This is a genomic window from Streptomyces parvulus (genome assembly GCF_014648855.1).
GTDB lineage: Bacteria > Actinomycetota > Actinomycetes > Streptomycetales > Streptomycetaceae > Streptomyces > Streptomyces parvulus.
Genome location: NZ_BMRX01000014.1, coordinates 115,344 through 230,686, shown reverse-complemented (window position 1 = coordinate 230,686; position 115,343 = coordinate 115,344). Strand labels below are relative to the sequence as shown.

The following is a 115,343-nucleotide window of genomic DNA, read 5'->3' as shown; positions in this document are numbered from 1 at the left end:
GCTGCCGCGAGGACGACCAGGTCGTGTTCACCCGGTCCACCACCGACTCCCTCAACCTGCTCGCCGGCGCGCTGCCCGCCGGCTGCCGGGTCTTCGTCTTCGAGACCGAGCACCACGCCTCGCTGCTGCCCTGGCGCGACGCCGACGTGACCTACCTGGACGCGCCCCGCACCCACGCCGAGGCCGTCGAGACCTTGGAGCGCGCCCTCGCCGCCCGCGAGCCGTACGGGCCCGCCCTGGTCTGCGTCACCGGCGCCTCCAACGTCACCGGCGAGCTGTGGCCGGTGCGCGAACTGGCCGCCGCCGCCCACGCGCACGGCGCCCGGATCGTGCTGGACGCCGCCCAGCTCGCCCCGCACCACCCGGTGAGCGTCCGCGACCTCGACGTCGACTGGGTCGCCTTCTCCGGGCACAAGCTGTACGCCCCGTTCGGCTCCGGCGTGCTGGCCGGCCGCGCCGACTGGCTGCGCGAGGCCGAGCCGTACCTGGCCGGCGGCGGCGCCAGCCGCAGCGTCACCCGGCGCGCCGACGGCGGAGTGGACGTGCGCTGGCACGAGAGCGCCGCCCGCCACGAGGCCGGGTCGCCCAACGTCATCGGCGCCTACTCGATCGCCTCCGCCTGCAAGGCCCTCACCGAGGCGGGCTTCGACGAGCTGGTCGCCCGCGAGGAGCACCTGATCCGCACGGTGCGCGAAGGGCTCGCCGCGGTCCCCGAGGTGCGGATCCTCTCCCTCTTCGGCGACGACGCGCCCCGCGTGGGCGTGCTCTCCTTCGTCGTCGACGGCTGGAACAGCTCCCACTTCGCCGCCGCGCTCTCCGCCGAGTACGGCATCGGGGTGCGCGACGGCCTGTTCTGCGCCCACCCGCTGGTGCGCACCCTGCTCGGCGGCGAGCCCGGGACGCAGGGCGAGTGCGGCGCCCCGGAGGCGGCGCCGGGGGAGAAGTCCCTCAACGCCATCCGCGTGAGCTTCGGCGCCGGCACCCCGGACGAGCACGTCGAGCGGTTCGTGCACGCTGTCAAGGAGCTGGTCGGCAACGGCGCCCGCTGGAGCTACCGCACCGAGGACGGCCGCTGCGTGCCCGACACCTCCGGCGCCACCGCCGCCTGAACCGGCCGGCCCGGCAGCCGCGACCCCAGCAGGACCATCCGCAGCGCCCGCTCCGTGGCGTCCGTCAGCAGCTCCGCGGCCCGCAGCAGCGCGTCCGCGAGTGCCATCGGCGCCGGCATGATGCCGTGGCAGGCGTCCACCCCCGGCACCTCGTGCGCGCCCTCGCCGAGCGTGCCGGCCAGGGCGAGCACCGGACGGCCGTGGAGCTTGGCGCGCCGGGCCACTTCCGCCGGGACCTTGCCGCGCGGCGTCTGGTGGTCGAGGGCGCCCTCGGCGGTCAGCACCAGGTCGGCGCGGGCGAGCCGGGCGTCCAGGTCCAGGTGGTCCAGCAGCACGTCGAAGCGGGGCAGCAGGCGGGCGCCGACCGAGGCCAGCCCGGCGCCCAGCCCGCCCGAGGCACCGGTGCCCGGGCCGCCCCGCAGGTCGGCGCCGACGACACCGAGGTCGCGGGTGAGGACGCGCGCCCAGTTCTCCAGACCGGCCGACAACTGCTCCACCTGCGCGGGCGTCGCCCCCTTCTGCGGGCCGAACACCCGGGCCACGCCCCGGTCGCCGCACAGCACGTTGTAGGGGTTGCAGGCGACGAGCAGTTCGGTGTCGCTCAGCCGCGGGTCCAGGCCGGACGGGTCGACGCGGGCCAGCCGAACCAGCTCGCGCCCGCCGGGCGGCAGTTCGAACCCGTCCGCGTCCAGCAGCCGCGCCCCGAGCGCCTGGAGCGCCCCCGCGCCCCCGTCCGACGTACCCGAGTCGCCGCAGCCGACCAGGATCCGCCGCACCCCGGTGTCGAGCGCGGCGCCGATCAGCTCGCCGACGCCGTACGTGGTCGTCGTCCCGGGGTCGCGCAGGGCGCGGGGGACGAGGGACAGACCCGCGACGGCCGCCATCTCCACCACCGCCGTGTCCCGGCCGCCGAGCAGCGCGAAGTGGGTGCCCACCGGCTCGCCGACCGGTCCGGTGGCGGCCAGCGCGACCAGCCGCCCGCCGGTCGCGGCGGCCAGCGCCACGGCCGTGCCCTCACCGCCGTCGACCAGCGGGATCCGGTCGATCTCGGCGGCCGGCAGCACCCGGCGGACACCGGCCGCGATGGCGTCGGCGGCGGCCTGCGCGGACAGGGACTCCTTGAAGCCGCTGGGGGCGACGGCGACACGGCCCAGCAGGGAGGGGGGTGAGGGCGCTGAGGACAGGGCGAACGTGGCGGACATGGCGGACTCCTTCATCGGGTGACGGGCACGCCGAGCAGCGGCCAGACGGCGGCGGCGAAGAACAGCACGAGCAGGGCGGTCAGCGGGGCCAGGACGGCGGACAGCCGCAGCAGGTCGCGCGGGGTGTAGGTGGGGGTGCCGGGGATGTCGGAGAAGAGCGTGACCGGCTTGGCGGAGGCCGGCAGCGTGTGGCAGAAGCCGGCCGCGGCGGTGGACGCGAGCGCCGCGGCGACCGGGTTGACCCCCGCTCCCACGGCCGCCGCGATCACCAGCGGGACGAGCACGGACGAGCGGGCCGAGCGGGACTGGAGGACCAGGTGGGCCGCCGTGCTCACCGCGACCACGACGCCGAGGAAGACGGCCGGCGCCACGTGCGCGGGCAGCCCCGACACCAGCCACTTCGCCGCCCCGGAGTCCGCGAGCGCCACGCCCATCGCCATGGTGGCCGCCATGAACAGCAGCAGCGACCAGGGCACCGTCCGCAGCGCGTCCTTGAGCCGGACGGTGCCCAGCGCGGGCGAGGAGGCGACGACCGCCCCGATCAGCGCCACCACCGCGGGCGGCACGTGGTGCAGGGGCTCGCTGCACCACAGCGCCACCACCGTGGCCAGCAGCAGGACGCAGCGCTTCTCCGCCTGCGTCCAGGGGCCGGTGACCGGGCTGTCGCTGTGCCGCTGCAACTCCTCGGCGGTGATGTGCACCGGGCCCGCGCGGTCGGCGCGGCGCGTGGTGGTCAGCAGCACGGTCTCGGCGGCCAGATGGGAGGAGGCCACGGCCAGGGGCAGGCCCAGCAGCAGCCACTGGGTGAAGCCGATCCGCTCCCCGGTCGCCTCCCACAGCACCGACACGGTGATCAGGTGCGCGCCCGCGCCGATCAGCGTGGCCACCGCCGAGAGCAGGATCACCGTCGGGAACAGCAGCGCCAGCATCACCACCAGCCGCTTCCGGTCCGCGAGGGCCTTGGCGAGCGCCAGGAACACCGGCAGCGCGAGCGCCGCCCGGCCCGACGTGGCCGGCACCGCGAACGCGGTCACGACCAGCGCGGCCGTCGTCAGGTGCGTCAACTGCCGTACGGTGCGCGCCCCGCCGACCAGGAACGCCGCCGCCCGCCCGGCGAGCCCGGTCCGCGCCACCGCGGCCGCCAGCACGAAGGCGCAGATCAGCAGCCACACCGTGGCGTCCCCGAGGGTGCCGAAGAGGGTGTCGCTGCTGATCACTCCGGTCGCGGTCAGTGCGAGGCCCGCGCCCAGCGCGATGTACGTGTCGTCGATCGGCGTGCCGATCCAGGCACACGTCGCCAGCGCGAACACGGCCAGGGTCAGCCGCGCGTCGCCGCCCAGGGCGGGGAAGTTGGCGGGGACCGCCAGCAGCGCGCACAGGGACAGCGCCACGCACAGGGCCGCCGCGAGGCGGAGGTTCAACGTCACGTCATCGAGACTCCACCGGGGCGGTGAGCCGTCGATGAGCCGCACATGAAGGAGACTTCACCAGGCCGGCAGCCGGTACCCCATCCCGCGCACCGTCTCCACCTGCTGCGCCCCGAGCTTCTTGCGCAGCGCCCGCACGTAGACGTCCACGATGTTGGAGCCCGGGTCGAAGTCGTAGCCCCACACGTGCGACAGGATCTGCTCGCGGGAGAGCACCTGCCCCGGATGGCGCAGGAACAGCTCCAGGAGCACGAACTCACGGGCCGTCAGGTCGACCGTGCGCCCCTGGGAGCGGGCCCGGCGGGTGCGCAGATCGAGGCTGAGCGCCCCCGACTTCAGCACCGTCACCTCCGGCGCGCGGGCCGCCGTGCGCAGCCGCAGCCGCACCCGGGCGAGCAGTTCCTCGAAGCGGAAGGGTTTGGTCATCCAGTCGTCGGCGCCGCCCTCCAGACCGGCCACCGTGTCCCGCACGGAGTCGCGGGCGGTGAGCACGATCACCGGGGTCGTCACCCGGGCCTCGCGCAGCTCGCGCAGGACGGTGAAGCCGTCCCGGCCGGGCAGGCCGATGTCCAGCACGACCAGGTCGAAGCCGCCGGTGAGGGCGTACTCGTAGGCGGCGTCGCCGTCGCCCACGGCGGTGGTGGTGAAGCCGTTGGCGCGCAGGCCCTTCTCGACGAAGGAGGCGATGCGCTCCTCGTCCTCGACGATGAGGATGCGGTTCATGGGCGTGCCTCTTCCGGAGTCATTCCAGCGTCAGTACGAAGGTGGCGCCGCCGCCCTCGGTGGCGCGCAGGTCGGCCCGGCCGCCGTGGCCCTCGGCGATCGCCCGGACGATGGACAGGCCGAGCCCGGCGCCGCTGCCGCGCACCCCGCGCCGGGCCGTGCCGCGCCGGAACCGCTCGAAGATCACCTCGGCGTCCTGCGCCTGCACCCCGGGGCCGGAGTCGGCGACGTACAGCTCGACGCGGGCGCCGTCGGCGCGGGAACCGATGCGGATGGTCTGGCCGGCGGTGGTGTGCTGCACCGCGTTCTGCGCGAGCTGCACCATGGCCTGCGTGATCCGCTGGGGGTCCAGCCGGGCCTCGCGGTCGGCGACCTCGGCCAGCACCCAGTCGCGGTCGCCGAGGGTGCGGGCCTTGACGTAGACGTCGGCGGTGAGTTCGGCCAGCTGCACCGGCTCCGGGGTGACGAAGTCGGGGCGTTCGGCCTTGGCGAGCAGCAGCAGGTCCTCGACGATGCGGCTCATCCGGTCCAGTTCGTCGGTGACGAGGCGGACGGTCTCCTCGCGCTCGGCGGGCTCGTCGCCCATCAGCTCCAGGTGGCCGCGCACGATGGTGATCGGGGTGCGCAGTTCGTGCCCGGCGTCGTCGACGAACCGGCGCTGCGTGGCGAAGGCGCGCTCCAGCCGGTCCAGCATGGCGTTGAAGGTCTCGGCCAGGGCCGCCACGTCGTCGTGGCCGTGCACCGGGATGCGCCGGGTCAGGTCCTGCTCGGTGAGCTGCGCGGCCGTGGTGCGCACCAGGCGCACCGGTTTGAGGATGCGGCCGGCGACCACCCAGGCGATGCCGGTCGTCATCAGCAGGGCGACGCCGGAGATGGCGAGCAGCACCCGGAACACCGCGTCCGCGCGGGCCTGTTCGCGCCCCGGGTGGAAGGCGACCACGAAGGCCGCCGCCGGTTCGCCGCCGTAGCGGGCCACGGTGACCTTGGCCCAGCGGATCTCGCCCTCGGGCCGCTCCAGGGTGCCGGTGGAGTCGGGCGAGGCGTGGATGCGGCGCCGGGCGTCGGCGTCCTCGTGCAGGGGGCGGGCGACGGGGATCTCGCGCTGCTGGATGATCTGGGTGGGCCTGCCGCCCACCTCGCCCACCAGACCGACGAGTTCCTCGTCCAGGTCGGCGTACTGCCGCTCCAGGAAGACCCGCAGCAGCCGGCCGGGATCGGTGAAGGGGCGGCCGGTCTCCGGGTCGAACCCCTGCTCCTCGAAGTTGGCGAACTCCCCGGCCTCCTGCGCGAGCAGCCCGTTGATGCGCTGGTCGGTGTCGCGCAGCAGGATGGAACGCGTGGTCGCCGCCACCGAGGCGAGCGCGACCGCCATCACGAGCAGCAGCCACAGCAGGATGCGGACGCGGGCCGAGATCCGTCGGCGCTCACGGTCAGCCGTCGGCTCCGTCGTCCCCGGCCCCGTCGTCGCCGCCGTCCCTGCCCCGGTCGTCGTCATCGTCGTCATCCGAAGGGCCGTCGGTCACCGGCGGCCGGGTCACCACCTGGTCGCTGGGCGTGGGCTGGGGCGAGGAGGAGGCCGGGGTGGGACCGGGGGAGCCGCTCTCCAGCTCCACCTTCGCCGGGACCCTGGGCTCCTTGGGGCTGTCGGTGAGGGCGAAACTGGTGGCGGCGATGCCGAGGGGGATCAGGACGACGGCTGCCAGGGCCGCGATCCGGCGGGAGAAGACCATGCGTCCCAGGCTGTGCGCGGTACCCGGTGGTCCGGATGAGTCCCGCATGAAGAACTCCTCATCCGGGGCGCCTCAGCTGTCGAGGCCGATGGCGAACGCCGCCTCCAGGTCGTGCTGCGAGTACGTCCGGAACGCGACGTGGGTGTCGGTGCCCTCCACGCCCGGGATCTTGCTGATCCGGCCCGGGATGACCTCGGCCAGGTCCTCGTGCCGGCTCACCCGGACCATGGCGATCAGGTCGTAGGTGCCGGTGACCGAGAAGACCTCGCTGACGCTCTCCAGCGCGGCGATCCGCTCCGCGATCTCGGGAATCCGGTCCACGCTGGTCTTGATGAGGACGATCGCGCTGATCACGGCTGGTTCTCTCCCTCGGGGGCCGCCACTGGAACGCTCTTCACTCTAGTCGTACGCCCGAACCGCACCCACGCGAAGGCGAAGCCGAGGCCGAAGCCCACCAGGTGGGCGAGGTACGCCACCCCGGGGCCGTCGCCCGCCCGCCCGGCCGCCATCCACTGCAGGCCCGCCCAGAACGGCAGCACCAGCCAGGCCGGGAACCGCAGCGGCAGGAAGAGGAGGAAGGGCAGCAGGCTCGTCACCCGGGCGCGCGGGAAGAGGAAGAGGAAGGCGCCGAGGATCGCGGAGATCGCCCCGGAGGCGCCGACCAGGGACTGCTGGGAGTGGGCGTTCGCACCCGCGTAGCCGAGCAGTGCCAGGTAGCCGCAGCCGAGGTAGAACAGGGCGAACTGGAGACGGCCCATGCGCTCCTCGGTCATCGCGCCGAAGACGTACAGGAAGAGCATGTTGCCCAGCAGGTGCACCCAGCTGCCGTGGACGAACAGCGCCGTGGCGGGGGTGAGCGCGGAGCCGGGGGAGCCCTCGAACAGTTCTGCGGGGATCACGCCCCAGCGCCGGAAGTACGCGCGCTGCGCGGCCAGCAGCTCCTCCCCGGTGCCGTACGCCGGATTCAGGCCCGCGGCCGGGCTGAGCAGGAACAGTACGCAGCACAGGGTGATCAGCGTGTACGTCACCGGCGCCGAACGGCCCCGCGGGGAGCGGGCCGCGCCGAGCGCCCTGACCTTGCCGAGGGCCGACCTGCTCCAGTCACCGATCATGGATACAGAGCATGACGCAACCGGCCGCAACCGCCCATACCGCCTCGCCGCCGTGGACACGCGGGCGTCGGGTACCCGCCAGGCCGTAGGGTTACGAGCCACACGCACCGGGGGCCGCCCGGCGCGTCACCCACACTGGAAGAGAGCGAACAGCCACGATGACGGTTCCCCTGCCGACCGACACGACACGGTGGCGCTGCACCCTCTGCGGCAACCTGACCCGCTTCGACGTGACCCGCGCCTCCAAGGTCGTCGAGTACGTCCACCTGGACCTGGCCGGGGAGCCCAAGGTCGAGGAGCGCGAGGTGCTCAGCGAGACCGTCGAGTCGGTGCGGTGCCGCTGGTGCAACGCCGTCGACCAGGTGGAACTCGTGGACAGGCCGGGCGCCGCCTCCTGAACGGAGCGGCTCCCGCACGAGGCGGTCCCCGGCCGGGGCCGCCCTGAGACATGGGGATGACGGATGGTGGAGACACACGACGGGGAGCCGGGCGACGGCGCCGCCGAGGTGCTCGACCGCCCGCTGCCCGACGGCGTGCGCCGCAGGGTCGTGCAGATCGTGTCCGACGGCTTCGGCGGGCTCACCCTCGGCGAGCTGCCCGCGCAGCTGCGCCAGTACGCCAGGTTCGCCCCCAACCGCAGGGCCAAGTTCGCCGGCAACGCCATGGCCGCCGCCGTGGAGAGCGACCCCCTGTTCCGCCAGCGCATCGGCGAGAAGTTCCGCGACGCCCAGCCCGAGCTGGCCGACGCCCTGGACACCGGCTCCCCGCCCCCCGCCGCCGACCCGCTCGACGTGGCCGCCGCGGCCTACGTGCTGCGCCCGCACGGCTGGGTGAAGCTGGTCGCCGCCGCCGGTGAGGAGGCGCAGCGCGCGGACGCCGAGCGCGCCGACGAGGAGAGCCGCGCCGAGCTGGAACGGCTCCAGGAGGAACTGGTCCGGGCCCGGGAACACACCCGGACGGAGACCGAGCGGCTGCGCGCCGAGCTGGAGTCGGCGAAGCGGGAGACCGAGTCCCTGCACCGCAAGCTGCGCTCGGCCCTCAGCGACGTCAAGCGGGGCGAGGCGGCGCTGCGCAAGGTCCAGGCCGAGATGGACGCCGTCCGCACCGAGGGCCAGACCCAGGTGTCCGCCGCCGAGAGCGAGACCCGGCGGCTCAAGGCCCGGCTCGGCGAGGCGGAGGCCGCGCTGGAGGCCACCCGCAAGGCCGCCCGCGAGGGCCGCAGCGTCGAGGACATGCGCGTACGCCTGCTCCTCGACACGCTCCTCGACTCCGCCCAGGGCCTGCGCCGGGAGCTGGCGCTGCCTCCGGTGTCGGTGCGGCCCGCCGAGACCGTGGACGCCGTCGAGCCGGGCCGGATGACGCCCAAGGACATCGCCGCGCGCGCCCTCTCCGACAACGACCCCGCCATCCTCGACCAGTTGCTCGCCCTGCCCCAGGCGCACCTGGTCGTCGACGGCTACAACGTCACCAAGACCGGCTATCCGCAGATGCCGCTGGAGAAGCAGCGGCTCAGACTGCTCGGCCAGCTCTCCCAGCTCGCCGCCCAGACCGGCGCCGAGATGACCTGCGTCTTCGACGGGGCCGAACTGGCCGCGCCGGTGCTGCTCGCACCGCCGCGCGGGGTGCGGGTGCTGTTCTCCAAGCCCGGCGTGACCGCCGACGAGCTGATCCGCCAACTGGTGCGCGCCGAGCCGCCGGGACGGCCGGTCATCGTCGTCTCCACCGACCGCGAGGTGGCCGACGGGGTGGCGCGCGCCGGCGCACGCCCGGTGGCATCCGCAGTGTTGCTCAAGCGGCTCTCCTAGTCCCTCCTGGGCCGGCCCGGCCGCTCTCGTTCACATCCGCACCAACCGCAACGTAGGCGACCTATGCCTGAATTGACGGAACTGTCACGCAACGTAGTGTCAGACCGACGTCACAGCAGGTGAGTTGTGACGAAGAACGCGGTGCGTAACCAGGATTTTTCGGCGGAGGATTTGAACTGATCACGATGGGGTCACTAGGGTCAGCCCTCGAACCCTCGAACGGGTGATCCCTCTCAAGAAGGAGCTCGTCTCCGTGGCGTCCCACCGTCGTCCCAAGCAGCCGAGCCGCACGCGCGTGACCGTGCTCACCACCGCTGCCGCCGCCGCCGTCGCTCTCAGCTCCCAGGCCGCCAACGCCGCCCCGAGCGAGAAGCCGAGCAAGGACGAGGTCAAGGCCAAGGTCGACAAGCTCTACGAGGAGGCCGAGCAGGCCACCGAGAAGTACAACGGCGCCAAGGAGAAGCAGGAGAAGCTCCAGAAGGAGATCTCCACCATCCAGGACAACGTCGCCCGCGGCCAGGAGGAGCTCAACGAGCTGCGCGACGGCCTCGGTTCGATGGCCAGCGCCCAGTACCGCTCCGGCGGCATCGACCCCTCCCTCCAGCTCTTCCTCTCCGCCGACCCGGACAACTACCTGGACAAGGCCTCCACCCTCGACCAGCTCAGCGGTCAGCAGGTCGAGGCGCTGAAGAAGATCCAGGGCAAGCAGCGCGACCTCGCCCAGCAGCGCTCCGAGGCGTCCGAGAAGCTCAAGGACCTCTCGGCCACCCGCACCGAACTGGGCAAGAAGAAGAAGGAAGTCCAGGGCAAGCTCTCCTCCGCGCAGAAGCTGCTCAACACGCTCACCGCGAAGGAGAAGGCCGCGCTCGCCGCCGAGGAGACGCGCGCCAACCGCACCAGCGAGCGCCAGGTGCTCTCCGGCACCGGCACCCCCGCCTCCGGCCGGGCCGCGGCCGCCTTCGCCGCCGCCCAGAGCAAGATAGGCACGCCCTACGTCTACGGCGCCACCGGCCCGTCCTCCTTCGACTGCTCGGGCCTGACCTCCTGGGCCTACGCCCAGGCCGGCGTCGGCATCCCGCGCACCTCCGAGGCGCAGACCGGCGCGGGCACCCGGATCTCCTCGATGAGCCAGCTCCAGGTCGGCGACCTGGTGTTCTTCTTCAACGACCTGCACCACGTCGGCCTCTACGCCGGCAACGGCCAGGTCCTGCACGCGCCGCGCACCGGCACGGTCGTGCGCTACGAGTCGATGAGCACCATCGGCGGCCCGTTCATGTTCGGCGTCCGGGTCTGACCCGGAGCGCGGGCCGCCCCTGAACCACCCCTCCCGTACCGCCCGTTCGGGCGAATCACGGTTCGGCCCCTGGACCCGCGCCCCGCCGGTGACCTGCGTCAGCGGCGGGGCGCCGCCGTGCGCGGCCCCCCGAGGTCGTTGGCCGGTGCCCCGTCACGGGGTTACTGTCTGCCGCGTTTCCCCGTCCGCCAGCGGAAGGAGTGCGGCTTCCCGTGGGGTCCCATCGCCGCCTTGCACCGTCCGGGTTCGACCGCGGCTCCGCCGCCGCCGTCGGCCTGCTCTCCGTCGCCGCCGCAGTCCTGGGCGCCGTACCGGCCACCGCCGCGCCGGCCGCCCCGCGGGACGACCGGCGGGCCGACGTGGACCGCCTCCACACCGAGGCGGAGCAGGCGACCGAGGCCTACAACAAGGCCGACGCGCGCACCGACGCCCTGCGGAAGGAGATCGGCACCGCGCAGGACTCGATCGCCCGGCAGCAGGAGCGGATCAACTCCATGCGCGACGCGCTCGGTTCGCTGGCCGGCGCCCAGTACCGCTCCGGCGGCATCGATCCGTCGCTCGCGCTGCTGCTCTCGGCCGACCCGGACGAGTACCTGGACCGGGCGTCCGTCCTCGACCGGATCTCCACCCGCCAGGCGGGCGAGCTGCGGGAACTGCGGCAGGCCATGCGCGACCTCGCCCAGGACCGCGCCGAGGCCGCCGGCAAGCTCGCCGAGCTGGAGAAGAGCCGCAAGGCCGTCGCCGCCCACAAGAAGACCGTGGAACGCAAGCTGGCCAAGGCCCGCGCACTGCTCAACTCCCTGCCCGACGACGAGCGCGCCGGCTACGAGCGCGGCTCCCGCTCCGGCCGCGAGGACCTGACCGCCCTCACCGGCGCCGGCGGGCCCGCCTCCGGCCGCGCGGGCGCCGCGTTCGCCGCCGCCCGCTCCGCCCTCGGCAAGCCGTACGTGTGGGGCGCCAACGGCCCCACCGGCTTCGACTGCTCGGGCCTGACCCAGTGGGCGTACGCGCAGGCCGGGGTCGGTCTGCCGCGCACCTCGCAGGCGCAGTCCGGCACCGGACGCCGGGTCTCCCTGTCCGAGGCGCGGCCGGGGGACCTCGTGGCCTACCGCGACGACGCCAGCCACATCGGCATGTACGCCGGCAACGGCCAGGTGATCCACGCGCCCTACCCCGGCGCGCCGGTGCGCTACGACCCGGTCGGCATGATGCCGGTCTCCTCGATCACCCGGGTCTGACCCGCCCCGGCGCCGGGGCCCGGACCGCCGGCCTGTGACCCCCGGGCCCCCGCGCCCGTACGATCGGGAACGTGGCTGGTCGACGGCGGGTGCCTGGTACGTGGGTGGTGGCGCTGTGCCTGCTGCTGGTCGCGCCGGTGGCCTGCGGCGGCACGGCCACCGCCGATCCGGTGCGCGCCCAGGTGCAGCAGCTCCTCGACCGGCGCGCGGCGGCCGTCCTCGGTCACGACCGCGCCGCGTACGCCCGCACGGGTGCCGGGACCGGCTTCGGCAACCTGAGCGCGATCCCGCTGGCCGACTGGTCCTACCGGGTGACCGACGTGGACCGCAGCGGCGACACGGCCACCGCCGACGTCGAGCTGCGCTACCGCCTCGACGGCTACGACCGCGGGGCCGTCACCGCGGGCCGCACCCTCGCGCTGAGCCGGGACGGCTCGGACGGCCCGTGGTCCGTCGACTCGGACCGGCCCGCGAAGGAGTCCGGCCAGCAGCCCTGGGACCAGGGCGCGGTCCGGGTGGTGCGCGGCACGCACAGCCTGGTGCTCGGCGTCGGCCAGTCCACCGGCGCCCTGCGCGGCTTCGCCGCCCTCGCCGACCGGGCGGTGCCCGCCGTCTCCGAGGCCTGGGACGGCGACTGGGCCCGCCGGGTCGTGGTGCTCGTGCCCCGGTCGGTGGAGGGCATGGCGGGGCTGCTGGGCTCGCCGGCCTCCTCGTACCGGGGCATCGCCGCGGTCACCACGGGGGAGACGGGCGGCCGGGAGCACGCCCCGGCGGACCGGATCATCGTGAACCCCGACGCGTACGGGCTCCTCGGCGACCTCGGCAAGCAGGTCGTGCTCACCCACGAGACCACCCACGTCGCCACCCGCGCCGACACCACCGCCGCCACCCCGCTGTGGCTCTCCGAGGGCTACGCCGACTGGGTGGGCTACCGCGGCAGCGACCGCGACCCCGACGAGGCCGCCCCCGAGCTGGGCGGCGAGGTCTCCGACGGCCGGCTGCCGAAAGCGCTGCCGACGGACGAGGACTTCGGCTTCACCGCGCGAGCGGACGAGCTGGCGCGGGCCTACGAGGGCGGCTGGCTGGCCTGCCGCATGATCGCCGAGCAGTGGGGCGAGGACCGCCTGGACGACTTCTACCGCGCGGTCGGCACCCACGACGAGCGCGCGGGCGCGGTGGAGGCGGCGATGGACGAGATCCTCGGGACGACCCCGGACGACTTCACGGCCCGGTGGCGGCAGTACCTGCGGCAGGAACTGGGCTGAGCCCCGGCGCCCGTCGCGGGCGTGACGTGCGAGGGGGCGGGCCGGAGGGCGGGGATCACGGGGCCGCGGCGGGAGCGTCCGCCGGGCGGGCCGGGGCCGGGCGCGCGGTCCGGGGCGCGGGGACGCGGCGCCGGGTGGCGCGCCACAGGGCGCGGGCCGCGATCAGCGCGGCGGCGACCAGCAGGCCGTTGCGGACGGCCAGGAGCGCGATGCCGAGGGGCGTGCTCGCCACCACCTCGTCGAAGAGCACCGGGAACTCCAGCACCGTCACCGCGGTCGCCGCCAGCACCAGCGCGACCGGCACCCGCATCCGGGTCGCCCGGAAGCACCGGCAGACCGCCGCGAGGCCCACCAGCCACACCATGTACTGCGGGCTGATCACCCGGCTGGTGACCGTGAAGACCAGCACCGCCGTGAAGGCCGCGTCCGCCGCGGTGTGCGCCGCGAAGCGGGCCGCCGTCAGCCGCCACAGCAGCAGCCAGCCGAAGCCGAGCGCGCTCAGTGCCAGCGCGGCCGTGCTGACCGCGCCCACGTACGGGCCCAGGAACTCCACCGAGCCGTAGTTCAGGAGCACCTCGCCCTCCCAGCCGAAGTGCCGCGCGACGTGGAACACCAGCGCCCCCAGCGACTCCACCTCGGTGCCCCGCTCGCTCTGGAACGTCAGGAACGCGAACGCCCCCGGCATCGTCACCGCGAACAGCACGGCCAGCCCGGCGCCGGCCACCGCCGCGGCGGTCCAGGGCGCCCGCCCCCGCATCCCCAGCAGCACCAGCGCCGGCCACACCTTCAGCAGCGCCCCGAGCGCCGCCAGGGCCCCCGCCACCCGCGGATGCCGGCCCGCGGCGAGCAGCGCGGCCACCGCGACGGCGGTGACCATCACGTCGTAGCGCGCGTACACCGTCGGGCCCAGCAGCGGCACCCCCGCCACCCAGACCCAGGCCCCGCGCGGCGAGCGCCCGGCACCCCGGCCCGCGTGCCGCAGCAGGACCAGGACGGCCAGGTCCACGGCACAGGCCAGGACGAAGAAGGCCGTCGCGTAGGTCAGGAAGGGCAGCAGCCCGGGGGAGAGGATCGCGAACGCGGCCGCCGGCGGGTACTGCCAGGTCACATCCTCCAGCGGAAACGTTCCGGTGCGCAGGATCCCGCACCACTCCCGGTAGATCACCGACACGTCGCTGGTGACGTCGGGACCGGGGAAGACCAGCACCTTCAGCACGAACAGCAGCAGCACCAGCCGCGTGGCGCCCCAGGCCGTCAGCAGCCACCTCGGTGACCGCGCCGCGTCCCTCGTCTCCACGTGCTCCCTGCCCGTCCGCTCCTGCCCCGCCGGTGCGGCCATGATGACCCGGACACCTGTGCGTCTGCCACAGGAGGCGACCGGACCCCGGCTCGCACGGAGCGTTCGGTAGGGTCGGCGCGTGCGCAAGACCTTGATCGTGACGAACGACTTCCCGCCCCGCCCGGGCGGCATCCAGGCCTTCCTGCACAACATGGCGCTGCGCCTGGATCCCGAGCGGCTGGTCGTCTACGCCTCCACCTGGAAGCGGAGCCGGGAGGGCGTCGAGGCCACCCGCGCCTTCGACGCCGAGCAGCCCTTCACCGTGGTGCGGGACCGTACGACGATGCTGCTGCCGACGCCGGGCGCGACGCGCCGGGCCACCGGACTGCTGCGCGAGCACGGCTGCACCTCGGTGTGGTTCGGCGCGGCGGCCCCGCTCGGCCTGATGGCTCCGGCGCTGCGCAGGGCGGGCGCCGAGCGCCTCGTCGCGACCACCCACGGCCACGAGGCGGGCTGGGCCCAGCTGCCCGCCGCCCGGCAGCTGCTGCGCCGGATCGGGGAGTCCACGGACACGATCACCTACCTCGGCGAGTACACCCGCTCCCGCATCGCGGGCGCGCTCACCGCCGGTGCCGCCGCGCGCATGACGCAGCTGCCGCCCGGCGTCGACGAGAAGACCTTCCACCCGGGCAGCGGCGGCGACGAGGTCCGCGCCCGCCTCGGGCTCACCGACCGCCCCGTGGTCGTCTGCGTTTCCCGCCTGGTCCCGCGCAAGGGCCAGGACACCCTGATCCGGGCGATGCCGCGCATCCTCGCCGCCGAGCCGGACGCCGTCCTGCTGATCGTCGGCGGCGGTCCCTACGAGCAGGACCTGCGCCGCCTCGCCGCCGACACCGGCGTGGCCGCCTCCGTCCACTTCACCGGCGCCGTGCCCTGGTCCGAGCTGCCCGCCCACTACGGCGCGGGCGACGTCTTCGCCATGCCCTGCCGCACCCGCCGGGGCGGCCTCGACGTCGAGGGCCTCGGCATCGTCTACCTGGAGGCCTCCGCGACCGGCCTCCCCGTCGTCGCCGGCGACTCGGGCGGCGCGCCCGACGCGGTGCTCGACGGGGAGACGGGCTGGGTGGTGCGGGGCGAGGACCCGGCCGAGTCCGCCGACCGCATCGTCACCCTCCTCGCCGACCCGGAACTGCGCCGTGCCATGGGCGAACGGGGCCGCGCCTGGGTCGAGGAGAAATGGCGCTGGGACCTCCTGGCGGAACACCTGAAGGCGTTGCTGTAACGCAGGATCCTTGGGGGCGCTGCTGCGCCGAGGGGGCCTTGAAGGCGCCGCTTGAGCGAGGGGGCCTTGGTGGCGCCGCGGACTACATCGCCCCCAGGGGCGCGGGGAACTGCGCGCCCGGCCACGACGCACCGGCACCCGACCGACGAACCGCACCCGGCACTCCGGAGCCTTGGGACGCTGCTGCGGCTGGGGGGCCTTGAAGGCGCTCGCTTGAGCGAGGGAGCCTTAATGGCGCCGCGGACTACATCGCCCCCAGGGGCGCGGGGAACTGCGCGACCGGCCACGACGCACCGGCACCCGACCGACGAACCGCACCCGCCCCCTCCCAGGCACTACTTGGCGTAGATCGCCTCGATCTCACCCGCGTAGTCCTTGGCGACAACGTTCCGCTTCAGCTTCAGCGACGGAGTCAGATGCCCCGACTCCTCCGTGAACTGGGCGGACAGCACCCGGAACTTCCGCACCGACTCCGCCTTGGACACCGCCGAGTTCCCGTCGTCGATCGCCGACTGGATCTCCGCGAGCAGCTCCGCGTCGTCCCGCAGCGCCGCCGCCGTCGACCCCGCCGGCTTGCCGTGGTCCGCGCACCACCGGCCGAGGAACTCCTCGTCCAGGGTGACCAGCGCGCCCACGAAGGGCCGCCCGTCGCCGACCACCATGCACTCCGCGACCAGCGCGTGCGCGCGGATGCGGTCCTCGATCACGGCCGGGGCGACGTTCTTGCCGCCGGCGGTGACGATGATCTCCTTCTTGCGCCCGGTGATCCGCAGATAGCCGTCCTCGTCGAGGGTGCCGATGTCACCGGTGTGGAACCAGCCGTCGGCCAGCGCCTCGGCGGTCGCGCCCGGGTTGTTCCAGTACTCCTTGAACAGGTGCTCGCCGTGCAGCAGCACCTCCCCGTCGTCCGCGATGCGCACCACGGAGCCCGGCAGCGGCTGACCGACCGTGCCGATCTTCTGCCGGTCCCAGGGGTTGAAGGCGGTCGCGGCACAGGACTCGGTCAGCCCGTAGCCCTCCAGGACCGTGAAGCCGATGCCGCGGAAGAAGTGGCCCAGCCGCTCGCCGAGCGGGGCGCCGCCCGAGATGGCGTACTCGCCGCGCCCGCCGAGGACGGTGCGCAGCTTGCTGTAGACGAGCCGGTCGAAGACCTTGTGCTTGATCCGCAGGCCCACGGACGGCCCGGACGGCGTGTCCAGCGCCTTGCTGTACGCGATGGCGGTGTCGGCGGCCTTGTCGAAGATCTTGCCCTTGCCGTCGGCCTGCGCCTTGGCGCGCGCCGAGTTGTAGACCTTCTCGAAGACCCGGGGCACGCCGAGGATCAGCGTCGGCCGGAAGGCGGCCAGCTCGTCGGTGAGGTTCTTGATGTCCGGGACGCAGCCCAGCTTGATCGGGGCGATCATCGGCGCGACCTGGACGAGGCGGCCGAAGACGTGCGCGAGCGGGAGGAAGAGCAGGACCGAGCACTCGCCGGTGCGGAACAGCGGCCGCAGGCGCTCGACCACGTTCCCGCACTCCGCGAAGAAGCTGCGGTGGGTGAGGACGCAGCCCTTGGGGCGGCCGGTGGTGCCGGAGGTGTAGACGATGGTCGCGGGGTCGTCGGCCTTGGCGATCGACCCGCGCTCCTCGACCGCGCCGTCGGTGACGTCCTGGCCGATGCGCCCCAGCTCCTCCACGGCGCCGGCGTCGAACTGCCAGACGTTCTTGAGGGCGGGCAGCGTCTCGCGCACCGACTCGACGACCGCGGCGTGCCCGGCCGTCTCGACGACGCAGGCGGTGGCGCCCGAGTCGCTGAGGATCCACTGCACCTGCTCCGGCGAGCTGGTCTCGTACACCGGCACGGTGACCGCGCCCGCGCTCCAGATCGCGAAGTCCAGCAGCGTCCACTCGTAGCGGGTACGGGACATCAGACCGACCCGGTCGCCCGGCTGGACGCCGGACGCGATCAGGCCCTTGGCGGCGGAGCGCACCTCGGCGAGGAAGTCACGGGCGGTCACGTCCTGCCAGGACCCCTGGGCCTTGCGCGAGATGACGGCGACGTCGGGATGCTGCGCGGCGTTTCTGCGGACGATGTCGGTCAGGTTTCCGTCCGCGGGGACCTCGTACAAGGCCGGAAGGCTGAACTCGCGCAAGACTGCTGCTCCTCATAGGGCGCCGGCGCCACGACACTGTGTGATGCGACGGTGCGGTCCAAGGCTCGGGCTAGTGCTCCGGAGGTCACATGTCGAATCACACGCCGATTCACATGTTGAAATCCTGAGCACGACTGGACTGCCCGGACGTTACCCGCCGGTATGCGTTCTCCGACAGGGGGTCCCCGCGAGATGTTCGCTGCGTCACACGGCTGGGGTTTCCTGTGCGCACAGTAGTCGACGAATCAACCGACCAGCCAGTAACCGCAGGTCCGACCGCCACTGTTCACAAGAGGCGCGCGCTGCTTACCCTTGATCGCCATGGCACCCACACCGGCCCGCAACACGAGCACGCGCGTCCACGTGGTCAGCGACGTGCACGGCAACGCCCGCGACCTGGCCAGGGCCGGCGAGGGCGCCGACGCCCTGATCTGCCTCGGCGACCTCGTGCTCTTCCTCGACTACGCCGACCACTCGCGCGGCATCTTCCCCGACCTGTTCGGCGTCGCGAACGCCGACCGCATCGTCGAGCTGCGCACCGCCCGCCGTTTCGCCGAGGCCCGGGAGTTCGGCGCCCGGCTGTGGGCGGACGTCACCGGGGAACGCTCGAAGGCGCAGCTGATCGAGGGCGCCGTGCGCAAGCAGTACGCCGAACTCTTCGCGGCCTTCCCCACACCGACGTACGCCACCTACGGCAACGTCGACGTACCGCCCCTGTGGCCGGAGTACGCCCGCCCCGGCACGACCGTCCTCGACGGGGAGCGGGTGGAGATCGGCGGCCGGGTCTTCGGGTTCGTCGGCGGCGGCCTGTACAGCCCGATGCGCACGCCGTACGAGATCAGCGACGAGGAGTACGCCGCGAAGATCGAGGCCGTCGGCGAGGTCGACGTGCTGTGCACCCACATCCCGCCGCAGGTGCCGGACCTGGTCTACGACACCGTGGCGCGGCGCTTCGAGCGGGGCAGCACCGCCCTGCTGGAGGCGATCCGGCGGACCCGGCCCCGGTACGCCCTCTTCGGGCACGTGCACCAGCCGCTCGCGCGCCGGATGCGCATCGGCGCGACCGAGTGCGTGAACGTCGGCCACTTCGCGTCGACCGGCCGGCCGTGGGTGCTGGAGTGGTGACGCCCCGGCGCGGGCCGTACGGGCGGGGGGTGACGGTCGCGGAGCCGGTGCGCGATAGCCTTCACGCGGCACGCACGTGCGCGCGACGGGCGCACGAGAGACACGGACTACACCAGTACCGGCCCGCATCCGGAGGAGCCACGGCGATGGCGGAACACACCAGCTCGAGCATCACCATCGAGGCGGCACCCGCCGACGTCATGTCGGTGATCGCGGACTTCGCCCGCTACCCGGACTGGACCGGCGAGGTCAAGGAGGCCGAGGTCCTCGCCAGCGACGACCGGGGGCGCGCCGAGCAGGTCCGGCTCGTGATGGACGCCGGCGCGATCAAGGACGACCAGACGCTGGCCTACACCTGGACCGGCGAGCACGAGGTGTCCTGGACGCTGGTGAAGTCGCAGATGCTGCGCTCCCTCGACGGCTCCTACCTGCTCCGCCCGGCCGGCACGGGCACGGAGGTCACCTACCGCCTCACCGTCGACGTCAAGATCCCGATGCTCGGCATGATCAAGCGCAAGGCGGAGAAGGTCATCATCGACCGCGCCCTGGCCGGCCTGAAGAAGCGGGTGGAGACGCCGGCGGCCTAGCGCCCGCCGGTGCTCCTCGGTGCGGGCCCGACGGGGTCCGCGCGGGTACCGTTCAGCCTCATGCGCACCATCCTGATCACGGGCCCCGGCGGCAGCGGCCGTACCACCGTCGCGGCCGCCACCGCGCTCGCCGCCGCCCGGCAGGGCACCCGCACCCTGCTGCTCGGCACCGACCGCGACGACACCCTCGGCGCCGCGCTCGGGGTGCGCACCGGCCCGGCGCCCACGCCCGTCGAACCCGGCCTCACCGCCTGGCGGCCGGACGCCGCCCAGGGGTTCCGGGACGGCCTCGCCGCCCTCCAGGACCGCGCCTCCTCCGCCCTCGACCTCCTCGGCGCCGCCCGCCTCGACCCCGCGGAACTCACCCCGCTGCCCGGCGCCGACGAACTCGCCCTGCTGCGCGCCCTGCGCGACGCGGCCCTCGCCGAGGAGCACGACCTCCTCGTCGTCGACCTCCCGCCCGCCCCGCGCGCCCTCGCCCTGCTCGCCGCCCCCGAGGAACTGCGCCGCTGCCTGCGCCGGCTGCTGCCCCCCGAGCGGCAGGCGGCCCGCGCCCTGCGCCCCGTCCTCGGCCGCCTGGCCGGCGTCCCCATGCCCGCCGAGGCGCTGTACGAGGCCGCCGCCCGCTGGGACCTGGAACTCGCCGCCGCCGAGGCCGTCGTCGCCGACCGGAACACCGTCGTACGGCTGGTCGCGGAGCCCGGCCCGGCCGGCGACGACGCGGTCCGCGCCACCGTCCTCGGCCTCGCCCTGCGCGGCCTGCGCACCGACCTGCTGGTGGCCAACCGCGTCCTGCCCGAGGACGTCCCGGCGGACAGCTGGCTCACCGGCCCCCTCGCCCAGCAGCGCAAGACACTGGAGGAGTGGCGGGACACCCACGACGTCCGCGCCCTGCCCCACCTGGGCCACGACCCCCGCGGCACCGACGACCTCGCGGCGCTCGGTGCGCCCGGCGTCCACCCCGGTGCCGCCCCCGTCGAGTGGCCCGTCACCGACCGGCTGGCCGAGGACGGCGTCCTGGTCTGGCGCATCCCGCTGCCCGGCGCCGTCCGCGAGGAACTCGACCTGGTCCGCCGCGGGGACGAACTGGTCGTCGCCGCCGGGCCGTTCCGCCGGATCGTGCCGCTGCCCTCCGCGCTGCGCCGCTGCACCGTCGCCGGCGCCGCCCTGCGCGAGGGCACCCTCGCCGTCCGGTTCGCGCCGGACCCGGCGCTGTGGCCGCAGGCGCGCTGATCCCGGCCCGGTGCCCGAGTCCGTTCGGGTAACGTCGTAAGGACGAACCGTAGTCAGGAGTCCGTCATGAGCGAACAGCTCCCCCCGTCCGAGGCACCCCGCCCCGACGAGGCCGACGGGGCCGGCGCCGCCCGCCCGACCGACGCCGACGCCTGGGCGACCGCGTGCGCCGAGGACCTGGAGTCCGAGAAGGCCCGCCGCCGTGCCGAACACGGGGTGCCGCCCGGCTCGGCCGCCGAGGAGCTGCGCCGGCTCGTCGACACCGTGGCCGACCGGCTGTCCGGCCTCCAGTCCCCGCTGCTCGGCCAGGTCGCCGGACCCGCCGCCCAGCAGGTCTTCCGGCAGGTCGTCCAGCAGGCCAGGGCCGCCGTCGAACCGGTCATCGAGCGCAACCCGGCGGTGTTCGACCACCTCGCCGCCGCCGGCGGTGAACTCCTCGCCGCCTACCGCTCCGCGGTCCAGGACCAGGAACGCCGCTGGACCACCGGCGACTCCCCGGCCAAGGACCCGCGCGACCCCCGCGACCAGGCAGGACGCCGCGACGGCGACGACGACGGCGGCGACGAGGGCACCGGCCCGGGCCAGCGCATCGACCTGGACTGAGCCCCGCCTCGGGTACGGTTGCCCTTAGCGGGGCTCGACCGAACTGAGGGATTCATGGGACTCACCATCGGCGTCGACATCGGCGGCACGAAGATCGCGGCCGGCGTGGTCGACGAGGAAGGCAACATCCTCTCGACCCACAAGGTGCCGACCCCCAGCACACCCGAGGCCATCGTGGACGCCATCGCCTCCGCGGTGGAGGGTGCACGCGTGGGGCACGAGATCGTCGGAGTGGGCATCGGCGCCGCCGGATACGTCAACCGCCAGCGCTCCACGGTCTACTTCGCGCCCAACATCGACTGGCGCCAGGAACCGCTCAAGGAGAAGGTCGAGGGCCGCGTCGGCCTCCCGGTCGTCGTGGAGAACGACGCCAACGCGGCCGCCTGGGGCGAGTACAAGTTCGGCGGTGGCAAGGGCCACCGCAACGTCATCTGCATCACCCTGGGCACCGGCCTCGGCGGCGGCATCATCATCGGCAACAAGCTGCGCCGCGGACACTTCGGCGTGGCCGCCGAGTTCGGCCACATCCGCATGGTGCCCGACGGGCTGCTGTGCGGCTGCGGCTCGCAGGGCTGCTGGGAGCAGTACGCCTCCGGGCGGGCCCTGGTGCGGTACGCCAAGCAGCGCGCCAACGCCACCCCCGAGCGCGCCGAGGTCCTGCTCGCCCTCGGCGACGGCACCCCCGACGGCATCGAGGGCAAGCACATCTCCGTCGCCGCCCGCCAGGGCTGCCCGGTCGCCGTCGACTCCTACCGGGAACTGGCCCGCTGGGCCGGCGCCGGCCTCGCCGACCTCGCCTCCCTCTTCGACCCGTCCGCCTTCATCGTCGGCGGCGGCCTCTCCGACGAGGGCGACCTGGTCCTCGACCCGATCCGCAAGTCCTACAAGCGGTGGCTGGTCGGCGGCAACTGGCGGCCGGTGGCCGACGTGATCGCCGCCCAGCTCGGCAACAAGGCGGGCCTGGTGGGCGCGGCCGACCTGGCCCGGGAGCCCGACCCGATCATGTGAGGCTCCGCGCCCCACGCGTACGACCGTGCCCGCCGGGCCCCCACCGGGGACGGCGGGCTCCGTCGTATCTTGATCCGCATGGCAACGTCGTCCCTCCCTCCCCTCCCCAACTCGCGTACCGAAGCGGACGGTTCCGCGGTCGTCCGGGTCCTCAGCTACAACATCCGCTCGATGCGCGACGACACCGAAGCGCTCGCCCGCGTCATCGCCGCCTGCGCCCCCGACCTCGTCCTGCTCCAGGAGGCGCCGCGCCTCTTCCGCTGGCGCAAGAAGCTCACCCGGCTCGCCGACGCCTCCGGGCTCGTGCTCCTCTCCGGCGGCGGCACGGCGGCCGGACCGGCGCTGCTGTGCTCCCTGCGGGCCACCGTGGAGCGCACCGAGGACGTGCTGCTCCCGCTCACCCCGGGCCGGCACCGGCGCGGCCTCGCCACCGCCGTGGTCCGGTTCGGTGGCGCCCGCCTCGGCGTCCTGAGCTGCCACCTGTCCCTGGAGGCCGAGGAGCGCCACGCGCAGGCCGGCCTCCTCCTCGACCGGCTCGCCGCGCTGGACGTCCCGCACGCCGTCGCGGGCGGCGACCTGAACGAGCGCCCCGGCGGACGCACCTTCCGGCGCCTGGGCGACGGGCTGCGGGACTGCTGGACGGCCGCGCCCTGGGGCGGCGAGTACACCTTCACGCCCACCGCCCCCGACCGCCGCATCGACGCGGTCTTCGTCACCGAGGGCGTCGAGGTACTCGGCTGCGGGGTGCCGCACGGGCTCGCCGGAGTCGCCGAGGCGGACCTGAGGGCGGCCACGGACCACCTCCCGGTCCTGACCGCCCTCCGCGTACCCGCGACACCCTGATCGGGCGGCGCGGTACTAGGGCCTGTCTGACAATTCCCTCCCCCAGCCTCCGGCCGGGAGGTGCCCCCAGCCTCGCGACGCCATGCACGCACTCTCGCCGCACCGGGCGCAGAGCCAAGTACATCCAGTACGAGGCTCTACGCCCGGCACACCGAGAGCACGCACCTGACGCCGCGAGGCCGCCCTCCGGGCGACGACGGGAATTGTCAGACAGGCCCTAGACCACCGCGCCCCGGCCCGGGTCGTCGTCGTCCTCGTCGCCCGTGCGCATCCGCACGACCAGCGTGGCGAAGCCGCCGAGGAACCCGCCGATGCTCAGCGTGGTCAGCCACCAGGTCATGTCCCAGCCGAGCACGACCGCCAGCAGGAGCAGCACCGGCCCGCCGAGCACGCCCAGCCAGGCGAACTTGGCGGTGGGGTCCGCGTCGGGCAGCGGTGGCGGCTCGGGCGGCACGAAGTGGCCCTCGTCGTCCTCGTCGAGGTCGTCGTCGGACGGCTCGGCCGGCGTGTGGTCGCGGGGGCCCACGCCGGGCGCGAAGGCAACCGAGCCGCCCAGCGGCCGGGCCGAGGCCGGCTGCTCCGGCGCGGGCTTCTCGTCGTTCGTCTCGGGCTCCAGGAGCGCCAGGTCCTCGATCGACTTGAACGGCTTCGCGCCCGGCGGGTCCGGCGGCTCGTCCCCGTACCCGGCGACGATCGCCGCCCAGGCGGCGTCCTCGTCGAAGGGCACGCCGCCCTGCTCGCCGGACCCGCGGTCCGCCGCGCGCTCCCGCCCCTCGGGGTGCTCCCGCTCCCGCTCCTCGCGGTCCTCGCGGTCGGAGTCGTGCTCAGCCACCTGCGGCCGTCCCTTCCTTGCCGAGACCGGGCTCCGGCTCCACGACGGAACCGGGCGCGAGCCGGCCGATGAACGCGACGCTCTCCGCGAAGATCCGGTCCGCATCGTGGTCCAACGTCGCCACGTGGTAGCTCTGTTCCAGCAGGATCTCCGTCACGTCCGTCGACGACACCCGGCCGAGGATCCGCGCCGAGTCGGCCGGCGGCACCACGTGGTCCTGCGGGCTGCGCAGCAGCAGCAGCGGCTGCGTCACCTGCGGCAGGTCGCCGTCCGCGAGCCGGAAGAACGCCCGCAGCGAGTGCGCGGCGTGCAGCGGCACCCTGTCGTACCCCAGCTCCGAGCCGAGCGGCTTGGCGATGTCGCTGGCGATGCCCTTCGTCGCCGGCACGAGATGGCGCAGCACCGGCAGGGCGTGCTGGGCGACGCCGTGCATCCGGTTGGCCGGGTTGACGACCATGACGCCGGCGACCGCGTCACCGTGCCGGGCGGCGAGCCGCAGGGCCAGCGCGCCGCCCATGGACAGGCCGGCCACGAAGACCCGCGCGCAGCGCTCGCGCAGGGCGCGCAGCTCGCGGTCCACCTCCGCGTACCAGTCCTGCCAGCCGGTGACCTGCATGTCCTGCCAGCGGGTGCCGTGGCCGGGCAGCAGGGGCAGCGAGACGGTCAGGCCGCGGGCGGCGAGATACCGCGCCCAGGGGCGCAGCGACTGCGGGGAACCGGTGAAGCCGTGACAGAGGAGGACGCCGGTCTCCCCGCCCTCGTGGCGGAACGGCTCGGCGCCGGGCAGGACCGGCACGTCTCGGTCTCCTGTCGTCGGATACTTGCGGGTACTTCACCGTACGCGACCGCACTGACACCGACCAGGGCCGTCGGGGCCATTGACGGTGCCCCGGGATAGGGTCTGAGCCACAGACACGGGAGGCAATCGGTTGTTGTACGGCGCGATGAAGGTCACCGTCGGGGGTTCGCTGAAGCTCGCCTTCCGGCCCTGGGTGGAAGGCCTGGAGCACATCCCGGCCGACGGCCCCGCCATTCTGGCGAGCAACCACCTGTCGTTCTCCGACTCGTTCTTCCTGCCCGCCGTCCTCGACCGCAAGGTGACCTTCATCGCCAAGGCCGAGTACTTCAACACCCCCGGCGTCAAGGGACGGCTGACCGCCGCCTTCTTCAAGGGCGTGGGCCAGCTCCCGGTGGACCGCTCCGGCGTGCGCGGCGCCGGCGAGGCGGCGATCAGGAGCGGCATAGAGGTCCTGGAGCGCGGGGAGCTGTTCGGCATCTACCCCGAGGGCACGCGTTCGCCCGACGGCCGCCTCTACCGGGGCAAGCCCGGCGGCCTCGCGCGCGTGGCGCTGGCCACCGGCGCGCCCGTGATCCCCGTGGCGATGATCGACACCGAGAAGATCCAGCCGCCCGGCCAGGTGATGCCCAAGCTGATGCGGCCGGGCATCCGCATCGGCCGCCCGCTGGACTTCACCCGGTACCAGGGCATGGAGCACGACCGCTTCGTGCTCCGCGCGGTGACCGACGAGGTCATGTACGAGATCATGAAGCTCTCCGGCCAGGAGTACGTCGACGTGTACGCGACCGCGATGAAGCGGCAGCTCGCGGACGCGGCCAAGGCCGAGAAGGAGGCGGGCAAGGCGGCGAAGGCCGCACTCGCCCAGGCGGAGAAGGCAGAGAAGGCAGAGAAGGCGGAGAAGGCGGAGACGCCCGAGAGGGCGCAGCAGGGCCCGACGGGGTCGTAGCCGGGGGACCGGCGTCCGGGGGAGGGGGAGCATGGCCAGGCGTGAACGCGTCATGCGGATGTCGGTCGAGCAGCCTCTGTGGCGCGCCCTGGCCGGCTACCGCGTGCTGACCATGCTGTACGCGATCGGCTTCTTCGCCACCGCCTACTCCGGCTTCGTCCGCCCCTGGCTCGCCGTCGCCTACTACGCGGTCCTCTTCGTCTGGACCCTGGCCACCCTCCCCAAGGTCGCGGGCGCCGCCGCCTGCACCAAGCGCTTCCTCGCCGCCGACCTCGCCATCGCCGTCACCGGCATCCTGCTCACCCGCCTCGCCGACGCCCCCGAGCGGGTCATGGACGGCGGCCCCACCCTGCCGTCGATATGGACCGCCGGCTCCGTCCTGGCCTTCGCGATCAAGGGCGGCTGGCGCTGGGCGGCCGTCGCCTCCACCCTGGTCGCCGTCGCCAACCTGGTCGAACGCGGCACCCCGGCCCGCGACACCGTGCACAACGTCATCCTCGTCTGGGTCGCCTCCATCGCCATCGGCTACGTCGTCGAGGTCGCCCGCGCCTCCGAACGCACCCTCGCCCGCGCCCTGGAGATCGAGGCGGCCACCCGGGAACGGGAACGGCTGGCCCGGGACATCCACGACAGCGTCCTCCAGGTGCTGGCCATGGTGCAGCGGCGCGGCGCCGTCATCGGCGGCGAGGCGGCCGAGCTGGGCCGGCTGGCCGGTGAGCAGGAGGTGGCGCTGCGCACCCTGGTCTCCGGCGGCCTGGTGCCGGTCTCCCGCGTCTCCGAGGACACCGCCGAGGGCGCGGTCGTCCGGGCGGTGGAGGAACCGGAGGGCGCGGACCCGGACGCCCCCGTCGACCTGCGGGCCCTGCTCGCCCCCTACGCCGGCTCCCTCGTCCACCTCGCCGAGCCGGGCGCGCCGGTCCCGCTGCCCCCGGCCGCGGCACGGGAGCTGGCGGCGGCGGTGGGGGCCGCGCTGGACAACGTACGCGTGCACGTCGGCGAGCGGGCCCGCGCCTGGATCCTGGTCGAGGACGAGCCCGACGAGGTGATCGTCACCGTCCGCGACGAGGGGCCGGGCATCCCGGACGGGCGGCTCGCCGAGGCCGAGGGCGAGGGACGGCTCGGGGTCGCCCTGTCGATCCGGGGGCGGCTGCGCGACCTCGGCGGCACGGCCGAACTGATCTCGGTGCCCGGCCAGGGCACCGAGGTCGAACTGAGGGCACCGAAGGAATCCGGCGGCGCCGCCGCCCGGGGGAAGGCAGCGGACCATGGGTGAACGACGCGATCCGATCAGGGTCATGGTGGTCGACGACCACCCGATGTGGCGCGACGCGGTCGCCCGCGACCTGGCCGAGTCCGGCTTCGACGTGGTCGCCACCGCGGGCGACGGCGAGCAGGCGGTGCGCCGCGCCCGGGCCGCCGCGCCCGACGTCCTCGTCCTCGACCTCAACCTCCCGGGCAAGCCGGGCGTCCAGGTCTGCAAGGAGGTCGTCGGCGCGGACCCGAAGCTGCGCGTCCTGGTGCTCTCGGCGAGCGGGGAGCACGCCGACGTGCTGGAGGCCGTGAAGTCCGGCGCGACCGGCTACCTGCTCAAGTCGGCGTCCACCGAGGAGTTGCAGGACGCCGTGCGCCGGACGGCCGCCGGCGACCCGGTGTTCACGCCGGGACTGGCCGGCCTCGTCCTCGGCGAGTACCGCCGCCTCGCCTCCGAACCCGCGCCCGCCGCGGGGGCGGACGAACCCGGGGCGCCGCGGCTGACCGACCGGGAGACGGAGGTGCTCCGCCTGGTCGCCAAGGGCCTGAGCTACAAGCAGATCGCCGAACGCCTGGTGATCTCCCACCGCACCGTGCAGAACCACGTCCAGAACACCCTGGGCAAGCTCCAGCTGCACAACAGGGTGGAGCTGGTGCGGTACGCGATAGAACGAGGTCTGGACGACGCCTGACCCCGCGCGGGACAGTGGCCCCAACCACTCACCCTCCCAAAGGGGTTGTGCGATGAAGGTCGGAGTACTGACCGGAGGCGGCGACTGCCCCGGGCTCAACGCCGTCATCAGGGCCATCGTCCGCAAGGGAGTACAGGAGTACGGCTACGAGTTCACCGGCTTCCGGGACGGCTGGCGCGGCCCCCTGGAGGGCGACACCGTCCGCCTCGACATCCCGGCCGTCCGCGGCATCCTGCCCCGCGGCGGCACCATCCTCGGTTCCTCGCGCACCAATCCGCTCCAGCAGGAGCACGGCATCCGGCGCATCAAGGAGAACCTGGCGAAGCTCGACGTGGAGGCGCTCGTCGTGATCGGCGGCGAGGACACCCTCGGTGTCGCCACCCGGCTCGCCGACGAGTACGGCGTGCCCTGCGTCGGCGTCCCCAAGACCATCGACAACGACCTGTCCGCCACCGACTACACCTTCGGCTTCGACACCGCGGTCGGCATCGCCACGGAGGCCATCGACCGGCTGCACACCACCGCCGAGTCCCACATGCGCGTCCTCGTCGTCGAGGTCATGGGCCGGCACGCCGGCTGGATCGCCCTGCACTCGGGCCTGGCCGGCGGCGCCAACGTCATCCTCGTCCCCGAGCAGCGCTTCGACGTCGAGCAGGTGTGCGCCTGGGTGACCTCCCGGTTCCGGGCGTCCTACGCTCCGATCGTGGTCGTCGCCGAGGGCGCCATGCCGCGCGACGGCGACATGGTGCTGAAGGACGAGTCGCTCGACTCCTACGGCCACGTCCGGCTGTCCGGGGTCGGCGAGTGGCTGGCCAAGCAGATCGAGAAGCGCACCGGCAAGGAGGCCCGCACCACCGTGCTCGGCCATGTGCAGCGCGGGGGCACGCCCAGCGCGTTCGACCGCTGGCTCGCCACCCGCTTCGGCCTGCACGCCATCGACTGCGTGCGCGACGGCGACTTCGGCAAGATGGTCGCCCTGCGCGGCACGGACATCGTCCGCGTCCCCATCGCCGACGCCACGGTCCGGCTGAAGACCGTCGACCCGAGGCTGTACGAGGAGGTGGGCGTCTTCTTCGGCTGACCGCCCGGCGCCCGACCGCCCGGCGCCCGACCGCCCGGCGCCCGACCGCCCGGCGTCCGGCCGCCCGACCGGCGGCTCACGGCGCCGGGTCGTATATTCGGCCCGGAGCCCACCGGAAGGGGAGCGGTCATGGAGATCCTGGCCTTCGGCGTCCAGGCCGACGAGCAGCCCCTGATCGAGCGGGCCTTCCGCGACCTGGACGAGGTCCGCTGCCTGGACGTCTTCCTCAACGAGGACACCGCCCCCATCGCGGCCGGCCACGAGATCATCTCCACGTCCGTCAACGCCGACCTCGGCGGGGCGGTCCTGGAGATCCTCGCGGCCGGCGGCACCCGGATGGTGGCCCAGCGCTCCACCGGCTTCAACAACATCGACCTGGACGCCGCCGGGCGGCTGGGCCTGACCGTGGCGAGGGTGTCGTACTACTCGCCGTACTCGGTCGCCGAGTTCGCCTGGGCCCTGGCCATGGCCGTCAACCGCCGGATCGTCCGCGCCTCCACCCGCACCCGGGACTTCGACTTCCGCCTGCACGGGCTGATGGGGCGGGACATGCACGGCCGCACCGCCGGCGTCCTCGGCACCGGCAAGATCGGCGAGGCCTTCGCCCGGATCGCCCACGGCTTCGGGATGCGCCTGCTCGGCTGGGACGTCGCCGAGAACCCGGCCTGCGCGGAACTCGGCATGCGCTACGTCCCGAAGGACGAGCTGCTCGCCCGGTCCGACCTGATCACCCTGCACGTCCCCCTGATGGCCGCGACCCGGCACCTGATCGACGCCGCCGCCCTCAAGGCGATGCGCGACGACGCGATCCTCGTGAACTCCAGCCGCGGCGGCCTGATCGACACCGCGGCCCTCGTGGGCGAGCTGCGCGCCGGCCGCTTCGCGGGCGTCGGCCTGGACGTCTACGAGGCCGAGGCGGGCCTGTTCTTCCTCGACAAGTCGCTGGAGCCCGTCGAGGACGACACCCTGGCCCGCCTCGTCACCTTCCCGAACGTCCTGGTCACCTCGCACCAGGCGTACTACACCGAGGACGCCGTCGGCCAGATCGTCGAGGCGACGGCACGCAACGTCCTCGACTACCGGGAGGGCCGCCGCTCGGAGAACGTGCTGGTGCCGCGCAGCTGACCGGTCAGCTCCCGCACGATCGCGGCGCCGTTCAGGGTCAGCACCGACTCGGGGTGGAACTGGACCCCGGCGAAGCCCGGCCCGCGCAGCGCGTGCACCTCGCCGCCCGCCGAGCGGCTCACCTCGATGCCGTGCGCGGCCAGCTCGGCGGCGCTCCCGTCGTCGCAGCGCGCGGTGAAGCTGTTGTAGAAGCCGACCGTCTCGCGCCGCCCGAACAGGTCGATCCCCGTCTGCGCCCCCTGGTACGGCACCTCCTTGCGGACGATGTCCAGACCCAGCTCCGCCGCGATCAGCTCGTGCCCGAGGCAGACGCCGAGGACCCCATGCCGGTGCTCCCGGATCAGGTCGGCGGCCAGGGCGCGCAGGAACCGCATCTTCGGATCGGCGGGGTCCGAGGGGTCGCCGGGACCGGGCCCCAGGACCACGGGGCCCTCGTGCCCGAGCACCGTCTCGCGCAGCCCCGGCTCGTCGTAGCGCCGCACGCTCACCGAGAGCCCCGAGGACCGCAGCAGGTGCGCGAGCATCGCGGTGAAGGTGTCCTCGCCGTCGACGACCAGGGCGTGCCCGGTGAGCGCGTCGGAGGGCTCCTGCATCCGCAGCCAGAACGGGGCCAGCGAGGCGCGCCGCCCGTCCAGCGCCGCCCGCACCCGGGGGTCGCCGGCCAGCTTCGGCCGGTCCGCCTCGGCGCGAGGCCGGGACGGGCGCACGCCCAGTGCCGCCAGCACCCCGGCCGCCTTGGCGTGGGTCTCCGCGACCTCGCCCGCCGGGTCCGAGCCGCGCACCAGCGTGGCGCCGACCGGCACCCGCAGCCGCCCGCCGGCGTCGATGTCGGCGGTCCGGATCAGGATGGGGGAGTCCAGGGTCTGGGCGCCGGCGGCATCGCGGCCCAGCAGCGCCAGCGCGCCCGCGTAGTAGCCGCGCCCGCCGGCCTCGTGGCGCTCGATGACCCGGCACGCGTTCTGCACCGGAGAGCCGGTGACCGTCGCCGCGAACATCGTCTCCTTCAGCACCTCCCGCACGTCCAGCGAGGACCGGCCGCGCAGTTCGTACTCGGTGTGCGCGAGGTGTGCCATCTCCTTCAGCCGCGGTCCGACGACCACACCGCCCCGGTCGCCGACGGTGCACATCATCTTCAGCTCCTCGTCGACGACCATCGACAGCTCCTCGATCTCCTTGCCGTCGGCGAGGAAGTGGAGCAGGTGCTCGGGGGTCGGGCCCTCGGCGGGGTAGCGGTACGTCCCGCTGATCGGGTTCATGACGACCGTGCCGCCGGACATCCGCACGTGCACCTCGGGGCTGGCCCCGACCAGCGTCCGGTCCCCGGTGTGCACGACGAACGTCCAGTACGCGCCCCGCTCACCCTCCAGCAGCCGCCGGAACAACGCCAGCGCGTCGGCCCGCCCGAACCCCTCGACGCGGCCCCCGTACGTCCGCCGGATCACGAAGTTGGCGCCCTCGCCGGCCCCGATCTCCTCCTCCAGCACCCGCCCGACGATCTCCGCGTACTCCTCGTCGCCGACGTCGAAACCACCGCCCTCGACGCGGACCTCGTGTGCGGGGAGCCGGTCCAGGGCCTCGGCGAGCGGGATGTCGTACCGCTCCTCGGGGGTCAGCACGAGGAGCGGCGTGCCGTCGTCGCGGACGTCGAAGCCGCGCTCGCGGATCTGCCGGAACGGGACGAGCGCCAGTCCCTCGTCGGGCAGGTCGGCGAGTCTGCCGTGCTCGGTCACCGGGCCGCGCAGCAGTTCCACGGTGTCGTGATCGTGGCCCGGGGTGCGGCGGCGGAGCAGGGCGAACGGGCGGGAGTCGGCCAGGAGGCCGTCGAGCGGTGTCATGAGTCCGTGTCCTTCTCGGTTCGTCGGAGAGAGGAACGGACCCCGGTCGCGGAAACACCGAAGGCCGCCCCTCGGGCGGCCTTCGCGAAGTCTTACGTCACGCGCAGTCAGCGGGCCGCCGGATGAGCGGTCCACCACCAGGTCTGGCAGGTCTGGGTCGAGTGCGCGAACATGCCGCAGACCCTACTGCATCCGCGCGCGGCGCCGCGGCACGTCCCGTGATCCGGGACGCCCGCGGCGCCGGCGCCGACGTCAGACGATCATGTTGTACGTGTTCCAGCCGCCGCCGACCCTGGCGCGGGCCTTGAACGGCGCCGTCGCACTGCCGGTGCCCTGGTAGAACCAGAGCACGCCGTCCTTGTCGCGCGCGACGAGATCCGGCACCCCGTCGCGGTTCAGGTCGCTGGGGCCGTTCAGCACGTCGTAGGCGGACCAGCCGCCGCCGACCCTGCTCATGGCCTCGAAGGGCTTGGCCGGGTTGCCGGTGCCCTTGTAGAGCCAGAGGACCCCGCTCTTGTCGCGGGCGATCAGGTCGGCCCTGCCGTCCCCGGTGAGATCGCCGGTGTCGGCCAGCGCGTTGAAGGCGGACCAGCCGCCGCCGACCCTGCTCATGGCCTCGAAGGGCTTGGCCGGGTTGCCGGTGCCCTTGTAGAGCCAGAGGACCCCGCTCCTGTCGCGGGCGATCAGGTCGGCCCTGCCGTCCCCGCTGAGGTCCCGGGCGCCGGTGAGCGTGTCGTAGACCGACCAGCCGCCGCCGACCCGGACACGGGACCCGAAGGGCTTCGCCGGGTTGCCGGTGCCCTTGTAGTACCAGAGCACCCCGCCCTTGTCGCGGGCCACCATGTCGCCGGTGCCGTCCGCGCGCAGCGCCGTCAGGGTCGTCACCGCGTTGTAGTCGTTCCAGCCGCCGCCAACGCGGAAGCGGCCGAAGAACGGGGTGGAGGGCTCCCCGGTGCCCTGGTACTGCCACAGCACGCCCGAGGCGTCCCGGCCGAGGATGTTGTAGCGGTCGGTGCCCGGGTCGGGCGCGGTGGCCTTGACCAGCTGGACGTCGGCCGTGCGCACATAGCCGATGCGGTGGTTGTAGCGGATCGGGTAGTACGTCGTGTCGCCCACGACCACGACGCGCGAACCGGTGCCCGAGCCGTCGATGTTGCCGCTGTTGTAGTACGAGCCCTTCAGGGCGCCGCCGGCCAGGGCGTACTTCTGCCCGCTGAGGACGCCGTACTTGCTCAGGGACTCGTTGTTCTTGTTCTGCACCGGGACCCCGGTGCCGGTGTACGCGCCGTCCTCGGGGTAGGCGCGGCCGTACACCGGGACGGAACTCGCCCCGGCCTTGGCCGTGACCACGTCCGGCGTTCCGGCGGCGGTGGCGAACTGGCCGCCCCGGTTCTGGAACCAGGCCTTCTTGCCGCCGTACCAGATGGCCGTCCAGTCCTGCCGTGCCTCGGCGACCACGAACTCGCCGCCGGCCAGGACCTTGTTGCCCCAGTTCCAGCCCTCGCTCCAGGTCTGGCTGCCCAGGTACGGGTCGGTGAGCGTGGCCGAGGAGGTGGACGGCGAGGAGTACAGGTACGTGAAGTTCGCCGGCTGCTGCGGGACCGCGGAGCCGTTGTTGGTGATCTTCGGCTGGTTCGCCGTGGTGAACGGCGGTACGACGCGGACCACCTGACCGGCCTTGTACGGGCCGCCCGGCCCCTCGGCGCCGGTGGGGGCGCCCAGCAGGCCCATGTAGTGGTTCCAGTCCCAGAACGGGCCCGGGTCCCAGTGCTGGGTCTTCACGTTCGCGTCCAGGACGCCCGGCACCTCGTCGTGGCCGATGACGTGCTCGCGGTCCAGCGGGATGCCGTACTTGCCGGCCAGGTACTTCACCAGCGCCGCCGAGGACTCGTACTGCGGCTCGGTGTACCAGCTGCCGTCCTTGATGGCGTAGCCCTCGTGCTCGATGCCGATCGAGTGCATGTTGAGGGTCTTGTTGGCGGCGTGCCAGGCCTCGTTCTTGTTCTCGACGAGCTGGGTCACCAGACCGTCGGAGGCGCGGATCAGGTAGTGGGCGCTGGCGTACGAGAGGGAGTTCTGGAAGACGCCCAGGGCGCTGCTGTAGCTGCCCTCGGTGTCGTGGATCACGATCGAGGTGATCTCGTTGCCCGCCGTGGGGCGGTTCGCCACGTTGTAGTTGCCCCAGTCGTCGATGCCGCCGTTCTGCTTGTAGGCGGCGGGACGGAAGTCGCAGCTGAGGCCCGAGGGGCAGTCGGGGGCCGGGGCGGTGGCGGCGGCCAGGTCCAGGTCCGCGGTGCGGTCCGGCCGCACGGCCGGGTCGGCCGGCAGCGTGAGGGACTGGCCGTCGGCGGTGACGCGGCTCTCACCGGTCCTGATCGACTCGTACACGCGCTGCGCGAACTGCCGTGCGCCCTTGGCGTCCGTCGACTGGCCGGCCCGGGCGACCGCCGGATACCAGGCCCCGGGGTCCTCGGGCAGCGAACCGGTCGCGTCCCGCTGGTACTCGGCGAGCAGGGCGGCGCCCGCCCGGATGCTCTCCCCGGAGTCGCCGCGCACCTCCTCGGGCGAGGCGTCGATGAGATCTGCCGCCTCGTCCAGGGTGTGCAGCCGCGGGTCGCCGGTGTCGACGGGCTCCTGCCCGAGGCTCCGGAGCGCCTTGCCCGCGTCGAAGTTCTTCTCGACGACCGGGTCGCCGCTGCGGTTCAGGTGCTCGAGCCGGTGCTCGCGCTCCTCGGCGGAGCCGGAGTCCGGCAGGCTCTCCGGGTCGACGTCCGTGAGTCCCATCACGTTGTAGGCGCCGGTGGTGCTCGGCAGCCCGTCGTGGGCCTCCCAGCGCGTCTGCCGGTACGAGACCGCCATGAGGACGCTCTGCGGGACGTCGAACTCCTCCGCGGCCGCCCGGAACTCGTCCTGCAGCCGGGCCCCCGGCGCCGTCGCGGCCCGGGCGGTGTCCGAGCCCAGGAGCCCGGGCGAGGCCAGGGCCAGGGTGCCGGCGGTGGCGGCGACGGCCACCGCCGACGCGACGCCGTAGACGAGCAGTCTCTTCTTCGTGCGGTCCCTGCGATGTTCCGCGCTCAAATCCCCACCCCGATATACGCGCTCGATATGTACTTGAGATGTCCGTGATCAGAACCACGGAAGGCGCGTGAGGGTACCAACCCGGGCCGCCGGGCCCGCCGCCCGGGTCCCGTCTCACCTGTCGAGCCGGGCACCGACCGCGTACGCGGACCCCGTAGGGTTGAGGGGTGACCGTGAACGCTAAGACCAGCCCGAGCGCTGGCAACACCTGGCGAGACCTGCCCGCGGCGCAGCAGCCCGAGTACCCCGACACCGAGGCTCTGCGCGCAGTGATCGCGGACCTCGAGTCGTATCCACCGCTCGTCTTCGCGGGCGAGTGCGACCAGCTGCGCGCCCGGCTGGCGGCAGTCGCCAAGGGAGAGGCGTTCCTCCTCCAGGGCGGCGACTGCGCCGAAGCCTTCGACGCGGTGTCCGCGGACCACATCCGCAACAAGCTGAAGACCCTGCTCCAGATGGGCGCGGTGCTGACGTACGCCGCGTCCGTGCCCGTGGTGAAGGTCGGCCGCATCGCCGGCCAGTACTCGAAGCCGCGCTCCAAGCCGACCGAGACCCGCGACGGCGTGACCCTGCCGACCTACCGCGGCGACTCGGTCAACGGCTTCGACTTCACCGAGGCGGCCCGTATCCCGGACCCCGAGCGGCTCAAGCGCATGTACCACGCCTCGGCCTCCACGCTGAACCTGGTGCGCGCCTTCACCACCGGCGGTTACGCCGACCTGCGCCAGGTGCACGCCTGGAACCAGGACTTCGTGAAGTCCTCCCCGTCCGGGCAGCGCTACGAGCAGCTGGCCCGGGAGATCGACAACGCGCTGAACTTCATGCGGGCCTGCGGCACCGACCCGGAGGAGTTCAAGACCGTCGAGTTCTTCTCCTCGCACGAGGCGCTGCTGCTCGACTACGAGTCGGCCCTGACCCGCGTCGACTCCCGCACGGGGCAGCTGTACGACGTCTCCGGGCACATGGTGTGGATCGGTGAGCGCACCCGGCAGCTGGACCACGCGCACATCGAGTTCGCCTCGCGGATCCGCAACCCGATCGGGATCAAGCTCGGCCCCACGACGACGGCCGAGGAGGCGCTGCAGTACATCGAGCGCCTCGACCCGGAGCGCGAGCCGGGCCGCCTGACCTTCATCGTCCGCATGGGCGCCGACAAGATCCGGGACAAGCTCCCCGAGCTGGTCGAGAAGGTCACCGCCTCCGGCGCCACCGTCGCCTGGATCACCGACCCGATGCACGGCAACACCTACGAGGCGGCCTCCGGGCACAAGACCCGCCGCTTCGACGACGTGCTCGACGAGGTCAAGGGCTTCTTCGAGGTCCACAAGGCGCTCGGCACCCACCCGGGCGGCATCCACGTGGAGCTGACCGGCGACGACGTCACCGAGTGCGTGGGCGGCGGCGACGAGATCTTCGTCGACGACCTGCACCAGCGCTACGAGACCGCCTGCGACCCGCGGCTCAACCGCAGCCAGTCGCTCGACCTGGCCTTCCTGGTGGCGGAGATGTACCGGGACCAGTGAGGGCGCGCCCGGACGGGCGGTGAAATGGGGCGCGGGTCACACGGGATCCGCGCCCCCTCCACTTTTGCCGGCCTTGCGTGATGGGTAAGGTTAGGTTTGCCTCACCGATCAGTCGGGCCCCCCGGTCGTCGGTACGGCACGACTCTGTACCCCGCCCGGGAGGTGAACCGCGTGTTCGTCTGCAGCTGCTTCGGTGTCACCGAGGAACAGGTGAAGAGCCACGCGGACGCCGGTGCCTGCACGCCCCGGCAGATCGCGTCCGCCTGCAAGGCGGGCACCGACTGCGGCGGCTGCGTGCGGCGCATCCAGGCGCTTCTCGGCCGCGGCGCCTGCCCCCGCCGGACCCTGGCCGACCAGGGCGCTCCGGCCCTCGCGGAGCTGCCCGAAGCGCTGCCCGAAGCGGCCTAGGGGCCTCCCGCGGGACCTACATCGAGCCCGGTCCCGACGCGTCCGGCTGGACCTGCTCGATGACCGTCGACAGGTAGAGCGACTCGCCCAGCTTCTCGATCAGGTCGAGCTGCGTCTCCAGGTAGTCGATGTGGTGCTCCTCGTCGGCGAGGATCGCCTCGAAGATGTTGGCCGACGTGATGTCGTGCTTGGCGCGCATCACCTCGATGCCCCGGCGCAGCCGGTCGATCGCCTCCAGCTCGACCTCGCGGTCGGCCTGGAACATCTCGGTCACGCTCTGGCCGACCCGCACGTGGAAGAGGCGCTGGTAGTTCGGCAGGCCGTCCAGGAGCAGGATGCGGTCGGTGAGCACCTCCGCGTGGCGCATCTCGTCGAAGGACTCCGCCCGCGTGTACTTCGCGAGCTTGGTCCAGCCCTTGTGGTCCTGCAGCTTCGCGTGCAGGAAGTACTGGTTGATCGCCGTCAGCTCGGCGGTCAGCTGCTCATTCAGGAACTCGATGACCTCGGGGTCGCCCTGCATCGCTTGACGCTCCTTAAAACGGGAACTGGCCTGTTGCGCCGCATGATTGCACCGGTATCGAAGATCGTCCAGTAAGTGTTGACTTAGTAAGTAAGTACAGGCTTAGTCGAGATTGTTGATGTTCTTACCATTTGCCCGAATGTAAGCGGGGTGGGTCCGGGGCATCGGTCCGGGTCTGTCAGGATGGAGACATGGGTCAGCCGGTGGGAAGCGAATCGGGGGAAGACGGTTCGGAAGGAGCGTCCTCGTTCGAGCTCCCGCCGGGACAGCGCCTCCAGCGCGGCTGGCCGGTCACGCACTACGGACCGGTACCCAAGTTCCGCCCCGAGCGCTGGGAGTTCCGGGTCTTCGGGGCCACCGCCGACGGCGAGAAACGCGGCTGGACCCACGACGAGTTCACCGCCCTGCCGTACACCACGGTCGTCGCCGACCTGCACTGCGTCACGAAGTTCAGCATGCTCGGCGCCGAGTGGGGCGGGGTGCCGGCCGCCTCGATCCTGGACCTCGCGCCGCCCGCCCCGGCCGTCACCCACGTGATGGTCTGGGCCGAGTACGGGTTCAGCTCCAACCTCCGGCTGGCCGACTTCGCCGACGGACGCGCCCTCTTCGCCACCCACAAGGACGGCGAACTGCTCACCGCCGAGCACGGCTTCCCGCTGCGCCTGATCGTCCCCCACCTGTACGCCTGGAAGGGCCCCAAGTGGGTGCGCGGCGTCGAGTACATGACGGCCGACCGGCGCGGCTTCTGGGAGGAGCGCGGCTACCACAACATCGGCGACCCCTGGCGGGAGCAGCGCTACTCCTACCAGGAGGAGCCCGGGGACGGCCCCGAGCTCTGACCCCGGGGGGCGCGGATCAGCCGTCGCGCAGCTTCTTCAGCCGCTCCACGTCCGCCGCGTGCCCCTCCTTGCCGCCCGGCGTCTCGATGACCAGCGGAACGCCCTCGGTCGCGGGGTGGGTCATCAGCGCCCGGAACGGGTCCTCGCCTATGTGGCCGGCGCCGATGTTCGCGTGCCGGTCCTTGTGGGCGCCGGCCACGTCCTTGGAGTCGTTGGCGTGGATCAGCTTCAGCCGGCCCGCGCCGACCGTGTCCACCAGCAGGTCCAGCGTCCGGTGCATGCCGGACGGGCCGGTCAGGTCGTGCCCCGCCGCGAAGACGTGGCAGGTGTCCAGGCACACGCCCAGCTTCGGGTGGGCGTCCAGCGCCTCGAAGTACGGGCCGAAGTCCCAGGTCCGCGAGCACAGCGAGGAGCCCTGCCCGGCCGTCGACTCCAGCAGCAGGTACGGGTCGTCGTCGTGGGTCAGCTCGTCGAGCAGGGGCAGCAGGTACTCCCGGACCTGCGCGAGCGCCACCGACCGCTCCCGTCCGCCGGTCGCGCTGCCGGTGTGCACGACCACGCCCCGCGCCCCGATCGCCCGCCCGCGCCGCAGGGAGTGCCGCAGCGACTCCACCGAGCGCTCCACCGTCGCCTCGGTGTGCGACCCGAAGTTGATCAGGTACGGGGCGTGCACGTACACCGGCAGCGACCCGGCCGTACAGGCCTCCCGGAACGCCTCGTCCTGCCGGGGGTTGCCGGCCGGCGTCGCCCAGCCGCGCGGGTTGGCGACGAAGACCTGCACGGTCTCCGCCCGCAGCTCGCGCGCGTAGGAGAGCCCCACGGAGTGCAGCCCGCCGGCCACGGGGACGTGGCCGCCGATCGGATTGCGGGGGAGCGCGCGCGTCCCGTCCGGGTCCGCGGTCATCGGATGGTGATCGTGACGGTGGAGCCCTCGGCGGCGGTGTCCCCGCCGTCCACGGACTGCTCCTTCACGGTGTCGCCGAACAGCCCGAGCAGCCCGCGGTCCTCGTCCACACGGAACCCGGCGTCCGTCAGCTTCCGCTTGGCGTCGTCCACGCTGTCCCCGACCACGTCCGGGACCTCGATCTGCCGGGGGCCCTTGGACACCGTGAGCGTCACCGTGTCGCCCTCGGCGGCACGGCTGCCGGGGTCCGGGGTCTGCCGGGCGACCTGGCCGCTGTCGTGCTCGGAGTTCACCCGCTCCTCGGCGACCCTCACCTCCAGGCCGGCCTCCCGCAGCTCGGTCCGGGCGTCCTCCAGGGCGTCGCCGGTGACGTCGGGGACGTCCACCGGGCTGCCCTTGCTGACCACGAGGGCGACCGCCGAACCGCCGCGTACCGTGGTGCCCGACGCGGGCTTGGTGGAGATCACGAAGCCCTTCGGCACCCCGTCGCTGAACGCGCGGGTGACCATGCCGGGCTCCAGCCCCTCGTCCTTCAGCAGTGTCCGGGCCCGGTCCAGCCGGTATCCCTCCAGGTCCGGCAGCTTCACCGTGTCGGGGCCGCCGGAGACCGTGAACGACACGGAGTCGTTCTTCCGGATCCGGGAGCCCACGCCGGGGTCGGTGCTGATGATCCGGCCGCGGTCCACGGTGTCGCTGTGCGCGTGCCGCACCTTGCCGACGTCCAGCCCGGTGTCCTCCAGCCGGTCGCGGGCCTCCGCCTCGGTCTTCGACAGCAGTGGCGGCACCTTGGTGAACTGGCCGGAGTTGATGTACCAGATGCCGGTGCCCAGGCCGAGCACCAGCAGGACGGCCACGACGACCGCCAGCGGGCCGCGCCGCACCCCGGGCCCCCGGCGCCGGGGCGGGTCCGGCGGCGGTGACGCCAGCCGGCTGGTGCGCTGCACTCCGTCGCCCGCGTCGCCGAACTCGTCCCCGTCGACCGGCAGCGGACGCGGCACCGTCAGCGAACGCGGGATCACGCTGGTGCGGTCCTCCGCGTTGTCGTGATGGTCGTGGCTGCCCCGGTCGCCGTGCTCCGTACCGAGCGCCTGCGGCGGCACCGCGTCGAGCTGCTCCTCGCTGAGGGCGGCGCGCGTATCGCGGGCGCGCGCGAGCAGGGCCACGGCGTCGTACGGCCGGATCTCCGGGTTGCGCGCGGTGGCGGCGGCGACCAGCTCGTCCAGCTCGTACGCCAGGCCGGGCACCGCGGCGGACGGCGGGGGCACGTCCTCGTGGAGGTGCTTGTAGAGCACCACCGCCGCCGAGTCCCCCTCGTGCGGCTTGCCGCCGGTCAGCATCTCGTAGAGCACCACACCGCACGCGTACACGTCGACCCTGGGGTCGGGGGAGCCGTGCTCGACCTGCTCGGGCGCCAGGTAGGAGACGGTGCCGAGGACGGCCCCCGTGGTGCTGGTGACGGTGTCCACCGAGCGGACCAGGCCGAAGTCGGCGACCTTGACCCGGCCGTCGTCCCCGATCAGCACGTTCTCCGGCTTCATGTCGCGGTGCACGAACCCCGCCCGGTGCGCGGCGCCGAGCGCGGCCAGCACCGGCTCCAGGATGTCCAGCGCGGCACGCGGCCGCAGCGCCCCGCGCTCGCGCAGCACGTCACGGACGGTGCAGCCGGCCACGTACTCCATCGCCAGGTACACGTACGCCCCGTCGGCCCCCTGGTCGAAGACCTGGACGACATTGGGGTGGTCGAGGCGGGCCACCGACTTGGCCTCGCGGATGAACCGCTCGACGAATCCGGCGTCGGTCGCGAGCGCCGGGTGCATCACCTTCAGCGCGAGCACGCGGTCCAGGCGGGTGTCCACGGCCCGGTAGACCGTGGCCATCCCGCCGACCGCGATCCGCGCCTCGACGCGGTACCGGCCGTCGAGCACCTGCCCGACGAGGGGGTCCTGAAGGGTCGTGTCCACGCAGGCGAGTGTACGAGCCACGACCGACACCCCGCGTTCGCCGCCCGCCACCGGGGCGGTACTGCAGCGCACCTGTGACGCACGTGACACGCGGCCGGCTCACTGGAAGGCGGGCCGCTCCGGGTCGAGCGCGGCCAGCCCGTCCGCCGGAGACGACGCCGAGGCGAAGTGCCGCCGCGGGATGCGCCCCGCCAGCCGCGCCAGCCGCCCGGCCTCCACGCCCGCCCGCATGGCGGACGCCATCAGCACCGGCTCCTGCGCCCGCGTGACCGCCGAGGCCAGCATCACGCCCGCGCACCCCAGCTCCATCGCCAGCGTCACGTCCGACGCCGTACCGGCCCCCGCGTCCAGGATCACCGGCACGCGCGCGTGCTCCACGATCAGCTCGAAGTTGTGCGGGTTGCGGATGCCGAGACCGGACCCGATGGGCGAGCCCAGCGGCATGATCGCGGCGCACCCGACGTCCTCCAGCCTCCGCGCGAGGACGGGGTCGTCGTTGGTGTAGGGGAGCACCGTGAACCCGTCGTCGACCAGCGTCTCCGCCGCGTCCAGCAGCTCGACCGGGTCCGGCAGCAGGGACCGCTCGTCGGCGATGACCTCCAGCTTCACCAGGTCCGTGCCGAGCGCCTCGCGCGCGAGGCGGGCGGTGAGCACCGCCTCCCCGGCGGTGAAACAGCCCGCCGTGTTGGGCAGCACCCGGATGCCGAGCCGCTCCAGCACCGACAGCACGGAGCCGTGCACCGAGGCGTTCACGCGCCGCATCGCGACGGTGGTCAGCTCGGTGCCGGAGGCCACCAGGGCGCGTTCCAGCACGTCCAGGCTGGGCGCCCCGCCGGTGCCCATGATCAGACGCGACGCGTAGGACGTGCCGGCGAGGACGAAGGGGTCGTCGGCCATGGTTCAGCCTCCTTGTACGGCGGTGAGGACCTCGACGCGGTCGCCGTCGGCCAGCGCGGTGGCGGACCACCGCGCGCGCGGGACCACGGTCTCGTTCAGGGCGGCGGCCACTCCGGACGGCGCGGCGGTGAGCGTGCCCACCACGGTGTCCAGGGCCGTTCCGGGAGCCACCTCGCGCGGCTCGCCGTTGACGGAGATGTTCATGCGGACCGCTCCGAGAGTGCGGGGACGGCGTCGAAGCGCCGGGGGGTGAAGGGGCGGGCCTCGTCGGGCAGCTCCCCGGTGGTCAGGGCGTGCGCCATGGCGTCGCCGGTGACGGGGGTGAGCAGCACGCCGTTGCGGTAGTGCCCGGCGGCCAGCAGCAGCCCGTCGAGGCCGGTCGGGCCGAGCATCGGGGCGTTGTCGGGCGAGCCGGGGCGCAGACCCGCGCGGGTCTCCGTCAGGGGCAGCTCCGTGATGCCGGGGACCAGCTCGTGGGCGTCGCGCAGCAGCTCGTAGACCCCGCCCGCGGTCACCGTCGTGTCCCAGCCCAGCTCCTCGCTGGTGGCGCCGACCACCAGCTCGCCGCTCTCCCGGGGCACCAGGTAGACGGGGTTGCCGCGCACCACCGCGCGCACGGTGCGGTTCAGCAGCGGCCCGTGTGTGCGCGGCATCTTCAGCCGCAGCACCTGCCCCTTCACCGGCCGCACCGGCGGCAGTACGGCGTCCGGCACGCCCTCGAGCCGGCCGCTCAGGCTCCCCCCGGCCAGCACCACCTGCCCGGCCTCCAGCGCGGTGCCGTCGGCGGTGACGACCCCCGTGGCCCGCTCCCCGTGCCCGACGGTGAGCCGGTCGGCCCACACGCGGTGGAAGACCACGCCCGCCCGCTCACAGGCGGCGACCAGCGCGTGGGTGAGGCGCCGGGGGTCGATCTGGTGGTCGCCGTCCACCCGCAGGCCGCCGCGCACGCCCGGCGCGAGCATCGGCTCCAGGCGTCGGCACTCGCGCCCCGTGAGCCACTCGGACTCCAGGCCGGAGCGCTGCTGGAGGGCGTGCAGCTCGCGCAGGTGGGCCCGGTCGTCGGCGTCCAGCGCGACGGCGAGGGTGCCGCAGCGCCGGTAGCCGAGGTCGTGACCGGTGACGTCGGTCAGCTCGGCCGCGAACTCCGGGTACCGGCGGGCCGAGGCGAGGTTCAGCGCGAGCAGCGTCTGCTCGCCGTAGTGCAGCTCCGTGACCGCGGCCAGCATCCCGGCCGCCACCTGCGCCGCCCCGCCGCCCGGCTCGGGGTCCACCACGGCGGTGACGAGCCCGCGCTGCGCGACCCGCCAGGCGGTGACCAGGCCGATGACGCCGCCGCCCACCACGAGGACGTCGGGCCTGCGGGACACGGTGTGCGCGGACGAGCTCTCTGGCGACGAGCCGTGTGACGAGCTGTGTGTCGAGGACGGCATGGGCGTCCAGCCCCTCCCTTCGCCGGCATGACCCGGATCAGGTTCGTACGGTCGGAGGCCGCCAGCCTCCCTCTCAGCCCGGTGCGCCGGGCTCCCGCGAGTGCTTTACGTTGGCCAGCCTAGCCCGCAGCGCCTCGCACTCGTAAGGGAGCCTCCCGCCGTGCCCCGTTCACTCGACGGTCTCGTCCTCGCCCCCGTCGCCGACCAGGCCCCCGGCCAGGTGGGCGCCCGCACCCGGTTCGCGTACCACGAGCGGGACGGCGTGGTCTGGGCCGACTACGCGGGCGGCGACATCGTCCGCGGGTACCTGGTGGGCACCCGGGCGGGCGACCGGCTCGACTTCCGGTACGTGCAGCTCGGGACCGACGGCGGCACGGCGTCCGGGCACTGCGTGTCGGCCGTGGTGGAGCTGCCGGACGGGCGGGTGCGCCTGGAGGAGAGCTGGGAGTGGGAGTCGCGCCCCGGCCGCGGCACGAGCGTTGTGGAGCAGGTCACGGTGCACGGACGCTGACTGACAATTTGTCAGGTGGCTAAGGTGATCAGGTGAGCGAGCAGACGCGGGAACGGGGACCGGAACCGGCGGCGGGCGACGGGCGCCGCGTGGTCGTGGTGGGCGCCGGCATGGCGGGCGTGCAGACCGCCGTCGCCCTGCGCGAGCAGGGGTACACCGGCGCCCTGACCCTGATCGGCGCCGAACCCCACCAGCCCTACGACCGGCCCCCGCTGTCCAAGGCCGTCCTGCTCGGCACGGCCGAGGGCTCCGCCTTCGACGTCGACTTCGAGGCGCTCGGCATCACCCTGCGGCTCGGCTGCGAGGCCCTGGGCGTCCGCCCCGGCGCACACCTCCTCGACACCTCCGAGGGACCCGTGCCGTACGACGCCCTGGTCCTCGCCACCGGCGCCGAACCGGTCCGGCTCCCCGGCACCGACGGCGTGCCCGGCGTCCACCTGCTGCGCACGCTGGACGACGCCGAGCGGCTGCGCCCGGTACTCGCCCGCCGGCACGGCATCGTCGTCGTCGGCGCGGGCTGGATCGGCGCCGAGTTCGCCACCGCCGCGCGCGAGGCCGGCTGCGCGGTGACCGTGGTGGAGGCCGCCGACCGGCCCCTCGCGGACGCGCTGCCCGCCGAGGTCGCCGCGCCGATGACGTCCTGGTACGCCGACGCGGGCGCCGCACTGCGCACGCACGCGCGCGTGGAGCGGGTCGAGCCCGCCGACCGCGGCGAGCCCCTGCGGGTCGTCCTGGACGACGGCACCCGGCTGCCCGCCGACGCGGTCGTCGTCGGCATCGGCGCCCGCCCCTCCACCGCGTGGCTCGCCGGTTCCGGGATCGCCCTCGGCGCCCACGGCGAGGTCCTGGCCGACGACCGGCTGCGCACCTCGGTACCGGACGTCCACGCGGTCGGCGACTGCGCCTCCTTCCCCTCCGCCCGCTACGGCGAGCGGCTGCTGGTGCACCACTGGGACAACGCCCTCCAGGGCCCCCGCACGGTCGCCGCCGACATCGTCGGCGCCCCCGCGGGCGAGGCCCCGGCCGCCTACGACCCGGTGCCGTACTTCTGGTCCGAGCAGTTCGGCCGCTTCGTCCAGTACGCCGGCCACCACACGGACGCCGACCCCGTCCTGTGGCGCGGCGACCCCGGGGGCCCGGCGTGGACGGCCTGCTGGCTGCGCGAGGGGCGCCTGGTGGCCCTCCTGGCGGTGGGCCGCCCGCGCGACCTGGCGCAGGGCAGACGCCTGATCCAGGCGGGCACGGTGCTGGACCCGGTGCTGCTGGCCGACCCCGCCAGGCCCCTCAAGGCGGCGACCGCCTAGGACCGGGCGGGACGGGTCCGGCTTCCTCCTGTCGGTGGCAGATGGCAGGCTGGAGAGGTGACCGAGATTGACGCAAAGACCGATGCTCTCGTGCCTGCCTGGCTCACCGTTCCCGACATCGCCGAGAAGCTCGGTGTCGAGGTGACCCGCGTACGCCAGCTGATCAAGGAAGGCCAGCTCATCGCCGTCCGCCGGGGTGAGAACCGCGCGCTGCACATCCCCGCGGCCTTCATCGACGAGGACAAGGTCGTCAAGGGCCTGGTCGGGACCCTGACGCTGCTGCGGGACGACGGCTTCTCGCCCGAGGAGATGCTGGAATGGCTCTTCACCCCCGACCCGAGCCTGCCCGGCACCCCGGCCCAGGCCCTGAGTGAGAACCGCGGTACGGAGGTGAAGCGCCGCGCCCAGGCGCTCGCCGTCTGACCGACCCACCGCCCGGCGCACGGGCCGCGCGACCGGCACGGTCCGCGGCCCGTGTGCCACGCGGCCGTGCCGCCCGCACGGGCCCGCGCCACCGACCGACAAGGGGGGACACCCGCATGCCCGACACCGCTCCGACCACCGCCCGCGCCCGGCTCGCCGACGCCCGGCTCTACCTGTGCACGGACGCCCGCCGGAGCCAGGGCGACCTGCCCGAGTTCCTGGACGCCGTGCTGGCCGGCGGCGTCGACATCGTGCAGCTGCGCGACAAGGGCATGGAGGCCGCCGAGGAGCTGGAGCACCTGGCCGTCTTCGCCGACGCCTGCGCCCGGCACGGCAAGCTCCTCGCGGTCAACGACCGCGCGGACGTCGCGCACGCCGCCCGGGCCGACGTGCTGCACCTCGGCCAGGGCGACCTCCCGGTCCCGGCCGCCCGGGCGATCCTCGGCGGCGACGTCCTCGTCGGCCGCTCCACGCACGCCGCGTCCGAGGCCGCCGCGGCCGCCGTCCAGGACGGTGTGGACTACTTCTGCACCGGCCCCTGCTGGCCCACCCCCACCAAGCCCGGCCGCCACGCGCCCGGCCTCGACCTGGTGCGCCACACCGCGTCCCTGGGCACCGAGCGCCCCTGGTTCGCCATCGGCGGCATCGACCTCGGCAACCTCGACGAGGTGCTGGAGGCGGGCGCCCGGCGGGCCGTCGTCGTCCGCGCGATCACGGCGGCGGAGGATCCGGGCGCGGCCGCGGCCGAGTTCGCCAAGCGGCTCCGGCAGGCGTAGCGGGGTGTCGGCGCAGGTACGGGCGGGGAAACGGATGCCGAAGGCATGTGTCCAATGGGTGGACAACAAATCGACAATGCGGACAAATATCCCGCATCCGGTTGGGTCACCGCCGCCCCCTGGCTAACCTGCCCGTATGGCCCTCGGAACCGCAAGCACGAGGACTGACCGCGCCCGCACGGTGCGCGACATCCTCGCCACCGGCAAGACGACGTACTCGTTCGAGTTCTCGGCGCCGAAGACGCCCAAGGGCGAGAAGAACCTGTGGAACGCGCTGCGGCGGGTGGAGGCGGTGGCGCCGGACTTCGTCTCCGTGACCTACGGCGCCGGCGGTTCCACCCGCGCGGGCACGGTCCGCGAGACCGAGCAGATCGTCGCCGACACGACACTGACCCCGGTGGCCCACCTCACCGCCGTCGACCACTCCGTCGCCGAGCTGCGCAACATCATCGGCCAGTACGCCGACGCCGGGATCCGCAACATGCTCGCCGTGCGCGGCGACCCGCCCGGCGATCCGGCGGCCGACTGGATCGCCCACCCGGAGGGCCTGACCTACGCGGCCGAACTGGTCCGGCTCATCAAGGAGTCGGGCGACTTCTGCGTCGGTGTCGCGGCCTTCCCGGAGATGCACCCGCGCTCCGCGGACTGGGACGCGGACGTCCGGCACTTCGTGGACAAGTGCCGGGCCGGCGCCGACTACGCGATCACGCAGATGTTCTTCCAGGCGGACTCCTACCTCCGGCTGCGCGACCGGGTCGACACGGCGGGCTGCGAGACCCCCGTCATCCCCGAGGTCATGCCGGTGACCAGTGTGAAGATGCTGGAGAGGTTGCCGAAGCTGAGCAACGCCGCGTTCCCGCCGGAGCTGAAAGAGCGGATCCTCACAGCCAAGGACGATCCGGCGGCTGTACGCTCCATTGGCATCGAGTTCGCCACGGAGTTCTGCGCGCGACTGCTGGACGAGGGTGTTCCCGGACTGCACTTCATCACGCTGAACAACTCCACGGCGACGCTGGAGATCTACGAGAACCTGGGCCTGCACCACCCACCGCGGGCCTAGACCGGCCGCACATATTTACGACACACTGCGTAACGGCCACTGGGAGAGGGGCGTACATGGGCTGGACGGTCCTCTACATCGCGTTCGGCGTGGTCGCGCTGTGGCTGCTCGGTGAGGTGCTGCTGCAGTACAAGGCGCGGCTGCGCTGGCGGCTGCTCGCCTTCGGCGGCTTCGTCGGAGTCGTCGCCGGCGTGCTGATGTCGAACGTGCTCGTCATCGGGGCGGGCGCCGCCGCCTTCGCGGTCGGCCAGACCTACGTCACGCTGTCCTTCCGGCGCGGCTTCGAGGCCGGCTGGGCGGTCAACGCCCCCACGAGCCTCGTCGGCAGGCGCGGCCGTCCCGAGCGGGGCCGCCAGGAGCCGACCCTGGAGGTCTCCGGCCTCGAATCGGCCGACCCCGGCCAGGGCCACCACGACGGCTACGGGCCCGCCGGCCAGGCGCCGGCCGGTGACGGCCCGTCCTACGGCCACGACGACTACGACCGCGACGACGTCTTCACCCCGGCCCGGCCCGCCGGCCCCGCGGCCGCCGAGACCACGGCCGTCTACGAGCCGCAGCCGATGCCGGACGACACCGGCTCGTACGGCGTCTACGCGGACTCCGGCTACGGCCAGGACCAGCAGCCACCGGCCGCCGCGCCCGGCGCCGACCAGGCCTACGCCTTCGACTACTCGGGCTACGGGCAGCAGGGGTACGGCTACGACACCGGCGGCCAGCAGCAGTACGCCGCCTACTCCGACCCGTACATCGGCACCCACGCCTACGGCGGCGGGTCGTACGACACCGGCGGCTACGACACCACCGGCACCCCGCAGTACGGCCAGCAGGGCTACGGGCAGGACCAGTACGCCACCGGCACGCACGGCGGCTACGGCGGGGAGACTCCGGCCGGCGGGGTCTGGGTCCCGCAGCAGCGCAGCACCGACGACCCCTACGGCGGCGAGCTGCCGCCGGAGCAGCCGTACCCCTACCAGGACAACGGCCAGACCCAGGGCCACGGGCAGGGTCAGGGGCAGGGCTACGACGAGCAGTACCGCTTCTGACGGATCCGGGGGCGGCCGGCGGGCGTCACCGCCCGCCGCCGCTCACTGGGAGCCGCGGAACTCCGGCCCCTCCACCACGAGTCCGGCGACCAGCGCGCCCGACATGCCGGCGTGCGGAAGCCCGCCGCCCGGGTGCGACCAGCCGCCGACCGTGAACAGCCCCTCCGTGCGCGTGCTGTTCGCCGCGTGGAGCAGCCGTCCGCCGGCCGCCGCGAGCGCCGGCGCCGGAATCGCGCCGTCCGCCACGCCGGTGGCCGCCGCGACGTCCGCCGGGGTGCGCACCTCGCGCCACAGGAGACGGTCGCGCAGGCCGGGCATCGCCCGCTCGGCCGCGTCGACGAGGCGTCCGGCCGCCTCCTCGGCGTCCGGGGTGGCCCGCGCGGATACCACCGACGTGAGGGTGACCGCCTCGTGGTCCGCGTCCGGGACCAGCGCCGGGTCGTCGGGCCGCAGCACGGTGACGGTGGGGCGCCCGGGCATGAAGGGCTCCGGGCCGAACAGCGCCTCCAACTCGGCCTCCGCGTCCGGCGCGTGCACCACCGTCCGGTGTGCCGCGCCCTCCGCGCGCCGGCCGCGCAGCGCCAGATGCACCGTCAGCCGGCTCGTCCCACCGCGCTGCGGCGGCACGTCGCCCGCGCCGCGCACCGGCACCCCGCCGCACAACCGGCCCAGCACGTCCGGCGCTACACCGGCCACCACCAACTCGGCCTCCGCCAGGCCCCCTTCGGCCAGCTCCAGACCCGCCACCCGGCCGTCCTTCTCGACGATCCCGGTGACCTCGGCGTCGAAGCGGAACTCGACCCGCCGGGCCAGGCACCGCTCGTACACCGCCCGCGCCAGTTCCCGCAGACCGCCGCGCACGTACCACATCCCGAACGCGTACTCCATGTACGGCAGCACGGCGGTGTTCGCCGGGGCGGTGCGGGGATCCAGGCCGTACGCCAGCGCGTGGCAGCCCAGGAGGGCGGAGAGCCGGGCGTCGCGCAGCTCCCAGGCGCCGACCTCGGCGAGCGTCCCGGCCCGGCGGGTGCGCAGCAGCCGCTTGTGCGGGACCGACGGATAGGGGTCGCGCTCGGCCAGCACCTCCCAGTTCGGCCACAGGGGCTCCTCCAGGAGCGGGCGGCGCGTCCGGTCCCAGGCCTCCCGGGCCCGCACCAGGAAGTCGCTCCAGCGCCGTCCGGCGGGCTGCCCGAGGGCCGCGTCCAGGGCCTCGACCACGCCCGCCCGCGAGGCGTTCGGCAGCGCGACCTCCGTGCCGTCCGCGAACACGTGCCGTGCCGACGGGTCGACCTGGACCAGCTCGACGCAGGACTCCAGCGGCTCCCGGCCGGTCTTCACGAACAGGTCGCGCCAGACCGCGGGCAGCGGCAGGAGACCGGGGCCGGTGTCGAAGGAGAACCCGTCCCGCTCGAACCGGCCGAGGGCGCCGCCGTAGGTCCCCGTCCGCTCGTACACCACCACCCGGTGGCCCGCGACGGCCAGCCGGGCGGCGGCCGCCATCGCGCCCATCCCGGCGCCGATCACCGCAATCCGTGCCATGCCAGGGACCTTATCCGCCGCCACCGACAGCCCTCGCCCGCCCTCGGCCGAGTACCGCGACGGGCGCCCTCGTGACCAGCCGGCCGCGCCCGGCCGCGGGCCGGGGTGCGCAGGGGTGAGTACGCGTACTCAGCCCCCGGGATGAGTAGCCGCGCGGATGGGCTTCGGCCCCCGGGAACGGAAGAGTGGGAACCACGGAGAGGGGCGCGGCTCCGGTACCGGCGACACGGGGTGCCGGAACGGAGCCGGGCCCGCGATCCGCTCCTTCCGCCGGCCGCGGTCGGCGGGAGCGAGGCACGGGGGAACCCGGGGGAACGACCGGCGACGGGGGTTCCGGACGGGGGGACGCAGGGGGAGCAGGAGGAGACGCCGGTCCGACGGCGGCCCGCGGGGGACGCGGCCACCGCGGACCGGCGTTCTCCGTGCCCCGGCGGCGGCTCAGGGCCGTCCGCTCACCCGGCCCTGGAGCAGCCGCGACAGCGCCGCGTGCACGTCGTCCAGGGAGCGCTCCGGCTGGAACGACTGCCAGTCCAGCGCCGCCACCAGCACCATGCCGACCAGCGCCGCGGCGGTCAGCGGCACGTCGATGCCGTCGCTGAACTCGCCGGATGCCACGCCCTCGCGCAGCACGCCCTCCACCACCGCCACGGCCTCCTGCCGCACCACCAGCAGCGTGGACTGCCAGGCCCGGTTGGTGCGCCACAGCTCGGCCACGTAGAGCTGGGTGAAGGCCGGGTAGCGGTCGATGAAGACGAGCCCCGCCCGGATCATCGCGTCCAGCGCGTCGACCCGCCCGCGGCCCTCCCGCGCGGTGCGCTCCGCGGCCTCCCGCAACGAGGCGGTGAGCAGTCCGACGCCGTGCCGCAGCAGCTCCTCGAAGAGGACGGCCTTGCTGGCGAAGTTGTAGTAGACCGTGCCCTTCGCGACCCCGGCCCGCTCGGCGATCTCGTCCACGGTGGTGGCGGAGAAACCCTGCTCGGCGATGAGGGTGACGGCCGCCTCGTACAGCTTCTGCCGGGTGGCCTCGCGACGGCTGCTGCCCGGCACGGCGGTGCTGCTGCTTTCCATGGTCCCGATTCTCACAGCACCCCCGGCGCCATGGGCACCGCAGGGCCCGCCCGGCCGCCGAACCGAACGGCCGATCGAATCAAAAGGCCTGGTCAGAACGGATTGTCAGTGCCATACCTCACGATGGGCACATACGGCACCTCCTGCCCGGGGTATGCCGTCAAGGAGACGACAGGAGGATCGTCATGGCCCACTCGTCAGCAGCCGCCCCCCGGCGGCGCCGCGCAGCCGGCCCTGCACCCTCACTGAACGGCCCGGCGAGCGACGTGCACCCCGTGCTCCGCCGGGCGACCGCCCCGCCCGCCGCCCTCGACCTGCTCGCCCAGGCGCGCTCCGGCCTGGAGGAGGCCGACGCCCTGGAAACGCCGAACGAGCGCTACGCCACGGCCCACCTCGCCGCCCTGCGCACCGCCGCCGCGGTTCTCGCCGCCCGCGGCCGCCCGGAGACCACCCCGCGGGGCCGGGCCCGCATCCGCAGCGCCTGGGAAGTGCTGCCCGAGATCGCGCCCGAGCTGTCCGACTGGAGCGCCCTGTTCGCCGCCGGCGCCCGGCGCCGGGCCCGTGCCGAGGCCGGCATCCAGGGCGCGGCGGGCCGCCGCGACGCCGACGACCTGATACGCGACGTGGCGATGTTCCTGCGCCTGGTGGAGCGGATGCTGGTCCTCCAGCCGGTGCTGCCCCAGCCCCGCCCCGACGCCGACCGGCCGGACCCCGACCTGCCGGACACGGGATGAGCGGCGCGGGGCACCGGGCGCCACCGGGCGGGCCCACCGGAGGCAATAGGGTGGGAGGCGCCTGAAGCCTCCCTCTCCCGCACCGGGCGGGGGCGGCAGCCCGTTCGCTCCGCCCGAGTCCGGTGCGGTGCCGCGCCGAGGAGACATCTGCCGTGTCGGACCCGAGCCCGAACCCCGCGACGCCGCGCTCCGAGCCCTCGCGCTCCCGGTCCGCCCTGCGCACCGCCGTGGTCTGGGACGTCCTCCAGGACGCCCTGGACCGCCGGGTGAAGGCCACCGGCCGCCAGGCGCTGGACGTCCTCGACACCGGCGGCGGCAGCGGCAACTTCGCGGTGCCGGTGGCCCGCCTCGGCCACCGCGTCACCGTCGTCGACCCGAGCCCCAACGCCCTGTTCGCGCTGGAGCGCCGTGCCGCCGAGGCCGACGTCGCCGACCGCGTGCGGGGCGTCCAGGGCGACGTCCACGGCCTCTTCGACGTGGTCGAGCGCGGCGGCTACGACGCGGTGCTGTGCCACGGCGTCCTGGAATACGTGGACGACCCCGCCGAGGGCGTCCGCAACGCGGTCGCCGCCCTGCGCGAGGAGGGCGTCCTCAGCCTGCTCGCCGCGGGCCTCGGCGGCGCCGTCCTCGCGCGCGCCCTCGCCGGTCACTTCACGGAGGCCCGCCAGGCGCTCACCGACCCGGACGGCCGCTGGGGCACCGGGGACCCCGTGCCCCGCCGGTTCACCGCCGAACAGCTCGCCGGACTCGTCGAGTCCGCCGGGCTGCGGATCGGCGCCGTGCACGGCGTGCGGGTCTTCGCCGACCTGGTCCCCGGCGTGCTGGTGGACACCGAGCCGGGCGCCATGGACGCGCTGCTCAGGCTGGAGGCCGCGGCGGCCGAGATCGCCGCCTTCCATTCTGTGGCCACGCAGCTTCATGTGCTCGGTGAGACCGGAGGGACCGGCGGGGCCTGAGCAGCCGCTGGGGTAAGCCGCTGATCAGGGGCGCGACTGCAGATGGAGTACGCCACAGGCCCCCCGAACGGGGGCCACTCGCCGTATGATCGAGGGAGACCGCCCGGCATGACGGGTCGGCCGCTGGGGAATGGGACTTTCAGCGAGCCGGCACGCCCATGACGGGAACCGGTTGGCCAATTGGCGTAGAGGGCGGGTTTCACGGGGGCGATTCCCTGCCTATCCTGAAGGGACCCCCCGGGTCGCCCCGGCGACTGCACGATGAGGAGGACTCCGTGCCGCTCTCGGAGCACGAGCAGCGCATGCTCGAGCAAATGGAGCGAGCGCTGTACGCCGAAGATCCCAAGTTCGCGACAGCGCTCGAGGGAAGCGGGCTGCGTACGTACACCCGGCGACGGGTCTACCAGGCGGTCGCGGGCTTCCTCGTGGGTATTGCGCTCCTCATGGCCGGTATGGTCGCCCAGCAGGTGTGGCTCAGCGTGGTGGGCTTCCTGGTCATGCTGGGTTGCGCGGTGCTCGCCGTGACCGGTTGGCGCAAGGCTCCCAAGCCGGGCGAGCAGCCGGCCGCGGGTGCCGGACCACAGACCGCGGGACGCCAGCAGCGCCAGAAACGCTCGATGATGGACCGCATCGACGAGCGCTGGCAGCGCCGCAGGGACGAGCAGCAGGGCGGCCAGTAGCCCGCCCGAGCAGCCGCTCACCAGGACCACTGCGTGAGGGGGTGACCACCGATCAGGTGGTCACCCCCTCACGTGTGCGTCCGGTCGGCTCAGCCCTGCTGGCCGGAGGTCTTCCGCAGGTTCGGCCGCGCCGCCGCGGCGCGCCGCTTCAGCGCCGTCCAGCGGTCCGAGAGCGCCCACACCACCCGGACGGTCGAACGCGGGGCGATCGTCGCGCGCAGCCGCGTGCGACGGCCGACCGACGCCCGCAGGCCGGCCGTGGCGAGCCGCACGTCCCCGGCGAGCCCCGCCGTCGGGCGCGGCCGCGGCGCGTAGAGGACCTGCTCCACCGCGTCGGCCACCCGGTGCACCGCGGCCGCGGCCGTCGGATCGAGCCGGCCGAGCCGGACGATGCGGGCCGCGGCCTTGCGGGGCGTCTGCGACTCCTCGGGCGGGATGCCGTGGTCCCACGCCGTGTCGGCCAGCTCCTGCCAGACCGCCAGGGTGTGCGGGGCGGCGTCCGCCTCGGTCCGGCCGTGCGCCCCGAGGCGCCGGGCCCTGGTGCGCAGCCGCCACAGCATCGGTGACAGCGGCACCAGCAGCACCAGGAGGGCCGCCAGGGTCCACGCCGGTGCCTCGTACCACTTCGGTCCGCCGCCGTCCGAGACCGGGACCGGCAGCGCCGACTCGGTGTCGCAGGCGTCCAGCTTCTTGTCCTGCGCCGAGCAGCTCTCGCTCGTCGAGGGCGCCGCCGACGGCTCGGTCCGGCTGTCCTCGGAGGGCAGCGCCGGATCGGGCACCGCACTGCCCGGCGTGTCCGGCACGGTGTACGACGGGGTCGAGCCGCGCGTCGGTGTCGGCTCGAAGCGGGTCCAGCCCACGCCCTCGAAGTACACCTCGGGCCAGGCGTGCGCGTCCCGCAGCCCCACCGACACCGAGCCGTCCGCCTGCGGGGAGCCCGGCGCGAAGCCCACCGCCACCCGGGCGGGGATGCCCAGGGACCGGGCCATCGCCGCCATGGCGAACGAGAAGTGGACGCAGAAGCCCTCCTTGTCCCGCAGGAACCGGGCGATCGCCTCCGAGCCGCTGCCGACCCTGACCTCGGTGTCGTACTCGAAGCCGCCGTCGACCGCGAAGTACTCCTGGAGTTTGACCGCCTGCTCGTACGGGTTCGCCGCGCCGGCGGTGACCTCGCGGGCGGTGCGGGCGACCAGTCCCGGCAGCGAGTCGGGCAGCTGCGTGTACTCGCGCCGCAGCGCCTCCGGGGGCGGGGGCGCGGCGGCGAGCTGATCCGCCGTGGGCCGCACGTTCAGGCTCCGCACCTCGTACTTCAGGCCGCGGGTGTTCTGGCCGTGGTCGCCGACCAGGGTCATGCCGACCGGCTCGTAGCGCCAGTTGCCCGCGACGCGGACGCCGCTGGGCGGGTAGGGCATCGGCAGCCAGTCCTGCGCGTACCAGTCGGCGGCCGTGACGAAGGCCCGGGTCTCCTCCCGGTCGATGTCGGGACCCAGGCCGACGGGGGTGGGGAACGAGCCCTTCGGTACACCGGTGATCTTCCGCTTGGACGGCTTCCAGGTGGTGCCGTCGAAGTCGTCCAGGGAGACGATCCGCAGGTACAGGTCGGACAGGTCCTCCGAGTCCGTCTGGACGGAGAGGACCTGGCGGTTCTCGTCGACGTTGAGACTGTCCCGCAGGGAGACCAGGGGGTTCACCGCGGAGATCGTGCCGCCGCCCCCGGTCCCGGAGCCGACGCCGGGCCCGGCGCTGTCCAGCAGCCCGCCGTTCATCGCGGGCAGGGCGAGGGGCACGACCAGGGCGATGCCCAGCGCGAACGCGCCGAGGCGCCGTCCGGTGCGGACCGGGGCCACCGCGGCGCCCTGCTCGGCACCGGGGGTCCGCGCGGCGCCGCCGAAGACCCGGCCCCACTGCGAGAGCCGGTCGCGGCTCTCCGCCAGCAGCAGCGTCAGATAGCCGACCGCCGCCACCAGGAACCAGAGCCAGTCGGCCCCGCCCTCGGAGAGCCCCGCGGCCACCGAGTACAGCGCGAGCAGCGGCAGGCCGGCCGGCGCGGCGCTGCGGAAGGTCACCGCGAGGGTGTCCACCAGCAGTCCGATCACCAGTACCCCGCCGACCAGCATCAGCCGGATGCCGTCGGACTCCAGCGGCGCGGGGATCGCGTACCGGGCGATGTCGTCGCCGCCCTGTCGCAGCAGGTCGCCGAAGCGCTGGACGGCCTCCGGGCCGGGCACCAGCCCGGCGAACGCCTGCTGCCGGGCGAAGACCAGGGTCAGCAGCAGCAGCGTGACCAGGGCCTGGACGGCGACGGTCAGCGGCCGCGCCAGCGGCACCCGGCGCGCCGCGGCGCCCACCGCGGCCTGCACCGCCAGCAGGAGCGCGGCCTGGAGGATCCACGTCGCCGGTTCGACCAGGGGCAGCAGCGCGCACGCCGCCATCAGCGTGGCCGCCCACGCGCACACCGACAGCCGCGCCCGCCCGCTCATCGCGCGCCCTCCCGCCGAGCGCCCGCCGCGGGACGGGGGCGGCCGGTCCGCGCCGGGGACGCCTGGGCCCCGGGGGCCGCCGTCCCGGCGTACGTCCTCCGCCGTGTCCGTCCGCTCATCGCGTCCCCTCCCCGCCGGCCGCCGCGAGGGCGGTGCGTTCGCGGTCGGCCAGGCGCCACAGCTCCTCCAGGGTGGCGCCGTGCGGAACGCCCACGGCGGTCCAGCCCGCCTCGCGCAGCATCCGCAGCCGATCCCCGCCCCGGTCCAACGCGCCGGGCACGTCCGCCGGTTCCCGCGCCCAGTCCCCGCCGTCCAGTACGAAGGCCACGGCGCCGCCACCGCGCTGCCGCATCCTGGCGGCCACCGCGGCCTGCTCCTCGTCGAGGTCGCCGAAGAACGCGACCAGCAGCCCCTCGCCCCCGCCGCGCAGCACCTCGTAGGCGGGGGACAGGTCCGTGCCGTCGGAGTGGTCGATCACCGCGAGGGTGTCCAGCATCAGCCCGGCCGCGTCGGCCGTGCCCTGGCCGGAGCCCGCGAAGCCGTCGGTGCCCTCGCCCGGCACCGAGTCGCCGGTGTCCGTGACCAGCCGGACGGAGAAGCCCCGCTCCAGCATGTGCACCAGCACGGAGGCCGCGCCCGACACCGCCCACTCGAAGGGCGAGTCGGGGCCCGCGCCCTCGTACGCCAGGCCGCGGGTGTCCAGCAGCACCGTGCAGCGGGCGCGCTGCGGCTGCTCCTCGCGGCGCACCATCAGCTCGCCGTAGCGCGCGGTGGAGCGCCAGTGCACCCGGCGCAGGTCGTCGCCGTGGCGGTACCCGCGCGGGATCACGTCGTCGTCGCCCGCCAGGGCCAGCGAGCGCTGCCGCCCCTCGCCGTACCCCTTCGCCTCCCCGCCGAGCCGCACCGGCGGCAGCGCCTCCACGCGCGGGATCACGGTCAGGGTGTCGTGGGTGGAGAAGGAGCGGGTCAGCTCGCACAGTCCGAAGGGGTCGGTCAGCCGCAGCTGCAGCGGGCCGAGCGGATAGCGGCCGCGCAGGTCGGAGCGGACCCGGTAGGACACCTCACGCCGGCCGCCCGGCTCGACCCGGTCGAGCACGAAACGGGGCCGGGGCCCGAGCACGTAGGGCACCCGGTCCTGGAGCATCAGCAGCCCAGTCGGCATCCGCGAGACGTTGTCCACGCGCAGGTGCACCCGGGCCTCGCTGCCGGCCGGCACGCGCTCGGGGGAGAGGCGGCGGCTGCCCGCCACCCGGTAACGCGTGCGGTACAGCACGGTCGCGCAGGCCAGGGGCAGGACCCCGAGCAGCAGCCCGACCCGGAGCAGGTCGCTCTGCCCGAGGACGTAGGCGCAGGCTGCGGCCGCGATCCCGGCGGCCAGGAAGGAGCGGCCGCGGGTGGTCAGACCGGTCAGGGCGGTGCGGACGCCGCCGCCCTCGCCCCGGTCGTCCCGCGGCCCGTCCGTCCCCCCGGCGTCCATCAAAGCCTCCGCGGCGGCTGCTGGGGATACGCGGGCGCGCCGCGGCTCATGCCGAAGCCCGTCTGCTGCTGGGGTGCCGCGGGCACCGGGGTGCGCTGGAGGATCTCCTGGACGACCTGTTCGGCGCTGCGGCGGTTGAGCTGGGCCTGCGCGGTCGGCAGCAGGCGGTGGGCGAGGACCGCGACCGCGAGGGCCTGCACGTCGTCCGGCAGCGCGTAGTCCCGGCCGCTCAGGGCGGCGGAGGCCTTCGCCGCGCGCAGCAGGTGCAGCGTGGCGCGCGGCGAGGCGCCGAGTCTGAGGTCGGGGTGGCTGCGGGTGGCCGCGACCAGGTCCACGGCGTACCGGCGGACCGGCTCGGCGACGTGGACGCCGCGGACGGCCTCGATCAGCTTGAGGATCTCGTCGGCGTGGGCCACCGGCTGGAGGTCGTCCAGCGGGTTCACCCCGCCGTGCACGTCGAGCATCTCCAGCTCGGCCTCCGGGCTGGGGTAGCCGATGGAGACCCGGGCCATGAAGCGGTCGCGCTGGGCCTCGGGCAGCGGATAGGTGCCCTCCATCTCGACCGGGTTCTGCGTGGCGACCACCATGAAGGGGCTGGGCAGCTCGTAGGTCTGGCCGTCGATGGTGACCTGGCGCTCCTCCATCGACTCCAGGAGCGCCGACTGGGTCTTCGGCGAGGCGCGGTTGATCTCGTCGCCGATCACCACCTGCGCGAAGATCGCGCCGGGCTTGAACTCGAAGTCCCGGCGCTGCTGGTCCCAGATGGACACGCCGGTGATGTCCGAGGGCAGCAGGTCGGGGGTGAACTGGATGCGGCGCACGGAGCAGTCGATGGACCGCGCCAGCGCCTTGGCCAGCATGGTCTTGCCGACTCCGGGGACGTCCTCGATCAGCAGGTGCCCCTCGGCGAGCAGCACCGTCAGCGAGAGCCGCACGACCTCGGGCTTGCCCTCGATCACGTCCTCGACCGAACCGCGGACCCGCTCGACGACAGCCGTCAGATCGTCCCCCACCCGCGCATACGCCCGGTCGGGGCTGCCTCCATGGCTCGCCTGGTCGTCAAAGGTCGTCACCCGGCCCTCCTCGGCCTTTCCCCGCACTTCCACCCCGGATCACGGACACCGCACGGAAAAAGTTCCGCACGACACCACTTCCCGCATTCTTGCCGCCGTTACCGATTCGTGTCACTCGCCTGTGGACAACTGGCGGTGACATGTCGGGGCTTGCGCCCTTTGCGGTACTCGGCTCAGGCGGGAGCGACCTCGCGCAGCAGGCCCGTCTTCACGTCGTAGACGAAACCACGTACGTCGTCGGTGTGCGGCAGGAACGGCGAGGTGCGCACCCGTTCGATCGACTGGCGCACGTCCTGGTCGACGTCCTGGAAGGACTCGACGGCCCAGACGGGCCGCTGGCCGACCTCCAGTTCCAGCTCGCGGCGGAAGTCCTCGGTGAGGGTCTCCATGCCGCACGCCGTGTGGTGCACCAGGACGACGGCGGTGGTGCCGAGCGCGCGCTGGCTGATGGTGAGGGAGCGGATCACGTCGTCCGTGACGGCGCCGCCCGCGTTGCGGATGACGTGGCAGTCGCCGTTGCGCAGCCCGAGCGCGGCGGTGACGTCCAGGCGGGCGTCCATGCAGGCCACGACGGCGGTGTGGAGGGCGGGACGGCCGGCCAGCTCGGCGTCGGCGAACTGGGCGCCGTAGCGCGCGTTCGCCTCGACGAACCGGTCGGTGGGGGAGCCGGAGCCGGCGGGAACCGATGCAGAAGTCGTCATAACCATGACGTTACTGGTCACCGACGGGCCGAGCCCGCTGTGAAGAGGGACAAAGAACGTCAACGCGGCTTGTTGTGAGCCACTCCACAGACCCGTACGGGCGCCGCCGCGCGAGTGAAGTACCGGACCGTGCCGATTCGCGCGGTCCGGCGCCGTACGCGACGCGCAGGCCGGTTGATTGACCGGGCGACAGGGTGGACTAAAGTGACGCGAAGCGGGAGGCGAGGCACTCCCTGCTGGACTGAAACCCCGGAGACCTGGGCGACGCCCCGCCAGTTCTCCCCACGTGCGCGGCGCGTACGTACGGCTCGGCCTCCTCCCGCTCCCGGCCGGCCGACGCTTCCGGCGCCGGCGGGGCTCCCCTTCACGAGCGAGCGGGAGGGGACCCGGCGGTGCGTGACGCCGCGCCGGACCTGAGAGGCCGCCCCACTTGAGCCAGAGTCGACACGTCCCGGTGATGCTCCAGCGGTGTCTGGACCTGCTGGCACCCGCCCTGAAGGAGCCGGGGGCCGTGGTCGTCGACTGCACACTGGGACTCGGCGGCCACAGCGAGGCGCTGCTCGAACGCTTTCCCGAGGCCCGCCTCGTCGCGCTCGACCGGGACAAGGAGGCCCTGCGCCTGTCCGGCGAGCGCCTCGCCCCCTACGGCGAGCGCGCCACCCTCGTGCACGCCGTCTACGACGAGCTGCCCGAGGTGCTGGACCGGCTCGGCATCCCGCGCGTCCAGGGCGTGCTCTTCGACCTCGGCGTCTCCTCCATGCAACTCGACGAGGCCGACCGCGGGTTCGCCTACGCCCAGGACGCCCCGCTCGACATGCGGATGGACCAGACGACCGGCATGAGCGCCGCCGAGGTCCTCAACACCTACCCGCCGGGCGAACTCGTCCGCATCCTGCGGGCGTACGGCGAGGAGAAGCAGGCCAAGCGGATCGTGTCCGCGGTGGTGCGCGAGCGCGAGAAGGAGCCGTTCACCAACAGCGCACGGCTCGTGGAGCTGATCCGCGCCGCGCTCCCGCAGGCCGCCAAGCGCACCGGCGGCAACCCGGCCAAGCGCACCTTCCAGGCGCTGCGCATCGAGGTCAACGGCGAGCTGTCCGTCCTGGAGCGGGCCATCCCGGCCGCGGTCGAGGCGATCGGCGTCGGCGGGCGGATCGCGGTGCTGTCCTACCAGTCCCTCGAAGACCGGCTGGTCAAGCAGGTGTTCGCGGCCGGCGCGGCCAACACCGCGCCGCCCGGTCTGCCGGTCGTCCCCGAACGCTACGCGCCCCGGCTCAAGCTGCTCACGCGCGGTGCCGAACTTCCCACCGAGGAGGAGATCGCCGAGAACCGGCGGGCGGCACCGGCACGGCTGCGCGGCGCCGAGCGCATCAGGGAGTCCATCGGGTGAAGCGAGTGAGGCAGGCCAGACACGGGGCGGCGACGGTCCACCCCGGCCGAGGGGAGGGCCAGTGAGCGGGAAACCCGAACTGAAGGGGAGGGCGGCCCGGCTGGCCCGGCTCCTCCCGCCCGCCGGCGGCCGCGGCCAGGCGGCCCGGGCACCCTTCGTGCTCCTGGTCGTCCTGCTGCTCGGCGGCGGTCTCATCGGCCTCCTGGTGCTGAACTCCGCGCTCAGCGAGGGCTCCTTCCAGCTGGACGACCTCAAAGAGGAGACGAAGAGCCTGACCGACGAGGAACAGGCGCTCCAGCGCGACATCGACGCCTACTCCGCCCCTCGGGCCCTCCAGCGCCGCGCCCGCGAGCTGGGCATGGTCCCCGGCGGCGACCCCGCCTTCCTCGCCCCCGACGGCACCGTCAAGGGCTCGCCCAGTGCGGCACCGACCGGGACCACCCCGCTGGTCCTCGCCCCCGAGGCGCTGACCGCACCGCCCGGCGGCGCCGCCACCGCCAGTCCGACTCCCGTCGGCACCCAGCCGCCCCCGGCCCCCTCCGCCACGTCCACCGCGGCCCCGGCGCCCACCCAGAGCCCGACCCCGACCCCGACTCCCGGCAGGTGACGGAAGTGTCCGACAGGGAACCGCCGCGTCGCCGCGTGCCCGGACCCGCGAGGCCCGTCCGCCCCGGCGGGCGGCGGCAGCCCGGCCCCGGTGCCCGGCCGGCCCGCCGTCCCGGCCCGCCCCGGCCGTCCGCGCCCCGCACCATCCGGCTGGGCAGCCACCGGCCGCGCCTGCGGATGATCGGCCTCGCGCTCACCCTCGTGCTGGCCGCCTTCGTCGTGCGGCTCCTCCAGGTGCAGGCCGTGGACGCCGGGACGTACTCCGCCAAGGCCGAGCAGAACCGCTACGTCGTCCACACCCTGCCCGCCGAGCGCGGCGGCATCACCGACCGCAACGGCGTCGCCCTCGCGACCACCGTGGACTCCTACGACATCACCGCGGACCCCACGATGTTCACCCGCGAACAGCTGAAGGTCGACGACGGCCCCGAGCAGGCCGCGGCGCTCCTCGCGCCCATCCTCGGCGAGGAGCAGGAGGACCTGGTCGAGCGGCTGCGCCCGGAGAACAAGGAGCTGCGCTACGTCCGCCTGGCCCAGCGGCAGACCCCGCAGGTCTGGAACCAGATCAAGGACCTGAAGTCCGCGCTCACCACCAAGTCGGAGACGGACACCTCCGTGGTCAACGCGCTCGCGGGCGTCTTCGCCGACCCCAGCAGCAAGCGCGTGTACCCGGGCGGCGACCTGGCCGCCGCCGTCCTCGGCTGGGTCGGCGCCGACGGCAAGGGCGGCGGCGGCCTGGAGCGGCAGCTGGACAAGAAGCTGGCGGGCGAGGACGGCAAGATCCGCTACGCGCAGTCCGGCGGACGGCAGGTGCCCACCGCCGGCTCCACCGAGACACCGGCCGTGCCCGGCAGCGACGTCGAGCTGACCATCGACCGCGACATCCAGTGGGCGGCGCAGGACGCCATCAGCGAGCAGGTGGAGAAGTCCAAGGCGGACGGCGGCTACGTCATCGTCCAGGACACCGCAACCGGCGAGATCCTCGCCATGGCCAACTCGCCCGGCTTCGATCCGGGCGACCTCGCCCACGCCGACCCGAACGCGCTGGGCAACGGCGCCCTCCAGGACGCCTTCGAGCCGGGCTCCACCGCCAAGGTGATGTCCATGGCGGCCGTGCTGGAGGAGAACGCCGCCACCCCGGGCACCCACATCACCGTGCCCAACCGCCTCAAGCGCGGCGACCGCCTCTTCAAGGACGACGTCGACCACCCGACGTGGTACCTCACCCTCAACGGCGTGCTCGCCAAGTCCAGCAACATCGGCACCATCATGGCCACCGGCGAGCTGGGCGGGACGCAGCCCGAGGCCAACAAGGTGCTCTACTCCTACCTGCGCAAGTTCGGGCTCGGCGGCTACAGCGGGCTCGGCTTCCCCGGCGAGACCAAGGGCATCCTGGCGCCGCCCGGCCAGTGGTCCACCTCGCAGCAGTACACGATCCCTTTCGGCCAGGGCGTCTCCATCAACGCGCTCCAGGCGGCCTCCGTGTACTCGACCATCGCCAACGGCGGCGTCCGGGTCGAACCCACGCTCGTGCGCGGCACCAAGGACGCCGACGGACGCTTCGCACCGGCCCCGGAGCCGGACAAGAGGCGTGTGATCAGCGAGAAGACAGCGAAGACCCTCTCCCAGATGCTGGAGTCCGTCGTCGACGACGAGGAGGGCACCGGCACCAAGGCCCGTATCCCCGGCTACCGCGTGGCGGGCAAGACGGGCACGGCCAACCGAGTGGATCCGGCCACCGGCCAGTACAAGGGGTACACCTCCTCGTTCGCCGGGTTCGCCCCCTCCGACAAACCCCGCGTCACCGTCTACTGCGCCATCCAGAACGCCACCGCGGGCAGCTACTTCGGCGGCCAGATCTGCGGACCCATCTACAAGCAGGTCATGGAGTTCGCCCTGAAGACCCTTCAGGTCCCCCCGACCGGGGCCGCCCCCGCGAGACTCCCGGTCACCTTCAAGCCCTGACCCCCACCGGGCCAGTACCGAGCCAGCGCCGATTCAGTACCGAGCCACCAGGAACCACCCGTGACGACGATCACCCCCGACCCCGGGAACCAGAGCACCCCCGAGCCCTCACTTCGCCCGGAAGCCGGTACGCCCGGTACGCTCACCGCCGTGCCACACCCTGATCAGTCCCAAACCACCCAGAAGGGCCACCCCGTGACATACCCGGGACCGCCCCGGCCGGTGCGGATCTCCGCCACACCCCTCGCGGAACTCGCCGATCAGCTGGGTGTCACCGCGCCCGACAGCACCGCGGGGGTCACGGGCATCACCCACGACTCCCGTGCCGTCCGCCCCGGTGACCTGTACGCCGCCCTGCCCGGCGCCCGCCTCCACGGGGCCGACTTCGCCACCCAGGCCGAGGGCCTCGGCGCGGTCGCCGTGCTGACCGACCCGTCCGGCGCCGAACGCGTCGCCGCCGCCGGCCTGCCCGCGCTCGTCGTCGACGACCCGCGGGCGCGGATGGGCGAGCTGGCGGCCACGATCTACGGCCACCCCGGCCGGGACCTGCTCCAGATCGGCATCACCGGCACCTCCGGCAAGACCACCACCGCCTACCTGGTCGAGGGCGGTCTGCGCACCGCGAAGTCCACCGGCCTCATCGGCACGGTCGAGATGCGCATCGGCGACGAGCGCATCAAGTCCGAGCGGACCACGCCGGAGGCCACCGACCTCCAGGCCCTGTTCGCGGTGATGCGCGAGCGGGGTACCGAGGCGGTCGCCATGGAGGTCTCCAGCCACGCCCTGGTGCTCGGCCGCGTCGACGCCTGCGTCTTCGACATCGCGGTCTTCACCAACCTCAGCCCGGAGCACATGGAGTTCCACTCCGGGATGGAGGACTACTTCCAGGCCAAGGCGCAGCTGTTCACGCCGAAGCGCAGCAAGCTGGGCGTGGTCAACGTGGACGACGAGTACGGGCGCCGCCTCGCCAACGAGGCCACCGTCCCGGTCGTCACCTACTCCGCCGAGGGCCACCCCGACGCCGACTGGCGCGCCGACGGCGTCGAGGTCGGTCCGCTGGACTCGACCTTCACCGTGCTCGGTCCGAAGGGCGAGCGGATCGCCGCCAAGTCGCCGCTGGCCGGACCCTTCAACGTGGCGAACACCCTCGCCGCGATCGTCGCCCTGGCCGCCGCCGGCCTGGACCCGCAGGAGGCCGCCGACGGCGTCGCCGCGGTGCCGGGCGTGCCGGGCCGCCTGGAGCGCGTGGACGAGGGCCAGCCGTACTTCGCGGTGGTCGACTACGCCCACAAGACCGACGCCGTCGAGTCGGTCCTGCGTGCCCTGCGCAAGGTGACCGAGGGCAAGCTGCACGCCGTCCTCGGCTGCGGCGGCGACCGGGACACCACCAAGCGCGAGCCGATGGGGGCCGCCGTGGCGCGGTTCGCCGACACGGCCGTACTGACCTCCGACAACCCCCGCTCCGAGGACCCCCTCGCGATCCTCGCCACCATGCTCCAGGGCGCGGCCTCCGTGCCCGCGCACGAGCGCGGCGAGGTCCAGGTCTTCGAGGACCGGGCCGCCGCCATCGCCGCCGCCGTCGCCCGGGCCGAGCCCGGCGACACGGTGCTGGTGGCCGGCAAGGGCCACGAGCAGGGCCAGGACATCGCCGGGGTGGTCCGTCCCTTCGACGACCGCCAGGTGCTGCGCGAAGCCATCAAGAAGACCCAGGGATGAGATCCCGAATGACCCAGATGATCCAGGGGACGAACTTGTGATCACCCTCTCTCTCGCCGAGATCGCAGAAGTCGTCGGCGGGCGGATGCACGACATACCGGACGCGTCCGCGCAGGTCACCGGCCCCGTTGTCCGGGATTCCCGGGAAGCGGGACCGGGCAGCCTCTTCGTCGCCTTCGTCGGCGAGCGGGTGGACGGCCACGACTTCGCCGCCGCGGTCGTCGAGTCGGGGGCGGTGGCCGTGCTCGGCTCCCGCCCCGTCGGCGTGCCCGCGATCGTCGTGGACGACGTCCAGGCCGCCCTCGGCGCCCTCGCCCGGCACGTCGTGCACCGCCTCGGCACCACGCTCGTCGCCCTCACCGGGTCCGCCGGCAAGACCAGCACCAAGGACCTCATCGCCCAGGTGCTGCGCCGCAAGGCGCCGACGGTCTTCACGCCCGGCTCCCTGAACAACGAGATCGGGCTGCCGCTCACCGCGCTCACCGCCACCGAGGAGACGCGCTTCCTCGTCCTGGAGATGGGCGCCCGCGGCATCGGCCACATCCGGTACCTCTGCGAGCTGACCCCGCCGAAGGTCGGTCTCGTCCTCAACGTCGGCTCCGCGCACATCGGCGAGTTCGGCGGCCGGGAGCAGATCGCCCAGGCCAAGGGCGAACTCGTCGAGGCGCTGCCGCCGGCCGAGGAGGGCGGCACCGCGATCCTCAACGCGGACGACACCCTCGTACGGGCCATGGCGTCCCGGACGAAGGCGAAGGTGCTCCTTTTCGGAGAGTCCGACGAAGCGGACGTTCGCGCCGAGAACGTGCGACTCACGGACACCGGACAACCCTCGTTCAGGCTTCACACACCCTCCGGTGCAAGCGATGTGACCATGCGCCTGTACGGTGAGCACCACGTGTCGAACGCGCTCGCCGCGGCCGCCGTCGCCCACGAGTTGGGCATGTCCGCAGACGAGATCGCCACCGCGCTCTCCGAAGCGGGCTCCCTCTCCCGCTGGCGGATGGAGGTCACCGAGCGCCCGGACGGCGTGACGGTCGTCAACGACGCCTACAACGCGAACCCCGAGTCGATGAAAGCCGCGCTGCGCGCGCTGGTGGCCATGGGCAAGGGACGTCGCACGTGGGCGGTGCTCGGCAAGATGGCCGAGCTCGGGGACGAGGCGCTCGCCGAGCACGACGCGGTCGGACGGCTCGCCGTCCGGCTCAACGTCAGCAAGCTCGTCGCGGTCGGGGGCAGGGAAGCCCAATGGCTGCAACTGGGCGCATATAACGAGGGTTCGTGGGGTGAGGAGTCGGTGCACGTGTCCGACGCACAGGCGGCGGTCGACCTGTTGCGCAGCGAGTTGCGCCCGGGGGACGTCGTGCTCGTGAAGGCGTCCCGTTCGGTGGGTCTGGAGAGCGTCGCCACGGCGCTCCTGGAGACCGGCACCGAGGGTGAGGTTGCCGCCCGATGATGAAGCAGATCCTGTTCGCGGGCGTCATCGGGCTCTTCCTGACGCTGGTCGGCACCCCGCTGCTGATCAAGCTGCTGGCCCGCAAGGGCTACGGCCAGTACATCCGCGACGACGGACCGCGCGAGCACGCCAGCAAGCGCGGTACGCCGACCATGGGCGGTATCGCCTTCATCTTCGCCACGGTCGCCGCCTACTTCCTGGCGAAGGTGATCACCAGCTACCTGGACCCCGACACCGACGCGGGCCCGACCTTCTCGGGCCTGCTGGTGCTCGGTCTGATGGTGGGCATGGGCCTGGTCGGCTTCCTCGACGACTACATCAAGATCGTCAAGAGGCGGTCGCTGGGCCTGCGGGCCAAGGCGAAGATGGCCGGCCAGCTGATCGTCGGCATCGGCTTCGCCGTGCTCTCGCTGCAGTTCGCGGACAACCGCGGCAACACCCCGGCCTCGACCAAGCTGTCGTTCATCACCGACTTCGGCTGGTCGATCGGCCCGGTGCTGTTCGTCATCTGGGCGCTGTTCATGATCCTCGCGATGTCGAACGGCGTGAACCTGACCGACGGCCTGGACGGTCTCGCCACCGGCGCCTCCGTCCTGGTCTTCGGCGCCTACACCTTCATCGGCGTCTGGCAGTTCCAGGAGTCCTGCGCCAACGCGCTGACCCTGACCAACCCGGGCGCCTGCTACGAGGTGAGAGACCCCCTCGACCTCGCCGTGGTCGCGTCCGCGCTGATGGGCGCCTGCCTCGGCTTCCTGTGGTGGAACACCTCGCCGGCCAAGATCTTCATGGGCGACACCGGTTCGCTCGCGCTCGGCGGTGTGCTCGCGGGTCTGGCGATCTGCTCGCGCACCGAGCTGCTGATGGCCATCCTGGGCGGCCTGTTCGTCCTGATCACCATGTCGGTGGTCATCCAGGTCGGCTCCTTCCGCCTGACCGGCAAGCGGGTCTTCCGGATGGCGCCACTCCAGCACCACTTCGAACTCAAAGGCTGGTCCGAGGTCCTTGTCGTGGTCCGTTTCTGGATCATCCAGGGCATCTGTGTGATCGTCGGACTGGGCCTCTTCTACGCGGGATGGGCAGCGGACAAGTGACCGACTCCTCGGCGCCCTTCGACTTCCGGGGCAAGCACGTCACCGTCGCCGGCCTCGGCGTCTCCGGCGTCCCGGCCGCCAAGGTCCTGCACGGGCTCGGCGCGCGCGTCACCGTCGTCAACGACGGCGACGACGAGCGCGCCCGCACGCAGGCCGCGGAGCTGGAGACGCTCGGCGTCACCGTGCGCCTCGGCGACGGGGCGACACTGCCCGAGGGCACCGAACTGATCGTCACCGCACCCGGCTGGAAGCCCGACAAGCCGCTGTTCACCGCGGCCCACGAGGCCGGCGTCCCGGTCTGGGGCGACGTCGAACTCGCCTGGCGGCTGCGTGACCGGGACGGCCGGAAGGCGGCGCCCTGGCTCGCGGTCACCGGCACCAACGGCAAGACCACCACCGTCCAGATGCTGGCGTCGATCCTGCGGGCGGCCGGTCTGCGCACCGCCGCCGTCGGCAACATCGGCGTCTCCCTGCTGGACGCGGTCACCGGCGACGAGGAGTACGACGTCCTGGCCGTGGAGCTGTCCAGCTACCAGCTCCACTGGGCCCCCTCCCTGCGCGCCCACTCGGCCGCCGTCCTCAACCTCGCCCCCGACCACCTCGACTGGCACGGCTCCATGGAGGCCTACGCCGCCGACAAGGGCCGGATCTACGAGGGCAACCGCGTCGCCTGCGTCTACAACGTCGCCGACAAGGCGACCGAGGACCTGGTCCGCGCGGCCGACGTCGAGGAGGGTTGCCGGGCCGTCGGCTTCACCCTCGGCTCGCCGGCGCCCTCCCAACTCGGCGTGGTGGAAGGCCTCCTGGTCGACCGCGCCTTCGTCGAGGACCGGCACAGGAACGCCCAGGAACTGGCCGAGGTCTCCGACGTCAACCCGCCCGCCCCGCACAACATCGCCAACGCCCTGGCCGCCGCCGCCCTCGCCCGCTCCTTCGGCGTCTCCGCGGCGGCCGTACGCGACGGGCTGCGCGCCTTCACGCCCGACGCCCACCGCATCGCGCACGTCGCCGACGTCGACGGGGTCGCCTACGTGGACGACTCCAAGGCCACCAACACCCATGCCACCGAAGCCTCCTTGGCGGCGTACGAGTCGATCGTGTGGATCGCCGGCGGGCTGGCCAAGGGCGCGACCTTCGACGAACTGGTCGCGGGCGCGGCGAAGCGGCTGCGCGGTGCCGTGCTGATCGGCGCCGACCGCGCCCTGATCCGCGAAGCCCTGGCGCGACACGCCCCCGAAGTACCCGTGGTCGACCTCGACCGGACCGACACTGGTGCGATGCTCCAGGCCGTCCAGGAAGCCCAGCGACTCGCCCGGCCCGGCGATACGGTCCTGCTGGCCCCGGCCTGTGCCTCCATGGACATGTTCACCAACTACAACAAGCGCGGCGACGCGTTCGCACAGGCCGTTCGCGAACTCGGCGCCTGACCCGGCAGCCTCCCGCGCCGGGCGAACTCGGGGAGGACGCGTGGGACGGTCCATGCCGACGTACAGCGGAGGCAGCGATGCCCGGTAGTCCCCAGAGCCGTACCGGACGCCCGCCCGTGCAGCGGGCCGCGGGACGACCCCCGGCGCCGGGACCGCGGCACGAGAACCCGGTGCTCCGCCTCTACCTGCGCCTGCGCCGCGCCTGGGACCGGCCGCTGACCGCCTACTACCTGATCTTCGGCGGCAGTGCGCTGATCACCGTGCTCGGCCTGGTGATGGTCTACTCGGCCTCCCAGATCACCGCGCTCCAGCTGTCGCTGCCCGGCTCCTACTTCTTCCGCAAGCAGGCCCTGGCCGCCCTGATCGGCGCCGGACTGCTCGTGGCCGCCATGCGGATGCCGGTGAAGCTGCACCGCGCGCTCGCCTACCCGATCCTCGCCGGCGCCGTCTTCCTGATGATCCTGGTGCAGGTGCCGGGGATAGGAGTCGCGGTCAACGGCAACCAGAACTGGATCTCGCTCGGCGGCTCCTTCCAGATCCAGCCCAGCGAGTTCGGCAAGCTGGCCCTGGTGCTGTGGGGCGCGGACCTGCTGGCCCGCAAGCAGGAAAGGAAGCTGCTCACCCAGTGGAAGCACATGCTGGTGCCGCTGGTGCCGGCCGCGTTCATGCTGCTCGGGCTGATCATGATCGGCGGCGACATGGGCACCGCGATCATCCTCACGGCGATCCTGTTCGGCCTGCTCTGGCTGGCCGGTGCGCCCACCCGGCTCTTCGCAGGGGTGCTATCGGTCGCCGCGCTGCTCGGTTTCATCCTCATCAAGACCAGCCCCAACCGCATGGCGCGGCTGGGCTGCCTCGGCGCCACCGACCCCGGTCCGGGCGACGCCTGCTGGCAGGCCGTGCACGGCATCTACGCCCTCGCATCCGGCGGGCTGTTCGGCTCCGGGCTCGGTGCCAGTGTGGAGAAATGGGGCCAACTCCCCGAAGCGCACACCGACTTCATCTTCGCCGTCACCGGTGAGGAACTGGGCCTGGCGGGGACGCTGTCGGTACTCGCCCTCTTCGCGGCTCTAGGCTATGCGGGTATCCGCGTGGCCGGACGCACGGAGGACCCGTTCGTGAGGTATGCCGCGGGAGGCGTGACCACCTGGATCACGGCCCAGGCCGTGATCAACATCGGTGCGGTCCTCGGGCTGCTGCCGATCGCCGGTGTCCCGCTCCCGCTGTTCTCCTACGGCGGTTCCGCCCTGCTGCCGACCATGTTCGCCATCGGTCTGCTGATCGCCTTCGCGCGTGACGAACCCGGTGCGCGGGCGGCGCTTGCGCTGCGGCAACCTCGCTTTGGTAGAAAGCGGGGGGCCAGGGGTCCCGGAACCAAGCGGGGCCCCCGGAGTTGGAACACGATGCGACGGCGTGCCTCGGCGGCGCGCTCGTCCGGAGAGCGGTGAATTTCGGTGCATGTCGTACTCGCCGGCGGAGGAACCGCGGGCCACATCGAGCCCGCGCTCGCCCTCGCGGACGCCCTGCGCAGGCAGGATCCGACCGTGGGGATCACGGCCCTGGGCACGGAACGCGGCCTCGAGACCCGCCTGGTACCCGAGCGCGGGTACGAACTGGCGCTGATCCCGGCCGTACCGCTGCCCCGCAAGCCCACCCCGGAGCTGATCACCGTCCCGGGCCGGCTGCGCGGGACCATCAAGGCCACCGAGCAGATCCTGGAGCGCACCAAGGCGGACGCCGTGGCCGGCTTCGGCGGTTACGTGGCGCTGCCCGCCTACCTCGCGGCCAAGCGGCTCGGCGTGCCGATCGTCGTGCACGAGGCCAACGCCCGCCCCGGCCTGGCCAACAAGATCGGCTCGCGCTACGCCAGTCAGGTCGCCGTCTCCACCCCCGACAGCAAGCTGCGCAACTCCCGCTACATCGGCATCCCGCTGCGCCGCTCCATCGCCACCCTGGACCGGGCCGCCGCCCGTCCCGAGGCCCGCGCGATGTTCGGGCTCGACCCCAACCTGCCGACGCTGCTGGTCACCGGCGGCTCGCAGGGCGCCCGCCGGCTCAACGAGGTCATCCAGCAGGTCGCGCCCTGGCTCCAGCAGGCCGGCATCCAGATCCTGCACGCGGTCGGCCCCAAGAACGAACTGCCGCAGGTCCACCAGATGCCGGGGATGCCTCCGTACATCCCGGTAAGTTATCTGGACCGGATGGACCTCGCGTACGCCGCCGCCGACATGATGCTCTGCCGCGCGGGCGCGATGACCGTCGCCGAACTCTCCGCCGTCGGGCTGCCGGCCGCCTACGTCCCGCTGCCCATCGGCAACGGCGAACAGCGGCTCAACGCCCAGCCGGTGGTCAAGGCGGGCGGCGGACTGCTGGTCGACGACGCGGAACTGACGCCGGAGTGGCTCCAGCAGAACGTGCTGCCGGTGCTCGCCGACCCGCACCGGCTGTACGAGATGTCCCGCGCCGCCGCCGAGTTCGGCCGCCGGGACGCCGACGACCTCCTCGTCGGCATGGTGTACGAGGCGATCGCCGCCCGTGCCCACCGCTAGAGACTGACGGAAGGCAGGGAGCGTGGCCGGACCGACCACCGCCGAGCGCGGGGAACGCCAGCAGGAGTCGTCCGGCCCGCCCCGCACACGGAGGTTCCGCCCGCCCCGTCTCCGTACGATCATCATCACGGCACTCGCCCTCGTGCTCCTCGCGGGCGGCACCGTCTGGGTGCTCTACGGCTCGAACTGGACCCGCGTGGAGGACGTGTCGGTCTCCGGCACTCGGGTACTCACCGCCGCACAGGTGCGCGAGGCCGCCGACGTGCCCGTCGGCGACCCCCTGGTGTCCGTCGACACCGAGGCGGTCGAGGCGCGACTGCGCCGGAAACTGCCCCGCGTCGACGAGGTCGCTGTGGAGCGTTCCTGGCCGCACGGAATCGGACTGAAAGTGACGGAGCGTACTCCGGTCCTGCTTGTCCAAAAGGGCGGAAAATTCGTGGAAGTGGATGATGCGGGCGTCCGATTCGCCACGGTTTCCCGCGCGCCGAAAGGCGTGCCGAGACTGGAATTGGAACCCGCCCGGTCCGGCTCCGCGGGGGCGAGCCTGCGCCGCTTCGACGAGGACCGCCTGATCCGGGAGGCGGTACGGGTGGCCGGCCGCCTCCCGGGCGCGGTCGCCCGGGACACACGGGCCGTCAAGGTCCGTTCCTACGACGACATCTCGCTGGAGTTGAGCCGCGAGCGGACCGTCGCGTGGGGGAGCGGCGAACAGGGCGCGGACAAGGCCCGCGCGCTCACCGCGCTGATGAAAGCGACCTCCAAGGCACGGCACTTCGACGTAAGCGTTCCCACCGCCCCCGCGTCATCGGCGAGTTGACGGGCATCCGTGCAGGCCAGCACCCTGACTGGGCAGCGCTACGGCTGATCACATAGGGTGAAAAGAAAAACGGGAGGTTCGGCGTGTTCGTTGAACGTGCGCCACTTGTCGACTTAGTGTCCTGTTCAGAAGACTCCAAGGAACAGACACACTGGTAACCCTAAACTTCAGCGTTAGGGTTCGGGTCGGCACTACGGACCGTCCCAATCGGCATCAGTCGTCAGGTCGCGGGGGCATCAGTGCTTCGATGACCGGGCGACACGTAACTCGAGGCGAGAGGCCTTCGACGTGGCAGCACCGCAGAACTACCTCGCAGTCATCAAAGTCATCGGTGTCGGCGGCGGTGGTGTCAATGCCATCAACCGGATGATCGAGGTCGGTCTCAAGGGCGTCGAGTTCATCGCCATCAACACCGACGCGCAGGCGCTGTTGATGAGCGACGCCGACGTCAAGCTCGACGTCGGCCGCGAACTCACCCGCGGACTCGGCGCCGGAGCCAACCCGGCCGTCGGCCGCAAGGCCGCCGAGGACCACCGCGAGGAGATCGAGGAGGTCCTCAAGGGGGCCGACATGGTCTTCGTGACAGCCGGAGAAGGCGGCGGCACCGGCACCGGCGGCGCGCCCGTCGTGGCCAACATCGCGCGTTCGCTGGGCGCCCTCACCATCGGCGTGGTCACCCGCCCCTTCACCTTCGAGGGACGGCGCCGGGCCAACCAGGCCGAGGACGGCATCGCCGAACTCCGCGAAGAGGTCGACACCCTCATCGTCATCCCCAACGACCGGCTGCTGTCCATCTCGGACCGCCAGGTCAGCGTGCTCGACGCGTTCAAGTCCGCCGACCAGGTGCTGCTGTCCGGTGTGCAGGGCATCACCGATCTGATCACCACGCCCGGCCTGATCAACCTGGACTTCGCCGACGTCAAGTCGGTCATGTCCGAGGCCGGCTCCGCCCTCATGGGCATCGGCTCGGCCCGCGGCGACGACCGCGCGGTGGCCGCCGCCGAGATGGCGATCTCCTCGCCGCTCCTGGAGGCGTCCATCGACGGCGCCCGCGGTGTGCTGCTCTCCATCTCCGGCGGCTCCGACCTCGGCCTGTTCGAGATCAACGAGGCCGCCCAGCTGGTCAGCGAGGCCGCCCACCCCGAGGCCAACATCATCTTCGGCGCGGTCATCGACGACGCGCTCGGCGACGAGGTCCGGGTCACGGTGATCGCCGCCGGCTTCGACGGGGGCCAGCCGCCGTCCAAGCGGGACAACGTCCTCGGCTCGTCCTCGGCCAAGCGCGAGGAGCCCACCCCGGCGCGGCCGTCCGAGAGCCGCCCGTCCTTCGGCTCGCTCGGCAGCGTCAAGCCGAAGGAGGAGCCGGAGCAGGCGCCCGCGCCCGAGCCGGTCGCCGACCTGCCGCAGGTCTCCCCGCCGCCGGTCCCGCCGTCGCGGACCTACTCGGACAGCGCGGCCGAGGAACTGGACGTGCCGGACTTCCTGAAGTGATAGGACAGCGCGACACCGTGAACGGCGCGCACTTCGGCTTCACCGACCGGTGGGGCGGAGTGAGCGCCGTTCCGTACGAGGAGCTCAACCTCGGCGGCGCGGTCGGCGACGACCCCGGCGCCGTCACGGCCAATCGCGAGCTGGCCGCCAAGTCGCTGGGCATCGGCCCGGACCGGGTGGTCTGGATGAACCAGGTGCACGGCGCCGACGTCGCCGTCGTCGACGGCCCCTGGGGCGACGCCCCGGTCCCGCGGGTCGACGCGGTCGTCACCGCCGAACGCGGTCTCGCCCTCGCCGTCCTCACCGCCGACTGCGTGCCGGTGCTCCTCGCCGACCCGGTCGCCGGTGTCGCCGCCGCGGCCCACGCGGGCCGGCCCGGCCTGGTCGCGGGCATCGTCCCCGCGGCCGTACGGGCCATGGCGGAGCTGGGCGCCGACCCCGCCCGGATCGTCGCCCGCACCGGACCCGCCGTGTGCGGACGGTGCTACGAGGTGCCGGAGGAGATGCGGGCCGAGGTGTTCGCCGTCGAACCGGCCGCGTACGCCGAGACGAGCTGGGGCACCCCGGCGGTCGACGTGGCCGCGGGCGTCCACGCGCAGCTCGACCGGCTCGGGGTGGGCGACGGGCAGCGGTCGCCGGTGTGCACCCGGGGGTCGGGGGACCACTTCTCGTACCGACGCGACCGCACCACCGGGCGGCTCGCCGGCTATGTCTGGCTGGACTGATGGGGCATGACGGACCGTAAGCACGAACTCGCCGCCAACCTGGCGAAAGTGGAAGAGCGCATCGGCGCCGCCTGCGCGGCCGCCGGACGCGGCCGCGAGGAGGTCACCCTCGTCGTGGTCACCAAGACCTATCCCGCCGACGATGTGCGGATTCTCTCCGGACTCGGGGTGCGGCACGTCGCCGAGAACCGCGACCAGGACGCCGCACCGAAGGCCGCCGCCTGCGCGGACCTGCCGCTCACCTGGCACTTCGTCGGCCAGTTGCAGACCAACAAGGTGCGCTCCGTGGTCGGGTACGCGGACGTGGTGCAGTCCGTCGACCGCCCCAGGCTCGTGACGGCCCTGTCCAAGGAGGCCGTGCGCGCCGGTCGCGAGCTGGGCTGCCTGCTCCAGGTGGCGCTCGACGAGGGGGAGGGCGGGCGCGGCGGCGTCCCGCCCGCCGGGGTCGAGGAGTTGGCCGACCTGGTCGCCGGCGCGGACGGGCTGCGGCTCGACGGTCTGATGACGGTGGCGCCCCTCACCGGCGAGTACGCGGGGCGGCAACAGGCGGCCTTCGAGCGCCTCATGGATTTGTCGACCTGCGTGCGCCGAGCCCATCCGGCTGCGAACATGGTCTCCGCAGGCATGAGTGCGGACCTCGAACAGGCCGTGGCCGCCGGAGCGACACATGTACGCGTCGGCACTGCGGTACTCGGAGTCCGCCCCAGGCTCGGGTAACGTCGCCAAGAAGTCGGACCACAGCAGAAAATATGGTCATTACCGCTGAAAGGCGGACGCAACGACCTCGTGGATCGCGGGCACTTGGCAGTCGTCAGCCGATCCACCACAGAGCGGAGGACTCAGAGCATGGCCGGCGCGATGCGCAAGATGGCGGTCTACCTCGGCCTCGTGGAGGACGATGGTTACGACGGCAGGGGCTTCGACCCCGACGACGACTTCGAACCGGAACTGGACCCGGAGCCCGAGCGGGATCACCGGCGCCACGAACCGGCACATCAGTCGCACGGTTCACATCAGCCCCAAAGGGACGAAGAGGTACGAGTCGTGCAACCGCCCGCGCAGCGCGAGCCGATGCCCCGTGCCACTTCGCTCGCGGCGGAATCCGGGCGCCCGGCGCGGATCGCGCCCGTGGCGTCCATCACACAAGAACGCGCAAGCCTGGAAAAGAGCGCACCGGTCATCATGCCCAAGGTCGTGTCCGAACGAGAGCCCTACCGCATCACCACGCTTCACCCCCGGACCTACAACGAGGCCCGTACCATCGGGGAACACTTCCGTGAGGGCACTCCGGTGATCATGAATCTCACTGAGATGGATGACACAGATGCGAAGCGACTTGTCGACTTTGCGGCCGGTTTGGTGTTTGGTCTTCACGGCAGTATCGAGCGGGTGACGCAGAAGGTGTTCCTGCTGTCTCCTGCTAACGTCGATGTCACGGCGGAGGACAAGGCCCGCATCGCAGAGGGCGGATTCTTCAACCAGAGCTGAGACGCACCACCGGTACAGAGCAAGAGCACGGATCCGAGGACGGATCCGAGAGATGGTTCAGGGGAGAGGGAAGCACCAGTCATGAGCGTGGTCCTGGATGTCGTCTACATCGCGCTGATGTGCTTCCTCATCGTGCTCATCTTCCGGTTGGTCATGGACTACGTCTTCCAGTTCGCCCGCTCGTGGCAACCCGGCAAGGCGATGGTGGTCGTTCTTGAGGCCACCTACACTGTCACCGATCCACCGTTGAAGCTTCTGCGGCGGTTCATCCCGCCGCTGCGTCTCGGGGGCGTGGCGCTCGACCTGTCCTTCTTCGTACTGATGATCATCGTCTACATCCTGATCTCGATCGTGAGCCGGCTGTGATCGATGAGAGAGATACGGGCTTGCCGAATGCCGACGACAACGTTGAGGTGAAGAGATGCCGTTGACCCCCGAGGACGTGCGGAACAAGCAGTTCACGACCGTCCGCCTCCGAGAAGGCTATGACGAGGACGAGGTCGATGCCTTCCTCGACGAGGTCGAAGCCGAACTGACCCGACTGCTCCGCGAGAACGAGGACCTGCGCGCCAAGTTGGCCGCGGCGACGCGTGCGGCCGCGCAGAACCAGCAGAACATGCGCAAGCCTCCGGAACCTCCGCAGGACCAGCAGCACGGGCAGCACCCACCGCAGCAGGGCGGCATGCCCCAGCAGGGTGGGATGCCGCAGCAGGGCGGTATGCCCCAGCAGGGCATGCGAGGTCCCGGCGCTCCGGTGCCCGCCGGCATATCGGGCCCGCCGCAGCAGCAGATGGGTGGCCCCATGGGTGGCCCGCCCCAGCTGCCGAGCGGTGCCCCGCAGCTGCCCGCCGGTCCCGGCGGACAGGGCCCGCAGGGTCCCGGCCCGATGGGTCAGGGTCCCGGGCCGATGGGCCAGGGCCCGGGTCCGATGCAGGGCCAGATGGGTCCCGGTCCGATGGGCGGCCCCATGGGCGGTCCGCAGGGTCCCGGCGGCCCCGGCATGCCGGGTCAGGGCGGTCCCGGTGGCGACTCCGCCGCCCGTGTCCTCTCGCTGGCCCAGCAGACCGCCGACCAGGCGATCGCTGAGGCGCGTTCCGAGGCCAACAAGATCGTCGGTGAGGCGCGTTCGCGTGCCGAGGGTCTGGAGCGGGACGCCCGTGCCAAGGCCGACGCCCTGGAGCGGGACGCGCAGGAGAAGCACCGCGTCGCGATGGGCTCCCTGGAGTCCGCCCGCGCCACGCTGGAGCGCAAGGTCGAGGACCTGCGCGGCTTCGAGCGCGAGTACCGCACGCGGCTGAAGTCCTACCTGGAGTCGCAGCTGCGTCAGCTGGAGACCCAGGCGGACGACTCGCTCGCCCCGCCGCGTACGCCCGCGACGGCCTCGCTGCCGCCGTCCCCGGCGCCCTCGATGGCACCGGCCGGCGCGAGCGCCCCGTCCTACGGCGGCAACCAGTCGATGGGTGGTGGGCCGGGTCAGTCCGGTCCGTCCTACGGCGGCGGCCAGCAGCAGATGTCGCCGGCGATGACCCAGCCGATGGCGCCGGTGCGGCCGCAGGGCCCCTCGCCGATGGGCCAGGCGCCTTCGCCGATGCGCGGGTTCCTGATCGACGAGGACGACAACTGAGCCGGCGTACCGACGTCCGGTAGGTAGTACGGCGTAGCAGCCGGCAGCGTTCAGGGCGGGCCCCGGGTTTCTGACCCGGGGCCCGCCCTTGTGCCCGGCACCTTCGCCCCGTGTCTTCCGGTGCCTTTCCGGTGCGACGACGAGGGCCCGCCTCCCCGGCAGGGGGAGGCGGGCCCTCGTCGTGCCGGCCGCTACTGCTTGCGCAGGCGGAACGTCAGGGACAGGCCCTCGTCCGTGAACGGCGCGCCGTAGGCGTCATCGGCCTCGCCCTGGGCGAAGTCCGTGGCGAGGACCTCCTCGGCGATCAGGTCCGCGTGGCCGGACAGGGCGTCGGTCGTCGCCGGGTCCGTGGCCGTCCAGCGCAGGGCGATCCGGTCGGCGACGTCCAGGCCGCTGTTCTTGCGGGCCTCCTGGATCAGGCGGATGGCGTCCCGGGCCAGGCCCGCGCGGCGCAGCTCCTCCGTGATCTCCAGGTCGAGCGCCACCGTCGCGCCGGCGTCGGAGGCCACCGACCAGCCCTCGCGCGGCGTCTCGGTGATGATCACCTCGTCGGGGGCGAGGCTGACGGTCTCGCCGTCGACCTCGACGGAGGCGGTGCCCTCGCGCAGGGCGAGGGACAGGGCGGCCGCGTCCGCCGCCGAGACGGCCTTCGCCACGTCCTGGACCCGCTTGCCGAACCGCTTGCCCAGGGCCCGGAAGTTGGCCTTGGCGGTCGTGTCGACCAGGGAGCCGCCGACCTCGCTCAGGGAGGCGAGCGTTTCGACGTTCAGCTCCTCCGTGATCTGCGTGCGCAGCTCGGGGGAGAGCGCGTCGAAGCCCGCGACCGCGATCAGCGCGCGGCTGAGCGGCTGCCGGGTCTTGACGCCCGACTCCGCGCGGGTGGCGCGGCCCAGCTCGACCAGGCGGCGGACCAGGACCATCTGCTTCGACAGCTCCGGGTCGATCGCGGAGAGGTCGGCCTCCGGCCAGGAGGACAGGTGCACCGACTCGGGGGCGCCCGGGGTGACCGGCACGACCAGGTCCTGCCAGACCCGCTCGGTGATGAACGGGGTCAGCGGCGCCATCAGCCTGGTGACCGTCTCCACGACCTCGTGCAGGGTGCGCAGCGCGGCCTTGTCGCCCTGCCAGAAGCGGCGGCGGGAGCGGCGCACGTACCAGTTGGAGAGGTCGTCGACGAACGCGGACAGCAGCTTGCCGGCGCGCTGGGTGTCGTACGCGTCCAGCGCCTGGGTGACCTGGTCGGTGAGCGCGTGCAGCTCCGAGAGCAGCCAGCGGTCCAGGACCGGGCGGTCCGCCGGCGCCGGGTCGGCCTCGCTCGGCGCCCAGCCCGTGGTGCGGGCGTACAGGGCCTGGAAGGCGACCGTGTTCCAGTAGGTGAGGAGCGTCTTGCGGACGACCTCCTGGATGGTGCCGTGACCGACCCGGCGGGCCGCCCAGGGGGAGCCGCCGGCCGCCATGAACCAGCGGACGGCGTCGGCGCCGTGCTGGTCCATCAGCGGGATCGGCTGGAGGATGTTGCCCAGGTGCTTGGACATCTTGCGGCCGTCCTCGGCGAGGATGTGGCCGAGGCAGACCACGTTCTCGTAGGAGGACTTGTCGAAGACCAGGGTGCCGACCGCCATCATCGTGTAGAACCAGCCGCGGGTCTGGTCGATGGCCTCGCTGATGAACTGCGCCGGGTAGCGGGACTCGAACAGTTCCTTGTTCTTGTACGGGTAGCCCCACTGCGCGAACGGCATCGAACCCGAGTCGTACCAGGCGTCGATGACCTCGGGCACGCGCGTGGCCGTCTTCCCGCACCCGTCCTGCGGGCAGGCGAAGGTCACGTCGTCGATGTACGGGCGGTGCGGGTCCAGGCCGGACCGGTCGGTGCCGGTCAGCTCGGTCAGCTCGGCGCGCGAGCCCACGCAGGTGAGGTGGTCGTCCTCGCAGCGCCAGATGGGCAGCGGGGTGCCCCAGTAGCGGTTGCGGGAGAGCGCCCAGTCGATGTTGTTGTTCAGCCAGTCGCCGTAGCGGCCGTGCTTGACGGAGTCCGGGAACCAGTTGGTCCGCTCGTTCTCCTCCAGGAGGCGGTCCTTGATCTCCGTGGTGCGGATGTACCAGGAGGGCTGCGCGTAGTACAGCAGCGCCGTGTGGCAGCGCCAGCAGTGCGGGTAGCTGTGCTCGTACGGGATGTGCCGGAACAGCAGGCCGCGGGAGTCCAGGTCCTCGGTCAGCTTCTCGTCGGCCTTCTTGAAGAAGACGCCGCCGACCAGCGGGACGTCCTCCTCGAAGGTGCCGTCGGGACGGACCGGGTTGACCACCGGCAGGCCGTAGGCGCGGCAGACCTTGAGGTCGTCCTCACCGAAGGCGGGGGACTGGTGGACGAGACCGGTGCCGTCCTCGGTGGTGACGTACTCGGCGTTGACGACGTAGTGGGCCGGCTCCGGGAACTCGACCAGCTCGAAGGGGCGCTGGTACGTCCAGCGCTCCATCTCGGCGCCGGTGAAGGACTGCCCGGTGGTCTCCCAGCCCTCGCCGAGGGCCTTGGCGACCAGGGGCTGGGCGACGACGACCTTCTCGTCGCCGTTGGTGGCGACGACGTAGGTGACGTCCGGGTGCGCGGCCACCGCGGTGTTCGAGACGAGGGTCCAGGGCGTGGTCGTCCACACCAGGAGGGCGGCCTCGCCGGCCAGCGGGCCGGAGGTGAGAGGGAAGCGGACGTAGACGGACGGGTCGACGACCGTCTCGTAGCCCTGCGCCAGCTCGTGGTCGGACAGGCCGGTGCCGCAGCGGGGGCACCAGGGGGCGACGCGGTGGTCCTGGACCAGCAGGCCCTTGTTGAAGATCTCCTTCAGCGACCACCAGACGGACTCGATGTACTCGGGGTCCATCGTGCGGTACGGGTCCTGGAGGTCGGCCCAGTACCCCATGCGGGTCGTGAGCTCCTCGAAGGCGTCGGTGTGGCGGGTCACCGACTCGCGGCACTTGGCGTTGAACTCCGCGATGCCGTACGCCTCGATGTCCTGCTTGCCGGAGAAGCCCAGCTCCTTCTCGACGGCCAGCTCCACGGGGAGGCCGTGGCAGTCCCAGCCGGCCTTGCGGCCCACGTGGTAGCCGCGCATCGTGCGGAAGCGGGGGAAGACGTCCTTGAAGACGCGGGCCTCGATGTGGTGCGCCCCGGGCATGCCGTTGGCGGTGGGCGGGCCCTCGTAGAACACCCACTCGGGGCGGCCCTCGGACTGCTCCAGGCTCTTGGCGAAGATCTTCTGCTCGCGCCAGAAGTCGAGCACCGCGTGTTCGAGCGCGGGCAGGTCGACCTGGGCGGGCACCTGGCGGTACTGCGGCTGCGTATTCAACGAGCTTCCTCCGGCGGACGTGCTGCCTTCCGTCGGAGGGACGAGAGACGTGCTCCCGCGGTACCACCCTCCTTGGCTCCCCGGTGCGTCGTGTGCGCCGGTCAGCCCCCTCATTGGGGTCGCGAGCCGGTTCTACTCGCCGAGGCTCCAGGCCACGGCTTTCCTCCGGCGGCTCCGGGGTGATCTTCACGTCGCGCTCGCCCCCGGGCTCACACCGTCCCCGGGTCGCTCTGGGCTGCTGACGCCGCTACTCGTCCCCATCCACGCTTTTCGCTCCGCCCAGTGTACGGCGCCGCGCGGACAGCGGCCGACCCTTTTCCCGGGGTTTCCCGGGGCCCGGCGGGGCCGGCGCCCCACGGCCCCGGCGGCGCCCGGTGTGACCCGAATGCCACCGGCGCGCACACGGCTTCCGGGCGGCCCGGCCGGGGGCGCCCGGGGCGGATTACCGGGCGGGGAGCTGGGCACAACGCATTCATGCTCGCCGCGTGGCGCACGGCGGGCGGGCGAATCGGGCGGCGTGCCCCGTTGCCGCGGGAGCGGAGTCGATTTATCGTCCCAGCACGATTCGCGCGCAAGATCACAATATGTGAAGGGGCCGCGGCCATGGTGGCGAAGAAGACCGCCGAAGAGCAGTCGGAGGCGGCTGCGGAGAAGACCGCCGCCAAGAAGACGACGGCCAGGAAGACGACGGCCAAGAAGACGACGGGCAAGAAGGCGGCCGCGGGGAAGGCCGGCGCCGCGAGGAAGACGTCCGCCGCGAAGAAGAGCGACGCGGCGGCGAGCACCACGGAGCACGGCCCGGCGGAAAAGGCGACGGCGAAGAAGTCCGCGGCCAAGAAGAGCACGGCCGGGAAGAGCACGACGAAGAAGAGCACGGCCAAGAAGGCGGGCGCGGCGCGGGCCGCGGAGCAGACGGGAGCCACGACGGTGGTTGCGAAGAAGACTCCTGGCACGGCCACGGCGGCCAAGACCGCCGTTCCCAAGGCCCGCGGCGCCGCTGCGGACCCCGGTGACCTCGCGGTACGCCCCGGTGAGGAGCCCTGGACCCCGGAAGAGGTCGAGGAGGCGCGCGGCGGGCTCCAGTCCGAGGCCGACCGGCTGCGCACCGAGATCGACTCCGCCGAGCGGTCGCTGCAGGGCATGATGCGGGACTCCGGCGACGGCGCGGGCGACGACGAGGCGGACACCGGCAGCAAGAACATCACGCGCGAGCACGAGCTGGCGCTGGCGGCCACCGCGCGCGAGGTGCTCACCCAGACCGAGCACGCCCTGGAACGCCTGGACGCGGGTACCTACGGCCTGTGCGAGAACTGCGGCAACCCGATCGGCAAGGCGCGCATGCAGGCCTTCCCGAGGGCGACCCTGTGCGTCGAGTGCAAGCAGAAGCAGGAGCGCCGGTACTGAGGCGGTGCCGATCCGCCGCCACCGCGCGCCGGTATGGGTCCTGAGCACGTACGGGACGGAAGGTGTGCCGTACCCTCGTCCTCAGTCAGGTACCTAGGCTGAGGGACTCACGTGGCAGAGGCGGAGCGCATCATCGGTACGCCGGACACCCCGGACGCGGCGGGGGACGGGGAGGAGCGGCCCGAAGCCGATCAGGAGCGCGCTCCCGAGCGACCCCGGGGCAGGCGGCGGATCGCCGTGCTGTTCGCGGTCGCCGCGTTCGCGTACCTGCTCGACCTGGTCAGCAAGATGATCGTGGTCGCCAAGCTGGAGCACAACGAACCGATCGAGATCATCGGGGACTGGCTGAGGTTCGCGGCCATCCGCAACGCGGGCGCGGCCTTCGGCTTCGGCGAGGCCTTCACGGTGATCTTCACGGTCATCGCGGCCGCCGTGATCGTCGTGATCGCCCGCCTCGCCCGCAAGCTGTACAGCCTGCCGTGGGCGGTCGCGCTCGGTCTGCTGCTCGGCGGTGCCCTCGGCAACCTCACCGACCGGATCTTCCGCTCGCCGGGCGTCTTCAAGGGCGCGGTGGTGGACTTCATCGCGCCCAAGCACTTCGCCGTCTTCAACCTCGCCGACTCGGCGATCGTCTGCGGCGGCATCCTGATCGTGATCCTCTCCTTCCGCGGCCTGGACCCGGACGGGACCGTCCACAAGGACTGAGCGTTCGCGGGCGGTGACCGTCCACAGGCATGGAGCGCGCGTTCGGGAGTGTCCGGCCCGTCCTGCATACTCGACGGGTGAGCACGATTCCCGAGATCCGCACCCTGCCCGTGCCCGACGGCCTGGAGGGCGAGCGCGTCGACGCCGCCATCTCCCGCATGTTCGGCTTCTCCCGTACCAAGGCCGCGGAGCTCGCCGCGGCGGGCAAGGTGCAGGTCGACGGTTCGGTGGTCGGCAAGTCCGAGCGCGTGCACGGCGGCGCCTGGCTGGAGGTCGAGATGCCGCAGGCGCCCGCGCCGGTGCAGATCGTCGCCGAGCCCGTCGAGGGCATGGAGATCGTGCACGACGACGAGGACGTGGTCGTGATCGTCAAGCCGGTCGGCGTCGCCGCCCACCCCTCCCCGGGCTGGAACGGGCCGACCGTCATCGGCGGACTGGCCGCCGCCGGGTACCGCATCTCCACCTCCGGCGCCGCCGAGCGGCAGGGCATCGTGCACCGCCTCGACGTCGGCACCTCCGGCCTGATGACGGTGGCCAAGTCGGAGCGCGCGTACACCTCGCTCAAGCGCCAGTTCAAGGAGCGCACGGTCGACAAGCGCTACCACACGCTCGTGCAGGGCCACCCCGACCCGACCAGCGGCACCATCGACGCCCCCATCGGCCGCCACCCGCAGCACGACTACAAGTGGGCCGTCACCGCCGAGGGCAAGCCCTCCGTCACGCACTACGACCTCATCGAGGCCTTCCGCGCCGCCTCCCTGCTCGACGTGAAGCTGGAGACGGGCCGCACCCACCAGATCCGCGTCCACATGGCCGCCCACCGCCACCCCTGCGTCGGCGACCTGACCTACGGCGCCGACCCGGTCCTCGCCAAGCGGCTGCGCCTGACCCGCCAGTGGCTGCACGCGGTCCGCCTCGGCTTCGAGCACCCCGGCACCGGCGACTGGGTGGAGTACGCCAGTGACTACCCCGAGGACCTCCAGCGCGCCCTCGACCTGGTCCGCGAGGAGACCTACGGATGAGCGCCATCGACCCGGCGCCGGACTACGAGGTCCGCGTCGCCGAGGACCCGGCCGACCGCGAGGCCTGCTTCGCGGTGCGCAAGGACGTCTTCGTCGCCGAGCAGCGGGTCCCCGAGGACATCGAGTACGACGCCTACGACGCGGACGCGGTCCACGTCCTCGCGGTCCGGGCGGACGGCGAGGCCCTGGGCACCGGCCGGCTCCTGCACGGTACGGCGGCGGCCGCGAAGAACGGCGACGGCGACCCGGCCGTCGGCTCGCTCGGCCGCCTCGCGGTGACCGCGTCGGCCCGCGGACTGGGCGTCGGCGCGGCGCTGGTGCGGGCGGTGGAGGACGCGGCACGCGCGCGGGGGCTCACCGCGGTGGACCTGCACGCGCAGACCCACGCCCTCGGTTTCTACGAGCGGCTGGGGTACGCGGCGTACGGCCCCGAGTTCCCCGACGCCGGGATACCCCACCGGGCGATGCGGCGCGCCCTGTAGCCCAGGGCGCCGAAACGGCTGGTGGGGCGGGTGGCGTGGCAGGCTTGAGGCCTGCCGTGTGAACGCCGAGACCCCACCGGAGCGGTGACCGTGGATCAGTTGGCCCTGTTGTTCCTGCTGTTGCTCGGGGCCCTGCTCAGCGTCCCCCTCGGCGTCCGGCTCGGGCTGCCGGCGCCGGTGCTGATGACGGTCCTCGGGATCGTCCTCGCCCTGCTCGACTTCGTGCCCAACGTCGACATCCCGCCCGAGATCATCCTGCCGGCCCTGCTGCCCCCGCTGCTGTACGCGGCCGTGCGGCGCACCTCCTGGCGGCAGTTCGCGGCCAACAAGCGGCCCATCTTCCTGCTGGCGGTGGCGCTGGTCTTCCTCACCATGGCCTGCGTGGCCACCGTGGCCCACGCGATCGTCCCCGGGCTGCCGCTCGCCGCCGCCTTCGCGCTGGGCGCGCTGGTGGCGCCGCCGGACCCGGTCGCGGCGACCGCCGTCGCCGGCCAGCTGGGGCTGCCGCGCCGCCTGGTCTCCATCCTGGAGGGCGAGGGGCTGTTCAACGACGTCACGGCGATCGTCCTGTACCACGTGGCCATCGCCGCCGCCGTCAGCGGCACCTTCTCCGCCTGGGAGGCCGGGCTCGACCTGGTGCTGTCCGCCGTCGTCGCCGTCGCCGTCGGGCTCGCGCTCGGCTGGGGCTCCAACAAGCTGATGAGCGTCCTGGAGGACCCGACGCTCCAGATCGGCCTGACCCTGCTGGTGCCGTTCGTCAGCTACGTCGCCGCCGACGAACTGCACGGCTCGGGCGTGCTGGCCGTCCTCACCACCGCGATGTTCCTCGCCGAGTACGCCTCGGACGCGGACGACGTGATGACCAGGCTCGCCGGGCACACCGTGTGGGACGTCGTGGACACCCTGGTCACCGGCGTGGCCTTCGGCCTGATCGGCCTCGAACTGCACAACGCGATCCGCACCGCGTCCGGGCGCTGGACCGAGCTGCTCGGCTGGGCCGCCGCGGTCAGCGCCGTCGTCATCCTGGTCCGGCTGCTGTGGCTGCTGCCCGCCACCTGGCTGACCCAGCGGCTGCACGCGAGACGCGACCAGGACGAGGACATCCCGACCAGCTGGCGGGAGACCGTCGTCATGTGGTGGGCCGGCATGCGCGGCGTGGCCTCGGTCGCGCTGGCCCTCGCCATCCCGCTGGAGACCGATGACGGCGCGGCCTTCCCCAACCGCGAGGAGATCATCTTCATCGCCTTCGGGGTGATCATGGTCACGCTGCTGCTCCAGGGGCTGACCCTGCCCTGGCTGGTGGGCCGGCTCGGCGTACGGGCGGACACCGAGCGGGAGCAGGCCTACGAGAAGGCGCTGGGCCTGCGCGCGGCCAAGGCGGCCAAGCAGCGGCTCAAGGAGATCGAGTCGGTGGAGGAGCTGCCGGACGAGCTGTCCGAGCAGATGCTGCGGCGCGCCTACGACATCGGGATCCGGATCAGCCCGGACCTCGGGGACGAGGAGCGCCGGGAGGCGCAGGAGCAGCGGGCGCGGCGGATCAAGCGCGTCCGGCGCATCCAGGGCGAGATGCTCAGCGCCGCCCGGCACGAGATCCTCGCGGCGCGCAGCGAGCCCGGTTCCGACCCGGAGATCGTGGACCGGGTGCTGCGCCACCTGGACGTGCGCAGCCTGCGCTGAGCGGCGGACCCGGGACGAGCCGGGTCACAGGCTCTTCGTCGGGTGCTCCGGGAAGCGGCGCAATCCTCCCCCGTCGGCGGAGCGGCGGGGCCGGTGGACGCCGTCGCGGGCCGGCCGGAGCGCCGCGTCGGCCGTGTTGACCCGCGGCAGGGCGTACGGGTGCTCCTCGGCCAGCCAGCGGATCATCCCCTCGCGGACCGTGACCCGCACCGTCCAGATGTCGTCCGCGTCCTTCGCCGTCACCAGGGCCCGCACCTGCATGGTGTTCTGGGTGGTCTCCGTGACCGTCAGGTTGTAGTCGCGCCCGTCCCAGGCCGGGCACTCGCGCAGCAGGTCGCGCAGCCGCTCGCGCATCCGGTCCAGCGGCGCCGTGTGGTCGAGGTGCCAGAAGACGGTCCCGGTCATCTGCGGGGTGCCGCGCGACCAGTTCTCGAACGGCTTGGAGGTGAAGTACGACACCGGCATGGTGATCCGGCGCTCGTCCCAGGTGCGCACGGTCAGGTACGTCAGCGTGATCTCCTCGACGGTGCCCCACTCGCCGTCCACCACGACCGTGTCGCCCATGCGCACCATGTCGCCGAAGGCGATCTGGAACCCGGCGAACATGTTGCTGAGCGTCGACTGGGCGGCTATGCCGGCCACGATGCCGAGCAGACCGGCCGAGGCCAGCAGCGAGGCGCCCGCCGCGCGCATCGCCGGGAAGGTCAGGAGCATCGAGGACACGGCGACCACGCCGACGACGGCCGTCACCACCCGCATGATCAGCGACACCTGGGTGCGCACCCGGCGGACCCGGGCGGGGTTGCGCTGGGAGTGGGCGTGCGCGTAGCGGGAGTACGACGTCTCGACGACCGCGGCGGCGATCCGGACCACCATCCAGGCCGCTGAGCCGATCAGTACCAGCGTCAGCGTCCGGCCGACACCCGTGCGGTGGTCCGGGAAGACCTGTGCCTCGACGTAGGACCCTCTCAGCAGGGCCGAGCAGAGCAGGAGCTGGTAGGGCACGCGGGCGCGGCGCAGCAGCCCCCACAGCGGTGTCTCGGGGTGCCGTCCGTCGGCCTTGCGCAGCAACAGGTCGGTGGCCCAGCCGATGACCAGGGTCAGCAGGACCGAGCCGCCGACCACGATCAGCGGGCGGAGTATGGTCTCCATCCCTCGAACGTAACCGCCCGGGGCGTGCCCCGAACCTGTGACTTGCGTCCCGCCCGGGGTGCCGCCGCGCGCCGGGCCGTCACACCCGGCTGGCACGATGGCCCCATGAACATCGTGCTCTTTCACTCGACCCTCGGTCCGAGGCCCGCGGTGCGGCAGGCCGCCGACCGGCTGCGCGACGCCGGGCACCAGGTGTGGACCCCGGACCTCTACGAGGGACGCACCTTCGACACGGTCGAGGAGGGCATGGCCCACCAGGACGGGATCGGCCGGGAGGAGCTGCTCAAGCGGGCGGTGCTGGCCGCCGCCCCCTACTCGGAGCGCGGACTGGTGTACGCCGGGTTCTCGCTCGGCGCGTCCATCGCCCAGACCCTCGCCCTCGGCGACCACCGGGCGCGCGGACTGCTCCTGCTGCACGGCACCTCGGACATCGCGGCCAACGCCTCGGTCGACGACCTGCCGGTCCAGCTGCACGTGGCCGAGCCGGACGCCTTCGAGACGGACGACTGGTTGAGTGCCTGGTATCTCCAGATGGGCCGGATCGGCGCCGACGTGGAGGTGCACCGGTACGCCGGGGCGGGCCACCTCTACACCGACCCCGAGCTGCCGGACTACGACGAGGAGGCGGCCGAGGCCACCTGGCGGGTGGCGCTCGGCTTCCTCGACTCGCTCGGCGAGGGGACGGCTCAGGCGGGCGAGTAGACGCGCTCCACCCGCTGGGTGCCGCTGCGGGTGCGGTAGGAGCGGACCCACCGGGACGTGGCGTCCGGGTCGGTGCGGTCGGAGACGGCGTAGTAGTCCATCTGCGCGCGCTCCGCCGTGATGTCCAGCACGCCGTACCCGTGCCGGTCGGTGTCGACCCAGTGGACGTGCCGGTTCGCGGCCCGGATGACCGGCGCCGCGACCGCCGAGACGGTGCCCTCGGGGACCTTCACGATGTCGTCGAGGTTGTCGGAGGACACCGAGGTGACGACGAACTCCGTGGCGGCGGAGGCGGACAGCGGGTACGTGCCGGCGTTGTACGGCACGTCGTTGGCCCACGCCATGTGGATGTCGCCGGTGAGGAACACGGTGTTGCGGACGGCGTTCGCGCGCAGGTGGGCCAGCAGCTCCCGGCGGTCGTCGGTGTATCCGTCCCACTGGTCGGTGTTGAGGGCGAGGCCCTCCCTGGGCAGGCCGAGCAGCTCGCCGAGCGGCTTGAGCAGCTCCGCGGAGAGCGAGCCGATGGCGAACGGCGCCATCATCACGGGGTTGCCGACCAGCCGCCAGGTGGTGTCCGAGGCGGCGAGGCCGGACTTGAGCCAGTCGAGCTGGGCGCGGCCGGTGAGGGTGCGGTCCGGGTCGTCCACGTCGCCGTTGCCGAGCGCCACCTGCTGGGAGCGGTAGGTGCGCAGGTCGAGGAGCGAGAGGTCGGCCAGCTTGCCGAAGCGCAGCCGCCGGTAGGTGGTGCCGGCGATCGCCGGGCGCACCGGCATCCACTCGAAGTAGGCCTGCTTGGCCGCGGCCTGACGCGCCGCCCAGGGGCCCTCGGCGCCCTCGGTGTGGTTCTCGGCGCCGCCCGACCAGGTGTCGTTGGCGATCTCGTGGTCGTCCCAGATGGCCACGACGGGCGCGGTGGCGTGCAGCGCCTGGAGGTCGGGGTCGGTCTTGTAACGGCCGTGCCGGATGCGGTAGTCGGCGAGCGTGAGGATCTCGTGGGCCGGGGCGTGCGGCCGTACGACGGTGTCCCGGGTGCCGTACTCGCCGGTGCCGTACTCGTAGATGTAGTCGCCCAGGTGCAGCCAGGCGTCCAGGTCGCCGCGGGCCGCGAGATGGCGGTACGACGAGAAGTACCCGGCCTCCCAGTTGGCGCAGGAGACCACGCCGAACCGCAGCCCGGCGACGGCCGCGCCGGCGGCCGGTGCGGTGCGGGTGCGGGCGACGGGGGAGTCGGTGGGGCCCGCGGAGAAGCGGAACCAGTAGTCCGTGGCCGGCGCGAGACCGCGCACGTCCGCCTTGACGGTGTGGTCGGAGCCGGCGGTCGCGGTGACGGAGCCCTTGGCGACGATGTTCGTGAGGGCCTTGTCGGTGGCGACGACCCAGTTCACCGGGGTGTCCGGACCGGCGCCCGAGCCCGGTATGGCCTCGGGCACCGGTGTCACCCGGGTCCACAGCAGGACGCCGTCGGGCAGCGGGTCCCCGGAGGCGACGCCGTGCAGGAAGGCGGGGGCCGCGCCGGCGGCGCCCGCGGGCAGCGCGGCGGCGAGCGGGGCGGCCAGGACGGCGCCGGCCGCCGCGGCCTTGACGACCGTACGGCGGCTGGGAGTTCGGACGCCCGCGGGCACGGCGGACGTCGGGGCGGGTTTCTCGGACGATCTGTGTCGACTGGTCACGGACGATCAGGTTACTGATCGGTATGCGCGCGAGCGGGCGAACTCGCAAAAGTTCGCCCGCTCGTCCGCCGTGCGTCGGTGCGGCGTCACCCCCGGGCGGGGGTCACAGGGAGGTCAGGCACCGATCACTTGGTGACCTTGGCGTCCTTGAGCGCCTTGTCCCACTCGGCGACCGAGCCGGGGTTCTCGATCACCTTGTCGTTGATCTTGATGGTCGGGGTGGACTGGACGCCCTCGGCGGTGTCGAAGGACTTGCTCATCCGCATCGCCCAGGCGTCGTAGGTGCCCTTCTCCACGGCGTCCTGGAACTTCTTGTTGCCCTTGAGGGCGTCGACCGAGTCCGCCACCTTGACCAGGTAGTCGTCCTTGGCGAACTCGTCGCTCGACTCCTCCGGGTGGTACTCGGAGGAGAACAGGGCGGTCTTGTACTCGAGGAACGCCTCGGGGCTCACGTTCAGGGCGGCGCCGAGCGCGCTCAGGGCGTTCTTCGAGCCCTCGCCGCTCAGGTTGCCGTCGAGGAAGGTGCCGATGGTGAAGGAGAGCTTGTAGTCGCCGTCCTTCATGCCCTTGTTGACGCTCTCGCCGATGTTCTGCTCGAAGGAGGCGCAGGCCGGGCAGCGCGGGTCCTCGTAGAGGTGGACGGTGTTGTCGGTCTTGGACTCGCCGATGGTGACCGTGGTGCCGTCCTTGCCCGAGGTGTTGGCCGGGGCCACCACCTTGGCGTCGGCGGCCTTCTCCCACGTCGAGGGCTGGTTGCCCTGGACGACGGCGTAGCTGATGCCGCCGGCTATCGCCAGCACGCCGACGATGGCGGCGGCCACGATGCCCTGCCGCTTGACCTTGTCGCGCTTGGCCTGGCGCTCGCGCTCCTCGCGCAGGCGCTCACGGGCCGCCGTCTTCGCCGCCTGGCTGTTCCGCTTGCTCATGTTGGTGATCTCTCCGGGGACGCGCACACGGGGGTGTGCGGAAACTCGTACGGGGGGCTGCTGCGCGTGTGCTCGGTGACGTCCGGTGACGGGTCACGCGAGGGCGGGCGCGCGCGGCGGCCCGCGCCGTCCCACGGAGTGGGTGAGGATCCGCTCGCGGGCGCCGGTGGTGCCCTCGCCCGGGGCCGCGGGGCGGCGTGCCGCCGGGGCCCGGCGGACACTCACGGCCGCGACCGCGAGCAGCAGCGGCCGGAAGGTGGTGGCGGCCACCGCGCCGAGCAGCTGGGCCAGCGCCCGCTCGCCCTTGCGCAGCCAGGCCGCGGCGAGCAGCCCGACGCCCACGTGCGCGCCCAGCAGCAGCCAGGCGGTGCCGGGATCGGCGTCGGCGAGCAGCGCCGCCATCCGGTCGGTCTCGGCACCGGTCACCCGGGTCAGGGGCGCCGTCACGCCCGCGTGGAGGCCGGTCCCGTCTCCGCACAGCACGTCGAAGCCCACGGAGCGCAGGGGGCCCGCGACGGGGCCGCCCGCACGGCCGTAGCAGACGTGCTGGCCGGTGGTGAACACCGTGTCGGCGGCCAGCTCCAGCGGGATCAGCAGGGCGGCGATCCGCCCGAAGCCGCGCTCGCGCCGCCCGGCCAGGGCGTACGCGATCAGGAACACGGCGGCGGCGACGGCGGCCACCGTGGGCAGCGGCAGCGGAACCCCGGACAGCAGGACGTGCGACGCGGTGCTGAGGGTCACGACGAGTGCCGTGAACAGCGCCGCGCGGACGGCTCTGAGCGGGGTTCCGGATATGTCCATAGCAGTAGAAGAGTGTGTCACGGGGTCCGGTAAGGGACCCCTAAAGGGTTCCTGTGAGAGTGCCGACGGTTACAGACCCGGAATGCGGCCGTTGCGGAACAGGTCGACGAAGGTCTGGTGGTCGGCACGCGCGCGTGCGCCGTACCGGTGCGCGAAGTCGGTCAGCAGGGGCGCGAAGTTCTCCTCGTCGGCCGCGATCGCGGCGTCGATGGCGCGCTCGGTGGAGAAGGGCACCAGCGACTCGCCGGACTGGTCGTCGGCGGCCGCGTGCATGGCGGCCGTGGCCCGGCCCAGGTCGGAGACGACCTCGGCGATCTCCTCCGGGTCGTCTATGTCGCCCCAGTCCAGGTCGACGGCGTACGGCGAGACCTCGGCGACCAGCTGCCCGGATCCGTCCAGCTCGGTCCAGCCCAGCCACGGGTCCGCGTGCGCCTGGAGGGCGCGCTGGGAGATCACCGTGCGGTGGCCCTCGTGCTGGAAGTAGTCCCGGATCGCCGGGTCGGTGATGTGCCGGGAGACCGCCGGGGTCTGGGCCTGCTTGATGTAGATCACGACGTCGTTCTCCAGGGCGTCGCTGTTGCCCTCCAGGAGGATGTTGTACGAGGGCAGGCCGGCCGAGCCGATGCCGATGCCCCGGCGGCCCACGACGTCCTTCACCCGGTAGGAGTCGGGGCGGGCCAGGGAGGACTCCGGGAGCGTCTCCAGGTAGCCGTCGAAGGCCGCGAGCACCTTGTAGCGGGTGGCGGCGTCCAGCTCGACGGCGCCGCCGCCGGGGGCGAAGCGGCGCTCGAAGTCGCGGATCTCGGTCATCGAGTCCAGCAGCCCGAAGCGGGTCAGGGAGCGGGCCACCCGCAGCGCGCCCAGCAGCGGCCCGTCCGCGGTGTCCAGCGTGAAGGGCGGCACCTCGTCGCTCTTGGCGCCGGTGGCCAGGGCGTGGATGCGCTCGCGGTACGCGCCCGCGTACACCCGCACCAGCTCGGTGATCTGCTCGTCGCTGAGGGCCTTCGCGTACCCGATCAGCGCGATGGAGGCGGCGAAGCGCTTGAGGTCCCAGGTGAAGGGGCCGACGTAGGCCTCGTCGAAGTCGTTGACGTTGAAGATCAGCCGGCCCGTGGAGTCCATGTACGTGCCGAAGTTCTCCGCGTGCAGGTCGCCGTGGATCCACACCCGGGAGGTCCGCTCGTCCAGGTACCGGCCGTCCTCCCGGGAACCGAACTCGGGGTCCTCGGTCAAATCGTGGTAAAAGAGGCACGCCGTACCCCGGTAGAACGCGAAGGCGGAGGCCGCCATCTTCCGGAACTTCACGCGGAAAGCCGCCGGGTCCGCGGCCAGCAGCCGGCCGAAGGCGGTGTCGAAGACGGCGAGGATCTCCTCGCCGCGGTGCTCCTCGTCGAGCTGCGGGACCGACATGCCTGGTGCCTCCTGGTGCGGGGTGGTGCCTGACGGGGTGGAGCGGATCTCCCCTCGGCCCAACGTCCGAGGGGGTGCGGGAGTGCCCGCCCCCGAAGGTACGCGCGGGGGGCCTCGGAGTGTCAGTCCCGAGGCATAGACTTCGACGCCGACCCCCCGGACTGACCGCAGCCCGTCGCCCACAGTTTTCTCAGGAGGCCGCACGTGTCCAAGCCGCCGTTCACGCACCTGCACGTCCACACCCAGTACTCGCTGCTGGACGGTGCCGCGCGGCTCAAGGACATGTTCGACGCCTGCAATGAGATGGGCATGTCACACATCGCCATGTCCGACCACGGCAACCTGCACGGGGCGTACGACTTCTTCCACTCGGCGAAGAAGGCCGGGGTCACGCCGATCATCGGCATCGAGGCCTACGTCGCCCCCGAGTCGCGGCGCAACAAGCGCAAGATCCAGTGGGGCCAGCCGCACCAGAAGCGGGACGACGTCTCGGGTTCCGGCGGCTACACCCACAAGACGATGTGGGCGACCAACCGGACCGGCCTGCACAACCTCTTCAAGCTCTCCTCGGACGCCTACGCCGAGGGCTGGCTCCAGAAGTGGCCCCGGATGGACAAGGAGACCATCTCCCAGTGGTCCGAGGGCATCGTCGCCTCCACCGGCTGCCCCTCCGGCGAGGTGCAGACCCGGCTGCGCCTCGGCCACTTCGACGAGGCCCTCCAGGCCGCCTCCGACTACCAGGACATCTTCGGCAAGGACCGGTACTTCCTGGAGCTGATGGACCACGGCATCGAGATCGAGCACCGGGTCCGCGACGGCCTCCTGGAGATCGGCCGCAAGCTCGGCATCCCGCCCCTGGTCACCAACGACTCGCACTACACGTACGCGCACGAGGCGACCGCCCACGACGCGCTGCTGTGCATCCAGACCGGCAAGAACCTCTCCGACCCCGACCGCTTCCGCTTCGACGGCACCGGGTACTACCTGAAGTCGACGGACGAGATGTACGCCATCGACTCCTCCGACGCCTGGCAGGAGGGCTGCGCCAACACGCGCCTGATCGCCGAGATGATCGACACCACCGGCATGTTCGAGAAGCGCGACCTCATGCCGAAGTTCGACATCCCCGACGGCTTCACCGAGGTCACCTGGTTCCAGGAGGAGGTCCGCCGCGGCATGGAGCGCCGCTTCTCGGGCCAGGTCCCCGAGGACCGCCAGAAGCAGGCGGAGTACGAGATGGACGTCATCATCCAGATGGGGTTCCCGGGCTACTTCCTCGTGGTCGCCGACTTCATCATGTGGGCCAAGAACCAGGGCATCGCGGTCGGCCCCGGCCGAGGCTCCGCGGCCGGTTCGATCGTGGCCTACGCGATGGGCATCACCGACCTCGACCCCATCCCGCACGGCCTGATCTTCGAGCGGTTCCTCAACCCCGAGCGCGTCTCCATGCCCGACGTCGACATCGACTTCGACGAGCGCAGGCGCGTCGAGGTGATCAGGTACGTGACGGAGAAGTACGGCGCCGACAAGGTCGCCATGATCGGCACCTACGGCAAGATCAAGGCGAAGAACGCCATCAAGGACTCCGCGCGCGTGCTGGGCTACCCGTACGCGATGGGCGACCGGCTCACCAAGGCGATGCCCGCCGACGTCCTCGGCAAGGGCATCGACCTCAACGGCATCACCGACTCGACCCACCCCCGCTACAGCGAGGCCGGCGAGATCCGCTCGATGTACGAGAACGAGCCGGACGTCAAGAAGGTCATCGACACCGCCAAGGGCGTCGAGGGACTGGTCCGGCAGATGGGTGTGCACGCGGCCGGCGTGATCATGTCCAGCGAGCCCATCGTCGACCACGCCCCGATCTGGGTGCGGCACACCGACGGCGTGACCATCACGCAGTGGGACTACCCGCAGTGCGAGTCGCTCGGCCTGCTGAAGATGGACTTCCTCGGCCTGCGCAACCTCACGATCATGGACGACGCCGTCAAGATGGTGAAGTCCAACAAGGGCGTCGACCTCGACCTGCTGTCCCTGCCGCTGGACGACCCGACGACCTTCGACCTCCTCCAGCGCGGCGACACGCTCGGCGTCTTCCAGTTCGACGGCGGTCCCATGCGCTCGCTGCTGCGGCTGATGAAGCCCGACAACTTCGAGGACATCTCCGCCGTCTCCGCGCTATACCGTCCGGGCCCGATGGGCATGGACTCGCACACCAACTACGCGCTGCGCAAGAACAACCTCCAGGAGATCACGCCGATCCACAAGGAGCTGGAGGAGCCCCTCCAGGAGGTCCTCGCGGTCACCTACGGCCTGATCGTGTACCAGGAGCAGGTGCAGAAGGCCGCCCAGATCATCGCGGGCTACTCGCTCGGCGAGGCCGACATCCTGCGCCGCGTGATGGGCAAGAAGAAGCCCGACGAACTGGCGAAGAACTTCGTCCTCTTCCAGGAGGGCGCCCGCAAGAAGGGCTACAGCGACGAGGCCATCCAGGCCCTGTGGGACGTCCTGGTCCCCTTCGCCGGCTACGCGTTCAACAAGGCGCACTCCGCCGCGTACGGCCTGGTCTCGTACTGGACGGCGTACCTCAAGGCCAACTACCCGGCCGAGTACATGGCCGCCCTGCTCACCTCGGTCAAGGACGACAAGGACAAGTCGGCCGTCTACCTGAACGAGTGCCGGCGCATGGGCATCAAGGTGCTCCCGCCCAACGTCAACGAGTCCATGTCGAACTTCGCCGCCCAGGGCGACGACGTGATCCTCTTCGGCCTCTCCGCCGTCCGCAACGTCGGTACCAACGTGGTCGAGTCGATCATCAGGTGCCGCAAGGCGAAGGGGAAGTACGCCTCCTTCCCCGACTACCTGGACAAGGTCGAGGCGGTCGTCTGCAACAAGCGGACCACCGAGTCGCTGATCAAGGCCGGCGCCTTCGACGAGATGGGGCACACCCGCAAGGGCCTCACCGCGCAGTACGAGCCGATGATCGACAACGTGGTCGCGGTCAAGCGCAAGGAGGCCGAGGGGCAGTTCGACCTCTTCGGCGGCATGGGCGACGAGCAGAGCGACGAGCCGGGCTTCGGGCTCGACGTCGTCTTCGGCGAGGACGAGTGGGACAAGACCTACCTGCTCGCCCAGGAGCGGGAGATGCTCGGTCTCTACGTCTCCGACCACCCGCTCTTCGGCCTGGAGCACGTGCTGTCCGACAAGGCCGACGCGGGCATCTCCCAGCTCACCGGCGGTGACTTCGGGGACGGCGCGGTCGTGACCATCGGCGGCATCATCTCCGGCCTCCAGCGCAAGATGACCAAGCAGGGCAACGCCTGGGCCATCGCCACCGTCGAGGACCTGGCCGGTTCGCTGGAGTGCATGTTCTTCCCGGCGACCTACCAGCTGGTGTCCACCCAACTCGTCGAGGACGCGGTGGTCTTCGTCAAGGGCAGGCTCGACAAGCGGGAGGACGTACCGCGGCTGGTCGCGATGGAGCTCCAGGTCCCCGACCTGTCCAACGCGGGCACCAACGCGCCCGTGGTCCTCACCATCCCGGCCACCCGCGTCACGCCGCCGATGGTCAGCCGCCTCGGCGAGATCCTCACCCACCACCGGGGCGACAGCGAGGTGCGGATCAAGCTCCAGGGCCCGACGAAGACGACGGTCCTCCGGCTGGACCGGCACCGGGTCAAGCCCGATCCGGCGCTGTTCGGCGACCTGAAGGTGCTGCTCGGCCCGTCCTGCCTGGCGGGCTGAGGGGGCTCCGCCCGAAAGCGGGCAAGGGGCGCTCCCGGTTGCCGGGCGCGCCCCATGCCAGTTGTGGCTGTGGTGCTGCTCAGTTGTGGCCGAAGCGCTTCCCGCGCTTGCGGGACGCGGCGTCGCCGGGCGTCGTCAGCTGCGGGGAGTGCTGCTCCTCGCGCTCCAGCACGTTCGACTCGGCCGCCTGCGGGGCGCGCTCGGCGTGGGGCTGCTTACGGTCACGGTTGTTCTTGTTCTTGGCCATGGTGATCTACCTCCTGAGGGGGATCTAGGGGCCAACGACGCCATCAGATTCACATAGGCCGACAAAGAACGCATATCGGGCAATTACCGTGCGTGACACGGCTGGTCGGGGTCCGGGCCGCCGAAACGCCACGCCGAAGATCGAGTTCGGGCCGTTAACCTCCGCGCCGTCGGGCAGACTCGAAGGAAGCCCGAAGCAAACCTCCCGGAAAGAGGGTGGATCGCGTGGACCGCTGCATCGTCCTGGTGGACGCCGGGTATCTGCTGGGGGCCGCCGCGAGTCTCCTCGCCGGGGAGCCCTCGCGTTCGCGCATCACCGTCGACCACGCCGCCCTCATCCAGGGGTTGCGCGACCGCGCCGAGTCCGACACCGGGCAGCCCCTGCTGCGCATCTACTGGTTCGACGGCGCCCCCGACCGCGTTCCGCAGCCGGAACACCGCCGGCTGCGCGTGATGCCCCGGGTCACCGTCCGACTGGGCGCCCTCACGCGCAGTGACGGCCGCTGGGCGCAGAAGGGCGTCGACGCCGCCATGCACGCCGAGCTGACGGAGCTGGCCCGCAACCGCGCCTGCTCCGACGTCGTCCTGGTGACCGGCGACGGCGACCTGCTGCCCGGCATGATGGCCGCCAAGGAGCACGGCGTCGCCGTCCACCTGTGGGCCGTACAGGCCGCCGACGGGGACTACAACCAGTCCGAGGACCTGGTCGCCGAGGCCGACGAGCGACGCGTCCTGGACCGGGTGTGGATCACCAAGGCCGTACGCGCCAAGGAGCTCGGAGGTATCTGCGCGCCGCCGCCGGTGCCCCGCCCCGAGATCGCCGCGATCCTCTCCGCGCCGCTGCCCGAGTCGGCGCTCCCGGTGACCGCGGAGCGCCCGGCGCAGGAGCCCGAGCACCCCACGGCCACCGCCGCGCGCAACGGCGCCGAGGAGCGCACGGCACCCGCCAAGGGCGTCCCGACCCCCAAGGACCTGGCCGCCCTGCGCGCCCCCGGCGCCCCGTCCGCCCCGTCCGCCCCGCACCCCACCACGGCCACCCTGCGCTGGTCCTCGGACAAGGGCTGGGTCGACCGGCCCGCGGCCGAGCCGTCCGAGGCCGCCTCCATGCCGACGCTGGCCCAGCTCACCACGGCCGAGCAGCGCTGGGCCGACCGCGAGGAGGACATCACCACCGTCGGCGGCGATCCGTACGAGGTCGGTCAGGTGTTCGCCCGCCGCTGGCTGGAGCGCCTCGGGGACCACGGCCACCTGCAGAAGCTGTCCGGGATGTACCCGCGCATCCCGCACCGCGTCGACGGCGAGCTGCTGCGCTACGCGGCCCGCTTCGGGCTCCTGGCCCACAAGGACGACCAGATCGACGAGCACGACCGGTACGCCATCCGGGCCGGTTTCTGGCGGGAGATCGACGTGCGCACCGCGACCGAGCGCACCCCCGCGGCGGAGTGAGGTCCGCCGCGGTCCCCGGCTGAATCGACACTTATGGGCGGACCCGGGAGCGGACCGGGGTGACGGACCCCGTAGTCTCGTCCCTTGTGAGTACGCGCGCGGCACAGGCACCACGACCCCGTGGCGATGCCGTGTGCGCGGTGCGCGGGCTGACCAAGACCTATCCGGCCCAGCGCGGCAGGCGAGGCGTCCCCGCCACCCCCGAGGTGCGGGCCACCGACGACGTCACCCTGGACATCCGCCGCGGCGAGATCTTCGGGCTGCTCGGACCCAACGGCGCCGGCAAGTCCACCCTCGTCCGCCAGCTCACCGGCCTGATGCGGCCCGACCGCGGCAGCGTGGAGATCCTCGGGCACGACGTCGTGCGCCACCCCGAGCGGGCCGCCCGCATCCTCGCCTACCTCGGCCAGGAGTCCAGCGCCCTGGACGAGCTGACGGTGTCGCTCGCCGCCGAGACCACGGGCCGGCTGCGCGGCCTGGAGGTGCGCCGGGCGCGCGCCGAACGGGACGCCGTCCTCGACGAACTCGGCCTGACCGCCCTCGCCGCCCGCCCCATCAAGAAGCTCTCCGGCGGCCAGCGCCGGCTCGCCTGCTTCGCCGCCGCGCTGGTGGGGGAGCGCCCGCTGCTCGTGCTGGACGAGCCGACCACCGGCATGGACCCGGTGGCCCGGCGCGCGGTGTGGGCGGCCGTGGACCGCCGGCGCGCCGAGCGCGGTACCACCGTCCTGCTCGTCACCCACAACGTCATCGAGGCCGAGACCGTCCTCGACCGGGTCGCCGTTCTCGACCGGGGGCGCGTCATCGCCTGCGACACGCCCTCCGGGCTCAAGGAGAAGGTCGCCGGCGAGGTCCGCGTCGACCTGGTGTGGCGCGAGAGGGCCCCCCTGCACGTCCCCGAGGTCGCCGCCCTGCGCGACCGCGTCGTGGAGTCCGGGCGGCGCTGGACGCTGCGGCTGGCCCCCGAGGAGGCCCGCGCGGTCGTCGCCACCGTCACCGGCGGTGCCGCCTTCGCCGCGCTCGACGACTTCACCCTCGCCACGCCCAGCCTGGAGGACGTGTACCTGGCGCTGGGCGGCGCCGCCCGGCAGGGGCTGGTGAGGGCTTGAGCGCACGCACGGTGAGCACATCGGCCGCCGCATCCGTACCCGTCAGGGCGACCGCCTCCAACGACCCCAACGAAGGGGAGCAGCGCGACGTGAGTGTCGTATCCGCCGATGTCCTGCCGGGCGGCGCCCTGGCCGTCCAGGAGCAGGACGCCGCCGAGCTGGGGCCCAGGGCGCGGCTGTGGCCCTCCCTGGTCGCCGTGTACCGGGCGCAGCTGTCCCGGGCGCGGGTCGCGCGGATCCCGCTGCTCTTCGTGGCCACCTTCCAGTCCGTCGGCATCATGATCCTGATGCGCGGCGTGGTGGACGGCGGCGGCGAGGCGCGGGCCGTGGTCGCCGGTTCGGCGGTGCTGGTCGTGGCCTTCGTGGCGCTGAACCTGCTGGCCCAGTACTTCGGGCAGCTGCGCGCCAGCGGCGGCCTCGACCACTATGCGACGCTGCCCGTCCCGCCGGCCGCCGTGGTGCTGGGCGCGGCGGGGGCGTACGCGTCCTTCACGGTGCCCGGGACCGTGGTGACCGCGGTCTTCGGCTGCCTGCTGTTCGGGCTGCCGATGACGCACCTGTGGGTGCTGGCGGCGGTCATCCCGCTGGCGGGCGCCGCCCTCGCCGGCCTGGGGGCCGCCCTGGGCCTGCTCGCGCCGCGGCCCGAGTTCGCCACCCTGCTGGGCCAGCTGGGCATGTCCGCCGCGCTGCTCCTCGGCGTGCTGCCCGCCGAGCGGATGCCGGAGGCGGTCCGGCTGGTCCGGGACCTGCTGCCCTCCACGTACGGCGTGGAGGCCTTCGCCCGCACCTTCGGGGAGAGCCCCGACTGGGCCTTCGTCCTCGGCGACCTCGCGGTGTGCGCGGGGGTCGGGGTGATCTCCCTCGCCGTCGCCACCTGGGCGTACCGCAGGGCGGCCGTCCGGTGACGCGCCGCACAGGCGGGTTTGGCACGATGGCGGGGTGACCGCACCTCTGACTCCGCCACCCCCGCCGGACGACCGCTCCTCGTACCGGGGCGGGCCGGTGCCGCCGCCCGTCGGCGCGCACGCGGTGGGAACCGCGCCCGCCGCACCGTACGACCACCACGGCGAACAGGACGGCCCCGGGATGCTGACGGAACTGCGGCAGGCGGCCGTGGCCGTACTGGCGATCGCCCTCTCCGGCGCGCTGCTCGGCGTGCTGTGGTGGAAGCTGGCGCCGACCGTGCCGCTCGTCGGCGACGTGGTCGACGGGCGCTGGGTGGTCTTCCTCAAGGAGTCCGAGGGCGAACAGGCGATCGGCGTCGACGGAACGTTCACGCTGCTCGCACTCGCGTTCGGCGCCTTCTGCGCGGTCGTGGCCTTCCTGCTGCGGCGGCGCGGCGGTGTGCCGCTGGTCGTGGCCCTCGGTGTCGGCGGACTGCTCGGCTCGTTCCTCGCCTGGCGGGTCGGCGTGTGGCTGGGCCCCGCCGAGGACGTCATCGCCCACGCGCAGGACGTGGGCAAGGGCGTCACGTTCGACGCGCCCCTGAAGCTGGGCGCCAAGGGCGCGCTGCTGGCGTGGTCGCTGTCGGCGCTCGTCGTCCACCTCGGGCTGACCGGCCTGTTCGGCCCCCGGGACCCGGAGCCCGACCCCTGGCCGGCACCGTACGGCGACAAGCCGGCGTAGCTCCCGCGCCGCCGCCCGGTCCGCTCCGGGCGGCCCCCGCCGGTCCGCCGCCCCCGCCGGGGGCTACGCGCGGGCGACCGGGGCCAGGACGGCGCCCGTCAGGCCGGCCAGGTCGGCCGGGGCCAGCTCGACCTCCAGGCCGCGCCGGCCCGCCGACACGCAGATCGTGGCGTGCTCCGACGCGGACGCGTCCAGGACCGTCGCCAGCCGCTTGCGCTGGCCCAGGGGCGAGATGCCGCCCCGCACGTAGCCGGTGGTGCGCTCGGCCAGCGCCGGGTCGGCCATCGCCGCGCGCTTGCCGCCCACCGCGGCCGCGAGGGCCTTCAGGTCCAGGCGGCCCGCCACCGGGACCACCGCGACCGTCAGGGCGCCGTCCACGTCCGCCACCAGGGTCTTGAAGACGCGGTCCGGGGAGACGCCCATCGCCTCGGCCGCCTCCTCGCCGTAGGACGGGTGGGCCGGGTCGTGCTCGTAGGCGTGCACGGTGAACGCCACCCCCGCGGCCGCGAGGGCCACCGTGGCGGGCGTCCCGCCGGACTGCTGCTTCGTCTTCTTCGCCATCGGGCCGGTCCTCAGTTGAGACTGGTCGGGCCGCGCGTCAGCTCCGACGCGGGCAGGGACGGCAGCGAGCGGATGACGGCCGTCTCGGAGCGCAGGAGCCTCAGCTCGTCCTTCAGGCGGGACGCGGTGTCCGGGGCCTGGAGCAGGCGCTGCTTGGTCGGCGTGTCCAGCATCATCGCGGCGGCGACCAGGTAGGAGACGACTCCCGGCTCGTCCGGCAGCTCGGCGCCGGTCGCCAGCGACCGCTCGCGCGCCCCGGCCAGCCGCTTCTGGTACTGCCGGAAGGACCGCAGCACGCCCTCGGCCAGCGCGCCGGCCTCGTCGCCCGGATCCTCGGGCAGGGGTTCCAGCTCGGCCGTCAGGAAGGGGCCGGAGGACTCCACCGACACCAGCCGCACCCGGTTCGTGCCGGTCGCCAGCACCTCGAAGGTGCCGTCGGCCCGCTCGCGGATCGTCGCCGCGTCCGCGATGCAGCCCACCTTGTGGAACGACTTGAGCGGGTCGGGCCCGAACCCGGCCGCCGGCCCGCGCTCCGGCGTCGCCGTCGGGTCGGGCAGGCCCGGGGCGCTCCGGGCCACCTCGTGGCCGTCGCGGATCGCCACGACGGCGAACCGGCGGGGTTCGTCCTCGGAGGTCTTCAGCAGTTCGCGCATCATGGCGCGATAGCGCTCCTCGAAGATGTTGAGCGGGAGCACCAGCCCCGGGAACAGGACGGAGTTCAGGGGGAAGAGGGGGAGCCGGACGGTGGTCACGACGCAGAAGCCTAATGGTCGCCGGGGCGGACGCGTCCGCCGCGCCCACTTCGTGGATGGCCCGAACCCGCCGCCGGGGGTGCCGCGGCCGCCCGCACCTCGGCCCGCACCCCGAGGAAGCGGCCGAGCGGGTCGTCGGTCTCCCGGTCCCAGGGGAAGGACGTGACGTACGGGCCGGTCAGGCGCAGTTGCTCCGCCGCGTCCGCGCGCCGGCCCAGCCGCAGCAGGACGTACACGAGCAGGTTCCGCAGCTCCGCCGCCCACGGGTCGGCCGCCGGGTGGGCCGCGGAGAGGGCGATCGCCCGGTCGGCCGCCGCGTCCAGGCGGGCACGGAGGCCCTGCGGGGGTACGGCGTCGCCGCCGTCGTCGGCCGTGGTCAGGCAGGTGAAGGCCGCCCGCAGGGGCAGGGCGCGGACCAGGGCGTCCTCGGGGGCGTCCTGCGCGGCCGTCTCCGCGAAGTCCAGGCACTCGCGGTGGGCGCCGGGCGAGGCGGCGGCCAGGTACTCCAGGGCGGCGACGTGGCAGCCGTAGTGGTGCGGGGAGCGGCGGACCGCCTGCTCCCACAGCCGCTCGAACTCCGCGTGCCCGGCGCCCGCGCCGCGCGCCGCGTCCAGCGCCGTCCGCCACGGCACTGGGTCGGGTCCCGCCGCCTCGGCCGCCGCGGTGACGGCGGGCACGATCTGGCGCAGGAGCAGGGCACGGTCCGGCGAGTCCCAGTGGCGGGACACCGCCAGGCGGGCCGCGACCAGCAGGGCGTCGGGGTCCTGCGGGTCGGTGATGCGCCAGGCGTCGAGCCACGCCGAACGCGAGCGGGAGAAGGCGGCGAGCCGGGTCGTGTACCGGTCGCGGTGCTCCCACTCCGCCCGCTCCCGGGTACCGGCGAGGAGGCCGGCCGCCGGGGTGTGCTCGCCGCGGGCCGCCGCGAGGAGGGCGGGGGCGAGGCGGTCGTCGGGGGCGTCGAGGAGCACGTCGTCGTCTTGGTCGGGCCGGGTGCTCCGGGCGCGGGCACGGGCGGCCGCGGTCCGGAGGAACGCGCGCAGCATGGTGTCTACGACGGTCGACCGGGCGGGATGGTTGTGCGGGATGGTTGTGCGGGGTGGGATCGGATTCGGCCTCGGCTTCGCCTTCGGCCCCGTCGTGTTCCCACCCGCACCACCCGTGCGGCTTTCGTCGTCGGCCGCGGGTGGCCCCCGCCGGGCTTCCCGCCGTCGGCGGCCGCGGGTGGTGGGAGCGCGGGGCTGCGGCGGCAGGGGTCGGCGGCCGGGAGTTGGGGGAGCGCGGGGCTGCGGCGGGAGGGGTCGGCCTCCGTGCGGGTGCGGGCCGGGCGGCCCGGTGCTCACGTCGGCGGTGGATGAGCCGCGCAGCCCCTGGAGGGATCAGCTTCTGCGGAGCAGGCGGGTCGCGCCCGCCGCCACCGTCGTGGCCAGGATCCAGCCCAGCAGGATCAGGGCCGTCGCCAGCCACTGCCAGCCGTCGTGGAGGTGCCAGAAGCCGGCCTGGCCGAGGTCGATGACCGGCAGGAGCAGGTCGAGGGCGAAGAGGGCCGGGTTCCAGTCCGGGTGCTCGCCGGCCTTCAGCGGCGGCGGCTGCGCACGCGCGAAGGCCAGCGAGCCCGCCGCCCACAGCACCGCCATCCACACCGCCGCCCGCCCCGGCCGGTAGCCGTAGGCCACCGTCCAGTCCTGGGCGTACCCCACGAGCTTCGCGGCGACCGGCAGGCTCTCGCGGCGCCGGCGGTGCTTGGCGAGCAGCACCTCGCGGGCGACCTCGTCCTCGCCGCCGGCCCGCAGCACGGCCGCGAGACGCTCGTACGGCTCCGGGTTGTACTCGGCGGTCGCGGCGCCCACCCAGCGCAGCCGCTTCTCCAGCGGGAAGGGCCCGCGCGGCACCAGGTTCTCGTAGGCGAAGCCGCCCATGTGGAGCCGGCCCGGCCCCGGCCAGCTGTCCGCCCGGTCCATCAGGTTGACGACCCGGGCGCCCGACAGCACCACCCGGCCGCGGGCCGGCCGCTCGCCGAGGAAGCGCAGCTCGGGCGTCTGCACCCGGCGCAGCGACAGCTCCTGCTCGTCGGTGAAGGTGAACCGCGCGTGCTCGAAGTCGAGCGCGTCGCCGAACCGCCCGTCGTCCAGCCGCACCCCGCCCTCGCACTCGAAGCGCTGGATCCGCGTGCCCTGCGCCGGCGTGGTGCCCCGCAGCAGCGGGCTGCCCAGCCCCGCGGGCGTCAGGTACAGCGTGCGCTCCACCGTGAGCTGCGGGGCGTTGAGCGCGTGCCGCGTGTACGGATTGAGGAGCCGGGCGCCGCGCAGGCTCAGCGAGACGCCCACCTGGGCGCTGCGCAGGCTCACCTCGCCGTGCGACTCCAGCATCTCGGCCTGGAGGTCCTGGCCGACGGTCATGCCGTCGGCGGCGATGGAGCGGCCGTGCCGGTCCCGGTGCACGATCGCCTGGTTGAGCAGCAGGTCGGTGCCTATCCGCGCGTCCGTGAGCCGTATGCCGCCCCGGAAGCGGGAGCGGGGCAGGTGCAGGTCGCCCTCCGTGTGCAGCCGGGCCGCCTCCAGGCGGGGCACCGAGCAGTCCACCAGGCGCACGGTGGTGAAGCGGGTCTCCGGCAACAGCACCTCCCGCTCGAACCGGCAGCCCCGCAGCTCCACGTACGGCTCCACGGTGCCGCCGGCCAGGTCCATCGTGCCGCTGATCCGCACGCCGGTGAGCTGGAGAGAGGCCACCCGGCCCGCCAGCGCCGGCGGCCCGTCGAGCAGCAGCCAGCACACGATGCGGGCCCGCACGCTCCGCTCCGACCCCCACGGGTGCCCGCCGTGCGGGTCGTCGACGAGCGCGTCGCCGCTGCTCAGGTCGTACACGCTGCCGTTGCGGAAGGCCTGCCACATGCCGGCCTCGGCGGCGGTCAGGTCGTCCGGCAGCTCTCCGTCACGAGGGCCCACCACTACGGTCACGGCACTTCACTCCCTCCCCAACTACCCGCCGGTCGCTTACTCTTCGTACAACCGTTCATGCCCACTGGGTGACACTCCGAACACTCAAAGTGAGCACCGATTCGGGTGAGTTCGCCCGGACCGCCCCCGGTGGCCGTGTTCTGTATCAGCCATTGATACGCGCGGACCGTGCCCGACGCGGGTCTGAGAGAATTGGTTCCGTGATCTCCCGAATCGATCTGCGCGGCGACGCCCTCCCCGAGGGTCCCGCCCTGCGCGACCTGCTGCCCCGAGCCGACTTCGACGTCTCGGCCGCCCTGGAGAAGGTGCGTCCGATCTGCGAGGCCGTGCATCATCGGGGCGACGCGGCGCTGATCGACTTCGCCGAGCAGTTCGACGGGGTCAGGCTGGACCAGGTCAGGGTCCCGGCGGCGGCGCTCACGCGCGCGCTGGAGGAGCTGGACCCGGCCGTGCGCGCGGCCCTGGAGGAGTCCATCCGCCGCGCCCGCCTCGTCCACCGCGAGCAGCGCCGCTCCACGCACACCACGCAGGTCGTGCCCGGCGGCTCGGTCACCGAGAAGTGGGTGCCGGTCGAGCGGGTCGGGCTGTACGCGCCCGGCGGCCGGTCGGTCTACCCCTCGTCCGTGATCATGAACGTGGTGCCCGCGCAGGAGGCCGGCGTCGAGTCGGTCGCCCTCGCCTCGCCCGCCCAGGCCGAGTTCGACGGTCTGCCGCACCCGACGATCCTCGCCGCCTGCGCCCTGCTCGGGGTCGACGAGGTGTACGCGGCGGGCGGCGCCACCGCCGTCGCGATGTTCGCGTACGGCACCGAGTCCTGCCCGCCCGCCAACATGGTCACCGGCCCCGGCAACATCTGGGTGGCCGCCGCCAAGCGCTACTTCACCGGGAAGATCGGCATCGACGCGGAGGCCGGCCCGACCGAGATCGCGGTCCTCGCCGACGCCACCGCCGACCCGGTGCACGTCGCCTCCGACCTGATCAGCCAGGCCGAGCACGACCCGCTGGCCGCCGCCGTCCTGGTCACCGACTCAGTCGAGCTCGCGGACGCGGTCGAGAAGGAACTCCAGCCGCAGATCGAGGCCACCAAGCACGTCGACGACCGGATCGTCCCCGCCCTGAAGGGCCGCCAGTCCGCGATCGTCCTGGTCGACGGCGTGGACGAGGGCCTGCGCGTCGTCGACGCCTACGGCGCCGAGCACCTGGAGATCCAGACCGCCGACGCCGCCGCCGTCGCCGACCGGGTGAAGAACGCCGGCGCGGTCTTCGTCGGCCCCTGGGCGCCCGTCTCCCTCGGCGACTACGCGGCCGGGTCCAACCACGTCCTGCCCACGGGCGGCTGCGCCTGCCACTCCTCCGGCCTGTCGGTGCAGTCCTTCCTGCGCGGCATCCACATCGTCGACTACACGCGCGACGCGCTCGCCGAGGTCGCGCACCACGTGGTGACGCTCGCGGAGGCCGAGGACCTGCCCGCGCACGGCGCGGCGATCAAGGCGAGGTTCGAGTGGAAGGTCCCGGAGAGCAAGTGACGTTCGGCATCGACGACCTCCCCGTACGGGACGAGCTGCGCGGCAAGTCCCCCTACGGCGCGCCCCAACTGGACGTGCCCGTACGGCTGAACACCAACGAGAACCCCTACCCGCTGCCCGAGGCGCTGGTCGAGCGGATCACCGAGCGGGTCCGCGCGGCCGCCCGAGACCTCAACCGCTACCCGGACCGGGACGCGGTCGAGCTGCGCACCCGGCTCGCCGAGTACCTGACGAAGACCACCGGCCATCCTCTGGACACGGGTGACGTCTGGGCCGCCAACGGCTCCAACGAGGTCATCCAGCAGCTGCTCCAGACCTTCGGCGGCCCGGGCCGCACCGCGATCGGCTTCGAGCCCTCGTACTCGATGCACGGTCTCATCGCGCGCGGCACCGGCACGGGCTGGATCTCCGGGCCGCGCCACGCGGACTTCACCATCGACGTGCCCGCCGCCGAGCGCGCCCTCGCCGAGCACCGCCCGGACGTCGTCTTCATCACCACCCCCAACAACCCCACCGGCAACGCCGTCCCGGCCGAGACCGTCCTCGCCCTGTACGAGGCGGCCCAGGCGGCGAAGCCCTCGATGGTCGTGGTGGACGAGGCCTACGTCGAGTTCAGCCACGGCGCCTCGCTGCTGCCGCTGCTGGCGGGCCGCCCGCACCTCGTGATCTCCCGCACCATGTCGAAGGCGTTCGGCGCGGCCGGCCTGCGCCTGGGCTACCTCGCCGCGCACCCGGCCGTCGTGGACGCCGTACAGCTCGTACGGCTGCCGTACCACCTCTCGGCCGTGACCCAGGCGACCGCGCTGGCCGCCCTGGAGCACACCGACACGCTGCTGAAGTACGTCGAGCAGCTGAAGACCGAGCGGGACCGGCTGGTCGCCGAGCTGCGCGCCATCGGCTACGAGGTGACCGAGTCCGACGCCAACTTCGTCCAGTTCGGGCGGTTCGCGGACTCCCACGAGGCCTGGCGGAAGATCCTCGACCGGGGCGTGCTGGTCCGGGACAACGGCGTACCGGGGTGGCTGCGGGTCACCGCCGGAACCCCGGAGGAGAACGACGCGTTCCTCGACGCGGTCCGTGAAGTCAAGAAGGAGCAGAACACATGAGCCGCGTGGGACGCGTGGAGCGTACGACCAAGGAGACCTCGGTCCTCGTCGAGATCGACCTCGACGGCACCGGGAAGACCGACATCGCCACCGGCGTCGGCTTCTACGACCACATGCTCGACCAGCTCGGCCGGCACGGTCTGTTCGACCTGACCGTGAAGACCGACGGCGACCTGCACATCGACTCCCACCACACCATCGAGGACACCGCCCTCGCGCTGGGCGCCGCCTTCAAGCAGGCCCTCGGCGACAAGGTGGGCATCTACCGCTTCGGCAACTGCACGGTCCCGCTGGACGAGTCCCTCGCCCAGGTCACCGTCGACCTCTCCGGCCGCCCCTACCTCGTGCACACCGAGCCCGAGAAGATGGCACCGATGATCGGCGAGTACGACACCACGATGACCCGGCACATCCTGGAGTCCTTCGTCGCCCAGGCCCAGGTCGCGCTGCACGTGCACGTGCCCTACGGGCGCAACGCGCACCACATCGTGGAGTGCCAGTTCAAGGCGCTGGCCCGGGCCCTGCGCTACGCCAGCGAGCGCGACCCGCGCGCGGCCGGCATCCTGCCCTCCACGAAGGGCGCGCTCTAACCCATGAACGGTACGTCCACCGCGCTGATCGTCGTCGGCCTGTTCTTCATCGGCGGCATCATCTCCTTCGCCAAGCAGCAGATGCCCAAGGGCCTGATCGTGCTGCTCTCCATCGGTGCCGCGATGTGCCTGTTCGCGGGCGTGCTGCGGCTGGAGGTGTGGAATTGACCTCCCCCGCCAAGCGGGTCGTCGTCCTCGACTACGGCTTCGGCAACATCCGGTCCGCCGAGCGCGCCCTCGCCCGCGCGGGCGCCGACGTCGAGATCACCCGTGACTACGACAAGGCGATGAACGCCGACGGCCTGCTGGTGCCCGGCGTCGGCGCCTTCGCCGCCTGCATGGACGGCCTCAAGTCGGTCCGCGGCGACTGGATCGTCGACCGCAGGCTCTCCGGCGGACGCCCCGTCATGGGCATCTGCGTGGGCATGCAGATCCTGTTCGCGCGCGGCATCGAGCACGGCGTGGCCGCCGACGGCCTGGACCAGTGGCCCGGCACGGTCGGCCCGCTCAAGGCCGACGTCGTCCCCCACATGGGCTGGAACACCGTCGACGCGCCGGCCGACTCGCAGCTCTTCGCCGGCCTGGACGCGGACGCCCGCTTCTACTTCGTGCACTCCTACGCCGTCCACGAGTGGGCCCAGGAGACGCACAACCCGCTGATCGCCGCCCCCAGGGTGACCTGGTCCACGCACGGCGAGCCCTTCGTGGCCGCGGTGGAGAACGGCGCGCTGTGGGCCACGCAGTTCCACCCCGAGAAGTCCGGTGACGCCGGAGCGCAGCTCCTCACCAACTGGATCGACACCCTTTAGAGATGAGCCCGGTAGAGATGAGCAAGCTCGAACTCCTCCCCGCCGTCGACGTCCGCGACGGCCAGGCCGTCCGCCTGGTGCACGGCGAGTCCGGCACGGAGACCTCCTACGGCTCCCCGCTGGAGGCCGCCCTCGCCTGGCAGCGCTCCGGCGCCGAGTGGCTGCACCTCGTCGACCTGGACGCCGCCTTCGGCACCGGGGACAACCGTGCGTTGATCGCCGAGGTCGCGAAGGCCATGGACATCAAGGTCGAGCTGTCCGGCGGCATCCGCGACGACGACACCCTCGCCGCCGCGCTCGCCACCGGCTGCACCCGCGTCAACCTGGGCACGGCCGCCCTGGAGACCCCCGAGTGGGTCGCCCGGATCATCGCCGAGCACGGCGACAAGATCGCCGTCGGCCTCGACGTACGCGGCACCACGCTCCGCGGCCGCGGCTGGACCCGTGACGGCGGCGACCTCTACGAGACGCTGGCCCGCCTCGACAAGGAGGGCTGCGCGCGGTACGTCGTCACCGACATCGCCAAGGACGGCACCCTCCAGGGCCCCAACCTGGAGCTGCTGAAGAACGTCTGCGCGGCCACCGACCGCCCGGTCGTCGCCTCCGGCGGCGTCTCCTCCCTGGACGACCTGCGCGCCATCGCCGGTCTCGTCCCGGCCGGTGTCGAAGGGGCCATCGTCGGGAAGGCCCTCTACGCGAAGGCGTTCACCCTGGAAGAAGCCTTGGAGGCCGTGTCGTCATGACATCCGAAGCCGTACGGCGTGTGCAGAGCGGAAGTCCCTGGGAAGAGTCCTTCGGTTTCGCGCGGGCCGTGGCGGCGGGCGACCGTGTCATCGTCGCGGGCACGACCGCCTTCAAGGGCGACATGCTGTACGGCGAGGGCGACCCGTACGAACAGACGAAGGTGGCCTTCGGCACCGCCGTCGAGGCGATCGGCGAGTTCGGCCTGGACATCACGTCCGTGGTCCGGACCCGGGTCTACCTGGCCCACTCGCGCGACGTCGAGGCGGTGGGCCGGGCCCACAAGGAGCTGTTCGACGCGGTCCGCCCGGCCACGACCCTGCTGGTCGTGGAGGGCTTCATCGACTCCCGTGTCCTGGTGTCGGTGGAGCTGGAAGCATTCGGAGGACAGTGAGAGGCATCGAAGGAGCCGTGGATTCATGACCCTGGCGGTCCGAGTCATCCCCTGCCTGGACGTGGACGGCGGCCGGGTCGTCAAGGGCGTCAACTTCCAGAACCTGCGCGACGCGGGCGACCCCGTCGAGATGGCCAAGGTGTACGACGCCGAGGGCGCCGACGAGCTGACGTTCCTGGACATCACCGCGTCGTCGGGCAACCGGGAGACCACCTACGACGTGGTGCGCCGCACCGCCGAGCAGGTCTTCATCCCGCTCACCGTCGGCGGCGGCGTCCGCACCGCCGAGGACGTGGACAAGCTGCTGCGGGCGGGCGCGGACAAGGTGGGCGTGAACACGGCCGCCATCGCCCGGCCCGACCTGATCCGGGAGATCGCGGAGCGGTTCGGCCGCCAGGTCCTCGTCCTCTCCGTGGACGCCCGCCGCACCGAGGCCGGCACCTTCGAGGTGACCACCCACGGCGGCCGCCGGGGCACCGGCATCGACGCGGTGGAGTGGGCGCACCGGGCCGCCGAACTGGGCGCGGGGGAGATCCTGCTGAACTCGATGGACGCGGACGGCACCAAGGACGGCTACGACCTGGAGATGATCGAGGCGGTGCGCAAGCACGTGACCGTCCCGGTGATCGCCTCCGGCGGCGCGGGGCGCCTCACCGACTTCCCGCCCGCCGTCGCGGCCGGCGCGGACGCGGTCCTCGCGGCATCCGTCTTCCACTTCGGCGACCTCCGGATCGGCCAGGTGAAGGAGACGCTGCGCGGGGCGGGACATCCGGTCCGGTAGCGCCCGCCGGGCTTCAGCGGGCACCCGACGCCGCCCCGACACCCGATACGAAAGGAAAATTGCGCAACAAGGATTGCGCAATTTTCCTTTCGTAATCTAGCGTGGCGCCATGCCCAGCCGTGAAAACCGTGCCATCACCGACCTGAGCACCCTCAAAGCCCTGGCGCACCCGCTGCGCATGCAGCTCTACCGGGGGCTGTGCGTGGCCCGGACGGCGACCGCCTCGCAGCTGGCCGAGCAAGTGGACGAGGCGGTCTCCCTGGTCAGCTACCACCTGCGCAAACTCGCCGAGCACGGGCTGGTCGAGGAGGCCGAGCCGCAGAGCGCGGACGGCAGGGAACGCTGGTGGCAGCCGGCCTCGGACGGGGTCAGCATCCGGGACAAGGACTTCCGGGACGCCCCCGAGCGGGCCGCGGCCCACCTCGCCGCCACGCGGCTCATCCACGAGCAGCGCGCCGACATGTACCGGCGCTACCTCGACGCGCGCCAGACCTGGGGGCCGGAGTGGAACTCGGCCGCCCCCGACAACGAGTCCCTGCTGCGGCTGAACGCCGCCGAGTTGGCAGAACTGGCCGCGGAACTGCTGGCCCTGGCCAAGAAGTACGACGCGAAGGGCCGGGCCGCCGAGGCCGCCGGCGACACCGAAGGGCGCGAGAACGTCGCGCTGCACGTGTCCGGGTTCCCGTTCCGTGTCTGAGCGGACCGCGTCCGTGCCGGACACCCTCATACCCCCGGCCACCGGAAGAGCCGCGCACCGCGATCCCAACGTGCTGCGCTGGGTCGCCGCCTACACGCTGTCCATGGTCGGCGACATGGTCTTCTACCTCGCGCTGTCCTGGGCCGCCGTGCGGAACGGGACGGCCGCGCAGGCCGGGATCGTCACCGCCGTGAGTGCCGTGCCCCGCGCGCTGCTGATGCTGGGCGGCGGGGTGGTGGCCGACCGGTTCGGGCCGCGCAGGGTCGTCATCGGCAGCGACGCCGTGCGGTGCGGCACCGTCCTCGCGGTCGCCGCCGTGCTCTTCGTGACCGACCCCGGGCTCTGGCTGCTCGCGCTGCTCGCCGTCGTCTTCGGCACCGTCGACGCCGTGTTCCTGCCCGCCGTCGGCGCGCTCCCCGCGCGGATCACCACCAGGGACCAGCTCGCCCGGGTGCAGGGCATGCGCGGCCTCGGCATCCGCTTCGCCGCCGTGGTCGGCGCCCCGCTCGGCGGGCTCGCCGTGGCGGTGGGCGGGTCGGCCGCCGCCTTCGCCTGCGCGGGGCTGCTGATCGCCGCGTCCCTGCCGCTGCTCATCACCACGCGGCTGCGCGCGCTGCCCGCCGACGGCACCCCGGCCGCCCCCGCCGGTGACACCACCGCCTGGCGCGACCTGCGGGCCGGCCTGCGCCACATCCGCCGGCACCGCGTCCTCGCCCCGCTGATGATCACCATCGCCCTCGGCGACCTCGGCTTCGTCGGCCCGCTCAACGTCGGCCTCACCCTGCTCGCCGACGAACGCGGCTGGGGCGCCTCCGGGATGGGCTGGGTGCTCGGCGGCTTCGGCACCGGGGCCGGCGCGGCGGCGCTGCTGCTGGCGGTCCGCGGACGCGTCCCGCGCGCCGGCCTGGTCACGGCCGGGGCCATCGTCCCCGGCGCCGCCGCCATCGCCGTCCTCGCCCACGTCTCCGCCCTCCCCGCGGCCGTCGGCGTCGCCGTGCTCGTGGGGCTGCTCACCGGCCTCAGCGGCGCCATGTGCGGGGCCCTGCTGCAGACCGCCGCCGACCCGGCCTACCTGGGGCGGGTCACGGCCGTGGCCGGCATCGTCAGCCTCGGGATCGCGCCCCTGAGCATGCCGCTGTCCGCCGCCGCCATCGGCGTCTGGGGCACCGGCCCGGTCTTCACCGTCAGCGCGCTGGTCTGCGCGCTCGGCGGAGCGGTCGCCCTGTGCGCGCCGGGCCTGCGGCGCGCCGAACTGCCGAGGTGAGCGCCGGGCCGCCTCAGATGCCGAGCTGCTTCGTCTCCTGGAGCCGGGCGATCGCGGCCTTCTCGCCCTCCAGCTCCACGTCCGCGGCCTCCTGGCGGCCGTACGCGAACAGCAGCAGCTCGGACGGCTCGCCCGTGGCGGTCACGACCGGGGTGCCCCGGTGGGCGACGGTCGTCTGGCCGTTCGGGCGGCGCAGGACCAGGCCCGTCGGGATGCCGCGGCCCATCAGACGGGCGGCCCGCTCCAGACGGGACCACAGGGCGTCCTGGAAGACCGGGTCCAGCTCGCGCGGCGACCAGTCGGGCCGCGCCCGGCGGACGTCCTCGGTGTGGACGTAGAACTCCACCGTGTTCGCCGCCTCGTCCACCTGCTTGAGCTGGAACGGCGAGAACCGCGGCGGCCCGGTCCGGATCAGCTGCAGCAGCTCCTCGTACGGCTTCGCCCCGTACTCCTCCATCACCCGGTCCAGGCGGGACGCCAGCTGCTTGATCAGGGTGCCCCCGGCGGCGTCGGGGCGGCGCTCGCGCACCACCACGTGCGCCGCGAGATCACGGGTGCGCCAGCCCTCGCACAGGGTCGGAGCGTCCGGGCCCGCCGTCTCCAACAGGTCCGCGAGCAGAAGTCGTTCACGCTTGGCGAAAGTCGACATGCGGCCAGCCTACGGCGCCCCGCCGGGTCCGCCCAGTGGACGGCGCGGGGGTGTGTCCGTCCCGCGCGGCACAATGGGCGCATGACCAGCAGCTCCCCCCGGACGCCCAGCCCGCTCGCCCCGGAGATCGCGGCCCGCCTCAAGCGCGGCGCCGACGGCCTCCTGCCCGCCATCGCCCAGCAGTACGACACCGGAGAGGTGCTGATGCTCGGCTGGATGGACGACGAGGCACTGCACCGCACGCTGACCACGGGACGCTGCACCTACTGGTCGCGCAGCCGCGGGGAGTACTGGGTCAAGGGCGACACCTCGGGCCACTTCCAGTGGGTGAAGTCCGTCGCCCTGGACTGCGACGCCGACACCGTCCTGGTCAAGGTCGACCAGGTGGGCGCCGCCTGCCACACCGGCACGCGCACCTGCTTCGACGCCGACGTGCTGCTCGCCGAGGGCGGCGGGGCCGCCGACGGCGCGGATGCCGGCGCGCCCGCGGCCGGTCAGTAGGGTCTGCCGCCATGGACGACATGGACCTCGTGACCTTCCGCAAGCTGGCCGCCGACCGCCGGGTGATCCCGGTGAGCCGCAAGCTCCTCGCCGACGGCGACACCCCCGTGGCGCTGTACCGCAAGCTCGCCGCCGAGCGACCCGGCACCTTCCTGCTGGAGTCCGCGGAGAACGGCCGGTCCTGGTCCCGCTACTCCTTCGTCGGCGTCCGCAGCGCCGCCACCCTCACCGAGAAGGACGGGCAGACCCACTGGCAGGGCACCCCGCCCGTCGGCGTCCCCACCGACGGCGACCCGCTCGCCGCCCTGCGCGCCACCGTCGAGGCCCTGCACACCCCCCGCGACCTCGCCCACGACCTGGGCCTGCCGCCCTTCACCGGCGGCATGGTCGGCTACCTCGGGTACGACATCGTGCGCCGCCTGGAGAAGGTCGGCCCGGGGGAGCGGGACGACCTGAGGCTCCCCGAGCTGGCGATGCTGCTCACCAGCGACCTCGCCGTCATGGACCACTGGGAGGGCTCGGTCCTGCTGATCGCCAACGCGATCAACCACAACGACACGGAGACCGGCGTCGACGAGGCCTACGCCGACGCGATCGCCCGCCTCGACGTCATGCAGGCCGACCTCGCCCGCGCGGTGCCCCAGCCCCCGGCGGCCCTCCCGCCCTCCGAGCTGCCCGAGTACACCGCGCTGTGGGGCGGCCCCGACTTCCAGGAGGCCGTCGAGGACATCAAGGAGCGCATCCGCGCCGGGGAGGCCTTCCAGGTCGTCCCCTCCCAGCGGTTCGAGACGCCGTGCACGGCGAGCGCGCTGGACGTCTACCGGGTGCTGCGGGCCACCAACCCGTCCCCGTACATGTACCTGCTGCGCCTCGACGGCTTCGACGTCGTCGGCTCCTCGCCCGAGGCCCTGGTGAAGGTCGAGGACGGCAGCGCCATGGTGCACCCCATCGCCGGCACCCGGCCCCGGGGCGCCACCCCGCAGGAGGACCAGGCCCTCGCCGACGAACTGCTCGCCGACCCCAAGGAGCGCGCCGAGCACCTCATGCTCGTCGACCTCGGCCGCAACGACCTCGGCCGGGTCTGCGAGCCCGGCTCCGTCGAGGTCGTCGACTTCATGTCCGTCGAGCGGTACTCGCACGTCATGCACATCGTCTCGACGGTCACCGGCCGGGTCGCCCCGGGCCGCACCGCCTTCGACGTCCTCACCGCCTGCTTCCCGGCCGGCACCCTCTCCGGCGCCCCCAAGCCGCGCGCCCTGCAGATCATCGACGAACTCGAACC

General features: G+C 73.0%; 107 protein-coding genes and 1 riboswitch (2 of these 108 cut by a window edge). Of the genes, 69 read left to right on the top strand and 38 right to left on the bottom strand.

The features are described from left to right. Positions 1-1,109: the 3' portion of an aminotransferase class V-fold PLP-dependent enzyme gene (locus IE108_RS27230; protein ID WP_064727481.1), read on the top strand. Its footprint begins 256 nt before the window's first position; the window shows 1,109 of its 1,365 coding nt (coding positions 257-1,365); its start codon lies beyond the left edge, outside the window; it ends in the stop codon at positions 1,107-1,109. Here IE108_RS27230 and IE108_RS27225 read toward each other — a convergent pair. From IE108_RS27225 to IE108_RS27195, 7 genes are all read right to left on the bottom strand, one after another. After that, the gene (locus IE108_RS27225) at positions 1,052-2,266 is read right to left on the bottom strand and encodes a glycerate kinase (protein ID WP_064731715.1); all 1,215 of its coding nucleotides are present in this window, start codon (positions 2,264-2,266) and stop codon (positions 1,052-1,054) included. The genes IE108_RS27230 and IE108_RS27225 overlap by 58 nt on opposite strands. A 56-nt stretch (positions 2,267-2,322) precedes the next feature. After that, positions 2,323-3,738: an SLC13 family permease gene (locus IE108_RS27220; RefSeq protein WP_064727480.1), complete on the bottom strand. Its 1,416-nt coding sequence runs from the start codon at positions 3,736-3,738 to the stop codon at positions 2,323-2,325. A 57-nt stretch (positions 3,739-3,795) separates the two neighbouring features. Continuing rightward, positions 3,796-4,461, bottom strand: coding sequence for a response regulator transcription factor (locus tag IE108_RS27215; protein ID WP_064727479.1), 666 nt, complete (start codon positions 4,459-4,461; stop codon positions 3,796-3,798). 19 nt (positions 4,462-4,480) lie between these two features. After that, the gene (locus IE108_RS27210) at positions 4,481-5,956 is read right to left on the bottom strand and encodes a sensor histidine kinase (RefSeq protein ID WP_372462950.1); all 1,476 of its coding nucleotides are present in this window, start codon (positions 5,954-5,956) and stop codon (positions 4,481-4,483) included. After that, a complete protein-coding gene (locus tag IE108_RS27205; protein WP_064727478.1) occupies positions 5,892-6,191 on the bottom strand; it encodes a hypothetical protein in 300 nt (99 codons plus the stop codon). The genes IE108_RS27210 and IE108_RS27205 overlap by 65 nt, the downstream gene beginning before the upstream one ends. Before the next feature lie 72 nt (positions 6,192-6,263). Further along, on the bottom strand, positions 6,264-6,545 hold the full coding sequence (locus IE108_RS27200) for an Lrp/AsnC family transcriptional regulator (RefSeq protein ID WP_064727477.1): 282 nt from the start codon (positions 6,543-6,545) through the stop codon (positions 6,264-6,266). After that, the gene (locus tag IE108_RS27195) at positions 6,542-7,303 is read right to left on the bottom strand and encodes a rhomboid family intramembrane serine protease (RefSeq protein WP_064727476.1); all 762 of its coding nucleotides are present in this window, start codon (positions 7,301-7,303) and stop codon (positions 6,542-6,544) included. Before IE108_RS27195 ends, IE108_RS27200 begins: the two co-directional genes overlap by 4 nt. A 158-nt stretch (positions 7,304-7,461) precedes the next feature. Here IE108_RS27195 and IE108_RS27190 point away from each other — a divergent pair, with 158 nt between their 5' ends. The 5 genes from IE108_RS27190 (at position 7,462) to IE108_RS27170 (ending at position 12,905) form a co-directional block, all read left to right on the top strand. Then, positions 7,462-7,701: a hypothetical protein gene (locus tag IE108_RS27190; protein WP_064727475.1), complete on the top strand. Its 240-nt coding sequence runs from the start codon at positions 7,462-7,464 to the stop codon at positions 7,699-7,701. Between the two features lie 63 nt (positions 7,702-7,764). Beyond that, positions 7,765-9,108 (top strand): NYN domain-containing protein, encoded by a 1,344-nt coding sequence (locus IE108_RS27185; RefSeq protein WP_064727474.1) that lies wholly within the window; start codon positions 7,765-7,767, stop codon positions 9,106-9,108. A gap of 253 nt (positions 9,109-9,361) precedes the next feature. Beyond that, positions 9,362-10,402 carry a C40 family peptidase gene (locus IE108_RS27180; protein ID WP_064731713.1) on the top strand — a complete coding sequence of 347 codons (1,041 nt, stop codon included), beginning with the start codon at positions 9,362-9,364 and terminating at the stop codon, positions 10,400-10,402. A gap of 212 nt (positions 10,403-10,614) precedes the next feature. Further along, complete coding sequence (locus tag IE108_RS27175; RefSeq protein ID WP_064727473.1) at positions 10,615-11,640, top strand: C40 family peptidase; 1,026 nt, start codon at positions 10,615-10,617, stop codon at positions 11,638-11,640. A 71-nt stretch (positions 11,641-11,711) separates the two neighbouring features. Then, positions 11,712-12,905 (top strand): hypothetical protein, encoded by a 1,194-nt coding sequence (locus IE108_RS27170; protein WP_079163489.1) that lies wholly within the window; start codon positions 11,712-11,714, stop codon positions 12,903-12,905. 55 nt (positions 12,906-12,960) lie between these two features. On the opposite strand, the gene IE108_RS27165 is transcribed toward IE108_RS27170, so the two are convergent. Further along, positions 12,961-14,202 carry a glycosyltransferase 87 family protein gene (locus tag IE108_RS27165; RefSeq protein ID WP_064731712.1) on the bottom strand — a complete coding sequence of 414 codons (1,242 nt, stop codon included), beginning with the start codon at positions 14,200-14,202 and terminating at the stop codon, positions 12,961-12,963. A gap of 121 nt (positions 14,203-14,323) precedes the next feature. Here IE108_RS27165 and IE108_RS27160 point away from each other — a divergent pair, with 121 nt between their 5' ends. After that, a complete protein-coding gene (locus tag IE108_RS27160; RefSeq protein ID WP_064727471.1) occupies positions 14,324-15,466 on the top strand; it encodes a glycosyltransferase family 4 protein in 1,143 nt (380 codons plus the stop codon). Between the two features lie 335 nt (positions 15,467-15,801). On the opposite strand, the gene IE108_RS27155 is transcribed toward IE108_RS27160, so the two are convergent. Continuing rightward, positions 15,802-17,598: an AMP-dependent synthetase/ligase gene (locus IE108_RS27155; RefSeq protein WP_064727470.1), complete on the bottom strand. Its 1,797-nt coding sequence runs from the start codon at positions 17,596-17,598 to the stop codon at positions 15,802-15,804. A 321-nt stretch (positions 17,599-17,919) separates the two neighbouring features. On the opposite strand from IE108_RS27155, the gene IE108_RS27150 reads away from it, so the two are divergent. From IE108_RS27150 to IE108_RS27125, 6 genes are all read left to right on the top strand, one after another. After that, positions 17,920-18,723: a metallophosphoesterase family protein gene (locus tag IE108_RS27150; RefSeq protein WP_079163488.1), complete on the top strand. Its 804-nt coding sequence runs from the start codon at positions 17,920-17,922 to the stop codon at positions 18,721-18,723. 146 nt (positions 18,724-18,869) lie between these two features. After that, complete coding sequence (locus IE108_RS27145) at positions 18,870-19,310, top strand: SRPBCC family protein (protein WP_064727468.1); 441 nt, start codon at positions 18,870-18,872, stop codon at positions 19,308-19,310. Positions 19,311-19,370: 60 nt separating this feature from the next. Continuing rightward, a complete protein-coding gene (locus IE108_RS27140; RefSeq protein ID WP_064731711.1) occupies positions 19,371-20,543 on the top strand; it encodes an ArsA family ATPase in 1,173 nt (390 codons plus the stop codon). A gap of 66 nt (positions 20,544-20,609) precedes the next feature. After that, positions 20,610-21,146, top strand: a complete 537-nt coding sequence (locus tag IE108_RS27135) for a DUF5304 domain-containing protein (protein WP_064727467.1) — start codon at positions 20,610-20,612, stop codon at positions 21,144-21,146. 54 nt (positions 21,147-21,200) lie between these two features. Next, complete coding sequence (locus IE108_RS27130; RefSeq protein WP_064727466.1) at positions 21,201-22,154, top strand: ROK family glucokinase; 954 nt, start codon at positions 21,201-21,203, stop codon at positions 22,152-22,154. A gap of 78 nt (positions 22,155-22,232) precedes the next feature. Then, entirely contained in the window at positions 22,233-22,997 is a 765-nt protein-coding gene (locus tag IE108_RS27125) for an endonuclease/exonuclease/phosphatase family protein (RefSeq protein WP_064727465.1), read from the top strand. A gap of 217 nt (positions 22,998-23,214) precedes the next feature. On the opposite strand, the gene IE108_RS27120 is transcribed toward IE108_RS27125, so the two are convergent. Together IE108_RS27120 and IE108_RS27115 are read right to left on the bottom strand one after the other, a co-directional pair. Beyond that, on the bottom strand, positions 23,215-23,829 hold the full coding sequence (locus IE108_RS27120) for a hypothetical protein (protein WP_064727464.1): 615 nt from the start codon (positions 23,827-23,829) through the stop codon (positions 23,215-23,217). Next, a complete protein-coding gene (locus IE108_RS27115) occupies positions 23,822-24,625 on the bottom strand; it encodes an alpha/beta hydrolase (RefSeq protein WP_064727463.1) in 804 nt (267 codons plus the stop codon). The genes IE108_RS27120 and IE108_RS27115 overlap by 8 nt, the downstream gene beginning before the upstream one ends. Before the next feature lie 148 nt (positions 24,626-24,773). Between IE108_RS27115 and IE108_RS27110 the strand changes: the two genes are divergently transcribed. From IE108_RS27110 to IE108_RS27090, 5 genes are all read left to right on the top strand, one after another. Beyond that, positions 24,774-25,574, top strand: a complete 801-nt coding sequence (locus IE108_RS27110) for a lysophospholipid acyltransferase family protein (RefSeq protein ID WP_064731710.1) — start codon at positions 24,774-24,776, stop codon at positions 25,572-25,574. Between the two features lie 31 nt (positions 25,575-25,605). Continuing rightward, on the top strand, positions 25,606-26,847 hold the full coding sequence (macS, locus tag IE108_RS27105; RefSeq protein WP_064727462.1) for a MacS family sensor histidine kinase: 1,242 nt from the start codon (positions 25,606-25,608) through the stop codon (positions 26,845-26,847). Further along, the gene (locus tag IE108_RS27100) at positions 26,840-27,517 is read left to right on the top strand and encodes a response regulator (RefSeq protein WP_079163487.1); all 678 of its coding nucleotides are present in this window, start codon (positions 26,840-26,842) and stop codon (positions 27,515-27,517) included. The genes macS and IE108_RS27100 overlap by 8 nt, the downstream gene beginning before the upstream one ends. Before the next feature lie 52 nt (positions 27,518-27,569). Beyond that, on the top strand, positions 27,570-28,598 hold the full coding sequence (locus IE108_RS27095) for a 6-phosphofructokinase (RefSeq protein ID WP_064727460.1): 1,029 nt from the start codon (positions 27,570-27,572) through the stop codon (positions 28,596-28,598). 129 nt (positions 28,599-28,727) lie between these two features. Then, entirely contained in the window at positions 28,728-29,723 is a 996-nt protein-coding gene (locus IE108_RS27090; protein ID WP_064727459.1) for a 2-hydroxyacid dehydrogenase, read from the top strand. On the opposite strand, the gene IE108_RS27085 is transcribed toward IE108_RS27090, so the two are convergent. The 3 genes from IE108_RS27085 to IE108_RS27075 all read right to left on the bottom strand — a co-directional run bounded on the left by IE108_RS27085 (position 29,675) and on the right by IE108_RS27075 (position 34,636). Continuing rightward, positions 29,675-31,558 (bottom strand): anthranilate synthase family protein, encoded by a 1,884-nt coding sequence (locus tag IE108_RS27085; RefSeq protein ID WP_064727458.1) that lies wholly within the window; start codon positions 31,556-31,558, stop codon positions 29,675-29,677. The genes IE108_RS27090 and IE108_RS27085 overlap by 49 nt on opposite strands. Before the next feature lie 107 nt (positions 31,559-31,665). Then, positions 31,666-31,731 (bottom strand): trp operon leader peptide, encoded by a 66-nt coding sequence (locus IE108_RS35360; protein ID WP_107420404.1) that lies wholly within the window; start codon positions 31,729-31,731, stop codon positions 31,666-31,668. A gap of 79 nt (positions 31,732-31,810) precedes the next feature. Next, on the bottom strand, positions 31,811-34,636 hold the full coding sequence (locus IE108_RS27075; RefSeq protein WP_064727457.1) for an N-acetylmuramoyl-L-alanine amidase: 2,826 nt from the start codon (positions 34,634-34,636) through the stop codon (positions 31,811-31,813). A gap of 167 nt (positions 34,637-34,803) precedes the next feature. Here IE108_RS27075 and IE108_RS27070 point away from each other — a divergent pair, with 167 nt between their 5' ends. Both IE108_RS27070 and IE108_RS27065 read left to right on the top strand, forming a co-directional pair. Then, complete coding sequence (locus tag IE108_RS27070; RefSeq protein ID WP_064727456.1) at positions 34,804-36,156, top strand: class II 3-deoxy-7-phosphoheptulonate synthase; 1,353 nt, start codon at positions 34,804-34,806, stop codon at positions 36,154-36,156. A 162-nt stretch (positions 36,157-36,318) separates the two neighbouring features. Further along, complete coding sequence (locus IE108_RS27065) at positions 36,319-36,564, top strand: (2Fe-2S)-binding protein (RefSeq protein ID WP_064727455.1); 246 nt, start codon at positions 36,319-36,321, stop codon at positions 36,562-36,564. A gap of 16 nt (positions 36,565-36,580) precedes the next feature. Here IE108_RS27065 and bfr read toward each other — a convergent pair whose 3' ends face one another. Beyond that, positions 36,581-37,084, bottom strand: a complete 504-nt coding sequence (gene bfr, locus IE108_RS27060) for a bacterioferritin (protein ID WP_064727454.1) — start codon at positions 37,082-37,084, stop codon at positions 36,581-36,583. 191 nt (positions 37,085-37,275) lie between these two features. On the opposite strand from bfr, the gene IE108_RS27055 reads away from it, so the two are divergent. Further along, complete coding sequence (locus IE108_RS27055) at positions 37,276-37,923, top strand: sulfite oxidase-like oxidoreductase (RefSeq protein WP_064727453.1); 648 nt, start codon at positions 37,276-37,278, stop codon at positions 37,921-37,923. A gap of 16 nt (positions 37,924-37,939) precedes the next feature. On the opposite strand, the gene IE108_RS27050 is transcribed toward IE108_RS27055, so the two are convergent. From IE108_RS27050 to thiO, 5 genes are all read right to left on the bottom strand, one after another. Then, entirely contained in the window at positions 37,940-38,827 is an 888-nt protein-coding gene (locus IE108_RS27050; RefSeq protein ID WP_064727452.1) for a deoxyribonuclease IV, read from the bottom strand. Beyond that, positions 38,824-40,788, bottom strand: a complete 1,965-nt coding sequence (pknB, locus tag IE108_RS27045; protein ID WP_064731709.1) for a Stk1 family PASTA domain-containing Ser/Thr kinase — start codon at positions 40,786-40,788, stop codon at positions 38,824-38,826. The genes IE108_RS27050 and pknB overlap by 4 nt, the downstream gene beginning before the upstream one ends. Positions 40,789-40,887: 99 nt before the next feature. Continuing rightward, positions 40,888-41,685 carry a thiazole synthase gene (locus tag IE108_RS27040; RefSeq protein ID WP_064727451.1) on the bottom strand — a complete coding sequence of 266 codons (798 nt, stop codon included), beginning with the start codon at positions 41,683-41,685 and terminating at the stop codon, positions 40,888-40,890. Between the two features lie 3 nt (positions 41,686-41,688). Beyond that, positions 41,689-41,889 carry a sulfur carrier protein ThiS gene (thiS, locus tag IE108_RS27035; RefSeq protein WP_064727450.1) on the bottom strand — a complete coding sequence of 67 codons (201 nt, stop codon included), beginning with the start codon at positions 41,887-41,889 and terminating at the stop codon, positions 41,689-41,691. Next, positions 41,886-43,115 carry a glycine oxidase ThiO gene (gene thiO / locus IE108_RS27030; protein ID WP_064727449.1) on the bottom strand — a complete coding sequence of 410 codons (1,230 nt, stop codon included), beginning with the start codon at positions 43,113-43,115 and terminating at the stop codon, positions 41,886-41,888. Before thiO ends, thiS begins: the two co-directional genes overlap by 4 nt. Beyond that, positions 43,113-43,223: riboswitch (TPP riboswitch) on the bottom strand. It overlaps the preceding gene by 3 nt. A 52-nt stretch (positions 43,224-43,275) precedes the next feature. Between thiO and IE108_RS27025 the strand changes: the two genes are divergently transcribed. From IE108_RS27025 to IE108_RS27000, 6 genes are all read left to right on the top strand, one after another. After that, positions 43,276-43,626 (top strand): avidin-fold protein, encoded by a 351-nt coding sequence (locus tag IE108_RS27025; protein WP_064727448.1) that lies wholly within the window; start codon positions 43,276-43,278, stop codon positions 43,624-43,626. A gap of 32 nt (positions 43,627-43,658) precedes the next feature. After that, positions 43,659-44,930, top strand: a complete 1,272-nt coding sequence (locus IE108_RS27020) for an NAD(P)/FAD-dependent oxidoreductase (protein WP_261340666.1) — start codon at positions 43,659-43,661, stop codon at positions 44,928-44,930. A gap of 57 nt (positions 44,931-44,987) precedes the next feature. Then, complete coding sequence (locus IE108_RS27015; RefSeq protein WP_064727447.1) at positions 44,988-45,353, top strand: Rv2175c family DNA-binding protein; 366 nt, start codon at positions 44,988-44,990, stop codon at positions 45,351-45,353. Positions 45,354-45,469: 116 nt separating this feature from the next. Further along, complete coding sequence (gene thiE / locus IE108_RS27010; protein ID WP_064727446.1) at positions 45,470-46,129, top strand: thiamine phosphate synthase; 660 nt, start codon at positions 45,470-45,472, stop codon at positions 46,127-46,129. A 136-nt stretch (positions 46,130-46,265) separates the two neighbouring features. Next, positions 46,266-47,189, top strand: coding sequence for a methylenetetrahydrofolate reductase [NAD(P)H] (gene metF, locus IE108_RS27005; protein WP_064727445.1), 924 nt, complete (start codon positions 46,266-46,268; stop codon positions 47,187-47,189). A gap of 56 nt (positions 47,190-47,245) precedes the next feature. Beyond that, positions 47,246-48,232, top strand: a complete 987-nt coding sequence (locus tag IE108_RS27000; protein WP_064727444.1) for an SCO2102 family sporulation regulator — start codon at positions 47,246-47,248, stop codon at positions 48,230-48,232. A 42-nt stretch (positions 48,233-48,274) separates the two neighbouring features. Here the strand turns inward: IE108_RS27000 and IE108_RS26995 are convergent, their stop codons facing one another. Continuing rightward, positions 48,275-49,771 (bottom strand): phytoene desaturase family protein, encoded by a 1,497-nt coding sequence (locus tag IE108_RS26995; protein ID WP_064727443.1) that lies wholly within the window; start codon positions 49,769-49,771, stop codon positions 48,275-48,277. 438 nt (positions 49,772-50,209) lie between these two features. After that, entirely contained in the window at positions 50,210-50,839 is a 630-nt protein-coding gene (locus IE108_RS26990) for a TetR/AcrR family transcriptional regulator (RefSeq protein WP_064727442.1), read from the bottom strand. A gap of 185 nt (positions 50,840-51,024) precedes the next feature. Here IE108_RS26990 and IE108_RS26985 point away from each other — a divergent pair, with 185 nt between their 5' ends. The 3 genes from IE108_RS26985 (at position 51,025) to IE108_RS26975 (ending at position 53,209) form a co-directional block, all read left to right on the top strand. Then, entirely contained in the window at positions 51,025-51,573 is a 549-nt protein-coding gene (locus IE108_RS26985) for an SAV_6107 family HEPN domain-containing protein (protein ID WP_064727441.1), read from the top strand. Between the two features lie 152 nt (positions 51,574-51,725). After that, complete coding sequence (locus tag IE108_RS26980; RefSeq protein WP_064727440.1) at positions 51,726-52,529, top strand: methyltransferase; 804 nt, start codon at positions 51,726-51,728, stop codon at positions 52,527-52,529. A 275-nt stretch (positions 52,530-52,804) separates the two neighbouring features. Further along, positions 52,805-53,209, top strand: a complete 405-nt coding sequence (locus IE108_RS26975; protein ID WP_064727439.1) for a spore wall synthesis complex protein — start codon at positions 52,805-52,807, stop codon at positions 53,207-53,209. Positions 53,210-53,298: 89 nt separating this feature from the next. On the opposite strand, the gene IE108_RS26970 is transcribed toward IE108_RS26975, so the two are convergent. From IE108_RS26970 to IE108_RS26955, 4 genes are all read right to left on the bottom strand, one after another. After that, positions 53,299-55,689: a transglutaminase TgpA family protein gene (locus tag IE108_RS26970; protein WP_064727438.1), complete on the bottom strand. Its 2,391-nt coding sequence runs from the start codon at positions 55,687-55,689 to the stop codon at positions 53,299-53,301. A 115-nt stretch (positions 55,690-55,804) separates the two neighbouring features. Next, positions 55,805-57,166, bottom strand: a complete 1,362-nt coding sequence (locus tag IE108_RS26965) for a DUF58 domain-containing protein (RefSeq protein WP_064727437.1) — start codon at positions 57,164-57,166, stop codon at positions 55,805-55,807. Beyond that, positions 57,166-58,239 (bottom strand): AAA family ATPase, encoded by a 1,074-nt coding sequence (locus tag IE108_RS26960; protein ID WP_372462948.1) that lies wholly within the window; start codon positions 58,237-58,239, stop codon positions 57,166-57,168. The genes IE108_RS26965 and IE108_RS26960 overlap by 1 nt, the downstream gene beginning before the upstream one ends. A 173-nt stretch (positions 58,240-58,412) precedes the next feature. Further along, positions 58,413-58,946 (bottom strand): beta-class carbonic anhydrase, encoded by a 534-nt coding sequence (locus IE108_RS26955; protein ID WP_226487073.1) that lies wholly within the window; start codon positions 58,944-58,946, stop codon positions 58,413-58,415. Between the two features lie 424 nt (positions 58,947-59,370). On the opposite strand from IE108_RS26955, the gene rsmH reads away from it, so the two are divergent. The 16 genes from rsmH (at position 59,371) to divIVA (ending at position 77,279) form a co-directional block, all read left to right on the top strand. Continuing rightward, the gene (gene rsmH, locus IE108_RS26950) at positions 59,371-60,327 is read left to right on the top strand and encodes a 16S rRNA (cytosine(1402)-N(4))-methyltransferase RsmH (RefSeq protein WP_079163486.1); all 957 of its coding nucleotides are present in this window, start codon (positions 59,371-59,373) and stop codon (positions 60,325-60,327) included. Between the two features lie 61 nt (positions 60,328-60,388). Continuing rightward, positions 60,389-60,934, top strand: a complete 546-nt coding sequence (gene ftsL / locus IE108_RS26945; RefSeq protein ID WP_064727433.1) for a cell division protein FtsL — start codon at positions 60,389-60,391, stop codon at positions 60,932-60,934. Next, positions 60,931-62,898 carry a peptidoglycan D,D-transpeptidase FtsI family protein gene (locus tag IE108_RS26940; protein ID WP_107420122.1) on the top strand — a complete coding sequence of 656 codons (1,968 nt, stop codon included), beginning with the start codon at positions 60,931-60,933 and terminating at the stop codon, positions 62,896-62,898. The genes ftsL and IE108_RS26940 overlap by 4 nt, the downstream gene beginning before the upstream one ends. A gap of 195 nt (positions 62,899-63,093) precedes the next feature. Next, positions 63,094-64,614 (top strand): UDP-N-acetylmuramoyl-L-alanyl-D-glutamate--2,6-diaminopimelate ligase, encoded by a 1,521-nt coding sequence (locus tag IE108_RS26935; RefSeq protein ID WP_064727432.1) that lies wholly within the window; start codon positions 63,094-63,096, stop codon positions 64,612-64,614. Between the two features lie 37 nt (positions 64,615-64,651). Further along, a complete protein-coding gene (locus tag IE108_RS26930) occupies positions 64,652-66,067 on the top strand; it encodes a UDP-N-acetylmuramoyl-tripeptide--D-alanyl-D-alanine ligase (protein WP_064727431.1) in 1,416 nt (471 codons plus the stop codon). After that, entirely contained in the window at positions 66,067-67,158 is a 1,092-nt protein-coding gene (mraY, locus tag IE108_RS26925) for a phospho-N-acetylmuramoyl-pentapeptide-transferase (RefSeq protein WP_064727430.1), read from the top strand. Before IE108_RS26930 ends, mraY begins: the two co-directional genes overlap by 1 nt. Continuing rightward, complete coding sequence (gene murD, locus IE108_RS26920; protein WP_064727429.1) at positions 67,140-68,585, top strand: UDP-N-acetylmuramoyl-L-alanine--D-glutamate ligase; 1,446 nt, start codon at positions 67,140-67,142, stop codon at positions 68,583-68,585. The genes mraY and murD overlap by 19 nt, the downstream gene beginning before the upstream one ends. A gap of 77 nt (positions 68,586-68,662) precedes the next feature. Next, positions 68,663-70,033 (top strand): putative lipid II flippase FtsW, encoded by a 1,371-nt coding sequence (ftsW, locus tag IE108_RS26915; protein ID WP_064727428.1) that lies wholly within the window; start codon positions 68,663-68,665, stop codon positions 70,031-70,033. A 6-nt stretch (positions 70,034-70,039) separates the two neighbouring features. Next, positions 70,040-71,134, top strand: a complete 1,095-nt coding sequence (murG, locus tag IE108_RS26910; protein WP_064727427.1) for an undecaprenyldiphospho-muramoylpentapeptide beta-N-acetylglucosaminyltransferase — start codon at positions 70,040-70,042, stop codon at positions 71,132-71,134. 22 nt (positions 71,135-71,156) lie between these two features. Next, entirely contained in the window at positions 71,157-71,951 is a 795-nt protein-coding gene (ftsQ, locus tag IE108_RS26905) for a cell division protein FtsQ (protein ID WP_064727426.1), read from the top strand. A gap of 288 nt (positions 71,952-72,239) precedes the next feature. Continuing rightward, on the top strand, positions 72,240-73,442 hold the full coding sequence (gene ftsZ, locus IE108_RS26900) for a cell division protein FtsZ (protein WP_064727425.1): 1,203 nt from the start codon (positions 72,240-72,242) through the stop codon (positions 73,440-73,442). Beyond that, positions 73,439-74,167 (top strand): peptidoglycan editing factor PgeF, encoded by a 729-nt coding sequence (gene pgeF / locus IE108_RS26895; protein ID WP_064727424.1) that lies wholly within the window; start codon positions 73,439-73,441, stop codon positions 74,165-74,167. Before ftsZ ends, pgeF begins: the two co-directional genes overlap by 4 nt. 6 nt (positions 74,168-74,173) lie before the next feature. Beyond that, on the top strand, positions 74,174-74,884 hold the full coding sequence (locus tag IE108_RS26890; RefSeq protein ID WP_064727423.1) for a YggS family pyridoxal phosphate-dependent enzyme: 711 nt from the start codon (positions 74,174-74,176) through the stop codon (positions 74,882-74,884). Positions 74,885-75,013: 129 nt separating this feature from the next. Beyond that, complete coding sequence (locus IE108_RS26885) at positions 75,014-75,655, top strand: cell division protein SepF (RefSeq protein ID WP_064727422.1); 642 nt, start codon at positions 75,014-75,016, stop codon at positions 75,653-75,655. 81 nt (positions 75,656-75,736) lie between these two features. Continuing rightward, entirely contained in the window at positions 75,737-76,021 is a 285-nt protein-coding gene (locus tag IE108_RS26880) for a YggT family protein (RefSeq protein ID WP_007448661.1), read from the top strand. 55 nt (positions 76,022-76,076) lie between these two features. Then, the gene (divIVA, locus tag IE108_RS26875) at positions 76,077-77,279 is read left to right on the top strand and encodes an apical growth/hyphal branching protein DivIVA (protein ID WP_064727421.1); all 1,203 of its coding nucleotides are present in this window, start codon (positions 76,077-76,079) and stop codon (positions 77,277-77,279) included. 191 nt (positions 77,280-77,470) lie between these two features. Here divIVA and ileS read toward each other — a convergent pair whose 3' ends face one another. Further along, entirely contained in the window at positions 77,471-80,617 is a 3,147-nt protein-coding gene (gene ileS, locus IE108_RS26870) for an isoleucine--tRNA ligase (protein WP_079163484.1), read from the bottom strand. Positions 80,618-81,220: 603 nt separating this feature from the next. On the opposite strand from ileS, the gene IE108_RS26865 reads away from it, so the two are divergent. The 5 genes from IE108_RS26865 (at position 81,221) to IE108_RS26845 (ending at position 85,907) form a co-directional block, all read left to right on the top strand. Then, complete coding sequence (locus tag IE108_RS26865; RefSeq protein ID WP_064727419.1) at positions 81,221-82,021, top strand: TraR/DksA family transcriptional regulator; 801 nt, start codon at positions 81,221-81,223, stop codon at positions 82,019-82,021. A gap of 111 nt (positions 82,022-82,132) precedes the next feature. After that, positions 82,133-82,726: a signal peptidase II gene (lspA, locus tag IE108_RS26860; RefSeq protein WP_064727418.1), complete on the top strand. Its 594-nt coding sequence runs from the start codon at positions 82,133-82,135 to the stop codon at positions 82,724-82,726. Positions 82,727-82,803: 77 nt separating this feature from the next. Beyond that, a complete protein-coding gene (locus tag IE108_RS26855; protein ID WP_064727417.1) occupies positions 82,804-83,748 on the top strand; it encodes an RluA family pseudouridine synthase in 945 nt (314 codons plus the stop codon). Further along, positions 83,745-84,230: a GNAT family N-acetyltransferase gene (locus IE108_RS26850; RefSeq protein WP_064727416.1), complete on the top strand. Its 486-nt coding sequence runs from the start codon at positions 83,745-83,747 to the stop codon at positions 84,228-84,230. The genes IE108_RS26855 and IE108_RS26850 overlap by 4 nt, the downstream gene beginning before the upstream one ends. Positions 84,231-84,320: 90 nt before the next feature. Next, on the top strand, positions 84,321-85,907 hold the full coding sequence (locus tag IE108_RS26845; protein ID WP_064731706.1) for a Na+/H+ antiporter: 1,587 nt from the start codon (positions 84,321-84,323) through the stop codon (positions 85,905-85,907). 24 nt (positions 85,908-85,931) lie between these two features. Here the strand turns inward: IE108_RS26845 and IE108_RS26840 are convergent, their stop codons facing one another. Next, positions 85,932-87,059 (bottom strand): mechanosensitive ion channel family protein, encoded by a 1,128-nt coding sequence (locus IE108_RS26840; RefSeq protein WP_064727415.1) that lies wholly within the window; start codon positions 87,057-87,059, stop codon positions 85,932-85,934. Between the two features lie 105 nt (positions 87,060-87,164). Between IE108_RS26840 and IE108_RS26835 the strand changes: the two genes are divergently transcribed. Next, complete coding sequence (locus tag IE108_RS26835; protein WP_064727414.1) at positions 87,165-87,761, top strand: dienelactone hydrolase family protein; 597 nt, start codon at positions 87,165-87,167, stop codon at positions 87,759-87,761. On the opposite strand, the gene IE108_RS26830 is transcribed toward IE108_RS26835, so the two are convergent. The 4 genes from IE108_RS26830 to IE108_RS26815 all read right to left on the bottom strand — a co-directional run bounded on the left by IE108_RS26830 (position 87,746) and on the right by IE108_RS26815 (position 92,568). After that, positions 87,746-89,431, bottom strand: coding sequence for an alkaline phosphatase D family protein (locus IE108_RS26830; RefSeq protein ID WP_064727413.1), 1,686 nt, complete (start codon positions 89,429-89,431; stop codon positions 87,746-87,748). The two genes, IE108_RS26835 and IE108_RS26830, sit on opposite strands and share 16 nt — an antisense overlap. 125 nt (positions 89,432-89,556) lie before the next feature. Continuing rightward, positions 89,557-90,357: a DsbA family protein gene (locus IE108_RS26825; RefSeq protein ID WP_064731705.1), complete on the bottom strand. Its 801-nt coding sequence runs from the start codon at positions 90,355-90,357 to the stop codon at positions 89,557-89,559. Between the two features lie 93 nt (positions 90,358-90,450). After that, positions 90,451-91,158, bottom strand: coding sequence for a hypothetical protein (locus IE108_RS26820; protein ID WP_064727412.1), 708 nt, complete (start codon positions 91,156-91,158; stop codon positions 90,451-90,453). A gap of 69 nt (positions 91,159-91,227) precedes the next feature. Then, on the bottom strand, positions 91,228-92,568 hold the full coding sequence (locus IE108_RS26815; protein ID WP_064727411.1) for a DUF2252 domain-containing protein: 1,341 nt from the start codon (positions 92,566-92,568) through the stop codon (positions 91,228-91,230). A 204-nt stretch (positions 92,569-92,772) separates the two neighbouring features. Here IE108_RS26815 and dnaE point away from each other — a divergent pair, with 204 nt between their 5' ends. Continuing rightward, a complete protein-coding gene (gene dnaE, locus IE108_RS26810) occupies positions 92,773-96,312 on the top strand; it encodes a DNA polymerase III subunit alpha (protein WP_064727410.1) in 3,540 nt (1,179 codons plus the stop codon). A 79-nt stretch (positions 96,313-96,391) separates the two neighbouring features. Here dnaE and IE108_RS26805 read toward each other — a convergent pair whose 3' ends face one another. After that, the gene (locus IE108_RS26805) at positions 96,392-96,559 is read right to left on the bottom strand and encodes a hypothetical protein (protein ID WP_107420121.1); all 168 of its coding nucleotides are present in this window, start codon (positions 96,557-96,559) and stop codon (positions 96,392-96,394) included. A 224-nt stretch (positions 96,560-96,783) separates the two neighbouring features. Here IE108_RS26805 and IE108_RS26800 point away from each other — a divergent pair, with 224 nt between their 5' ends. The 4 genes from IE108_RS26800 (at position 96,784) to IE108_RS26785 (ending at position 100,736) form a co-directional block, all read left to right on the top strand. Then, entirely contained in the window at positions 96,784-98,004 is a 1,221-nt protein-coding gene (locus IE108_RS26800) for an NYN domain-containing protein (RefSeq protein WP_064731704.1), read from the top strand. Between the two features lie 131 nt (positions 98,005-98,135). Next, positions 98,136-99,110, top strand: a complete 975-nt coding sequence (locus IE108_RS26795) for an ABC transporter ATP-binding protein (protein WP_064727409.1) — start codon at positions 98,136-98,138, stop codon at positions 99,108-99,110. Positions 99,111-99,199: 89 nt separating this feature from the next. Beyond that, entirely contained in the window at positions 99,200-100,015 is an 816-nt protein-coding gene (locus IE108_RS26790) for an ABC transporter permease (protein WP_064727408.1), read from the top strand. Between the two features lie 34 nt (positions 100,016-100,049). Continuing rightward, a complete protein-coding gene (locus IE108_RS26785) occupies positions 100,050-100,736 on the top strand; it encodes a hypothetical protein (RefSeq protein WP_064727407.1) in 687 nt (228 codons plus the stop codon). Between the two features lie 63 nt (positions 100,737-100,799). Here the strand turns inward: IE108_RS26785 and ybaK are convergent, their stop codons facing one another. From ybaK to IE108_RS26765, 4 genes are all read right to left on the bottom strand, one after another. Then, entirely contained in the window at positions 100,800-101,297 is a 498-nt protein-coding gene (ybaK, locus tag IE108_RS26780) for a Cys-tRNA(Pro) deacylase (RefSeq protein WP_064727406.1), read from the bottom strand. A gap of 11 nt (positions 101,298-101,308) precedes the next feature. Next, a complete protein-coding gene (locus IE108_RS26775; RefSeq protein WP_064727405.1) occupies positions 101,309-102,049 on the bottom strand; it encodes an LON peptidase substrate-binding domain-containing protein in 741 nt (246 codons plus the stop codon). Between the two features lie 11 nt (positions 102,050-102,060). Further along, positions 102,061-103,092, bottom strand: a complete 1,032-nt coding sequence (locus IE108_RS26770; RefSeq protein ID WP_189397774.1) for a hypothetical protein — start codon at positions 103,090-103,092, stop codon at positions 102,061-102,063. Between the two features lie 333 nt (positions 103,093-103,425). Further along, complete coding sequence (locus IE108_RS26765) at positions 103,426-105,003, bottom strand: hypothetical protein (protein WP_064727404.1); 1,578 nt, start codon at positions 105,001-105,003, stop codon at positions 103,426-103,428. 200 nt (positions 105,004-105,203) lie between these two features. Between IE108_RS26765 and hisD the strand changes: the two genes are divergently transcribed. From hisD to IE108_RS26715, 10 genes are all read left to right on the top strand, one after another. Then, positions 105,204-106,529 (top strand): histidinol dehydrogenase, encoded by a 1,326-nt coding sequence (gene hisD / locus IE108_RS26760; protein ID WP_064727403.1) that lies wholly within the window; start codon positions 105,204-105,206, stop codon positions 106,527-106,529. Continuing rightward, positions 106,526-107,635 carry a histidinol-phosphate transaminase gene (locus tag IE108_RS26755; RefSeq protein WP_064727402.1) on the top strand — a complete coding sequence of 370 codons (1,110 nt, stop codon included), beginning with the start codon at positions 106,526-106,528 and terminating at the stop codon, positions 107,633-107,635. Before hisD ends, IE108_RS26755 begins: the two co-directional genes overlap by 4 nt. Beyond that, positions 107,632-108,225, top strand: coding sequence for an imidazoleglycerol-phosphate dehydratase HisB (hisB, locus tag IE108_RS26750; protein ID WP_055416452.1), 594 nt, complete (start codon positions 107,632-107,634; stop codon positions 108,223-108,225). The genes IE108_RS26755 and hisB overlap by 4 nt, the downstream gene beginning before the upstream one ends. Positions 108,226-108,228: 3 nt before the next feature. Beyond that, positions 108,229-108,393, top strand: coding sequence for a CG2302 family histidine operon protein (locus tag IE108_RS26745; protein WP_163015643.1), 165 nt, complete (start codon positions 108,229-108,231; stop codon positions 108,391-108,393). Then, positions 108,384-109,034 carry an imidazole glycerol phosphate synthase subunit HisH gene (gene hisH, locus IE108_RS26740; protein ID WP_064727401.1) on the top strand — a complete coding sequence of 217 codons (651 nt, stop codon included), beginning with the start codon at positions 108,384-108,386 and terminating at the stop codon, positions 109,032-109,034. The genes IE108_RS26745 and hisH overlap by 10 nt, the downstream gene beginning before the upstream one ends. Positions 109,035-109,051: 17 nt before the next feature. Continuing rightward, positions 109,052-109,777: a bifunctional 1-(5-phosphoribosyl)-5-((5-phosphoribosylamino)methylideneamino)imidazole-4-carboxamide isomerase/phosphoribosylanthranilate isomerase PriA gene (gene priA / locus IE108_RS26735; protein ID WP_064727400.1), complete on the top strand. Its 726-nt coding sequence runs from the start codon at positions 109,052-109,054 to the stop codon at positions 109,775-109,777. Continuing rightward, complete coding sequence (locus IE108_RS26730; protein WP_064727399.1) at positions 109,774-110,169, top strand: RidA family protein; 396 nt, start codon at positions 109,774-109,776, stop codon at positions 110,167-110,169. The genes priA and IE108_RS26730 overlap by 4 nt, the downstream gene beginning before the upstream one ends. Positions 110,170-110,194: 25 nt before the next feature. Continuing rightward, positions 110,195-110,950, top strand: coding sequence for an imidazole glycerol phosphate synthase subunit HisF (gene hisF, locus IE108_RS26725; protein WP_064727398.1), 756 nt, complete (start codon positions 110,195-110,197; stop codon positions 110,948-110,950). A 109-nt stretch (positions 110,951-111,059) separates the two neighbouring features. Continuing rightward, a complete protein-coding gene (locus tag IE108_RS26720; protein WP_064727397.1) occupies positions 111,060-111,647 on the top strand; it encodes an ArsR/SmtB family transcription factor in 588 nt (195 codons plus the stop codon). Continuing rightward, positions 111,640-112,911: an MFS transporter gene (locus tag IE108_RS26715; protein WP_079163483.1), complete on the top strand. Its 1,272-nt coding sequence runs from the start codon at positions 111,640-111,642 to the stop codon at positions 112,909-112,911. The genes IE108_RS26720 and IE108_RS26715 overlap by 8 nt, the downstream gene beginning before the upstream one ends. A gap of 13 nt (positions 112,912-112,924) precedes the next feature. Here IE108_RS26715 and IE108_RS26710 read toward each other — a convergent pair whose 3' ends face one another. Continuing rightward, the gene (locus IE108_RS26710) at positions 112,925-113,560 is read right to left on the bottom strand and encodes a TIGR03085 family metal-binding protein (protein WP_064727395.1); all 636 of its coding nucleotides are present in this window, start codon (positions 113,558-113,560) and stop codon (positions 112,925-112,927) included. Between the two features lie 81 nt (positions 113,561-113,641). Between IE108_RS26710 and hisI the strand changes: the two genes are divergently transcribed. Beyond that, positions 113,642-114,061 carry a phosphoribosyl-AMP cyclohydrolase gene (gene hisI / locus IE108_RS26705; RefSeq protein ID WP_064727394.1) on the top strand — a complete coding sequence of 140 codons (420 nt, stop codon included), beginning with the start codon at positions 113,642-113,644 and terminating at the stop codon, positions 114,059-114,061. 20 nt (positions 114,062-114,081) lie between these two features. After that, positions 114,082-115,343: the 5' portion of an anthranilate synthase component I gene (locus tag IE108_RS26700; RefSeq protein ID WP_064731703.1), read on the top strand. 229 nt of this gene lie beyond the right edge of the window; only the first 1,262 of its 1,491 coding nucleotides appear in the window; it begins with the start codon at positions 114,082-114,084; its stop codon lies beyond the right edge, outside the window.

Coding starts and splice junctions, on each gene's coding strand:
- IE108_RS26745 (WP_163015643.1), top strand. CDS start 108,229: ATGAACGGTACGTCCACCGCGCTGATCGTCGTCGGCCTGTTCTTCATC.
- IE108_RS26865 (WP_064727419.1), top strand. CDS start 81,221: ATGGTGGCGAAGAAGACCGCCGAAGAGCAGTCGGAGGCGGCTGCGGAG.
- thiE (WP_064727446.1), top strand. CDS start 45,470: ATGCCCGACACCGCTCCGACCACCGCCCGCGCCCGGCTCGCCGACGCC.
- IE108_RS27210 (WP_372462950.1), bottom strand. CDS start 5,956: ATGACGACGACCGGGGCAGGGACGGCGGCGACGACGGGGCCGGGGACG.
- IE108_RS27150 (WP_079163488.1), top strand. CDS start 17,920: ATGGCACCCACACCGGCCCGCAACACGAGCACGCGCGTCCACGTGGTC.
- IE108_RS27195 (WP_064727476.1), bottom strand. CDS start 7,303: ATGATCGGTGACTGGAGCAGGTCGGCCCTCGGCAAGGTCAGGGCGCTC.
- IE108_RS26995 (WP_064727443.1), bottom strand. CDS start 49,771: ATGGCACGGATTGCGGTGATCGGCGCCGGGATGGGCGCGATGGCGGCC.
- thiS (WP_064727450.1), bottom strand. CDS start 41,889: ATGAACATCTCCGTCAACGGCGAGCCGCGCGAGGTGGCTCCCGGAACG.
- IE108_RS26835 (WP_064727414.1), top strand. CDS start 87,165: ATGAACATCGTGCTCTTTCACTCGACCCTCGGTCCGAGGCCCGCGGTG.
- priA (WP_064727400.1), top strand. CDS start 109,052: ATGAGCAAGCTCGAACTCCTCCCCGCCGTCGACGTCCGCGACGGCCAG.
- IE108_RS26840 (WP_064727415.1), bottom strand. CDS start 87,059: ATGGAGACCATACTCCGCCCGCTGATCGTGGTCGGCGGCTCGGTCCTG.
- IE108_RS26730 (WP_064727399.1), top strand. CDS start 109,774: ATGACATCCGAAGCCGTACGGCGTGTGCAGAGCGGAAGTCCCTGGGAA.
- IE108_RS27140 (WP_064731711.1), top strand. CDS start 19,371: ATGCGCACCATCCTGATCACGGGCCCCGGCGGCAGCGGCCGTACCACC.
- IE108_RS26820 (WP_064727412.1), bottom strand. CDS start 91,158: ATGGACATATCCGGAACCCCGCTCAGAGCCGTCCGCGCGGCGCTGTTC.
- IE108_RS27095 (WP_064727460.1), top strand. CDS start 27,570: ATGAAGGTCGGAGTACTGACCGGAGGCGGCGACTGCCCCGGGCTCAAC.
- IE108_RS26885 (WP_064727422.1), top strand. CDS start 75,014: ATGGCCGGCGCGATGCGCAAGATGGCGGTCTACCTCGGCCTCGTGGAG.
- IE108_RS27000 (WP_064727444.1), top strand. CDS start 47,246: ATGGGCTGGACGGTCCTCTACATCGCGTTCGGCGTGGTCGCGCTGTGG.
- IE108_RS27145 (WP_064727468.1), top strand. CDS start 18,870: ATGGCGGAACACACCAGCTCGAGCATCACCATCGAGGCGGCACCCGCC.
- IE108_RS26815 (WP_064727411.1), bottom strand. CDS start 92,568: ATGTCGGTCCCGCAGCTCGACGAGGAGCACCGCGGCGAGGAGATCCTC.
- ftsW (WP_064727428.1), top strand. CDS start 68,663: ATGCCCGGTAGTCCCCAGAGCCGTACCGGACGCCCGCCCGTGCAGCGG.
- hisB (WP_055416452.1), top strand. CDS start 107,632: ATGAGCCGCGTGGGACGCGTGGAGCGTACGACCAAGGAGACCTCGGTC.
- IE108_RS27135 (WP_064727467.1), top strand. CDS start 20,610: ATGAGCGAACAGCTCCCCCCGTCCGAGGCACCCCGCCCCGACGAGGCC.
- IE108_RS26890 (WP_064727423.1), top strand. CDS start 74,174: ATGACGGACCGTAAGCACGAACTCGCCGCCAACCTGGCGAAAGTGGAA.
- hisI (WP_064727394.1), top strand. CDS start 113,642: ATGACCAGCAGCTCCCCCCGGACGCCCAGCCCGCTCGCCCCGGAGATC.
- IE108_RS26770 (WP_189397774.1), bottom strand. CDS start 103,092: ATGCTGCGCGCGTTCCTCCGGACCGCGGCCGCCCGTGCCCGCGCCCGG.
- IE108_RS26720 (WP_064727397.1), top strand. CDS start 111,060: ATGCCCAGCCGTGAAAACCGTGCCATCACCGACCTGAGCACCCTCAAA.
- IE108_RS27185 (WP_064727474.1), top strand. CDS start 7,765: ATGGTGGAGACACACGACGGGGAGCCGGGCGACGGCGCCGCCGAGGTG.
- murD (WP_064727429.1), top strand. CDS start 67,140: ATGGGCAGCGGACAAGTGACCGACTCCTCGGCGCCCTTCGACTTCCGG.
- hisF (WP_064727398.1), top strand. CDS start 110,195: ATGACCCTGGCGGTCCGAGTCATCCCCTGCCTGGACGTGGACGGCGGC.
- macS (WP_064727462.1), top strand. CDS start 25,606: ATGGCCAGGCGTGAACGCGTCATGCGGATGTCGGTCGAGCAGCCTCTG.
- IE108_RS27055 (WP_064727453.1), top strand. CDS start 37,276: ATGGGTCAGCCGGTGGGAAGCGAATCGGGGGAAGACGGTTCGGAAGGA.
- IE108_RS26880 (WP_007448661.1), top strand. CDS start 75,737: ATGAGCGTGGTCCTGGATGTCGTCTACATCGCGCTGATGTGCTTCCTC.
- IE108_RS27110 (WP_064731710.1), top strand. CDS start 24,774: ATGAAGGTCACCGTCGGGGGTTCGCTGAAGCTCGCCTTCCGGCCCTGG.
- IE108_RS26710 (WP_064727395.1), bottom strand. CDS start 113,560: ATGTCGACTTTCGCCAAGCGTGAACGACTTCTGCTCGCGGACCTGTTG.
- IE108_RS27130 (WP_064727466.1), top strand. CDS start 21,201: ATGGGACTCACCATCGGCGTCGACATCGGCGGCACGAAGATCGCGGCC.
- IE108_RS27215 (WP_064727479.1), bottom strand. CDS start 4,461: ATGAACCGCATCCTCATCGTCGAGGACGAGGAGCGCATCGCCTCCTTC.
- IE108_RS27085 (WP_064727458.1), bottom strand. CDS start 31,558: ATGACACCGCTCGACGGCCTCCTGGCCGACTCCCGCCCGTTCGCCCTG.
- IE108_RS27050 (WP_064727452.1), bottom strand. CDS start 38,827: ATGACCGCGGACCCGGACGGGACGCGCGCGCTCCCCCGCAATCCGATC.
- IE108_RS27205 (WP_064727478.1), bottom strand. CDS start 6,191: ATGGTCTTCTCCCGCCGGATCGCGGCCCTGGCAGCCGTCGTCCTGATC.
- IE108_RS27190 (WP_064727475.1), top strand. CDS start 7,462: ATGACGGTTCCCCTGCCGACCGACACGACACGGTGGCGCTGCACCCTC.
- mraY (WP_064727430.1), top strand. CDS start 66,067: ATGAAGCAGATCCTGTTCGCGGGCGTCATCGGGCTCTTCCTGACGCTG.
- IE108_RS26805 (WP_107420121.1), bottom strand. CDS start 96,559: ATGGCCAAGAACAAGAACAACCGTGACCGTAAGCAGCCCCACGCCGAG.
- IE108_RS26990 (WP_064727442.1), bottom strand. CDS start 50,839: ATGGAAAGCAGCAGCACCGCCGTGCCGGGCAGCAGCCGTCGCGAGGCC.
- IE108_RS26970 (WP_064727438.1), bottom strand. CDS start 55,689: ATGAGCGGGCGGGCGCGGCTGTCGGTGTGCGCGTGGGCGGCCACGCTG.
- ybaK (WP_064727406.1), bottom strand. CDS start 101,297: ATGGCGAAGAAGACGAAGCAGCAGTCCGGCGGGACGCCCGCCACGGTG.
- IE108_RS26955 (WP_226487073.1), bottom strand. CDS start 58,946: ATGGTTATGACGACTTCTGCATCGGTTCCCGCCGGCTCCGGCTCCCCC.
- IE108_RS26850 (WP_064727416.1), top strand. CDS start 83,745: ATGAGCGCCATCGACCCGGCGCCGGACTACGAGGTCCGCGTCGCCGAG.
- IE108_RS26965 (WP_064727437.1), bottom strand. CDS start 57,166: ATGGACGCCGGGGGGACGGACGGGCCGCGGGACGACCGGGGCGAGGGC.
- IE108_RS27040 (WP_064727451.1), bottom strand. CDS start 41,685: ATGGCCGACGACCCCTTCGTCCTCGCCGGCACGTCCTACGCGTCGCGT.
- IE108_RS27090 (WP_064727459.1), top strand. CDS start 28,728: ATGGAGATCCTGGCCTTCGGCGTCCAGGCCGACGAGCAGCCCCTGATC.
- metF (WP_064727445.1), top strand. CDS start 46,266: ATGGCCCTCGGAACCGCAAGCACGAGGACTGACCGCGCCCGCACGGTG.
- IE108_RS27125 (WP_064727465.1), top strand. CDS start 22,233: ATGGCAACGTCGTCCCTCCCTCCCCTCCCCAACTCGCGTACCGAAGCG.
- thiO (WP_064727449.1), bottom strand. CDS start 43,115: ATGCCGTCCTCGACACACAGCTCGTCACACGGCTCGTCGCCAGAGAGC.
- bfr (WP_064727454.1), bottom strand. CDS start 37,084: ATGCAGGGCGACCCCGAGGTCATCGAGTTCCTGAATGAGCAGCTGACC.
- IE108_RS27100 (WP_079163487.1), top strand. CDS start 26,840: ATGGGTGAACGACGCGATCCGATCAGGGTCATGGTGGTCGACGACCAC.
- IE108_RS26825 (WP_064731705.1), bottom strand. CDS start 90,357: ATGAGCAAGCGGAACAGCCAGGCGGCGAAGACGGCGGCCCGTGAGCGC.
- divIVA (WP_064727421.1), top strand. CDS start 76,077: ATGCCGTTGACCCCCGAGGACGTGCGGAACAAGCAGTTCACGACCGTC.
- IE108_RS26985 (WP_064727441.1), top strand. CDS start 51,025: ATGGCCCACTCGTCAGCAGCCGCCCCCCGGCGGCGCCGCGCAGCCGGC.